Annotated in this window: 97 protein-coding genes, 3 tRNA genes and 1 pseudogene (2 of these 101 cut by a window edge); 50 read left to right on the top strand and 51 right to left on the bottom strand. The window is 73.8% G+C overall.

Going from position 1 to position 113,662, the window contains the following annotated elements; all coding sequences use genetic code 11:
- On the top strand, positions 1-592 hold the 3' portion of the coding sequence (locus ACLFMI_RS04055; protein WP_410946362.1) for a glycosyltransferase family 2 protein. 314 nt of this gene lie to the left of the window's left edge; 592 of the gene's 906 nt are visible here — the last part of the coding sequence; the start codon falls outside the window, past its left edge; it ends in the stop codon at positions 590-592.
- 97 nt (positions 593-689) lie between these two features.
- On the opposite strand, the gene ACLFMI_RS04060 is transcribed toward ACLFMI_RS04055, so the two are convergent.
- Positions 690-2,267: a hypothetical protein gene (locus ACLFMI_RS04060; RefSeq protein ID WP_410946363.1), complete on the bottom strand. Its 1,578-nt coding sequence runs from the start codon at positions 2,265-2,267 to the stop codon at positions 690-692.
- Positions 2,268-2,321: 54 nt separating this feature from the next.
- Between ACLFMI_RS04060 and ACLFMI_RS04065 the strand changes: the two genes are divergently transcribed.
- Positions 2,322-2,720, top strand: coding sequence for a VOC family protein (locus ACLFMI_RS04065; protein WP_410946364.1), 399 nt, complete (start codon positions 2,322-2,324; stop codon positions 2,718-2,720).
- A 7-nt stretch (positions 2,721-2,727) separates the two neighbouring features.
- Here ACLFMI_RS04065 and ACLFMI_RS04070 read toward each other — a convergent pair whose 3' ends face one another.
- The 4 genes from ACLFMI_RS04070 to ACLFMI_RS04085 all read right to left on the bottom strand — a co-directional run bounded on the left by ACLFMI_RS04070 (position 2,728) and on the right by ACLFMI_RS04085 (position 10,157).
- Positions 2,728-4,767: an arabinofuranosyltransferase gene (locus ACLFMI_RS04070; protein WP_410946365.1), complete on the bottom strand. Its 2,040-nt coding sequence runs from the start codon at positions 4,765-4,767 to the stop codon at positions 2,728-2,730.
- 6 nt (positions 4,768-4,773) lie between these two features.
- A complete protein-coding gene (locus ACLFMI_RS04075) occupies positions 4,774-5,568 on the bottom strand; it encodes a class I SAM-dependent methyltransferase (protein ID WP_410946366.1) in 795 nt (264 codons plus the stop codon).
- A 43-nt stretch (positions 5,569-5,611) separates the two neighbouring features.
- Positions 5,612-7,942 (bottom strand): DUF6541 family protein, encoded by a 2,331-nt coding sequence (locus ACLFMI_RS04080; RefSeq protein ID WP_410946367.1) that lies wholly within the window; start codon positions 7,940-7,942, stop codon positions 5,612-5,614.
- Between the two features lie 142 nt (positions 7,943-8,084).
- Complete coding sequence (locus ACLFMI_RS04085) at positions 8,085-10,157, bottom strand: DUF6541 family protein (protein ID WP_410946368.1); 2,073 nt, start codon at positions 10,155-10,157, stop codon at positions 8,085-8,087.
- Between the two features lie 212 nt (positions 10,158-10,369).
- On the opposite strand from ACLFMI_RS04085, the gene glf reads away from it, so the two are divergent.
- The gene (gene glf / locus ACLFMI_RS04090; RefSeq protein WP_410946619.1) at positions 10,370-11,572 is read left to right on the top strand and encodes a UDP-galactopyranose mutase; all 1,203 of its coding nucleotides are present in this window, start codon (positions 10,370-10,372) and stop codon (positions 11,570-11,572) included.
- 52 nt (positions 11,573-11,624) lie between these two features.
- Here the strand turns inward: glf and ACLFMI_RS04095 are convergent, their stop codons facing one another.
- Genes ACLFMI_RS04095 through ACLFMI_RS04105 form a run of 3 tightly spaced genes read right to left on the bottom strand, consistent with a single transcriptional unit; the run spans position 11,625 to position 12,299 of the window.
- Positions 11,625-11,786, bottom strand: a complete 162-nt coding sequence (locus tag ACLFMI_RS04095) for a HepT-like ribonuclease domain-containing protein (RefSeq protein WP_410946369.1) — start codon at positions 11,784-11,786, stop codon at positions 11,625-11,627.
- Positions 11,783-11,923 carry a hypothetical protein gene (locus tag ACLFMI_RS04100; RefSeq protein WP_410946370.1) on the bottom strand — a complete coding sequence of 47 codons (141 nt, stop codon included), beginning with the start codon at positions 11,921-11,923 and terminating at the stop codon, positions 11,783-11,785. Before ACLFMI_RS04100 ends, ACLFMI_RS04095 begins: the two co-directional genes overlap by 4 nt.
- A complete protein-coding gene (locus tag ACLFMI_RS04105; protein WP_410946371.1) occupies positions 11,913-12,299 on the bottom strand; it encodes a nucleotidyltransferase domain-containing protein in 387 nt (128 codons plus the stop codon). Before ACLFMI_RS04105 ends, ACLFMI_RS04100 begins: the two co-directional genes overlap by 11 nt.
- A 214-nt stretch (positions 12,300-12,513) precedes the next feature.
- Here ACLFMI_RS04105 and ACLFMI_RS04110 point away from each other — a divergent pair, with 214 nt between their 5' ends.
- Positions 12,514-14,520, top strand: a complete 2,007-nt coding sequence (locus tag ACLFMI_RS04110; protein WP_410946372.1) for a glycosyltransferase — start codon at positions 12,514-12,516, stop codon at positions 14,518-14,520.
- The gene (locus ACLFMI_RS04115; RefSeq protein WP_410946373.1) at positions 14,517-17,591 is read left to right on the top strand and encodes an arabinosyltransferase domain-containing protein; all 3,075 of its coding nucleotides are present in this window, start codon (positions 14,517-14,519) and stop codon (positions 17,589-17,591) included. Before ACLFMI_RS04110 ends, ACLFMI_RS04115 begins: the two co-directional genes overlap by 4 nt.
- Before the next feature lie 492 nt (positions 17,592-18,083).
- Here ACLFMI_RS04115 and ACLFMI_RS04120 read toward each other — a convergent pair whose 3' ends face one another.
- Positions 18,084-19,976 carry a glycosyltransferase gene (locus ACLFMI_RS04120; RefSeq protein WP_410946374.1) on the bottom strand — a complete coding sequence of 631 codons (1,893 nt, stop codon included), beginning with the start codon at positions 19,974-19,976 and terminating at the stop codon, positions 18,084-18,086.
- 61 nt (positions 19,977-20,037) lie between these two features.
- A complete protein-coding gene (locus ACLFMI_RS04125; protein WP_410946375.1) occupies positions 20,038-23,295 on the bottom strand; it encodes an arabinosyltransferase domain-containing protein in 3,258 nt (1,085 codons plus the stop codon).
- A gap of 322 nt (positions 23,296-23,617) precedes the next feature.
- Here ACLFMI_RS04125 and ACLFMI_RS04130 point away from each other — a divergent pair, with 322 nt between their 5' ends.
- The 3 genes from ACLFMI_RS04130 (at position 23,618) to ACLFMI_RS04140 (ending at position 26,839) form a co-directional block, all read left to right on the top strand.
- Entirely contained in the window at positions 23,618-25,345 is a 1,728-nt protein-coding gene (locus ACLFMI_RS04130; RefSeq protein ID WP_410946376.1) for an acyltransferase family protein, read from the top strand.
- A 141-nt stretch (positions 25,346-25,486) separates the two neighbouring features.
- Complete coding sequence (locus tag ACLFMI_RS04135; RefSeq protein ID WP_410946377.1) at positions 25,487-26,164, top strand: hypothetical protein; 678 nt, start codon at positions 25,487-25,489, stop codon at positions 26,162-26,164.
- Positions 26,165-26,188: 24 nt separating this feature from the next.
- On the top strand, positions 26,189-26,839 hold the full coding sequence (locus tag ACLFMI_RS04140) for a nitroreductase family protein (protein WP_410946378.1): 651 nt from the start codon (positions 26,189-26,191) through the stop codon (positions 26,837-26,839).
- A gap of 55 nt (positions 26,840-26,894) precedes the next feature.
- On the opposite strand, the gene ACLFMI_RS04145 is transcribed toward ACLFMI_RS04140, so the two are convergent.
- Both ACLFMI_RS04145 and ACLFMI_RS04150 read right to left on the bottom strand, forming a co-directional pair.
- Complete coding sequence (locus ACLFMI_RS04145) at positions 26,895-27,650, bottom strand: decaprenylphospho-beta-D-erythro-pentofuranosid-2-ulose 2-reductase (RefSeq protein WP_410946379.1); 756 nt, start codon at positions 27,648-27,650, stop codon at positions 26,895-26,897.
- A gap of 18 nt (positions 27,651-27,668) precedes the next feature.
- Positions 27,669-29,072 (bottom strand): FAD-binding protein, encoded by a 1,404-nt coding sequence (locus ACLFMI_RS04150; RefSeq protein WP_410946380.1) that lies wholly within the window; start codon positions 29,070-29,072, stop codon positions 27,669-27,671.
- Between the two features lie 77 nt (positions 29,073-29,149).
- On the opposite strand from ACLFMI_RS04150, the gene ACLFMI_RS04155 reads away from it, so the two are divergent.
- The gene (locus tag ACLFMI_RS04155; protein ID WP_410946381.1) at positions 29,150-30,991 is read left to right on the top strand and encodes a hypothetical protein; all 1,842 of its coding nucleotides are present in this window, start codon (positions 29,150-29,152) and stop codon (positions 30,989-30,991) included.
- Between the two features lie 22 nt (positions 30,992-31,013).
- Complete coding sequence (locus tag ACLFMI_RS04160; protein WP_410946382.1) at positions 31,014-31,616, top strand: DUF1707 domain-containing protein; 603 nt, start codon at positions 31,014-31,016, stop codon at positions 31,614-31,616.
- A 74-nt stretch (positions 31,617-31,690) separates the two neighbouring features.
- On the opposite strand, the gene ACLFMI_RS04165 is transcribed toward ACLFMI_RS04160, so the two are convergent.
- Genes ACLFMI_RS04165 through ACLFMI_RS04175 form a run of 3 tightly spaced genes read right to left on the bottom strand, consistent with a single transcriptional unit; the run spans position 31,691 to position 32,837 of the window.
- Positions 31,691-31,921, bottom strand: coding sequence for an ATP-binding cassette domain-containing protein (locus ACLFMI_RS04165; RefSeq protein WP_410946383.1), 231 nt, complete (start codon positions 31,919-31,921; stop codon positions 31,691-31,693).
- Positions 31,918-32,232: a transcriptional regulator gene (locus tag ACLFMI_RS04170; RefSeq protein WP_410946384.1), complete on the bottom strand. Its 315-nt coding sequence runs from the start codon at positions 32,230-32,232 to the stop codon at positions 31,918-31,920. The genes ACLFMI_RS04165 and ACLFMI_RS04170 overlap by 4 nt, the downstream gene beginning before the upstream one ends.
- Positions 32,229-32,837 (bottom strand): hypothetical protein, encoded by a 609-nt coding sequence (locus ACLFMI_RS04175; protein ID WP_410946385.1) that lies wholly within the window; start codon positions 32,835-32,837, stop codon positions 32,229-32,231. The genes ACLFMI_RS04170 and ACLFMI_RS04175 overlap by 4 nt, the downstream gene beginning before the upstream one ends.
- Before the next feature lie 162 nt (positions 32,838-32,999).
- On the opposite strand from ACLFMI_RS04175, the gene ACLFMI_RS04180 reads away from it, so the two are divergent.
- Positions 33,000-33,476, top strand: a complete 477-nt coding sequence (locus tag ACLFMI_RS04180; protein ID WP_410946386.1) for a GtrA family protein — start codon at positions 33,000-33,002, stop codon at positions 33,474-33,476.
- 38 nt (positions 33,477-33,514) lie between these two features.
- Here the strand turns inward: ACLFMI_RS04180 and ACLFMI_RS04185 are convergent, their stop codons facing one another.
- From ACLFMI_RS04185 to ACLFMI_RS04210, 6 genes are all read right to left on the bottom strand, one after another.
- Positions 33,515-34,531: a hypothetical protein gene (locus ACLFMI_RS04185; RefSeq protein WP_410946387.1), complete on the bottom strand. Its 1,017-nt coding sequence runs from the start codon at positions 34,529-34,531 to the stop codon at positions 33,515-33,517.
- Between the two features lie 308 nt (positions 34,532-34,839).
- On the bottom strand, positions 34,840-35,763 hold the full coding sequence (gene glfT1 / locus ACLFMI_RS04190; RefSeq protein WP_410946388.1) for a galactofuranosyltransferase GlfT1: 924 nt from the start codon (positions 35,761-35,763) through the stop codon (positions 34,840-34,842).
- Positions 35,760-36,527: a galactan export ABC transporter ATP-binding subunit Wzt/RfbE gene (gene wzt / locus ACLFMI_RS04195; protein ID WP_410946389.1), complete on the bottom strand. Its 768-nt coding sequence runs from the start codon at positions 36,525-36,527 to the stop codon at positions 35,760-35,762. The genes glfT1 and wzt overlap by 4 nt, the downstream gene beginning before the upstream one ends.
- 5 nt (positions 36,528-36,532) lie before the next feature.
- Positions 36,533-37,405, bottom strand: a complete 873-nt coding sequence (gene wzm, locus ACLFMI_RS04200) for a galactan export ABC transporter permease subunit Wzm/RfbD (protein ID WP_410946390.1) — start codon at positions 37,403-37,405, stop codon at positions 36,533-36,535.
- Positions 37,406-37,490: 85 nt separating this feature from the next.
- Positions 37,491-38,048 carry a bacterial proteasome activator family protein gene (locus ACLFMI_RS04205; protein ID WP_410946391.1) on the bottom strand — a complete coding sequence of 186 codons (558 nt, stop codon included), beginning with the start codon at positions 38,046-38,048 and terminating at the stop codon, positions 37,491-37,493.
- A 33-nt stretch (positions 38,049-38,081) separates the two neighbouring features.
- Positions 38,082-39,074 carry an NAD(P)H-quinone oxidoreductase gene (locus ACLFMI_RS04210; RefSeq protein ID WP_410946392.1) on the bottom strand — a complete coding sequence of 331 codons (993 nt, stop codon included), beginning with the start codon at positions 39,072-39,074 and terminating at the stop codon, positions 38,082-38,084.
- A gap of 57 nt (positions 39,075-39,131) precedes the next feature.
- Here ACLFMI_RS04210 and ACLFMI_RS04215 point away from each other — a divergent pair, with 57 nt between their 5' ends.
- The 3 genes from ACLFMI_RS04215 to ACLFMI_RS04225 all read left to right on the top strand — a co-directional run bounded on the left by ACLFMI_RS04215 (position 39,132) and on the right by ACLFMI_RS04225 (position 41,519).
- On the top strand, positions 39,132-39,827 hold the full coding sequence (locus tag ACLFMI_RS04215; protein WP_410946393.1) for a GNAT family N-acetyltransferase: 696 nt from the start codon (positions 39,132-39,134) through the stop codon (positions 39,825-39,827).
- Entirely contained in the window at positions 39,824-40,972 is a 1,149-nt protein-coding gene (locus ACLFMI_RS04220; protein ID WP_410946620.1) for a GDSL-type esterase/lipase family protein, read from the top strand. Before ACLFMI_RS04215 ends, ACLFMI_RS04220 begins: the two co-directional genes overlap by 4 nt.
- Positions 40,973-41,433: 461 nt before the next feature.
- Positions 41,434-41,519: transfer RNA gene (locus ACLFMI_RS04225), tRNA-Ser, on the top strand.
- 23 nt (positions 41,520-41,542) lie between these two features.
- Here the strand turns inward: ACLFMI_RS04225 and ACLFMI_RS04230 are convergent.
- Positions 41,543-42,436, bottom strand: coding sequence for a tyrosine-type recombinase/integrase (locus ACLFMI_RS04230; RefSeq protein WP_410946394.1), 894 nt, complete (start codon positions 42,434-42,436; stop codon positions 41,543-41,545).
- Between the two features lie 50 nt (positions 42,437-42,486).
- Positions 42,487-42,978 carry a GNAT family N-acetyltransferase gene (locus ACLFMI_RS04235; protein ID WP_410946395.1) on the bottom strand — a complete coding sequence of 164 codons (492 nt, stop codon included), beginning with the start codon at positions 42,976-42,978 and terminating at the stop codon, positions 42,487-42,489.
- Between the two features lie 382 nt (positions 42,979-43,360).
- Between ACLFMI_RS04235 and ACLFMI_RS04240 the strand changes: the two genes are divergently transcribed.
- Positions 43,361-45,274: an alpha/beta fold hydrolase gene (locus tag ACLFMI_RS04240; protein ID WP_410946396.1), complete on the top strand. Its 1,914-nt coding sequence runs from the start codon at positions 43,361-43,363 to the stop codon at positions 45,272-45,274.
- Between the two features lie 192 nt (positions 45,275-45,466).
- Here the strand turns inward: ACLFMI_RS04240 and ACLFMI_RS04245 are convergent, their stop codons facing one another.
- Positions 45,467-46,363, bottom strand: a complete 897-nt coding sequence (locus ACLFMI_RS04245; protein WP_410946397.1) for an AraC family transcriptional regulator — start codon at positions 46,361-46,363, stop codon at positions 45,467-45,469.
- Positions 46,364-46,447: 84 nt separating this feature from the next.
- Between ACLFMI_RS04245 and ACLFMI_RS04250 the strand changes: the two genes are divergently transcribed.
- Positions 46,448-47,134 (top strand): class I SAM-dependent methyltransferase, encoded by a 687-nt coding sequence (locus tag ACLFMI_RS04250; protein WP_410946398.1) that lies wholly within the window; start codon positions 46,448-46,450, stop codon positions 47,132-47,134.
- Between the two features lie 10 nt (positions 47,135-47,144).
- Here ACLFMI_RS04250 and ACLFMI_RS04255 read toward each other — a convergent pair whose 3' ends face one another.
- Both ACLFMI_RS04255 and ACLFMI_RS04260 read right to left on the bottom strand, forming a co-directional pair.
- Entirely contained in the window at positions 47,145-47,396 is a 252-nt protein-coding gene (locus ACLFMI_RS04255) for a helix-turn-helix domain-containing protein (RefSeq protein ID WP_410946399.1), read from the bottom strand.
- On the bottom strand, positions 47,396-47,857 hold the full coding sequence (locus ACLFMI_RS04260; RefSeq protein WP_410946400.1) for a DUF2975 domain-containing protein: 462 nt from the start codon (positions 47,855-47,857) through the stop codon (positions 47,396-47,398). Before ACLFMI_RS04260 ends, ACLFMI_RS04255 begins: the two co-directional genes overlap by 1 nt.
- A 286-nt stretch (positions 47,858-48,143) precedes the next feature.
- On the opposite strand from ACLFMI_RS04260, the gene ACLFMI_RS04265 reads away from it, so the two are divergent.
- Positions 48,144-48,320, top strand: coding sequence for a hypothetical protein (locus tag ACLFMI_RS04265; protein ID WP_410946401.1), 177 nt, complete (start codon positions 48,144-48,146; stop codon positions 48,318-48,320).
- 44 nt (positions 48,321-48,364) lie between these two features.
- On the opposite strand, the gene ACLFMI_RS04270 is transcribed toward ACLFMI_RS04265, so the two are convergent.
- Positions 48,365-49,570 carry an FAD-dependent oxidoreductase gene (locus tag ACLFMI_RS04270; protein ID WP_410946402.1) on the bottom strand — a complete coding sequence of 402 codons (1,206 nt, stop codon included), beginning with the start codon at positions 49,568-49,570 and terminating at the stop codon, positions 48,365-48,367.
- 280 nt (positions 49,571-49,850) lie between these two features.
- On the opposite strand from ACLFMI_RS04270, the gene ACLFMI_RS04275 reads away from it, so the two are divergent.
- Positions 49,851-50,258 carry a YccF domain-containing protein gene (locus tag ACLFMI_RS04275; protein ID WP_410946403.1) on the top strand — a complete coding sequence of 136 codons (408 nt, stop codon included), beginning with the start codon at positions 49,851-49,853 and terminating at the stop codon, positions 50,256-50,258.
- Between the two features lie 4 nt (positions 50,259-50,262).
- Here the strand turns inward: ACLFMI_RS04275 and ACLFMI_RS04280 are convergent, their stop codons facing one another.
- On the bottom strand, positions 50,263-51,519 hold the full coding sequence (locus tag ACLFMI_RS04280; protein WP_410946404.1) for a M18 family aminopeptidase: 1,257 nt from the start codon (positions 51,517-51,519) through the stop codon (positions 50,263-50,265).
- Between the two features lie 19 nt (positions 51,520-51,538).
- Between ACLFMI_RS04280 and mftG the strand changes: the two genes are divergently transcribed.
- The 4 genes from mftG (at position 51,539) to ACLFMI_RS04300 (ending at position 56,342) form a co-directional block, all read left to right on the top strand.
- Complete coding sequence (mftG, locus tag ACLFMI_RS04285; RefSeq protein WP_410946405.1) at positions 51,539-53,044, top strand: mycofactocin dehydrogenase MftG; 1,506 nt, start codon at positions 51,539-51,541, stop codon at positions 53,042-53,044.
- A gap of 12 nt (positions 53,045-53,056) precedes the next feature.
- Entirely contained in the window at positions 53,057-53,512 is a 456-nt protein-coding gene (locus ACLFMI_RS04290; protein ID WP_410946406.1) for an SRPBCC family protein, read from the top strand.
- Positions 53,513-53,600: 88 nt separating this feature from the next.
- Positions 53,601-54,227 carry a GNAT family N-acetyltransferase gene (locus tag ACLFMI_RS04295; RefSeq protein ID WP_410946407.1) on the top strand — a complete coding sequence of 209 codons (627 nt, stop codon included), beginning with the start codon at positions 53,601-53,603 and terminating at the stop codon, positions 54,225-54,227.
- Positions 54,228-54,266: 39 nt separating this feature from the next.
- Entirely contained in the window at positions 54,267-56,342 is a 2,076-nt protein-coding gene (locus ACLFMI_RS04300; RefSeq protein WP_410946408.1) for a M3 family metallopeptidase, read from the top strand.
- 144 nt (positions 56,343-56,486) lie between these two features.
- Here ACLFMI_RS04300 and ACLFMI_RS04305 read toward each other — a convergent pair whose 3' ends face one another.
- Entirely contained in the window at positions 56,487-57,887 is a 1,401-nt protein-coding gene (locus ACLFMI_RS04305) for a glycoside hydrolase family 16 protein (protein ID WP_410946409.1), read from the bottom strand.
- A gap of 281 nt (positions 57,888-58,168) precedes the next feature.
- Between ACLFMI_RS04305 and ACLFMI_RS04310 the strand changes: the two genes are divergently transcribed.
- The gene (locus ACLFMI_RS04310; RefSeq protein WP_410946410.1) at positions 58,169-58,900 is read left to right on the top strand and encodes a response regulator transcription factor; all 732 of its coding nucleotides are present in this window, start codon (positions 58,169-58,171) and stop codon (positions 58,898-58,900) included.
- Between the two features lie 72 nt (positions 58,901-58,972).
- Here ACLFMI_RS04310 and hisC read toward each other — a convergent pair whose 3' ends face one another.
- A complete protein-coding gene (hisC, locus tag ACLFMI_RS04315) occupies positions 58,973-60,034 on the bottom strand; it encodes a histidinol-phosphate transaminase (protein WP_410946411.1) in 1,062 nt (353 codons plus the stop codon).
- A gap of 60 nt (positions 60,035-60,094) precedes the next feature.
- On the opposite strand from hisC, the gene ACLFMI_RS04320 reads away from it, so the two are divergent.
- The 5 genes from ACLFMI_RS04320 to ACLFMI_RS04340 all read left to right on the top strand — a co-directional run bounded on the left by ACLFMI_RS04320 (position 60,095) and on the right by ACLFMI_RS04340 (position 65,652).
- Positions 60,095-60,784, top strand: coding sequence for a dienelactone hydrolase family protein (locus ACLFMI_RS04320; RefSeq protein WP_410946412.1), 690 nt, complete (start codon positions 60,095-60,097; stop codon positions 60,782-60,784).
- A gap of 189 nt (positions 60,785-60,973) precedes the next feature.
- On the top strand, positions 60,974-62,971 hold the full coding sequence (locus ACLFMI_RS04325) for an acetoacetate--CoA ligase (RefSeq protein WP_410946413.1): 1,998 nt from the start codon (positions 60,974-60,976) through the stop codon (positions 62,969-62,971).
- A gap of 97 nt (positions 62,972-63,068) precedes the next feature.
- Positions 63,069-63,158: transfer RNA gene (locus ACLFMI_RS04330), tRNA-Ser, on the top strand.
- 52 nt (positions 63,159-63,210) lie between these two features.
- Positions 63,211-63,286, top strand: a tRNA-Arg gene (locus ACLFMI_RS04335).
- Positions 63,287-63,813: 527 nt separating this feature from the next.
- A complete protein-coding gene (locus tag ACLFMI_RS04340; RefSeq protein ID WP_410946414.1) occupies positions 63,814-65,652 on the top strand; it encodes an NAD(P)/FAD-dependent oxidoreductase in 1,839 nt (612 codons plus the stop codon).
- 159 nt (positions 65,653-65,811) lie between these two features.
- Here the strand turns inward: ACLFMI_RS04340 and ACLFMI_RS04345 are convergent, their stop codons facing one another.
- The 8 genes from ACLFMI_RS04345 to ACLFMI_RS04380 all read right to left on the bottom strand — a co-directional run bounded on the left by ACLFMI_RS04345 (position 65,812) and on the right by ACLFMI_RS04380 (position 72,328).
- On the bottom strand, positions 65,812-66,561 hold the full coding sequence (locus ACLFMI_RS04345; protein WP_410946415.1) for an ABC transporter permease: 750 nt from the start codon (positions 66,559-66,561) through the stop codon (positions 65,812-65,814).
- 2 nt (positions 66,562-66,563) lie between these two features.
- Positions 66,564-67,304, bottom strand: coding sequence for an ABC transporter permease (locus ACLFMI_RS04350; protein WP_410946416.1), 741 nt, complete (start codon positions 67,302-67,304; stop codon positions 66,564-66,566).
- Between the two features lie 11 nt (positions 67,305-67,315).
- Positions 67,316-68,218: an ABC transporter ATP-binding protein gene (locus ACLFMI_RS04355; protein WP_410946417.1), complete on the bottom strand. Its 903-nt coding sequence runs from the start codon at positions 68,216-68,218 to the stop codon at positions 67,316-67,318.
- Between the two features lie 91 nt (positions 68,219-68,309).
- Positions 68,310-68,984, bottom strand: coding sequence for a response regulator (locus tag ACLFMI_RS04360; protein WP_410946418.1), 675 nt, complete (start codon positions 68,982-68,984; stop codon positions 68,310-68,312).
- Positions 68,981-70,144 (bottom strand): sensor histidine kinase, encoded by a 1,164-nt coding sequence (locus ACLFMI_RS04365; protein WP_458788574.1) that lies wholly within the window; start codon positions 70,142-70,144, stop codon positions 68,981-68,983. The genes ACLFMI_RS04360 and ACLFMI_RS04365 overlap by 4 nt, the downstream gene beginning before the upstream one ends.
- A 113-nt stretch (positions 70,145-70,257) precedes the next feature.
- Positions 70,258-71,181, bottom strand: a complete 924-nt coding sequence (locus ACLFMI_RS04370) for an RNA polymerase sigma-70 factor (RefSeq protein WP_410946420.1) — start codon at positions 71,179-71,181, stop codon at positions 70,258-70,260.
- A 28-nt stretch (positions 71,182-71,209) separates the two neighbouring features.
- Complete coding sequence (locus ACLFMI_RS04375; protein ID WP_410946421.1) at positions 71,210-71,686, bottom strand: carboxymuconolactone decarboxylase family protein; 477 nt, start codon at positions 71,684-71,686, stop codon at positions 71,210-71,212.
- A gap of 144 nt (positions 71,687-71,830) precedes the next feature.
- Positions 71,831-72,328, bottom strand: a complete 498-nt coding sequence (locus ACLFMI_RS04380) for a MarR family winged helix-turn-helix transcriptional regulator (protein WP_410946422.1) — start codon at positions 72,326-72,328, stop codon at positions 71,831-71,833.
- A gap of 89 nt (positions 72,329-72,417) precedes the next feature.
- On the opposite strand from ACLFMI_RS04380, the gene ACLFMI_RS04385 reads away from it, so the two are divergent.
- The 3 genes from ACLFMI_RS04385 to ACLFMI_RS04395 all read left to right on the top strand — a co-directional run bounded on the left by ACLFMI_RS04385 (position 72,418) and on the right by ACLFMI_RS04395 (position 75,606).
- Complete coding sequence (locus ACLFMI_RS04385; protein WP_410946423.1) at positions 72,418-72,993, top strand: NADPH-dependent F420 reductase; 576 nt, start codon at positions 72,418-72,420, stop codon at positions 72,991-72,993.
- A gap of 75 nt (positions 72,994-73,068) precedes the next feature.
- A complete protein-coding gene (locus ACLFMI_RS04390; protein WP_410946424.1) occupies positions 73,069-73,980 on the top strand; it encodes a dioxygenase family protein in 912 nt (303 codons plus the stop codon).
- A gap of 141 nt (positions 73,981-74,121) precedes the next feature.
- Positions 74,122-75,606, top strand: a complete 1,485-nt coding sequence (locus ACLFMI_RS04395) for a SulP family inorganic anion transporter (protein ID WP_410946425.1) — start codon at positions 74,122-74,124, stop codon at positions 75,604-75,606.
- Here ACLFMI_RS04395 and ACLFMI_RS04400 read toward each other — a convergent pair.
- A complete protein-coding gene (locus ACLFMI_RS04400; protein ID WP_410946426.1) occupies positions 75,536-76,510 on the bottom strand; it encodes a LysR family transcriptional regulator in 975 nt (324 codons plus the stop codon). The two genes, ACLFMI_RS04395 and ACLFMI_RS04400, sit on opposite strands and share 71 nt — an antisense overlap.
- A gap of 135 nt (positions 76,511-76,645) precedes the next feature.
- On the opposite strand from ACLFMI_RS04400, the gene ACLFMI_RS04405 reads away from it, so the two are divergent.
- Positions 76,646-80,134: a bifunctional proline dehydrogenase/L-glutamate gamma-semialdehyde dehydrogenase gene (locus ACLFMI_RS04405; protein WP_410946427.1), complete on the top strand. Its 3,489-nt coding sequence runs from the start codon at positions 76,646-76,648 to the stop codon at positions 80,132-80,134.
- 31 nt (positions 80,135-80,165) lie between these two features.
- Positions 80,166-81,677 (top strand): sodium/proline symporter PutP, encoded by a 1,512-nt coding sequence (gene putP / locus ACLFMI_RS04410; RefSeq protein ID WP_410946428.1) that lies wholly within the window; start codon positions 80,166-80,168, stop codon positions 81,675-81,677.
- A 95-nt stretch (positions 81,678-81,772) separates the two neighbouring features.
- On the opposite strand, the gene ACLFMI_RS04415 is transcribed toward putP, so the two are convergent.
- Genes ACLFMI_RS04415 through ACLFMI_RS04425 form a run of 3 tightly spaced genes read right to left on the bottom strand, consistent with a single transcriptional unit; the run spans position 81,773 to position 85,108 of the window.
- On the bottom strand, positions 81,773-82,561 hold the full coding sequence (locus ACLFMI_RS04415; protein WP_410946429.1) for a carbon-nitrogen hydrolase family protein: 789 nt from the start codon (positions 82,559-82,561) through the stop codon (positions 81,773-81,775).
- Complete coding sequence (locus ACLFMI_RS04420; RefSeq protein ID WP_410946430.1) at positions 82,561-84,219, bottom strand: flavin monoamine oxidase family protein; 1,659 nt, start codon at positions 84,217-84,219, stop codon at positions 82,561-82,563. The genes ACLFMI_RS04415 and ACLFMI_RS04420 overlap by 1 nt, the downstream gene beginning before the upstream one ends.
- Before the next feature lie 55 nt (positions 84,220-84,274).
- Positions 84,275-85,108, bottom strand: a complete 834-nt coding sequence (locus tag ACLFMI_RS04425) for an SDR family NAD(P)-dependent oxidoreductase (protein WP_410946431.1) — start codon at positions 85,106-85,108, stop codon at positions 84,275-84,277.
- A gap of 67 nt (positions 85,109-85,175) precedes the next feature.
- Here ACLFMI_RS04425 and ACLFMI_RS04430 point away from each other — a divergent pair, with 67 nt between their 5' ends.
- Positions 85,176-85,979, top strand: a complete 804-nt coding sequence (locus ACLFMI_RS04430; RefSeq protein ID WP_410946432.1) for a GntR family transcriptional regulator — start codon at positions 85,176-85,178, stop codon at positions 85,977-85,979.
- 4 nt (positions 85,980-85,983) lie between these two features.
- On the opposite strand, the gene ACLFMI_RS04435 is transcribed toward ACLFMI_RS04430, so the two are convergent.
- The 3 genes from ACLFMI_RS04435 to ACLFMI_RS04445 form a co-directional block, all read right to left on the bottom strand.
- Entirely contained in the window at positions 85,984-86,376 is a 393-nt protein-coding gene (locus tag ACLFMI_RS04435; RefSeq protein WP_410946433.1) for a group I truncated hemoglobin, read from the bottom strand.
- Between the two features lie 188 nt (positions 86,377-86,564).
- A complete protein-coding gene (locus tag ACLFMI_RS04440) occupies positions 86,565-91,070 on the bottom strand; it encodes a Pls/PosA family non-ribosomal peptide synthetase (RefSeq protein WP_410946434.1) in 4,506 nt (1,501 codons plus the stop codon).
- 118 nt (positions 91,071-91,188) lie between these two features.
- The gene (locus ACLFMI_RS04445; protein ID WP_410946435.1) at positions 91,189-91,881 is read right to left on the bottom strand and encodes a hypothetical protein; all 693 of its coding nucleotides are present in this window, start codon (positions 91,879-91,881) and stop codon (positions 91,189-91,191) included.
- Between the two features lie 104 nt (positions 91,882-91,985).
- On the opposite strand from ACLFMI_RS04445, the gene ACLFMI_RS04450 reads away from it, so the two are divergent.
- Positions 91,986-92,945, top strand: coding sequence for an NADP-dependent oxidoreductase (locus ACLFMI_RS04450; protein WP_410946436.1), 960 nt, complete (start codon positions 91,986-91,988; stop codon positions 92,943-92,945).
- Between the two features lie 11 nt (positions 92,946-92,956).
- The gene (locus ACLFMI_RS04455; RefSeq protein WP_410946437.1) at positions 92,957-93,925 is read left to right on the top strand and encodes a TIGR03557 family F420-dependent LLM class oxidoreductase; all 969 of its coding nucleotides are present in this window, start codon (positions 92,957-92,959) and stop codon (positions 93,923-93,925) included.
- Positions 93,926-94,004: 79 nt separating this feature from the next.
- Here ACLFMI_RS04455 and ACLFMI_RS04460 read toward each other — a convergent pair whose 3' ends face one another.
- Complete coding sequence (locus tag ACLFMI_RS04460; RefSeq protein WP_410946438.1) at positions 94,005-95,414, bottom strand: APC family permease; 1,410 nt, start codon at positions 95,412-95,414, stop codon at positions 94,005-94,007.
- A 165-nt stretch (positions 95,415-95,579) separates the two neighbouring features.
- Between ACLFMI_RS04460 and ACLFMI_RS04465 the strand changes: the two genes are divergently transcribed.
- Positions 95,580-96,047 (top strand): hypothetical protein, encoded by a 468-nt coding sequence (locus ACLFMI_RS04465; RefSeq protein WP_410946439.1) that lies wholly within the window; start codon positions 95,580-95,582, stop codon positions 96,045-96,047.
- A gap of 126 nt (positions 96,048-96,173) precedes the next feature.
- Positions 96,174-97,730 carry a multicopper oxidase family protein gene (locus tag ACLFMI_RS04470; RefSeq protein ID WP_410946440.1) on the top strand — a complete coding sequence of 519 codons (1,557 nt, stop codon included), beginning with the start codon at positions 96,174-96,176 and terminating at the stop codon, positions 97,728-97,730.
- A 226-nt stretch (positions 97,731-97,956) separates the two neighbouring features.
- Here ACLFMI_RS04470 and mscL read toward each other — a convergent pair.
- Together mscL and ACLFMI_RS04480 are read right to left on the bottom strand one after the other, a co-directional pair.
- A pseudogene (gene mscL, locus ACLFMI_RS04475) lies at positions 97,957-98,340 on the bottom strand (large-conductance mechanosensitive channel protein MscL); the annotation flags it as partial.
- A gap of 224 nt (positions 98,341-98,564) precedes the next feature.
- Positions 98,565-99,275 (bottom strand): FadR/GntR family transcriptional regulator, encoded by a 711-nt coding sequence (locus tag ACLFMI_RS04480; RefSeq protein ID WP_410946441.1) that lies wholly within the window; start codon positions 99,273-99,275, stop codon positions 98,565-98,567.
- Between the two features lie 49 nt (positions 99,276-99,324).
- On the opposite strand from ACLFMI_RS04480, the gene ACLFMI_RS04485 reads away from it, so the two are divergent.
- The 9 genes from ACLFMI_RS04485 to ACLFMI_RS04525 all read left to right on the top strand — a co-directional run bounded on the left by ACLFMI_RS04485 (position 99,325) and on the right by ACLFMI_RS04525 (position 108,547).
- A complete protein-coding gene (locus tag ACLFMI_RS04485) occupies positions 99,325-100,566 on the top strand; it encodes a CynX/NimT family MFS transporter (protein ID WP_458788575.1) in 1,242 nt (413 codons plus the stop codon).
- Positions 100,567-100,805: 239 nt separating this feature from the next.
- Positions 100,806-102,071: a tryptophan synthase subunit beta gene (gene trpB, locus ACLFMI_RS04490; protein WP_410946442.1), complete on the top strand. Its 1,266-nt coding sequence runs from the start codon at positions 100,806-100,808 to the stop codon at positions 102,069-102,071.
- On the top strand, positions 102,068-102,874 hold the full coding sequence (gene trpA / locus ACLFMI_RS04495) for a tryptophan synthase subunit alpha (protein ID WP_410946443.1): 807 nt from the start codon (positions 102,068-102,070) through the stop codon (positions 102,872-102,874). Before trpB ends, trpA begins: the two co-directional genes overlap by 4 nt.
- A gap of 538 nt (positions 102,875-103,412) precedes the next feature.
- Complete coding sequence (locus ACLFMI_RS04500; protein WP_410946444.1) at positions 103,413-104,819, top strand: ferredoxin reductase family protein; 1,407 nt, start codon at positions 103,413-103,415, stop codon at positions 104,817-104,819.
- Between the two features lie 29 nt (positions 104,820-104,848).
- Positions 104,849-105,850 carry a DUF4142 domain-containing protein gene (locus ACLFMI_RS04505; RefSeq protein ID WP_410946445.1) on the top strand — a complete coding sequence of 334 codons (1,002 nt, stop codon included), beginning with the start codon at positions 104,849-104,851 and terminating at the stop codon, positions 105,848-105,850.
- Positions 105,847-105,999: a hypothetical protein gene (locus ACLFMI_RS04510; RefSeq protein WP_410946446.1), complete on the top strand. Its 153-nt coding sequence runs from the start codon at positions 105,847-105,849 to the stop codon at positions 105,997-105,999. Before ACLFMI_RS04505 ends, ACLFMI_RS04510 begins: the two co-directional genes overlap by 4 nt.
- A 37-nt stretch (positions 106,000-106,036) precedes the next feature.
- Positions 106,037-106,621, top strand: coding sequence for a hypothetical protein (locus tag ACLFMI_RS04515; protein WP_410946447.1), 585 nt, complete (start codon positions 106,037-106,039; stop codon positions 106,619-106,621).
- Positions 106,622-107,238: 617 nt separating this feature from the next.
- The gene (locus ACLFMI_RS04520; RefSeq protein ID WP_410946448.1) at positions 107,239-108,084 is read left to right on the top strand and encodes a DUF6529 family protein; all 846 of its coding nucleotides are present in this window, start codon (positions 107,239-107,241) and stop codon (positions 108,082-108,084) included.
- 34 nt (positions 108,085-108,118) lie between these two features.
- Positions 108,119-108,547, top strand: coding sequence for a Rieske (2Fe-2S) protein (locus ACLFMI_RS04525; protein WP_410946449.1), 429 nt, complete (start codon positions 108,119-108,121; stop codon positions 108,545-108,547).
- 65 nt (positions 108,548-108,612) lie between these two features.
- Here ACLFMI_RS04525 and ACLFMI_RS04530 read toward each other — a convergent pair whose 3' ends face one another.
- Positions 108,613-110,088: an aldehyde dehydrogenase gene (locus tag ACLFMI_RS04530; RefSeq protein WP_410946450.1), complete on the bottom strand. Its 1,476-nt coding sequence runs from the start codon at positions 110,086-110,088 to the stop codon at positions 108,613-108,615.
- A gap of 91 nt (positions 110,089-110,179) precedes the next feature.
- On the opposite strand from ACLFMI_RS04530, the gene pcaD reads away from it, so the two are divergent.
- A complete protein-coding gene (gene pcaD, locus ACLFMI_RS04535; protein WP_410946451.1) occupies positions 110,180-110,974 on the top strand; it encodes a 3-oxoadipate enol-lactonase in 795 nt (264 codons plus the stop codon).
- A gap of 74 nt (positions 110,975-111,048) precedes the next feature.
- Here pcaD and ACLFMI_RS04540 read toward each other — a convergent pair whose 3' ends face one another.
- Complete coding sequence (locus ACLFMI_RS04540; protein ID WP_410946452.1) at positions 111,049-111,618, bottom strand: CGNR zinc finger domain-containing protein; 570 nt, start codon at positions 111,616-111,618, stop codon at positions 111,049-111,051.
- A 70-nt stretch (positions 111,619-111,688) separates the two neighbouring features.
- On the opposite strand from ACLFMI_RS04540, the gene ACLFMI_RS04545 reads away from it, so the two are divergent.
- Both ACLFMI_RS04545 and ACLFMI_RS04550 read left to right on the top strand, forming a co-directional pair.
- Positions 111,689-112,621, top strand: a complete 933-nt coding sequence (locus ACLFMI_RS04545) for an EamA family transporter (protein ID WP_410946453.1) — start codon at positions 111,689-111,691, stop codon at positions 112,619-112,621.
- A 240-nt stretch (positions 112,622-112,861) separates the two neighbouring features.
- On the top strand, positions 112,862-113,059 hold the full coding sequence (locus tag ACLFMI_RS04550) for a DUF397 domain-containing protein (RefSeq protein ID WP_410946454.1): 198 nt from the start codon (positions 112,862-112,864) through the stop codon (positions 113,057-113,059).
- Positions 113,060-113,062: 3 nt separating this feature from the next.
- Here the strand turns inward: ACLFMI_RS04550 and ACLFMI_RS04555 are convergent, their stop codons facing one another.
- On the bottom strand, positions 113,063-113,662 hold the 3' portion of the coding sequence (locus ACLFMI_RS04555; RefSeq protein WP_410946455.1) for a helix-turn-helix domain-containing protein. 261 nt of this gene lie beyond the right edge of the window; only the last 600 of its 861 coding nucleotides appear in the window; the start codon falls outside the window, past its right edge; its stop codon occupies positions 113,063-113,065.

Below are 113,662 nucleotides of genomic sequence, written 5' to 3' on the forward strand. Positions count from 1 at the left end.
CCTCGACACCGTCCTCGCGCTGCACGACCGTCGGCCGGGGGTCGCCTTCGTCCAGCCGGGGGTGTCCGTGATGGACGACCGGGACAAGAAGGTCCGCCCGCTCGCGGACCGGGTGAAGTCGATGCTCTCGCCGCCCGGTTCCGGCCCCCGCGAGGTGGCGGGGGAGGAGGTCGCGGTCAGCCTGCTGCGGGGCAACTGGCTCTACAACCCGTCGCTGTGCTGGCGGACCGCGGCGCTGGAGGAGACCGGCATCCCGGACTCGGCGGACGTGTTCGACCTGGCGCTGCCGCTGGCGGTGATCGCCGGCGGCGGGACGATGGTGGTCGACGACCACGTGTGCTTCCGCTATCGGCGGCACCGCACCAGCGACTCCGGGTCCGGTGCCGCGGCCGGCAACCGGTTCGCCGAGGAGAGGCGGTTCTTCGCCGCCGAGGCGGCGCGGATGCAGGACCGGGGCTGGCGCCGGGCGGCCCGCGCCGCCCGGGCACACGTGTCGTCCCGGCTGAACGCGGCCGTGCAGCTGCCCGGCGCGCTGGCTCGCCGGGACGGGGCCGCCGTGCGGGCGCTGGGCCGGCACCTGCTCGCGCGCTGAGCGACGCCGTTCGGCCGAGTGGTGCGCCACGTGCCTGGCGCGGCCGATCGGGCACGTGGTGCGCCACTCGGCGGGTACCACGGGGCCGGCTCCGGCGTCAGCTCCGGCCGAGGACCCGGTCGACCCAGCGGCCGTAGCTCGGGTCCACGCGGGTGTCGGTGACCGCGCGGGCCTCGGCCAGCCGCCGGTCCAGGGCCGCGCGGACCTCGGGTGCGACATCCGGCTTCGCGTAGACCAGCTGGAAGTACTCCGGGCGCATCTGGGCGGCCCCGACCAGCTCCCGGTCACCCAGCACCCGCGGCAGGTCGGTCCGCCAGGACGACGGCGGCAGCTCCGGGCGCGGGCTGGTGACCACGACGACCGTCGGGTCGTCGGCGAGCAGCACCTCGGTCGGGTTGGCGCCGTGCGCGATCCGCTCGTCGTTGAGGCCGATGTAGTCGGTGGCGGCCCAGCCGGAGAAGTACGGCATCGCCCCGGCGTCCGAGACCGCCACTGTCCGACGGTCCGCGGGAACGTTCGTGTCGGCCAGGGCCAGCCCGACCGCGATGTGGGCGCGGCGCAGGTCGTCGCCGTAGTTGACCATCGTGCGACCGTCCGGGGCGAGGAACCCGGCGACGGCGGTCCAGCCGACCACCACCGCGGCGGTCGCCGCGGCGACCCGCCGCAGTTCGACGGCGTCCAGCGTCCACGCGGCGGCCAGGCACAGCAGCGGGAACCCGTGCCAGGCGAACCGGGACAGGTAGTCCATCGCCGGGGCGGACAGCGCCGGGATCGCGTAGAGCGCCAGGCAGCTCGCCAGCACCAGCGCGGCCGGGCCGGCCGTGCGGGCCCGGAACAGCCCGGCCGTCGCGCAGACCAGCAGCGGCAGCAGGGTGGCCGCGGTCAGCTGGATCCAGCGGCCGTCGGTGGCCGCGTCCACCCCGACCTTGACGTAGAACGTGTTCGGCAGCGTGTGCCCGAAGTACGCCCAGCGCCCCACCAGGTAACCGATACCGGCGACGGCCGCGACGCCGGTCCAGGTCCAGGCCGCCCGGTCCCGGCGGCGCAGCCACAACCACACCAGCAGCGGAGGCGCGACGCCCAGCACGCCGTCCGGGCGCAGCGTGCCGGCGAGCAGCAGCAGGGCGGGGACCTCCCAGGACCGGACCGGGGCGTCCCGGTCGTGCAACAACCGGGCCGCGAGCAGCACCGCCCGCAGCACCACCAGCGCGAACGGCGCGGTCTCCAGACCCGAGTCGACGTGCACCCAGGTCGGCAGGAAGAGCACGAAGCTCCCGGCCGCGGCGACCGCGCCGGACCAGGTCCGCGGGCTCGTGACCAGCAGCCAGGTGACCGCCATCGCGCAGGCCGCGGCGGTCAGCTTGGAGACGACCGGCAGCGGCACGCCCAGCCACACCCACGGGACGTGCCAGAGCATCCAGGCGAAGTTCGTGAAGCCCTCGACCGGGTCCTGCCCGGGGTTCCACGTCGGACCGAAGCCGTGCGCGAGGTTCGTGGTGTAGCGGTAGGTGATGTAGGCGTCGTCGACGGTCGCCGACCAGCACGCCCAGACGCCCACGGCCAGCGCGAGCAGCGCCGCGACGAGCAGCGGGCGGCGGTCCCAGGCGTCCGGGTCCCGGAAGGGCGGCCACTCGGTGCGCGGCTCGGCGTCGGCCCCCCGGGACTCGGTCAGCATGCGCGGATTCTCCCGCACCGATGAGATCCGCCGGCGCGCACGGTCGTATCGGGTATGAGCACCCACACGCAGACCCCGACGACCGTGCACGCCATCGGGGTCGTCATGTTCACCGTCACCGACCAGGACGCCGCGCTGACGTTCTACACCGAGAAGCTGGGCTGGGAGGTCCGCGGCGACGCCCGCTTCGGCGAGCACGGCGAGCACCGCTGGCTGGAGGTCGCCCCGCCCGGGTCGACCGCGCGGCTCGCGCTGAACCCGCCGATGTTCGGCAGCCCGGGCGGCAGCGCGATCGGCGTCGAGACCACCGACCTGGCGACCGAGCACGCCCGGCTGTCCGCGATCGGCGGCATCGAGATGGAGCCGCTGCCGGACGAGGACACTCCCGGCGCGCCGGCGATGTTCATGCTGCGCGACCCTGACGGCAACGTCGTCACCGTGGTGCGGGTATAGCCACCGCTCACGGCACCGGCGGGACCCCCGCCCGTACCAGCACGGCGTAGGGGCCGACGTCGCGCCGCTGCCAGGCCGGGTCCTCGAACAGCTGCGGCGCGAACGTCGCCGGCGGCGCCGATGAGTCCGGGTCGGGGAACCGGTCCTCGGTCGTCGGGACCTGCAGGGCGCCGTCCCCGGTCCGGCTGAACACGAGCACCGACGGCGGCCGGGCCGGTCCGGAGTCCAGCGCGGCGAGCAGGGCGGCCGGGTCCGGCGCGGCGGCCCAGCGGCGGATCTCCGCCGTGCGTGTCGGGAAGTTCCCCAGCGGGTTGGCGTACTGCGCCGACGACGCCTGGTAGGAGAAGTAGGGCGTGTAGGTCACCAGCTTCTGGTTGGCGGTGAGCACGACAACGTCCCGTGGCGCGCGGCCGGTCAGCCCGTCGATCGTGATCCGGAGCTCGCCGAGCCAGGCGTCCGCGTCGGCCGGGTCGCGGCTGCCGTCGGGACGGGTGCCGTCCGGCCGGTAGTCCTGTGCCGACCCGGCCCAGGAGTACTGCTCGGGCACGTCCTGCACGCCGGCCAGCACCGCCGTCGCGGCCAGCACGACGACCAGCCCGGTCGCCGCCGCCCGCCGGTCCGGCCGGGCGGCACCGGCGTCGGGTCGGGCGGCGTCGCCGGCCGGACGGGCCCTGTCGCCCGGGACCCGTTCGCGCACGGCGTGGACGAGGTCGGCGGCCGCGCCGACGGCGCCGCAGGCCAGTGCCGCGGTGAGGATCGGCTCGATCCGGAACGCGAGCAGCGTCGTCCCGGCGGCGAGCGCCGCGGTGGACAGCAGGTACCAGGCGTAGCCGCAGGCGGCCGTCGCCCCGAGCGCGCGGGCGACCTCCGATGACCGGAACCGCCACACGATCCACACCGTGCCGGCCAAGCACAGCGCGCCCAGCGCGGTCGGCTCCAGCATCGGCAGCGGCCAGCGCGACCCGCTCTCGGCGAGGAAGTGCTGTCCGGCGCTGTAGGTGGGCCCGCCGCCTGCGGCGGCGATCAGGTAGGGCAGCCAGTGCAGCAGCGTGAGCGGCAGCGCCGCGAGCAGCACGACGCCGGCCGTCCCCGCGACCCGCAGCGGGCTCGCCCGGCGGGTGAGCAGCCCGTCGGCGGCGAGCACGGCCAGCACGAACCCGGCGAACATCAGGATCTGGGTGTGCGTGATCGCGGCCAGGCCCAGGACCAGCCCGACCAGCACGGCGGTGCGTACCCAGGGGCCCTGCGCGCTGTGTGGATGCGCGCTCCGGCGGGCCTGCGCGCTGTGTGGATGCGCGCTCCGGCGGGCCTGCGCGCGGACCAGCCGCAGGCCGAGCACCGCCAGCGGCGGCACCAGGGCCCCGGTCAGCCAGGAGTACGGGGTGTAGGCGGCCGTCGTCGCGAGCCCGGCCAGGACGGTCGCGACGGCGGCGCCGAGCGCGCGCGGGCGGCTGGTCACCAGCGACCACAACACGTAGGCGAGTACCGCCGTCACTGCCAGGGTGGCCAGGGCGTAGGGCTTGTGGAACGCCCAGGCGTCGACGCCGAGCAGCGCCGCCGTCCGGCCGCCCACCCAGAACCAGGCGGCCGGGTAGTACGGCGGCAGGTCGGCGTAGGCGAAGTCGGCGAGGGTGCCCGAGTCGGCGAACCGGGTCAGGAACTGCACCCGGAACTGCTGGTCCCCGGACACCCCGAACAGGTAGTGCGGGGTGTTCGCCAGGAACAACGCCAGCGGCACCGTGGGCAGCGCGGCCAGCCCGGCCCAGGACAGCGGCACCGCGAGCCACGGTATCCGCCGGTGCAGCAGCGCCGTCCCGGCGAGCAGGAGGGCCAGCAGCGCGCCGGCGGACGCGGTCAGGGCGAGGCCGACGTTCGTGCCGGTGGGGATGTCCAGCCGGTCGACCACCGCCAGCACGGCGACCACGACGAGCACCGCGACGACCGGTGCGAGGATCAGCTCGGCGACCCGCCACGGCCACCGGGCGTGGGCCCGGCCCCCCGATCGCGGCCACGAGCCGGTCCCGCCGCGGGACCCCGGTGCCACCACCGGCGCTCAGGCCTCGCCGGCCGGCCGCTTCACCGCGACCACCAGGAACGCCTTTGAGATCGCCCACAGCGCCGGGAACCGGCGCAGCGCCGACACCCCGGCCGAGTACAGCGCCGAGCCGCCGCCCTCGGCCAGGCTGACGTCGCCGGGGACGGTGAACCGGGCGTCCAGCTCCGGGCGCTGCGCGAGCAGCTTCCGCATCCGCAGCCAGCTCGGGGCGTAGCTGGCGTCGGTGTAGTCCTGCCCGCGCCCGGACGCCCGCAGGTACCGGTTCGCCAGCGGCAGCGGCAGCCAGGCCAGGAACGGCAGCGAGTAGTGCGCCTCGATCGGCCACCACCGGTTCGGCACCAGGATGTAGGCGACCCCGCCCGGCCGCAGGCACGACGAGATCCGCTCCAGGGCGTCCGGCTGGTCGTCGAGGTGTTCCAGGACGTTGTCCAGCACCGCGACGTCGAAGGCGCCGGCGTCCTCGCCGTGCCCGAACTCGCCGATGCCCTGCACCCGGAACGTGAAGTTGTCCGCGCCGCCCTCCGCGGCCAGCCGGTTCGCCTCCGCGGCCAGCGCGCCGTTCGGCTCGATCCCGACGACCTCGCGGCAGGCGCCGGCCAGCTCGAGGGCGGTGTAGCCGTAGCCGCAGCCCAGGTCGGCGACCCGGCACTCGGCGAACGGCCGGTCCAGGAACGGCTGGGTGGTGATCGCGATCTGGCGGGCGAACCCGGTCGCCAGGCGGCGGCGCTCGACCATGCGCAGCGAACGTTCGTACTCGGGGAGTTCGGGGGCGGGCTGGTCGTTCGGGTCCACGGCGAGGCTCTCCGTCGGTGGGCGGGGTCCGGTGATTCTGTCGTCAGGGGGCGGGTGCGGGGGGCACCGGGGCGGGGTTCGATCCCGGCACGGTGGCCGGCGCGGGCGCGCCGGCCGGGGCTTCGCCGGGGGCCCCGGGTGGGGGTGGGGCGGGAGCGTCGATGCCGGGGGTACCGGGCGGGACGGCGGGGTCCGGGGGATCCATGGCCTGCGCGCCCGGGTCGTCCGGGCCGGGCGGGTCGCAGGCGGTCAGCCGCCACAGCGCGTGGTCGCCCTCCTGGGCGAGCAGCTCGAAACCCGGGACCGGCGCGATGTCGTGCAGGCCCGGGTACGCACCGGCGCCGCCGCTCCACGGCCAGAACGTGATCGGTCCGGTCAGCACGTAGCCGACCCGGGTGGCGGCCGCGGCCTCGCACACCAGCGGCTCGACGGCGGCGTCCCGGAGCCGGGTCGCCAGCAGCGTCTGCTCGGGCGTCCAGTTCCCGGCCATGTGCGGGAACAGCACCTCCCGGCCGGTCAGCGGGTAGAACAGCGCGTTGCCGGTGAACGGGTCCGCCGCGACGACGGCGTCCGGCGGGACCAGCTCGCCGGCGCGCTGCAGGAACTCCCGCTGGCCCGGCTCGAGCATCGTGTCGGACGGCGTCCGGTAGGTCCCGGCCAGCACCGACGCGTGGGTGCTCACCCCGAGCCCGCCGGACACCGCGACCAGCAGGACGGTGAGCGCGGCGACCGCGGCCGCCGGGGCACCACGCCGGCGGGCGAACGCGCGGGCCGGATCGGACAGTCTCGGGAGGCCACGGCGGAGCAGCCCGCCGAGGACCAGCAGGCCGACCACGGCCAGCGGGGCGCCGGTGACCGGCACCATCGCGGCCAGCCGGTACGAGTCGTTGTACCAGGCACCGGTCAGCGCGGCGGAGAGCTCGCCGTCGGAGGACGCGGCCAGCACGTACAGCGCCCCGGCGGCCAGGTGCGCCGGGACCAGCCAGGACGTGGCGACCCGGCGCAGCGCCCCGACGACGCCCACGAGCACCGTCACCGACAGCGCGACCAGGTCCGGCCGGCCGTTGGTGGCGTTCAGGAGCACCTCGGCGACCGCGTTCGGGGTGTCGGTGAACGCCGGCCAGTCGAAGCCGCGGACCCCGGACAGCAGCGGCGAGACGAGCATCAGCCACAGCACCGTCCCGACGACGGCGGCGACCGCCACGAAGCCCACCACCGGCTGCCACCAGCGCCGGGTGGCGATCCGGTGCCGGGCCAGCCGGCCCAGCCCCCACAGCACCGGGAAGAGCCCGAGCACGGCCAGGCTGAACACCGCGTTCGGATGCGCGAGGCCGAGCGCGGGCACCGTCGTCAGGAGCAGCACGCCCGCCCCGCCGGGCCCGAGCACGCTGTGCCGGGCGATCCCGGCCAGGGTCGCCACCGCGGCCAGCACCGCCGGTAGCAGCGCGACGCCGAGCAGGTTCGGCCACAGCACGCCGAACGACATCAGCGCCCAGGGGAAGGCGGTGAACCCGGTGGCGACCACCGGGGCGGCGAACGCGGCCCCGGCCGAGCGACCGACGACCTGGCGGGTCAGCAGCAGCACCGACAGCGGCCAGACCAGCGCGGCGACCGCCCACGCGGTGAGGTTGGTGGCCACCGGCACGCCGGCCCCGGAACTCGTCGCGACCAGCGAGACCAGGTCGTGCCAGGCGGCCGGGTAGGGCGCCGTGGCCATGCCCGGGTTGGTCAGCGTGCCCAGCGTCAGCGACGACGCGTCGCCGGTGTGCAGGATGTGCGCGACGCCGTTGTAGTGGAACACCGCGTCGTAGGTGGAGGAGATCTCGTCGACCCGGCCGAACCCGAGCACGACGGTGACCCAGCCCAGCAGCACCGCGATCCCGACCCCGGCGGCCGCGGCCGTCCCCGCCCGGCGGCCGTCGGGCCCCTCCCGCTGCTTCGAGGTGCGCCAGGCCTGCGGCAGCGCGGCGGTCAACGGGTCCGGTCCGGCGGCGAAGAGGCCGCGCGGGGTGCGCAGCCGGACCAGCGTCGCCCGCAGCCGGCGGCCCGGTTCCCAGGACGACAGCGCCGACCGCCAGCCGCGGTGCAGCGGGCTGCCCGCCGGGCGGCGGGCCAGGAACCCGCGGAAGAGCAGGCCCGCGACGGCCACCAGCACCGCGGCGACGAGTGGCGTCCCCGGGCCCCACGGGATCCCGAAGGCGGCGCCGGGCACCGCCGATGAGGCGATCACCGCGACCGACACCAGCGGCGCCGCGCTCCAGGCGGTCACGCCGCGCAGGCCACAGGCCCGCAGCACGAGCAGGCCCGGCACGAGCACCCAGAACGCCGCGACGAGAGCCACGGGCACCCCGGACAGCCAGGTCACCGATGCCATCGCCGGTCCGCCCCTTCCCCGGCGGCGGGGCCCCGGTTCCGTCCTCGACCACCGGGCCGGTCCTGCGAATCCGGGCGATGGCCGCCGGGAAGACTACCGGCGGGCCGGTCCCTCCGCCGGGACCCGGGCCCCGGTCGGAGGGTCACGAGTCGACGACCCGCCCGGCGTCGCAGGCGGTGATCGCGTAGAGCGCGTTCTCGCCGTCCGTGGCGAGCAGGTCGAAGCCTTCGGCGCCGGCCAGGTCCTCAAGACCGGGGAAGCTGCCGGCCAGCGGGTCCCAGCTCCAGAACGTCGGCGGCGCGGTCAGCGCGTAGCCCACCCCGGTCGACGCGACGGCGGCGCACACGGCGGGGTCGGCGGCGGCGTCCCGCAGCCGTTCCGCGATCAGCTGCTGGTCCGGCGACCAGACCCCGGTGAGGTGCGGGAACAGCACCTTTCGGTCGGTCATCGCCCACAGCATCGCGGTGCCCGCCCACGGGTTCTGCGCGACGACGGCGTCCTCGGGCAGCAACCGGCCGGCCTCCCGCAGGAAGTCCGCCTGCTGCGGGCCGACCAGCACCTCCTCCGGCTCCTGGTAGATCCCGGCCAGCCGGTCGATGTGCGAGCGCTGGTACAGCCCGCCGGACACGATGACGACGCCGAGCACCGCGATCGCGATCAGCACCGCCGCCCGGGGTCGTGGCCACGACGCGGCCGCGGGCACCGCGCGGGTGAACGCGTCCCGGGCAGCGCAGGCCACGCGCCGGGCCAGCGCGCTCAGCGCGAGCAGGCCGAGCACCGCCAGCGGGACCGCGGTGACCGGGACCAGGGCGGCCAGCCGGGGCGCGTCGTTGTACCAGATCCCGGTCCAGACCGAGGACCACGTGCTGGCCCCGACGACGTAGAGCGTGCAGACCAGCAGGTGCGACACGACCAGCCAGGACGTCCGCGCCCGGCGCAGCGCGACCACCGCGCCGGCGACCGTGAGGACGGCCAGCGACCAGGCCGGGTCGAGGCCGTCCGGGCTGTGCAGCACGGCGTTCCAGATCGCACCGGGGACGGTGACCGCGGGCTCCCAGTAGTAGGAGCGGATGCCGTCCAGGGACGGCGCCGCGAACATCACCCAGGCCAGCCCGGCGGCGGCGGCGACCACCAGCAGGACGACGGCCAGCGCCCGCAGGGCGGCCGCCCGGCCGCGGCGCAGCCCGCGCCGGGCCGCCCCGCCGACCCCCCACGCCACCACCGGCACGGCCAGCACGACCAGCCCGAACAGCGCGTTCGGGTGGGCCAGCCCAAGCGTCGGGACGGCGGCGACGGCCGGTGCCCAGCGGGCCGCGCGGGCGGCCGGGAACGGACCCGGGTCCCCGGAGGGCCCGGTGCCCGGCCGGGCGGCCGAGGCCACCGCGGCGAGCGCGGCCGGCAGCAGCGCGACGCCGATCAGGTTCGGCCAGAGCGCGCCGTAGGTGACCAGCGTCCAGGGGAACGCGGCGAACCCGGTGGCCAGTACCGGCGTCGCGAACGCGACCCCGGCCGAGCGGCCGAGCAGCATCCGGGCGAGCAGCAGCGCCGACAGCGGCCAGACCAGCAGCGTGGTCACCAGCGCTACGACGTTGGACGCCACCACGACCTGGCCCGGGCCGGGGGTCAGCGGCGCGACCAGCGAGACGACGCCGTGCCAGGCGGACGGGTAGAGGCCCGGCGAGTTGACCAGCCCGCCGACGGTGAACGACGAGGCGTCGGCGGTCGCGAGGATCCGGGCGACCGCGTTGTAGTGGAAGTTCGCGTCGAACGTCTGGGACAGTGCGTCCGGGCGGGACATCCCGCGGATCGCGGCCCGGAAGCCGAGCGTGGCGGCCAGCAGCACCCCCGCCGTCGCGGCCAGGCCGGTCCAGCGCCGGTCCGGGCCGCCGGAGCGCAGGGTCGCCAGCCGGGCCCGCAGGTGCGCCTGGATCTCCCGGGGCGGCACGACCAGCGGCCGGCCCAGCACGGCCCGGCGGGTCCCGACGACGACCGCCGCGATCAGCACCGCCGCGGCGACCGGCACCAGCCCGCTCCACGGGATCCCGGCGGACCCGCCGGCCACCGCGGAGCCGGCGATCAGGCCGACCGACAGCAACGGCGCGGCGCCCCAGGCGGACGTTCCACGCAGCCCGGTGGCGACGCCGACCAGCAGGCCGGGCAGGGTGACCCAGGCGGCGGCGAGCAGCACCAGGGGCGCCGCGGACAGCCAGCTCACTACGGGGCGGACTCCTTCCCGGGCGCATGCGGTCCAGCCCGCCGTCCGCGCGGGAGGGCTCGGCTCGACGCCGTAGGGGAGTGGTTCGGCGGGCCATCGCCGGTGATGTCCGCTTCCACAGCCGCGGCACAGACTACCGAAGGGGCGGATCCGGCCGGTCGGTGCCACCGATCACGCCTGCCCTACCCTCGACGGCCGTGAACCTCGAGAGGATGCCCTCCGCCCGTGACCTCGACAGCTACGACCTGATCGTGGTCGGGTCCGGATTCTTCGGGCTGACCGTGGCGGAGCGGGTGGCCGGGGGCCTCGGCAAGCGGGTGCTGGTGCTGGAGCGCCGCGACCACATCGGCGGCAACGCCTACTCCGAGGCGGAGCCGGAGACCGGCATCGAGATCCACCGGTACGGCGCCCACCTGTTCCACACGTCGAACGAGCGGGTGTGGGAGTACGTGAACCGGTTCACCGACTTCACGAACTACCAGCACCGGGTCTTCGCCCGGGCCGGTGACCAGGTCTACGCCTTCCCGATGAACCTGGCGCTGATCAACCAGTTCTTCGGCAAGGCGCACACCCCGGACGAGGCCCGCGCGCTGATCGCCGAGCAGGCTGGCGAGGTGGAGACCGGCGAGGCCACCAACCTCGAGGAGAAGGCGATCTCGCTGATCGGGCGCCCGCTCTACGAGGCCTTCATCAAGGGCTACAACGAGAAGCAGTGGCAGACCGACCCGAAGAACCTGGACGCCTCGATCATCACCCGGCTGCCGGTCCGCTACACCTACGACAACCGCTACTTCAACGACACCCACGAGGGCCTGCCGGTCGACGGCTACACCGCGTGGCTGGAGCGGATGGCGGACCACGCGAACATCGACGTCGTCCTGGAGACCGACTACTTCGAGGTCCGGGACGACATCCCGGCCGGCACCCCGGTCGTCTACACCGGGCCGCTGGACCGCTACTTCGACCACGCCGAGGGCGAGCTGGGCTGGCGCACCCTGGACTTCGAGATGTCGGTCGAGCCCACCGGTGACTTCCAGGGCACCTCGGTGATCAACTACAACGACGCCGAGGTCCCGTTCACCCGGATCCTCGAGTTCCGGCACATGCACCCGGAGCGCGACTACCCGAAGGACAAGACGGTCATCGTGCGGGAGTACTCGCGCTTCGCCGAGTCCGGTGACGAGCCGTACTACCCGATCAACACCCCGGACAACCGGGCGAAGCTGGAGCGCTACCGCGAGCTGGCCCGCAAGGAGACCGCGAACCGCAACGTGGTGTTCGGCGGCCGGCTCGGCACCTACAAGTACCTGGACATGCACATGGCCATCGGGTCGGCGCTGACCATGTACGAGAACCGCCTGGTCCCGCACTTCACCGAGGGCCGGCCGCTGTCCGGGACCGAGGCCGAGGACTAGACGGACCGCGCGAGGCGAGTCGTCGTGGCGCCCGGGACCGCCCCGGCCGTCCCTACAGCCACCCCGCTGTGGCAGTGACGAAGCGCTCCAGATCCGAGGGATCGTCCAGCCGAGCGAGCACGACGGCGTCGTCGACGTCCACGTAGTCGTGGACGAGCACGTTGCGGAAACCGACCGACCGCGCCAGCTGCCCGGCGAGCTCGGAGGAGATCACGCCGTGCCGCCCGAGCAGGCGCAGCGCATCGGCGTCGTCCCGCGGCGGTCCGGCGGTGCTCCCGCCTCGGCCCGCAGCACCGCGAGGTCGTCGGCGACCGACCGCAGGAGCCGGGCGACCCGGGTCTCATCGACCACGACGCACCGCCTCCAGGAACTCCCGGTGGGCGCGGCGGATCCGCGGCAGCTCGTCGGAGTAGATCTTGCGGGTGGTCGCGACCCAGCGCACCCGGGCCGGCGGGTCGTCGTCGAACAGCAGCTCCCCGTCCAGCGCGACCCGGCCGGCCAGCTCCAACGGGGCGTCGTTCAGCACCAGCAGGTCCACGCCCGCGGGCAGGTCGACCTCGAAGGCGGCCGGGGGGTGCGCCGGCCACCATGCCGCGACGTCGAGGTCCGAGTCCGGGCGCGGGTTCCCACCAGGGGCCCGGCTGCCGTGCACCAGTCCGAACCGGGCGCCGGCCGCCCGCAGAGCCGCGACGACGGCGTCGCGCGGGTCGGGATCGGAGCTGGTCACGGGCCCCAGTGTGGCATCCGGGCGAGGCGGTCACCGGCCTGAAGCGCGGCGCGCCCGCCCGCCTCCCGGGGACGCCGTGACCCGCGGCTACCCTCGGAACGCGGTCCCGGGCCGGGGCGACCAGCGCTGCGCCGACACTTCCGCTGCGCCGACACTGCCGCCGCCCGGCGCGGGACACGACCGGAACCCGCCTACCCCCGAGGCCGTTACTGCGATGACCACCGCCCCCACGGACGAGCGAGGCCAGGTGCCCGACACGACCACCCCGACCGCCGGGGAGACGCTGCTGCAGCGGGTGATCCTGCCGCGCCCCGCGGACCCGCTCGCGGTGCGCGCCCTCTACCTGGACGAGCGTCCGGGGACCTCGCTCGCGCCGGTCGAGCCGCAGCCCGGGGAGCGGACGAGGCCGCTCGCGCTGACCGTGTCCACCGCCGGCGGCCCGCGCACCCGGATGCTGGACCGGACGTCGGCGACGGTGCCGCCGGGGGCCGAGGTGTCCTTCGGGTCGTACTTCAACGCCTTCGCCGCCGGATACTGGCGCGCCTGGTCCACCCTGACGACGATCGAGCTGCGGCTCGAGCTGGAGGGCTCGGGCCGGGTCGACGTCTACCGCACCAAGGCCGACGGCTCGCAGATCTTCGTCGCCGGTGAGCTCGTGCAGGGCCGGCGCCGGGTGTCGATGGAGCTGGACCTGCGCCCGTTCGAGGACGGTGGGTGGTACTGGTTCGACCTGTCCACCGACGACGGCGACCTCACCCTGCACGGCGGCGGCTGGCACGCCCCGCACGCCGCGCCCGGCCGCGCCGCCGTCGTCGTCGGGATGCCGACGTTCAACCGGCCTGCCGACTGCGTCGCCACACTGACCGCGCTCGGGTCCGACCCGCAGGTGCTGGAGACGATCACCGCGATCGTGCTGCCGGACCAGGGCACGAAGAAGGTCCGCGACGAGGCCGGCTACGAGCAGGCCGCCGCGGTGCTCGGGGACCGGCTGCGGATCGTCGACCAGCCCAACCTGGGCGGCTCCGGCGGCTACGCCCGGATCATGTACGAGGTCCTGCACGGGACCGGCTCGCACGCGGGTGGGATCGACTGCGAGCAGATCCTCTACATGGACGACGACATCCTGCTCGAACCCGACTCGGTGCTGCGCGCCGTCGCGTTCTCCCGGTTCGCCCGCGAGCCGATGCTGGTCGGCGGGCAGATGCTCTCGCTGCAAGCCCGCTCGCAGCTGTCCACGATGGGCGAGGTCGTGGACCGCAACCAGTTCCTCTGGCGGCCCGCCCCGCGCACCGAAGCCCACCACGACCTGGCCGAGCGCACGCTGCGCCGGACACCGTGGCTGCACCGCCGGGTCGACGTCGACTACAACGCCTGGTGGATGTGCCTGATCCCGCGCTCGGTCGCCGAGGAGCTGGGGCTGCCGCTGCCGCTGTTCATCAAGTGGGACGACGCCGAGTACGGCCTGCGCGCCCGCGCCGCCGGGTACCGCACCGCGACCGTCCCGGGCATCGCGATCTGGCACATGTCCTTCATCGAGAAGGACGACTCGTCGGACTGGCAGGCGTACTTCCACTACCGGAACCGCCTGGTCGCCGCCGCCCTGCACGGCCCGGACGACCCGAAGGCGATGCTCAAGGAGACCTTCAAGCGGACCCTGCGGCACCTGATGCTCATGGAGTACTCGGCGGTCGCGTTGCAGATCAAGGCGTTCACCGACTTCCTGGCCGGGCCGGAGGCGCTGTTCCCGAAGCTGCCGATCGTGCTCGACGAGATCCGCGAGCTGCGCGCGCAGTACGACGACGGCCGCCCGCTCGACTCGGCCACCGACGTCCCGCTGTCCGATCTGGACGCGCTCGGTGCCCAGCTGTTCCCGGAGCCGCCGGTCGGCCGGGCGAGGGCCGCGCTCGGCCTGGCCCGCGGGGTGCTGCGCAACCTGCGCAGCCCGGACCCGGCCCGGCGGGAGCGGCCGCAGCGCAACGTGCCCTGGGCCAACGCCCAGTGGTTCGTGCTGGCCGGGCTGGACTCCGCGACGGTGTCCACTCCGGACGGCCGGGGGGTCACCTTCCGGCGCCGTGACCCGCAGATGTTCAAGGACATGGTCGCCGAGTCGTTCCGGCTGCACCGGGCGGTCGCCGCGGACTGGGAGTCCCTGCGCGGGCGCTACCGGGCCGCGCAGCCGACGCTGACCGGCCGGGAGGGCTGGAAGCAGATCTTCGAGTGAGCCGCTCCACGCCCCGCGGCGGTGTGCTCCTGCTGCTGCTCGGCGGGCTCACCTGCCTGCTCGGGATCGGCGCCGCACTGGCCCCGGTGGACGTCGACGACCCGGTCGTCAGCTGGCCGCGGGCCGGTGAGGCGCCGGCGTCCACGGTGCTGCCGCTCTCGCCGTACCGGCCGCTGCAGTTCACCGCGACGGTCCCGTGTGCCGCGGCGGCGGAGGTCTCCGCGGCCGGTGGCGGCGACGTGCTCCGGACGATGCCCGCCTCGGCCGACCCGGCGCAGGCGCCCGCGCTGGCGGTCACCGCGGCCGGGGGGACGCTGCGGGTCGTCTCCGGCGACGACGAGCTGTACGCCGGGCCGGTCGGCGAGGGCTGTTCGTGGAGCTACACCGCCGACGCGGACGGCACCGTGCTGGCCCGTGACGGCGTGCCGGTCGCCGAGCGCCCGGAACTCGCGCCGCCGCAGGTCGCGGAGCTGTCGACGGCCGCATCCGGCCCGGCCGCCGAGGGCCTGTCCGTGCAGCTGCACACCGACGCCCGCTACGAGTCGTCACCGAGCCCGCTGAAGGTCGGGTTGCTCCTCGCGCACCTGCTGGCGCTGGCCGCGACCCTGGCGGCCGCCGTGCGGGTGTGGACGGGCACGGGCCGGGTGCTGCCGGTCCGGCCCCGCTTCTCGATCGCCGACGCCGTGGTCGTCGTGGTGTCCGCCGCCTGGGCGGTGCTCGGCCCGGTCAACATCGACGACTCCTGGTACGCCCTGATGGCCCGCCAGGGCGCCGAGACCGGCATGATCGGCAACGCGATCTACCAGTTCAACGCGACCGAGGCGCCGTTCACCACCTCGCAGTACCTGCTGCAGTTCTGGGGTCAGGCCGGCGAGGCGCTCGGGGTCGAGGGCTGGAGCCTGGTCTGGCTGCGCGTCGTGCCGGTGCTGCTCGGGCTGGTGACCTGGGTCCTGCTGCGCACGACCCTGCTGGTGCTGACCGAGCCGGACGCCGGCGGTACGGACGACGAGGCCACCGGCCGGTCCCGGATCGGGGCCCGGCCCGGGGTGGTCGCCGCGCTGGCCGTCGCGCACCTGGCCTGGTTCCTCGCCTACGGGATCGCGCTGCGTCCGGAGCCCGCCGGGACCGCGGCCACCGCCGGGGTGCTGCTGCTGGTCGCGGCGGCCCTGCGTACCCGGTCGGTCGGCCTGCTCGCCCCGGCGACCGCGCTCGCCGTCGTCGGGGTGACGACCGCGCCCACCGCGCTGGTCGCCGCCGCACCGCTGCTGCTCGCGCTGCCGCTGGTGTGGCGTCGGCTCGTGGCGTCCGGGTGGACGCAGCGGCTCGCGCTGGTGGCCGTCGCGTTCGCCGCGGCGAGCGTCGTCGTCCCGCTCGGTCTGGCCGATGCCACCCTCGCCGACCTGCGCGAAGCGTTCGCCGTGCACCGCTGGTACTACTACCAGTACTCGTGGTTCGCCGAGGCCGTGCACTACGCCAACCTGCTCGGACCGGACGACCAGGGCGCCTGGGGCAAGCGACTGCCGGTACTGCTGACCGTTGCGGTGCTGCTGCTCGGCCTGGTCACGCTGGGCCGCACCCGCGGCACCGGCGGCCCGCTCGGGCGCGCGCTGGGCTACGCGCTCGCGACCACGGCGTTCGGCCTGGTCGCGATCGCGATCAGCCCGACCAAGTGGGTCAACCACTTCGGCGCCGTCGCGGCCCCCGCGACGCTGCTGCTGGCACTGGCGCTGGCCCGCGGGCCGCTGCCGCGCGGGGTGGCCGGCCGGGTCGTCGCGATCGGGACGGCGGTACTCGGCGTCACGGCCTCGGTCGTCTACGCCGGGCCGAACCTGTGGCGGCCGCTGTCCGACTGGGGACAGCTGTTCGGCGGGCACACCGTGATCGACACCCCGCTGGTCGAGAACCTGCTGGCCCCGCACGCCGGGCCGCTCTACCTGCGCAACCCGCTGCTCTGGCTGGCGGTGGCGGTGGCCGCGCTCGCCTGGGCGTACCGACGACGCCGGCGCCCGGGCGGGGTCCGGACGCCCGCCCCAGGGCCGGACCGGGCGGTGCTCGGCGTCGCCACGGCCGGCGGCGTGGCGCTGATGCTGGTGGTGTTCACGGCCGCGCCGGTGCTGCAGGCCCCGGGGGCCTCGGTGGCGTCGATGAACCTGGCCGCGTTCGCCGGGCGGCCCTGCGGGCTGGCCGACGCCGTCACCGTGCAGGTCCCGGCACAGGCCGGCCCGCCGGTCGGCGCCCCGGTGACGGCCGGGGACATGCAGCAGGGGACGCCGCCGCAGCGGGATGCCCCGCCCGGTGGGGGCCCGGCCTGGCACACCGACGTCCCGGGCGGTACCGGCACCGGCTCGGTGACCACGGCCTGGTCCCCGGTGCCCGCCGACGCGTCGTCGGTGCTGGTGCCGGCGACCGGTGACGTCCGTGGCGACCAGTCGGTCGTCGTCGAGCTGGGAACCGGCCCGGTCGGCGCTCCCGCGGCCACCGCCCGGGTCGAGCCCGAACTGCCCGAGGACAAGCAGGCCGAGTGGACCGAGCTGACCGCGGATCCCGCCGCGGCGGACCTGCCCGGGCCCCTCACCCAGGCCCGGGTGGTCGTCGAGGACCGCATCGACGGCCCGGACACCTGGCTGGGCGTCGGTGCCCCGCGGCCCGCGCGGGCCGAGCGCGCCGCCGACGTCGTCCGCGGTGCCCCGGTGTTCGCCGACCAGGTCACCGCGACGCTGTGGCCGTGCGCCGACCAGGTCGTCGTGCGGCACGGCATCGCGGAGGCCCCGCAGTGGCGGCTGCGGACCGGCGACGACCTGGAGGGCGCCACCGAGGACAACGCGTTCTTCGTGGGCAACGGCGGCACCCTGGCCGGGATCGACCGCACCGCCCGGTTCACCGAGCTGCCGTCCGCGCTGGACCCGCCGGGCGGCCGGGAGATGTTCGACTGGGGCCACGTCGAGCGGGTCGAGTACGACCACCCGCCGGGCCTGGTCGACGTGTCGGTCGGTACCGAGCGGCGGTGGGGCTGGACCCGGCTTCCGACCCTGGCCGACAAGGACTACACCGGCCGTGACGTCCTGAGCTGACGGCGGCGACTCCTGTCCGGAGAGTGCCGCCACTTGGCTCCAATCGCGCGTGATCACCGCATGAGGAGCGGATGCGACCTCACAGGTCTGTCGCACTCCGCAGGCGTGGATCAATCCGGGACATCACGTGCGCCCGGATACGTGCCGGTTCGCCCTCACCTCGGTCGGCTGGATGTCGCCGGCCGTCGTACTGGCCGTGGCGCTGACCTTCGCCGCCGGCACCGACGACCACGAGCTGCGCCGCGGAGTGCTGGCGGTCGCACACCACCTGGACGGGGTGCTGCTCGCCCCGCTCGCGGTCGGATCCGCGCTGACCGGGATCACGCTCGCCGCCGCCACCCCGTACGGGTTGTTACACCACTGGTGGGTCACCGTGAAGTTCGTGATCACGGTGGTGCAGCTCCACGTCGGGATCTTCGTGTTGTCCGGGATCCTGAACGCCGCGACGGCCGACCCGGCGTCGCTGTTCGGGGGCGTCGGAGCAGCCGGCGCTCAGCCCTCGTACAGCCGGGTCCAGGTCTCCCGCGCGGTGAGCGCCGGCTCGGCGGCCTTCCACTGCCGGGCCACCGCCGGGCCCTCGGTGTGCAGCCGCCGCACGGTGCGCACCGCCCGCGCGGAGAGCTCGCGCAGCCGCTCGCGGTCCCGGGTCCGGACCCGGACGCCGGTCTCGGCCATGTCGGTCACCACGGCCCGCTCGAACAGCGACACGAACCACCAGTGGGCCTCACCGGCCGGCACCATCCCGGACCGGATCGGTACCCGGCCGGCCGCCTGCAGCAGCGCGCGCTTCGCCCAGGTCGCCAGCATCCGGTCGGGTTTCGGCGGGGCCAGGTGCACGACGGTCTCCCGCGGGTCCAGGTCCAGTTCGGACACCGACACCGGCGTCGTCTCGGGGTAGGCGGCACGGAGCCGGCGGATCTGGGCGGCGGCCGCAGCCGAGCCGTCGTCGAGCACCGACGGGCCCTCCAGGAAGTCCTCCACCGCCCGCAGCAGCGTCGCGGCCAGGCCGTACTGCATGGCGACCAGGTACTGCCCGAGCAGCTGGACCACGGTGCCCACCACGGTGCGCCGGTCGAACCCGGTGCGCAGCGCCGCGGTGATCAGGCCGTTGCGCTGGTTGAAGTAGCGGTGCCACTCGTCCCAGTCCTTCCAGCCGAAGTCGGCGTGCCACACGCCGGCGCCGGGCAGCGAGACCGTGGGGAAGCCGGCCTCGCGGGCGCGGTAGCCGAACTCGACGTCGTCCCACTGGAAGAACAGCGGCAGCGGGTACCCGACCGCGCGCACGATCGGCGCCGGGATCAGGCAGGACCACCATCCGTTGTACTCGGTGTCCACCCGCCGCTCCTGCACGATCGGCAACAGCCGCTCGTCCCGGCCGAGCAGGAAGCCCTCCTCCAGCGCGCCGGGCACCGGCCGCCCGACCCGCAGCTTCTCCGGCTCGGCGTACTCGGCGGTGATGTGCACGTGCCCGGGATGCAGCAGGTTCAGCATCTGCCCGCCGACGATCGTCGGGCGGGTGGTGCAGGCGGCGAACCCGGTCAGCCGGACGACGATCTCCGGGTCGAGCAGCACGTCGTCGTCCATCAGCAGGACGTCGTGGTCGTCGGCCGGGACCCCGGCGGTCGCCTCGTAGAGCCCCCGGGTGAACCCGCCTGCCCCGCCCAGGTTCGGCTGGCGCTGGTAGACGAGCCGGGCGCCGAACGTGTCCGCCAGTCCCGTGAACCGGTCCCGGGACTCCAGCGGGTCGCTGCCCTGGTCGACCACCCGGACCAGGGCGACGCGGTCCAGCGCGACCGGGTCGTCGAGCAGTGCCTGCAGCGTGTTCAGGCAGTCCTCGACCCGGTTGTAGGTGCAGATCGTGATCGACGTCGGCCGCGGCGGTCGCGGCACGGCGACGGTCCACTCCACACCGGACACGGCCAGCTCGCCGGTGTCGGTGGCGAACTCCAGCCACATCCCGCCGCCGTCGACGAACCGGTCGAGCCCCCCGGCAAGGGCGAGCACTCCGTCCCCGTCGGCCGCGGCGGTGTCCACCGCGCGGGCGACCTTGTTGGTGTCCGAGGCCATCAGCCAGACCCGGCCGCGGCCGGACGCGCGCAGCCGGACCCGGACCTCGGGCACCGCCGTCCAGCGCTGCCAGTAGGTGGCGTGCAGCCGGCCCCAGTAGGTGTTGGTGGTGACGAGCGTTGCCGGGGTCAGCTCGATCCGGTCCCGCTCGCGGCGCGCGGCTCCGCGCAGCACCTCGGCGTAGAGGTCCTCCGGGACCAGCGGGGTGGGGCCGGTGAACGGCCCCCGCTGCACGACGAGGCGGCCCGGCTCGACGCCCCCGCCCCCGGGCTGCGGGGCGGGTGTCGCGTCGGCCGGTCGGTCCGCGGTGTCCAGCATGTCTCGGGCTCGCCTCTCGGGTGGGGCCGGGTCGGACGCCGGCACGGGTGTCGGGCCGCGGTCAGCGGGTCAGCGGCTGCGGGTCCGAGGGTGCCGGGCCGGTCTCGACGACCTGCTCCCAGCCCCACATCGTCCGGTCCCCGCGTTGCACGTCGGCCGGGCGGGCCTGCGGCGCGTACGGCTCGAACAGCCGGAACTGACCCCAGTCGTAGTCCCAGGCGCCGGGCAGGTAGGTGGGCACGTACCGCTGTGCGGCCACCTGGTTGATCCAGCCCAGCGGCCCGCCGGTGGAGGGGAAGCCCCAGCCGTCGCCGACCGAGCGCATCTGCTGGTCGCCCAGGATCCGGTACGCCGGGACCTCACCGATGCCGCGGGTCACGTCGAACCGGCGCAGGCACGGGCTGGTGAACGCGGTCGGCCAGTCCAGGTAGCCGGGGGAGTTCCCGACCAGCTCGGTCAGCGGGGTGAACTGCGGGACCCGCGGCTGGGCCACCGCCATCCAGGCGCCCTGGCTCAGACCCCGGTCCTGCGCGACCACCCGGACCCGGTCGGCGCCGGCGGCCTCCCGGCCGGCGAGGTCCAGCCGGACGTCGCGCCAGCCGCTGCCGCCGGCCGCGGTGCCCGACGGGTCCGCGGTCGTCGCCACCGTGCCGGACGAGCCGGACGGGGAGATGTCGTCGATCACCTGGTCGCCGCGGGCGAACTCGAGTGTGAGCGTGTTGCCGCCGCTGACGGCCCCGGCGATGCCCAGCACCAGCGGGGCTTGCCCGCTGCGGGCCGCCTCCGGCAGCTCGTACCAGCCGGAGCGGTACTCGCCGACCGCGTCCTGCCCCGGCGACCAGCTGCCCATCACCGGGCCGCCGAGCGGCCCGGTGCCGGTGATGCCGGGCAGCTTGTTGCCGTCGCCGTCGTTGTCGCGCAGCGAGCCGGCGCCGCTCGGCGGCAGACCGTCCGGGCTGAAGCCGGTGGAGACCGGGCCGGCGTCCGGGCCCGAGGGGGAACCGGGTGGGGCGGGCCGCAGCACGTTCGCCGCCGGATCGGTCTCCACCTGCAGCCGCCCGGCGAGCCCGCACTCGGAGCCCGTCGGGTCGGTGGCGACGTCGGCGCCCAGCGAGTACGAGCCGGCCTGCTTCTCCATGCCCTTGGCCAGCGACGCGACCTGGAACACCACCATCAACGCGCAGATCACCGCGACCGGGGCCGAGCCGAGCCGGACGGCCTGCCGCTGGCTGATCCGGCTCCGGCCGCGCCGCCGGCCGGTGTCCGAGCCGTCGGAGCCGAGGACCGGGCGCGGGATGTGCGGGCCGCGCAGGTGCTCGACGACGCCGACGACCAGCGAGATCCCGGCCATCCCGAGCAGCAGGTTGGTCGCGCTGTACCCGGCGATCGACGGTGGCTTGTCGAACCAGGGGACCCCCCAGTTCGAGACGTACCACCAGGTGTTCGGTCCGGTGAAGGCCAGCGCGGTGATCGTCAGCACGGCGGCGAGGAACAGCGCCTGGTTGCGCCGCGAGCGCAACACCCCGGTGCTGGTGGCCAGCGCCGCCAGGGCCGCCACCCCGGCGCCGAGCGCGGCGAACGCACCGAAGTGGTGGGTCCACTTGGTCGGCGTCAGCGCCAGCACGGCGAACGACAGCACGGTCGAGCCGATCAACCGCCGGGAGAAGCCGAGCGCCGCGCCCGGGATCCGGCCCCGCCGCAACAGCACGACGGCGGCCACCGCGGTGCACAGCAGTGTCAGGAGCACCGGGAACCGGCGTTGCAGCGACCCGTCCTGGTTGTCGCTGAACAGCAGGACGTAGCGGGAGAGCTCCTCGTACCACTTCAGGTTCGGGCCGATGTCGGTCCGCACCCGGGTGGCCTCCGCGACCGTCGCCCAGGTCTGGTCACCGAAGATCGCGACGAGCACGATCAGGCCGGCCGCCAGCAGCGGGGCCAGCGTCGGCACCCAACCGGCCTTGCGGACGCGCTCGGTGAGCAGCGCGAGCAGCGGGCGGGCGGCGGCCAGGAACGGCGCCAGCGCGATCAGGCCGGTCGGGGTGGCGGCGACGGCGAATGCCGCCGCGATCAGCGCGCCGGCGACCGGGATCAGTCCCCGGGTGGCCAGCGCCCGCTCCAGCATGACGAACGACAGCAGCGCCGCGATGACGACGACGCTCTCCGGGCGCAGGCCGTTGTTGAACGGCAGCCAGAAGCACAGGAACACCGCGGCGGCCGCCCAGCCCGCCGACCGGCTGCGTCGCACCCGGGTGCCCAGCCGCGGCAGCAGCGCCCGGCTGATCAGGAACCAGGACGCGATACCCATCGCCAGCGCGGGGAGTCGCAGCCACAGGACGGCCTGGGAGACACCCGACCACCACGAGTAGAGCTCGTAGAACCAGCCGAACGGCGCCTCGGGCGCGTTGAACCAGCGGTAGTAGTTCCCGACGTAGCCGGCCGCCTCGTTGGCCCGGGAGATGGTCAGGATGTAGCCGTCGTCGGAGGTCATCGACCCGATCACGGCCCAGACCATCAGCACCGCGACGACCAGCACGTCGCGCACGACGTCGCGCCCGCGCAGGCCTACCGCCAGCCGACGGCCGTGCTGCACCCGGCGGGCGTCGCGGTCGTCGAGCCGGCGCAGGAACCAGAGGCTGCCGGCCAGCCCGGCCACCGCCAGCGTCCCCGCGACGATCTTCAGCCAGGTCGCGTCGCTGTCGTAGCGGTTGTCCGCATCGAACCGGACGGAGGTGTCGCCGATCGGGTCCTGCGCGGCGTCCAGGTCCGAGTAGACGCCGGTGACCTGGGGGCGGGTGTCGCCGGCGGCGTCGAAGAGCGGCGTGCCGCCGAGCGTGCCGGCGGTCGCCGTGTCGTCCGAGGAGATCACCAGGTCACAGCCCGGTCCGTCGCCGGCCAGCGGTACGTCCGCGGCCACCCGGGTCCCGCGGTTGTCCACGGTGAGCGCGCCGTCGGTGACGGTGACCCGCATCCCGGCGCCCTCGCCGCCGGGCGCGGCGGCCGGCACCGTCGACAGGACGGTGGCCGTGCCGGGCGTGCGGTCGTCCAGGCTGCGGATCGCGTCGCAGCCGATCTGGACCTGCAGCGTCTCGGCACGCAGCGCGACCAGCGGGGCCTCCACCGGCGCGGTCCCGGTCGTCGCGTCCGGCCAGGTCACGGTCGCGGTGTTCTGCACGACCGGCAGGAACGGGATCGCCAACGCGAGCAGGGCGGACAGCAGACCGAGCCCGGCAGCCAGCCAGCGGTCGACGGGTCGCAGGCCGCGGCCACGGGTCGGGGTCGCGTCCCGCGGGTCGGCGGCCACCGAATCGGTGGTCAGCACTCCGCCGAGGCTAGAGGGGTCCGATCACCGCCCCGACACGCCCCCGGGTGCACCGGTCCGGGCCTGCAGCGGCGGATTTCCCCCGGCCGGTATCTCAAGGATGTGATTCCCGGTCATGTGTCACCGTGCGTGACCGGATGCGACATTCGGGCCCTCTTCGAGGGTCACCGGTGACGGTGGTCCCCGGCTCTCGTTGGCCCCGGACGTGAGCCTCTGCACACCGAGCCGTCCCACGACGGCAGCGCCGCCGGACCCGTCGCCGGAGATCGGCGGTACCGGTCCCGACCGGGACGGGGGTCCCGATCCGGCGCCGCGGGCGGAGATGCCCGCGTTGACCGGGCTGCGGATCGTCGCGGCGTTGTGGGTGGTCGCGTTCCACTTCCACTTCACCGCGTTGCCGGGCGTCGAGGCGGTCACCGACCGGCTCGGCCTGCTGATCACGCAGGGTGCACTGGGCGTCGACCTGTTCTTCGTGCTGAGCGGTTTCGTGATCGCCTGGACCTACCTGGACCAGCTCGGTCCCCGGCTGCGACTGCGGGACGCCGGCGGGTTCGTCTGGGCCCGCGCGGCGCGGATGTGGCCCGCCTACGCCGTGGTGTTCCACCTGTTCGGGGTCTGGCTGGTGGCCCGGGCGGTGCTCGGCTCCGGCGAGCAGATCGCCTACCAGGCGGTGCAGCCGGAGCTCGGGGTCGGCGCCTGGCTGGAGCAGGTGTTCCTGGTCCAGCTGTGGACCGAGCCCTTCCTCGACGGCGCATCCTGGGTCGGCCCGACCTGGTCGATCAGCGCCGAGTGGCTGGCGTACCTGCTGTTCCCGGTGCTGGCGCTGGTCTTCTTCCGGCTGCGCCGGCTCCCGTTCGCCGTGCTCGCCGCCGGGTCGCTGCTCTGCGCGGCGCCGGTGGCGGCCGCGTTCGTCGTCGTCGGCTCGCCGTACTACCCGTACAGCTGGCTGGTCCGGATCCTCGGCGGGTTCTCCGCCGGGGTGCTCGCGATGCTCGCGGTCCGCCGGTTGCGCGACCGCGACGCCGGTTCCGACCGGCTCGGTGCGTCCGCATCCTCGACGGCGACGGTGCTCGTCGTGGCGGTGCCGCTCGGGCTGCCGGCCGGTGCGGTCGCCGGCGACGGCCTGCACGGGCTGGTCGTCCTGCTCTTCCCGGTCCTGGTCGGTGCGCTCGCGCTGGCCGACCGCGGACCGGCGTACCGCCTGCTCTCCCGCCCGGCGATGGTGCACGGGGGACACGCGTCCTACGCGCTCTACCTGATCCACATCCCGATGTTCGAGCTGCTCTGGTACTTCGTCGACCTCGAGGTCCTGCCCCGCTCGGGCGTCGCCGTCCATGTCGTCGCTCTCGCCGTCTTCCTGGGGACCCTGCCCGTGGCGCACCTGCTGTTCACCCTGATCGAACGCCCGGCCCGCCGCTGGATGCGGGCCCTTCCCGGTCGCGCGTCCGCCGCGCCCGCGGGGCCTGCGATGCCGGCTGCCCGGTCCGGGGCGGAGCCGGTCGACACCCGCGCCGCCCGCCGCGACCCGGAGACGTCGGTGCTGCCCGCGGTCGTCCCCGATCCGGCGACCTCGGTGCTGCCCGCCGTCGTCGCGCCGCGGGCCCCGGGGGAGGCCTCGGCGGGCACCGCCCATCGGATGCTCGAGCGGCTGACCGCGGCCCGGGCGTCCGGTGACGTGTCGGCCGCCGACGTGTCCGCCGACCTGCTCACCGTCGCCCTGCTGCGCGGCGACGGCGCGGGAAGCGGCACGGACCTGTTCACCCCGGCGGCGCCCGACCCCGGCACGCCGACCGGTGCGGACCGGGTGGGGCGGCTGCGCGCGATCCAGCTCGCCGCCCGGGCCGTCGAGGGCGGCGGCGGTCGCGGTGGCAGCGTCCCGGCGCCGCGCGCGACCCGGGCGATGCCGGCCGGCGGCAGCCGCAGCGGCGCGGAGCGCTGCGGCCGGGCCGGCCGGCGGCGCGACGACGTACACGGCAGTGCCGCCACCCCGATCGTCGCCGCCTCCGGGGCCGCGGCCCGCCGCCGTCGTCGTCCGTCGCACGGGAGCTGAGCCACCCCGGCCCGGGTGCGCGTGGCCAGGCGGCGTGCGGCCGCGTCCGGGACGGTCGGGCGCGGGTGCGCGGCCGGTGCGGGCCAGAATGGGTGCCGACCCTGCCCACCAGCCCCGCCCGCACCGGGCAGATGCGGACCGATGATCCCCACCACGCCCTCCCGCGAGGAACTGCCGGACCCCGCGCCCGCCCCGCCAGAGCGGGCTGCGCTGCGCTGGTACCTGCGCCTGGTCCGGAACCATCTCGGCCGCGGCCCCTACCTGGACGTCGACGGCGCCGGTGGGGCGTTGCTGGCCGGGTTGGCGCGGCTGGGCCCGGCCTCCGGCCTGGCCGGGAGCGAGCAGCGGGCCGCGGCGATGCGGGCCGGCGCGCCCGGCTGCCCGGTGCACCGGACAGCGGCCGGGCTGCCCGGCCCGATCGCGACGCTCACCGCCGTCGAGGTGCTGGACCGCCTCCCGGACGACGGCCTGGCCGGTGACACCGGTCCCGGCGGGTGGTTCCGGGTCCTGGAGCCGGGCGGGTGCGCGCTCGTCGTCGCCGCGGACGCCGAGGGCCGGGGCCGGGACCTCGCCGGGGCCCGCTGGCCCGCCCCGCCGGTCCCGCGCGGGCATGTCCGGATCCGGGAGCTGCTCGTCGACGCCGGGTTCGAGATCGTCCGGGAGGGGTCGGACGCGCTCACCGGCGGCCCCTACGGCGGCGTTCCGGTGCTGCTCGACCCGCGTACCGCCCCGGCCCGCACGCAGCGCTCGTCGGGCCGGCTGACGCTGCCCGTCGGCGCCGGTGAGCGTGCGGTGATCGTGGCCAGGAAGCCCGGGTAGGCCGTACCGGGCAGGATGCGGGGCATGAGCGACGTACAACCCCTCGGACCCGACGAGCTCCTCACCACGACCCGCTCGGTGCGCAAGCGGCTGGACCTGGACCGCCCGGTGTCGATGGACCTGATCCGGGACAGCCTCGAGGTCGCGCTGCAGGCACCCAGCGGCTCGAATCAGCAGGGCTGGCACTGGCTGGTGATCACCGATGCCGGGAAGCGGGCCCGGATCGGCGAGTACTACCGGCAGGCGTTCACCGCCTACCGGAACTCCTCGGCGTACCCGACGAGCACCTCCTGGGGTGACGCCGACCGGGACGCCACCCAGAACCGCGTCGCGGACAGTGCCGGCTACCTCGCGGAGAAGATGGGCGAGGTCCCGGTGCTGATCATCGCGGCGATGAACGCGAAGGCGGACCTGCCCGCGGCGAACCAGGCCGGCATGTGGGGATCGCTGCTCCCTGCCGCGTGGAGCCTGCAGCTGGCGCTGCGCGCCCGCGGTCTCGGCAGCGCCTGGACGTCGCTGCACCTGCAGTACGAGAAGGAGATCGCCGAGCTGCTCGGCGTCCCCGACCACGTCCGGCAGGGCGTGCTGCTGCCGGTCGCCCACTTCACCGGTGAGTCCTTCAAGCCCGCCAAGCGCCAGCCCCTGGCCGAGGTCCTCCACGAGAACGCCTGGTAAGCGGCACCGACCGCTCCACAACGTGCTCGGGAGTGGGCGCTCGGGAGGGGAGCGGTCAGATGGGGAGCTTGCGGAAGAGGGGGCGGGGGACGTGGCGCAGGGCGCTCATCACGAACCGCATCGGGCCCGGTGCCCAGACCAGCTCCTTCCGGTTGCGCACCGCGTCGGTGATGACGTCCGCGACCGCCTGCGGGGTGGTGGCCAGCGGGGCCGGGTCCAGGCCGTCGGTCATCTTGGTGTGCACGAAGCCGGGCCGGACGATCGTCACGGTGACACCGTGCTCGCGCAGCGCCTCGGTCAGCCCGGTGTAGAAGGCGTCCATCCCGGCCTTGGTAGAGCCGTAGACGAAGTTCGACCGCCGCGCCCGCTCCCCGGCGACCGAGGAGATCGCGACGATGGACCCGTGGCCCTGCTCGCGGAACCGCTCGGCCAGCGCGACGCCGGTCGACACGGTCGCGGTGTAGTTGACCTGGGCCAGCTCGACCGCGTACTCGACGTCGGTCCAGGCCTTCTCGTTGTCCCCGAGCAGCCCGAACGCGACGACCGCGACGTCGATGTCACCGCCGGCGAAGGCCTGCTTGACGACGTCGGCGTGCGTGTCGACCGCGGCGGCGTCGAAGTCGACGGTCTCCACGGCGCAGCCGAGCGCCTTCAGCTCGGTACCGGCGGCGTCCCGGCGGGCGGAGGGACGGGCGGCCAGCACCACCCGCATCGGGCGGTCCGCGGCGAACGCGCGCACGGTCGCCAGGCCGATCTCGGAGGTTCCGCCCAGCAGCAGGATGCTCTGCGGGTTGCCCACGGCGTCGATCATGATTCGGGGAGCTCCAGTTCAGAGGGTCAGCTTGAGGCGGCGGGACATGTCGGAGGCGAACACGCCCGTCGGGTCGACGGTGTCGCGGGTCGCCTTCCACTCGTCGAACCGCGGGTAGCCGGCGGCAAAGGCCTCCGGCGATGTCCGTGACTCCTTGGCCAGGTACAGCCGCCCGCCCGCGGCGAGCACCAGCTCGTCGAGCTCGGTGCAGAACCGGGACAGGCCGCTCCCGATCGGGAAGTCGACGGTGATCGTCCACCCCTCGGTCGGGAACGACAGCGGTGCGTCGTTGCCCGCACCGAAGCGCTTGAACACGTTCAGCGCGGAGTCGAACGGCGACTGCGCGATCCGCTCGACGATCCGGCGCAGCGCCGCCTCCTCGCCGCGCGGGACGACGAACTGGTACTGCAGGAAGCCCTTCGAGCCGTAGATCCGGTTCCAGCCGCCGAAGACGTCGAGCACCTGGTAGAAGGCCGTGATGTTCTGCACCGACCCGCGCTGGCGCTTCGGGGCCTTGCGGAACCACAGCTCGCTGAAGGCCTTGACCGAGAGCTTGTTGAGCAGCCCGTTCGGGAAGACGTCCGGGAACGTCAGCAGCTGCGGGGCGTCGAAGCGCAGCGGGTCGGACCGCAGCCTGTCCGGCAGCTGGTCGACGGTCGCGAGCGAGCCCCGCGTGAGCACGCTGCGGCCCAGCTGCGCGCCGGTCGTCGTGGTGTCGAACCAGGCGGCGGAGTAGCCGTAGGTGTCGTCGGAGCCGTCGGTGAGCAGCTCCAGCAGGCCGTCCAGGTCGTCGGTGCGGTCGGTGTCGACGACGAAGTACGCCGACTCCGTGCGGTGCAGCCGCACCGTCGCCCGGACGATCACCCCGGTCAGGCCCATCCCGCCGACGGTGGCCCAGAACAGGTCCTTCTCGGGCCCGTCCGGCGTCAGCTCCTTCACCGAGCCGTCCGCGGTCACCAGCTGCAGCCACTCGACGTGGTTGCCGAAGCTGCCCTTGGTGTGGTGGTTCTTGCCGTGCACGTCGGCGCCGATCGCGCCGCCGATCGTGACCTGGCGGGTGCCGGGCAGCACCGGGACCCAGAGCCCGTGCGGCAGCGCGGCGCGCATCAGCTGGTCCAGGCTGACCCCGGCATCGACGTCCGCGAGGCCGGTGTCCGGGTCGATCGCGTGGATCCGGTCCAGGGCCGGCATCTCCAGGACGACCCCGCCCGCGTTCTGCGACGGGTCGCCGTAGGACCGGCCGAGGCCGCGCGCGATGACCCCGCGCTCGCCGGCCGTGCGGACCGTCTCGGCGACATCCTCGGCGTCCCGGGGGGTGACGACCTGGGCGAGGGTCGCCGCGGTCCGCCCCCAGCCGTGCAGGGACTCGACGCGGCGCGGGGCGCCGGTCCTGACGCTGGTGGGAGCGGTCGTGTCCGTCATCGGGGAGGAGGCTACCGAGGCTCGCCGATCATCCCGCCGCCACCCGTCGCCGGCGGCCGGGGTGACAGGCTGGCCGGGTGCCGGCCGCCACCGAGACCACCCCCGGGCCGCGGCACGCCCGCGTCCCGCTGCCGCCCCGCCGGGCGTGGCGGCCCCCGGCGGGGAGGTACGTGCTGCTCGGCCTCGGGTACCTGCTGGTGTCGCTGTGGCTGCAACGCCGGGTGCTGGCCGACCCGTCGGGGCTGCTGATCGGGCACGTCACCGCGGACGCCGACATGTTCGCCTGGTGGCTGAACTGGTTCCCGTTCGCGGTCGCGCACGGCGAGAACCCGCTGCTCACGGACTGGATGCACTGGCCGTACGGGCTGAACGCGCTGTGGAACACCGCGGTGCCGCTGCTGGCGCTCGCGCTGTCGCCGGTCACCGCGGCCGCGGGATCGATCACCGCGTTCAACGTCGGCGTGGTGCTCGGGCCGGTGGTGTCCGGGCTGCTGATGGTGCTGGCCCTGGGGCCGTACGTCCGCTCGCCGGGGGCTCGCGGCCTGGCCGCGCGAGGTGTCGCCGGACTGCTCTACGCGTTCTCCCCGTTCCACCTCGCACACGCGGTCGCCGGGCACCTGAACCTGCTCTGGTCGGTCCTGCCGCCGGTGCTGCTCCTGCTCGCGCACCACCTGTTCGCCCGCGGGCCGGACGGCGGGCCGGGCCTGCGCCGGCCGTGGCGCCTCGGCGCGCTGACCGGGCTCGCCCTGGTGGGGCAGCTGGTGCTCTACACCCAGACCCTCGCCGTCGGTGTGATCTTCCTGGTGCTGACGGCGGTCGTGCTCGCGCTGCGCTTCCCGCGCCGGATCGGCGCCGCGCTGCCCGGGCTGACGCGGGCCGGGGCCGGCTGCGCCGGGGTGGTCGCGGTGCTCGGCGCATACCCGCTCTACCTGGTGCTGGCCGGTCCCGCGCGGCCGCGCTCGGCGATCCGTGACGTGCACTCGACCGGCGCCGACCTGGCGAACGTGCTGGTCCCGACCCGGATGTCGGCGGTCCGGCTCGCCCCCGACTCGGCGGCCGACGAGCTCGCCTCGCACATCGGGGAGCAGGGCGGTTACGTCGGGCCCGCGATGCTCGCGCTGCTCGTCGTCGCGGTGCTGGTGATCCGCTCGACGGCGCTGCGGGTCGTCGCCGCGATCGGTGCGCTGTCCTGGCTGTGCTCGCTGGGCACCGCCGTGGTGCTGTTCGACGAGCAGCTCCCGATCACGCTGCCGTGGGCGGCGGTGGCCGAGGTCCCGCTGCTCTCGCAGGTCGAGCCGGTGCGGATCCAGATCGTGACGGCGCTGTGCGTGGCGGCGGCCGTCGGCATCTGGATCGACCGGATGCCGCTCGCCCCCGCCCCGACGGCGGTGGCGGCGCTGCTCCTGACCGGGTTCGCCCTGGTGTCCTGGCTGCCGGCGGACGCCCAGGAGGTGCGGGCGGCGTCCACCCCGGCGTTCTTCACCGACACCGCGGGCGCGCTGGACCCGGCCGACGTCGTCGAGATCTACCCGCGGATCACCGCCGGCTGGAACGACGGCGCGGTCGGCATGCGCTGGCAGGCGGCGTCCGGTCCGGACTTCCGGATCCGCGGCGGCTACTTCATCGGCGCCGACCCGGACGACGACGTCGTCATCCAGTCCCGGTGGAACCGCTACCAGATCGGGGCCCGCTGGGTGGCCGACGGCAAGAACGACCCCAGCGACGCCTACGCCGCCCGCGCCGCCGCCGAGCTGCGCGACCTCGGTGTCACCGCGATCACGGTGGTGCCCGGGGCGTCCCCGGAAGGCGGCGACGACGACCGCGTCCGCGCCTGGACGCAGCGGGTCACCGACGATCCCGGCCGCTACGACGGTGGTGTCTGGTTGTTCCGCACGCCGGTCGCGGCGCCGGTCGGCTAGGTGGCGCGTTTACCCTGGGCACATGGAGGGACGGCGGCTTCCGGAGGAGCGGCGCGAGATCAGGATCTCGGACGCCGACCGCGAGCGTGCCGCGGAACGCCTGAACCGGGCCCTGGGCGAGGGCCGGATCACCGTCGAAGAGCTGCAGGAGCGGTTGAGCACCGTCTACGCCGCCCGCTTCGGCGTCGACCTGGTGCCGGTCCTGGCCGACCTGCCCGGCGACCCGCTGGACCTGTCCGCGGACGTGCTGGCCACCCCGGTCGGCCCGCCCACCGTCCTGCGCGGCGGGGTCGGCGGGCTGAAGCGGCGCGGGGACTGGAACGTCCCGGCCCGACTGCGGGTGCAGAGCTCGTTCGGCCCCGTGCTGCTGGACTTCTGTGACGCCGAACTGCCCCGCCCGGTCGTCGAGATCGAGCTGGAGCTGGGGGCGGGTTCCGCCCGGATCCTGGTCCCGGCCCAGGCGACCGCCGACGTCGACGGCCTGGTGTCGAGCTACGGCTCGGTCCGCTCCAAGGTGCCCGCCCGCGCCGTGCAGGGCCGCCCGCACTTCCGGATCTACGGCCGCACCGCCGCCGGGTCGGTCACCGTACGGACCCGCTACACCTTCGCCGGCCGGCACTTCTGACTCCCCGGGGACGGGGCTCAGCGGAACCAGCGGCCCTCGCTGCGGCGTGGTGCCCAGCGCGGTCCGGTTCGCCGCTATCCGCGGGTCCCCGCCGAGGATCCGGACCGCGTGCCGGCGTCCGCCCGGCGCAGCCCGGCGACCAGGTTGACCAGGTTGACCAGGTTGACCAGGGTGGACTTGCCGGCCCCGTTCGGGCCGAGCAGCCCGGTCAGGCTGCCCTCGGCGAGCTCCAGGTCGACGCCGTCCAGCGCCACGGTGTCGCCGTAGCGGCGGGCGGCCCCGGCCAGTACGACGGGTGCGCTCACGACCCGACCTCGCTCTCGCCCTGCGGCGCGAGCAGCGTGCGCAGGGCCGTGGTGTAGTCCTCGAACGCCCGCCGGCCGGTTCTCGTCAGCTCGACATGTGTGACCGGGGTACGGCGCTGATGGGTCTTGGTGATCACGACGTAGCCGGCGTCCTCCAGCTTGCGCAGGTGCGTCGAGAGGTTCCCGGCGGTCATCTCCAGCAGTTCCTGCAGGCGGGGGAAGGTCATCCGGTCCCCGTCGGAGAGCGTCGCGAGGGTGGCGGTCACCCGCAGCCGGGCCTGCGCGTGGATGACCGGATCGAGCTCGGTCACCGCCGCACGCCCCGGTAGATCCCCATGGCGACGAGCGCCCCGCCGCCGCCGATGCCCATCACCAGCGTGTTCCACGGCCCCGGTGTGAAGGCGGTGGTCACCGCGACCGCCTGCACGACGAGCCCGAGCGCGTAGTCCGGGATGCAGCGGTGGAACGCGCCCGTTACCGTGTACATCACGCCGACGACGAACACGAACAGCGCCGGGATCAGGTCGGCGCCCGCCTCGCCGGCGGTGGTCGCCAGCACTGCCGCGAGGGCGCCGGTCCCCGCCATCGCGGCGAACCAGCCGAAGCCGTACATGGCCCCGAACCGGCTGGACGGTCCGGCGACGCCCCGGCCCATCCGGGCTCCGAGGACGGCGCTGACCGCGCAGCCGGCGAGGACGAGCACGCCGGTCGTGATCCCGGCGACGTCCGGGGCCCAGACCTCGCTCTCCGCGCCGAACCAGGCCAGTCCGATGAACACCCAGGCCGCACCCCAGAGCAGGAAGTACGGGCCGATGTTCGGCTCCTGGCGGGCCTGCTCGCTCTGGATGATCGCCATCGCGTCGGCGGCCGAGGCCGGTGGCTCGTCGTCGATGTCGGTGCTCGGTCGGTCCGTCATGGTGTCCTCCGGTGTGGATCGCGCCAACTGGTTTGCTGTCACATGTAGTTTGTAGCGCAAACTCGTTGGTGGTGTCCAGGGGAATCGACCGGAGCGGGGATCCGGACGCGCCCGATGCGGGGTGCGGCGGCCGGCGCCGACCGGCCCCGTTACCCTCGAACGGTGACCGCCACCGAGCCCTCGCGGGCCGAGAGCCAGCGCGATCCGGCCGCCGGCGAGGCCGCGAGCCCCACCCCGCGGAACGGCCTGGTCCGTCAGCTGGGCAGCTTCGTCGTGATCGGCGTGCTGGCCGCGGTCGTCGACTTCGGCGTCTACCACCTGTTGCTCAATCTCGGCCTGTGGGTGCCGGTGTCGAAGGGGATCAGCTTCATCCTCGGCACGACGACCGCGTACCTGCTGAACAAGCGGTTCACCTTCACCGGCGCGGACACCGGCGGCAAGGCCCGTTTCGCCGGTTTCGTGGCGCTCTACGGCACGACGTTCGCGGTGAACGTCGGGATGAACTCGCTGGTCCTGCACCTGCTGCCGCCGATGAACCACGGCGAGTCGCTGGCCTGGCTGGTCGCCCAGGGCACCGCCACCGCGATCAACTTCGTGATGCTGCGATACGTGGTCTTCAAGGAGCGCCCGGCTACCTGAGCCCGGCCGCCGCACCCTGCACCGGTCGCCGCACCCGTTCACCGGTCGCCGCACCCGTCGCGACCGGTGCGCCGGCTGACGACGGGGTGCGTCGGGTCCGTCAGACGCGTACGCAGCCGTTGTGCCATCCCGCCGGGTCCGTCGTCGGCGATCTCCGACCAGATCCAGCGGACTACGGTGAGGCCGGTCGCCCGGATCCGGTCCTCGCGACGCTTCTCCCGCCACAGGACGTCCGCGAGGTCGTCGCCCGGGCGCAGGGCCCGGCCGTACTTCACCCGGCCGTCGAACTCGCCCACCACACCGAGGCCGGGCCAGGCGAAATCGGTCCGGACCCCCTGGCCCGGGACCGCCCACTGGGTGACCGGCGCCGGCAGTCCCGCCAGCCGCATCCGGAGGCGGCTCCGCGACTCGCCGGGGCTCTCGCAGCGCGGGTCGGCGAGGGCGAGCACCCGCCGTGCCGGCAGGACGCCACGCCGGCCGGCGAACCGGGTGAGCACCTGTCGCACCTCGTCGATCGTCGTGGCCCCGGGATCGGGCGGCCGTGACGGGTCGCGTCGCACCCACAGGTGCAGCGCGGCGTCCACCGTCACCAGCGCCCGTTCGGCGGGCAGCGTCCGCGCCAGGTCGGCGACCGTGCGCGCCGCGGACGTGACGTGCAGCCCACCGAGATCGACGACGTCCGGCTCCGGCAACGGCGCACCGTGCACGTGCGTTCGTGCGCGCACCCGACCACCGTCGCGCCGGTCCCTGATCACGTGCAGCCGGTCCAACGGGACGCCCCAGACCGGGAGGCCGAGCGCGAGGGCGGCGGTGACATGACCGAACACGGCCCCGTCGGCGAGATCCGGGGCGACGCCCCGGGCGCGGAGGACGTGCATCGCTTCGGCCGAGGGAGCCTCGGCTCCGGCCAGGCGGTAGACGCCGCGGCGGACCGTCAGGAGCCGTCCGGTCCGGAGCAGCCGGTCGATCTCGTCGCGGCCGAGTCCCGCTCCGAGCAGCGTGCCGCGGCGGAGCAGTCCGGCGGCGTCCGGTGGGACGGTCTCGAGCGGATCCATGCCTGTCACGGTGCGTCCGTGCCGGTCCCCGGGACAGTCCCTGCTCGGTCCGGCTGTGGACAGCGGCGCCTGGCGCGGGCGCTGTGGCAGGTATGTGGACAAACGCCCGCCCGGGCCGCGCCCGTACACCGTCAGGGTCGGACCGGTGTGCTCGGCACTCCGGCCGGACATCGCCGCACCGCGTGCCGCACCGCGCGTGCAGCTGCCGCACCCGGTGTGCCGCTGCCGCACCTGTTGCTACGGGTGCGGCACCGGGCGACGGGGTGCGCCGCGCCCGGTGTGCACCGGGCGACGCGGCGCGGGGCGGGTCAGGCGCGGTGGAAGCGTTCGGCTCGGCCCTGGTTGAGGAGGCGGAGCCAGTTGGCGAAGCCGCGGGGGTCGCGTTTCGTGACCAGGAAGTACCAGGCGAACCTGGGCAGCTCCAGGAGGCCGATCTTCCGCATCCCGGGCTGGGCCATCAGGTAGCCGCGGTTGCGGTAGGTGTAGTAGCGCTTCACCGGGTCGCCCGGATCCTGGGCGTGCAGCCGTCCGCCGAGCATCGGCTTGAACTCGTCGGAGCCGTAGGGGTGCAGGTAGCCGGCGTGCAGGGCGGTGCCGAACGGCAGCCCGGAGCGGACCATCCGCCGGTGCATCTCGACCTCGTCGCCGCGGACGAACAACCGCAGGTCCGGCACCCCGATGACCTCGAGCGTGGAGGCACGGAACAGGGCGCCGTTGAAGAACGAGGCGATGCCGGGGAGCAGCGCGTCGTCGTCGCCACCCGCCAGCAGCGCCGAGCGGGTGCGGTGCCAGGTCACGCCCCGGCGCAGCGGGAACGCCAGCCGGTCCGGGTCCGCCTTGTCGGCGACCACCGGGGACACGGCCGCCAACCCGCGCTGCGACGCCAGGTCCAGCAGCGTCGCGAGGGTCGACTCGTCGGCGGCGTGCCCGTCGTCGTCGGCGAGGAAGATCCAGTCGGCACCCATCGCCAGCGCGTGCAGCATGCCCAGGGCGAACCCACCGGCCCCGCCCAGGTTGGTCCAGGACGGCAGCCAGGTGGTCGGCAGCGGGCACGCCTCGACGGCCTCGCGGGCCGGCTGGTCCGGCCCGTTGTCGACGACGATCAGGTGCGCGACCGGGCGGGTCTGCTTCGCCATCGCGGTGAGCGAGTCGACCAGCAGGTCGGCGCGGTGCCGGGTGACGATGACGCCGACGACCGAGCCCGGCGGCAGCGGGGCCGACGGCACCGTCACGCGGCGCCGCCCTCGAACGGCGTCCGGCCCTTGTAGTGGTCCAGAACCTGCTGCAGCGGGCCGAACTCCTTGATCGTCCCGTGCTCCATCCACAGCGCGGTGTCGCACAGGTCGGCCAGGAACTCGTCGGAGTGCGAGGCGAACACCAGGATCCCGGAGCGATCGACCAGCTGGTGCAGCCGGCCGCGGGCCTTGGCCAGGAACTCGGCGTCGACGGCGCCGATGCCCTCGTCGAGCAGCAGGATGTCCGGATCGATCGAGGTGACGACGCCCAGCGCCAGCCGCACCCGCATGCCCGTGGAGTACGCCCGCAGCGGCATCTCCAGGTAGTCGCCGAGCTCGGTGAACTCGGCGATGTCGTCCATCCGCGCCTCCATCTGCTTCCGGGTCATGCCCAGGAACAGCCCGCGGATGACGATGTTGTCGTAGCCGGAGATCTCCGGATCCATCCCGACCGCGAGGTCGAAGATCGGCGCGACCCTGCCGCGCACCGCCGAGCGGCCGCGGGTCGGCTCGTAGATGCCGGCCATCAGCCGCAGCAACGTGGACTTGCCGGCACCGTTGTGCCCGACCAGCGCGACCCGGGCGCCCTTGTCCAGCTTGAGCGTGATCTCCCGGAGCGCCTCGATGATCGGCACCTTGGCCTCGGTGCCGATCCGGCCGCCGGCCCGGCCGAGCACGGCCTTCTTCAGCGACCGGGTCTTCGCGTCGAAGATCGGGAAGTCGACCGCGGCGTGGTCGATGCGGATGCGGGGATCTGACACAGGACTCACACCCAGTACGCGACGCGGGATCGGTAGTTGCGCAGGCAGACCAGCGCGGCGGCCCAGCCGATCAGGGTGATCACCCCGGCCACCACCCAGTACCGGCCGATGATCTCCTGCCCGAGCAGCGGGCGCCGGAGGATCTCCAGGAAGTGGAAGACCGGGTTCAGCTCGACCAGGCTGGCGCGCTCGCGAGCGGCCTCGCTGTTGTTCGTGAGGATCTCCACCGACCACACGATCGGGGTCAGGTAGAAGATCAGCTGGGTCATGCTGGCGATGATCGGCGGGATGTCCCGGAACCGGGTCGCGAGGATGCCGGACAGGATCGCGATCCATCCGCCGTTCAGCGCGACCAGCGCGAATGCCGGCAGCGCCAGCAGCAGTGACCAGCCCAGCGGGTGCGGGAACACCACCATCAGCACGGCCCAGACGACCAGGTTGTGCAGGAAGAACAGCGTCTGGCGCCAGATCAGCCGGTAGATGTGCAGGGTCAGCGGCGCGGGCAGGAACTTGATCAGACCTTCGTTCGAGATGAAGACCTCGCTGCCCTCGAGGATGCAGCCGGAGATGAAGTTCCAGATCAGCAGGCCGACCGCGACGTGCGGGAGGAACGTCTCGATCGGCGTCTCGAACAGTGCCGAGTAGAGGATGCCCAGCCCGAGCGCGATCACGCCCATGCTGATCGAGACCCACAGCGGGCCCAGCACCGAGCGCCGGTAGCGCTGCTTGATGTCCTGCCAGCCCAGGTGGCCCCATAGTGGGCGCGCCACCCAGCCCTGATGAAGATCCGCGAACGCCCGGCGCCAGCTGCGCGGGCTCGACACCTCGGACGGATCGACGACGTCGCCCGGCTCGTTGTCGGTCACGGTCACGGCCACTCGACGAGGGTACTCACGGCCCTCCCGCGGGCCCGGCAGGGGATGGTCCGGCCGGGACGCACGGAAACCGCAGGTGAGCGGGTGGTCAGAGGTACTGCCCGGTCCCGCGCCCGAGGCCGTCCGGCATGCCGGACGGCTCCGCCCCGTCCGCGGCGCCCGGTGGCAGCCCGCGCCGCATCTGCTCCAGCTGCGCCCGGGCGGCCATCTGCTGGGCGAACAGCGCCGTCTGGATGCCGTGGAACAGACCCTCCAGCCATCCCACCAGCTGCGCCTGGGCGATCCGCAGCTCGCTCTCGGACGGCGTCTGGTCGGCGGTGAAGGGCAGGCTGAGCCGCTGCAGCTCCTCGCGCAGCTCCGGCGCCAGGCCCTCCTCCAGCTCCTTCACCGAGTTCTCGTGGATCTCCTTGAGCCGGCTGCGGGAGGCCTCGTCCAGCGGGGCCGCCTTCACCTCCTCCAGCAGCTGCTTGATCATCGTGCCGATCCGCATGACCTTGGCCGGCTGCTCGACCATCGACGCCGGACCCTGCTGCTCGTCGTCCGCGCCGCCGGACGGGACGCGGGCCATGCCCACCGGGCGGCCGTCCGCACCGACCACCATGACCCGCTCGTCCGGGGTCTCCTGCTCGTCGCTCATGGGCGTCATTCTGGCCCGGCCGGGGGCGCGGTCGCAGCCGGATCAGGCGTCCGGGTTCAGGAGCAGCAGCTTGCCGACGACGCCGCCGCCGTCCAGCCGCCGGTGCGCCTCCGCGGCGTCTGCCATCGAGAACCGCTCGAAGACGATCGGCCGGACGGTCCCGGCCCCGAACATCGGCCAGACCCGCTCCCGCACCTGCGCGACGATCCCGGCCTTGGACTGCTTCCCCTCGACCGGCCGGCCGCGCAGCCCCATAGCGGCGATGTGCGCCCGCTTCGCCAGCAGCGCGCCGATGTTGAGCTCGGCCTTCACCCCGCCCTGCATCCCGATGATCATCAGGCGGCCGTCCTTGGCCAGCGCGGACAGGTTGTTGGCCAGCGCCTTGGCGCCCATGTTGTCCAGGATGACGTCGGCGCCGTGGCCGTCGGTGGCCTTCTTCAGCTCCGCGGCGACGTCGTCGTGGTAGTCGATGACGATGTCCGCGCCCAGGTCACGGCAGGTCTGCAGCCGGTCGGCGTGCCCGGCGGTGGCCGCCACCCGGGCGCCGAACGCCTTCGCCACCTGGATCGCGTGCGTGCCGATGCCCGACGACCCGCCCTGGATCAGGAACGTCTCGCCCTCGGCCAGCGCGCCGGCCATGAACACGTTCGACCAGACCGTGCACGCGACCTCGGGCAGGCCGCCTGCCTCCTCGACCGACACGCCGTCCGGGATCGGGAGCAGCTGCACCGCCGGGACGGCGACCTTCTGCGCGTAGCCGCCGCCGGCCAGCAGCGCGCAGACCTCGTCGCCGACCGCCCATCCCGTGACGCCCTCGCCGAGCGCCGCGATCCGCCCGGAGCACTCCAGGCCGAGGATCTCCGAGGCGCCCGGCGGGACCGGGTAGTTGCCCTGCACCTGGAGCAGGTCGGCCCGGTTGACCGCGGAGGCGACGACGTCGACGACGACCTCGCCGGGGCCCGGCACCGGGTCCGGGACCTCCTCCCAGGCCATCTGCTCCGGACCGCCGTACTCCGCCAAGGTGATCGCCTTCATGGCTCCGGACGGTATTGCGTCGCGGCGTCCGGGGCGATCGGGGGAGACTCCGGCGGCATGGACTCGCTGCCCGCCCCGATCGACCCGGTGCCCGATCCCTGGCCGGTGCGCGGGCTGGTGCTGCGCACCCCGCGCCTGGAACTGCGCCCCGACGACGACGCGTCGCTGCGCGAGCTCGTCGCGCTGGCCCACCGTGGGATCCACCCGGCGTCGGAGATGCCGTTCCAGGAACCGTGGACCGCCGCGGACCCGCGCTACCTGGGTCGCGGGATGCTGCAGCACTTCTGGTCGCAGCGGGCGACGCTGGCTCCGGAGTCGTGGGGCCTGCACCTCGTCGTGCGTGCCGGGGACCGGGTGATCGGGCTGCAGAGCCTGACCGCGCACCGGTTCGCGGTGCTGCGCGAGGTGGACACCGGGTCCTACCTGGGCCGGGAGTTCCAGGGCCGGGGCTACGGCACCGAGATGCGAGCGGGGGTGCTCGCGTTCGCGTTCGACCTGCTCGGCGCGACGATCGCGCGCTCGGGCTACGTGGAGGGCAACACCGCCTCGGCGCGGGTGTCGCAGCGGCTCGGCTACCGCCCGGACGGTACCCGGCTGCTCCCGACGGGCGGTCAACGGGTCGTCGAGCGCCGGCTGCTGCTGGCACGGGAGGACTTCGTCCGCCCGGCCCGGCCACCGGAGGTGCGGGGCTACACGCCGGAGCTGGCCGGCCTGCTCGGGGCGGCACCGCCCGTGCGTGAATGGACGGCATGATCCACCGACGGAGCCCTGGCGATCTCGTGCACGGTGCGCTCGAGCTGGAACACACCCCGGACGGGGTACTCCCGCACCGGATGCCGGCGTGGGCCCGGGCGCGCGGGGACGGGCAGCTGGCCATGGCCGAGGCCCAGCCGTCCGGGGTACGGCTGGTGTTCCGGACCGCGGCGACGGCCGTCGAGCTGGTGACGGTGCGCACCCGGGTCGGCTACCGGGGGATCGGTCTGCGCCCGGACGGCGTCTACGACCTGCTGGTCGACGGCCGGCTCGCCGGCCGGGCAGGTGTCGACGGCGGGAAGACCCTGCTCCTGGACCCTGCCACCGGGACCTCGACGACCGAGCCGGGCCCGCCTGGGACCGTCCGGTTCGACGGCCTGCCCGGGCGGTCGGCGGTCGTCGAGATCCGGCTGCCGTACAACGAGATCACCGAGCTGGTCGAGCTGCGCGCCGACGCCCCGGTGGAGCCGGTCCCGGCCACCGGGCGCCGGGTGTGGCTGCACCACGGCAGCTCGATCAGCCACGGCTCGAACGCGGACGGGCCGAGCGGGACCTGGCCCGCGCTGGCCGCCGCAGCCGGCGACGTCGAGCTGGTCAACCTGGGCCTGAGCGGCAGCGCGCTGCTCGACCCGTTCACCGCGCGGGTGCTGCGCGACACCCCGGCCGACCTGGTCAGCGTCAAGCTGGGGATCAACGTGGTCGGTGCGGACCTGATGCGGTTGCGCGCGTTCGGCCCCGCCGTGCACGGGTTCCTGGACACCATCCGGGACGGGCACCCGGACGTCCCGCTGCTGGTCGTCTCGCCGATCCTCTGCCCGATCCACGAGCACGCGCCGGGTCCGCTGGAGCCCGACCTCACCGGCGGCACGGTGCGGTTCCGCGCGACCGGTGACCCGAACGGGGTCCGGGCCGGGCAGCTGACCCTGTCCGTGGTCCGCGACGAGCTCGCCCGGATCGTGGCCGAGCGCTCAGCCGACGACCCGAACCTGTCCTACCTGGACGGCCGCGAGCTCTACGGCACCGCGGACGCCGACGAGCTGCCGCTGCCGGACCGGCTGCACCCGGACGCCGCCACCCACGACCGGATGGGCGGGCGGTTCGCCGCGCGCGTCTTCGCCCCGGCCGGCCCCTTCAGCCGAGCGTGAAGGCCCCCATTTCCGCGTTGCGGAGCCATCGTGCGGGGTCACAGGGGTTCTGTGGCGCGGGAGGGCTCCACAACGCGGAAGGGTGGTGGGGTGTGCTCACGGCTCGGCCGTCGCGGCATGGGTGAGGAGCCTTGCGGCCATCTGCTCCGGGTACTCGCCGGGCAGCACGAGGCCTCCGGCAGACCTCGACGGTGCCGTGGGGCAGTGACCCGGCCCGCTCACTCCGCGGGGTCGCGTCCCGCAGCGCCGTCCCGGGTGCCGCTCCAGAGTTGGGGGACCGGTTTCCCCGCCGAGACGCAGATGAGCGGGATTCGTCGATCCCTGCGGCCCGCTGAGCTGCATGTCGGCGGGAACCGGCGGGTTCGCCCCGAGCCCCGGGAAGATCGTGTCCCATCGCGCCGGGGTGCCCGTCCACGTAGCGGGCGGCACGCCACCCGACGACCACCCGATACCCTCCCGGCGGAAGCGTGGCAGAGCGGCCGAATGCACCCGCCTTGAAAGCGGGCGTCCGAAAGGACCGCGGGTTCGAATCCCGCCGCTTCCGCCACAGGTCAGCGGCATGATCGGCGATCACGAATCGTCCTGCTCGTCTTCGTTGACAACAGCGGATGACAACAACCCGCCGGTGACAGCGGTACTGAGCTGCGAGAGCGCCGCGGCTTTCTCGTCGAGGTTGCCGTGCGCATAGACGGTCATCGTGACCTTGACGTCGCTGTGCCCGACGATCTCCCGCACGACGTGCGGCGGGATGCCGAGCGCGAGCAGCAACGACACGGCGGTGTGCCGGAGGTCGTGGAACCGCATCCGCCCGAGGCCCGCCGCCCTGCGGATCTGGTGCCACTGCGCGGCGAGCGTGCGCGGCGAGACGGATCCGCCCAGCGGCGAGGTGAACACGAGACCGGTTTCCGTCCAGCGGTCACCGGCGATCTCCCGCTCGCCGTCTTGCCGCTTCCGGTGCTCCTGCAGCGCGTCGATGACGGTTGTGGGCAGCGGGACGATCCGCCGGGACGCCCGGGACTTCGGCGGACCGAGATGCGCCTTGCCGTTGGCCCAGGTGAGCGACTGACGGACGGCGAGCTTGCCGACGTCCAGGTCGACGGCATCCCAGGCGAGGCCCAGCAGCTCGCCACGCCGCATCCCGAGCACGATCGCGCACAGGTACAGCGCGTACAGCCGATCGTCGGCGATCCGGGCGAGCAGCGCACGGGCCGCCACAGGGTCGAGGCTGGTCCCGACGTCGTACTCCGGGTTGGAGACCTGCACGAGCTTGGCGACGTTGCGCCCGATCAGCTCTTCGCGCACCGCGTTGGACAGCGCGTTCCGCAGGACCGCGTGGGCGAACTGGACCATGCGGGCCGAGAGCTTCCGTGGACCTCCGCCGCTGCCGCTGATCTCCTTCTCACGCAGCGTGGCGAGCAGCGTGCGGACATCCGCCGGTCCCAGCTCGTCGACCAACTCCGCCATGCGTCGAGCGTACGAGCGGCACCGTCTCCGTGATGCCGGCGCTCCTGCCCCTATACGTTCAGGTCCCTGAAATAGCGGGCAACTGGCCAGCGTTCGAAGCCGAGTGCCTCGTACGCGGCCCGCGCCGGCGCATGGCCCGGGTCGCCACCCGTCTCAACCATCACCATCTGCAGGCCAGCCGTCCGGACACGGTCGAACGAATGTGTAGTGAGAGCCGCGCCGATGCCGCGCCTCTGGTGTCTCGGATCGACGGCCAGGACGTAGATCTCGCCCATGTTGTCCTTCGCGTGCAGCCTGGTGCAGACCCACCCGGCGGCGTTCCCATCGACGAGCGCCACGTCGACATTCTCCGGTTCGTCGTCCAGCACCGTGGCCAGGTCGGCGAGCTGTCGTGCGCGCCAGCCTTCTGGGTAGAACGAGTCGTAGACGAAGCTGGGCACAGCCTGTCGAATCTGCGGGAAGACCGGCTCCCACGCCCTGAGGGAGAGGTCGAGCACCGGCTGGCGATAATCCACGGTGTAGGGCGTGATCGTGACTGCCATGGCCGCAACGTAGCGGGCGTCGCTGACGTCCCACGTGCGAGTTTCGAGTACCGCGACTGACCACAACGCTGACCGCAACCCGGACGGCGACGGCGACACACAGCAGGACGGCCGCGGACTCATGACCAGCGAGTTTGGGGCCATGACCTGGCTTCTCAGCCACCTTGAAAGCGGGCGTCCGAAAGGACCGGGGGTTCGAATCCCCCCGCTTCCGCCACAGGCTCGCGGTGCCGAAGGTCGTGGAACCCTATGCGACCGAGACCGGCGTCGGCTGCGCCTGCAGGCCTTTCCGTGACACGCATCACTTCGTGACGGTCTTGAGTGTGCCGCGACGGCCGAGTGTCTGCTGGTGCCACACAGCACATCGTTCGAGAGGGCACTCATGGCACTTCCGGAACTCATCACCGTCGAGGAATTCTTCGCCCCGCCGGAGCGCTCCGGCGCGCAGATCTCGCCGGACGGAACCCGGATCGCCTACCTGGCGCCGTGGCGCAACCGGCTCAACGTGTGGGTGCGCGGCATCGACTCCGAGGACGACGCGCGGTGCGTGACCGCCGATGAGACCCGCAGCGTGGTCGGCTTCCACTGGACCGACGACCCGCGCTGGCTGCTCTACCTGCAGGACTCCGGCGGCGACGAGAACTGGCACGTCTACCGGATCGACCTCGACGATCCGGGCTCGTCCGCGGTCGACCTCACGCCGTTCCCCGGGGTGCGCACCTGGGGGCTCGACCTGCCCGTCGGGCGGCCGGGGAAGGCGATCGTGCAGCTCAACACCCGCACCGTCGGCGAGATCGACCTGCACGAGCTCGACATCGCCACCGGGGAGCTCACGCTCCTGGCCCATAATCCCGGGCAGGTGATCGTTTGGCTCTGTGCGCCGGACGGTGAGCTCTACGGCCAGACGTTGACGGACGAGGGGGACATCGAGCTGTCGCGGTGGGACGGCGCGACCGGGTCGCTGAGCCCGGTCGTGGTCTTCGACGGGACCGACCACCCGTTGAACATCTCCCCGTTCCAGCTCACGCCGGACGGCACCGGCGTGTGGATCGGTTCCAACCGGGACACCGACCGGACCCGCCTGGCCAGGCTCGACCTGGCCACCGGGGTGGAGACCGAGGTCGACAGCCATCCGAGTCTCGATCTGGTGCCCGCCCCCTACCCGTCACTGATCACGCATCCGCGCACGGGCGAGCTGCGCGGGGTGCGCTATCTCGGGGAGCGGCAGGTCATCCGGGCGGTGGACCCGCACTTCGCAGAGGTGCTGGAGAAGGTGGAGACACTGTCCGACGGCGACGTCGCCGCGGTGTCGTCCGACGACGCAGGGCAGCGGTGGGTCGTCGCCTTCAACCACGACCGCGACCCGGGTGTCACCTGGTTCTACGACCACACCACGGGGGAGGCCCGGCAGCTCTTCCGCTCGCACCCGCACCTCGGTCCGGAGGTGATGGCGCCGATGGTGCCGGTGACGATCCCGGCGCGGGACGGGCTCAGCCTGCCCGGCTACCTGACGTTGCCGGTCGGGGTCGAGCCGACCGGGTTGCCGCTGGTCCTCGACGTACACGGCGGCCCCTGGGCACGCGACATCTGGATGTTCGACCCGTTCGTGCAGATGCTGGCCAACCGCGGCTACGCGGTGCTGCAGGTCAACTTCCGCGGGTCGACCGGCTACGGCAAGGCCCACACGAGGGCCGCGATCGGCGAGTTCGCCGGCGCCATGCACGACGACCTGATCGACGCCGTGAACTGGGCCGTCGAGCAGGGGTACGCCGATCGGGACCGGGTGGGAGTCTACGGGCTCTCTTACGGCGGCTACGCCGCGCTGGTCGCCGTCACGTTCACCCCGGACGTGTTCGCCGCGGCCATCGACTACTGCGGCATCTCGGACCTCGCGAACTTCATGCGCACGATGCCGCCCGCGGTGCGGGGGATGATGGCCAACAACTGGTACGCCTACGTCGGCGATCCGGCGGACCCGGCGCAGGAGGCCGACATGCTGGTCCGCTCACCGATCAGCCGGGTGGACGACATCCGCACACCGCTGATGGTGGTCCAGGGCGCCAACGACGTCCGGGTGGTGCAGGCCGAGTCCGACAACATCGTCGCGTCGCTGCGTGCCCGCGGCGTCGACGTCGAGTACATGGTCTCCGGCGACGAGGGGCACGGGTTCGCGAACCCGGAGAACCAGATCGACATGTATCGCGCAGCCGAGGCCTTCCTCGCCCGTCACCTGGGTGGGCACGACGGAGCTGACGGCACCGGGACGGCCCCGTCAGCCGTGCTCGAGGGTCGGTGAGCCAGGAGAGTCGTGGTGTCCTCGACGCTCATCGGGCGGCGTCCCCGGCCGTCGTGAAGCTGGTGCTCATCGAGGGCGAGGCGGGCCGGGCCACCGCGAACCACTGTCCGACGAGCACTGCGACGGCCGGCCGCGCCTCCGCGAGCCGGAGGATCCGGCGTGCCGGACCGGGAATCCGTTCGTCGATCCCGGTCAACCCGAGCGCCAGGCGGCCGGGCTCGTCCCGTGCGCGACCCGGAAGCGCCGCACGAAGTAGCCGGCGTCGCGATAGCCGACCCGGGACCCGATCTCGGCGACGGTCAGGTCGGTGTCGACGAGCAGCCGGCGGGCCTCCCGGAGCCGGCGTTCGGTGATCCACTGCTGGACCGTGCGGCCGGTCTCGCGGCCGACGACGGTCGTGAGGTGGCCCGGGGTGAGGCCGACGCCGGCCGCGACGTCGCGCAACGAGATCGGTTCCCGGAACCTGGCCTCGATCAGCTCGAACACCGCGGCCAGCTGCGGGTCGGCGGCCTCGGCCGGGACGTCGTCCTGGAGCCGGCCGAGCGCGACCAGCAGCAGGGTGAGGTGGGCCCGTGCGGCCTCGGCGTAGCCGTCGCGGCGGCCGGTCAGCTCGGCCTCCAGCGCGCCGAGCCGGGCGGTCCAGTCCGGCCGGTCCACGGGCGGGACCGACAGCCGCTGCCCACCGCCCCGGTGGCGGCCGACGAACGGGGCCAGCAACGGGTGCCCGCGCCAGGACGCCAGCGGCGCTGCCGCGCCCGGGTCGACGGCCTCCGCCGGGAAGAGGACCGTCCAGCCCTCGCCGTCCGGCGTCGACGGTCCGGTCCCGTCGTCCACGTCTGCTCTTGGGGCGCCGACCACCGCGCCCGGCGCGACGACGAACGCGTCGCCCGCGCCCAGCTCCCACACGCGGCCGTCGACGCGGCGCACCCAGCGACCGGACACGACGTGGAGCAGGAGCAGGAAGTCGTGCGCGTGGACGCCGCGGACCGGCCGCGCATCGCCCGCCGCGCCGTCGGCCCAGTGCTGGACGGCGATCGGGACCGGCGAGTGCGCGAAGTCGAGCAGCGGGACACCCGAAGAACGTCCCATCACGGCCGCACATCCTCTCTTGTCCGCTGATCACCAGCGGCGGATGCTGAGTTCACCACACGACTTTCGTACCACGGAGGGATCTTGAGTACCGACTACCTGCCCGCGCTGGTCCACCCGCGGTTCCTGCCCGGCTACGACGGCTTCGCCCGGTTGATGGGCACGACCGCGATCTACTGGCCGCTCGTGGCGCAGGCGGGGATCCAGCCCGGCTCGACCGTGCTGGAGATCGGCTGCGGCACCGGGAACGTGATCCTGCGGGCGAAGCAGGCGGTGCCGTCGGCGACAGTGATCGGACTCGACCCGGACCCCGACGCGCTCGCCATCGCCCGCCGCAAGGCCGCCGACGACGGCCTCGTGCTCCAGCTCGACCACGGCTACGCCGCCGAGCTGCCCTACGCCGACGGCGGCGTCGACCGCGTCCTGTCCTCGCTGATGCTGCACCACCTGCCCGCGGACGAGCAGGTCGCGGCACTGCGCGAGGTCCGCCGGGTGCTCGCGCCCGGCGGTAGCCTGCACCTGGTCGACCTGGACGAGGACCCGCGGGTGTCCGGGCCGATGGCACCGCTGAACAAGGTGCTGACCGCGGTGCTCCGGCGCGGTGCACCGGGGGACGGGCACGGCCACGGAGGCCCTGCGCACGGCCACGGTCATGCGGCGGCCCGGCCAGTGGCGGAGTTGCTGGCCGAGGCCGGGTTCGGCGCGTCGTCGGTCATCGGGCACCGGCGGACACGGATGGGTGCGGTGACCTACCACCGCGCCGAGCGGTAGTCCCGGGCGGTCACGACGAGCGTGCCGCCGGTGGGCCGGTCACCGGCTGCCCGGCGTCGTCGGGGACATGGCGGAGCACGTCGCCGGGCTGGCAGCCGAGCACCCGGCACACGGCGTCCAGGGTCGTGAAGCGGACGGCCTTGGCGCGGCCGTTCTTGAGCACGGCGACGTTCGCCGGGGTGATGCCGACCGCCTCGGCGAACTCGGCGACCGACATCCCGCGCTGCGCGAGCAGGACGTCGATGTCGACGACGATCGCCATCAGACGACCTCCTCGAGCTCGTGCCGCAGCAGTGTGGCGCTGCGCAGCAGGCCGTGCATGACCACCATGAGCAGCGCGAACGCCACCCCGGAGAGCCCGATCCCGCCGCCGATGACGACGAGGCCCGGCGCGTCGTCCAGTTCCCCGACGTGCACGCACAGCGCACCGACGAGCACGGCGGCGGCCAGCCCCGCGGCCGGGAGGACCCGGACCCAGCGGAACGCACGCTCGTCGAAGATCGCATCGCAGCGGACCATCGCCAGCAGCACCCACAAGGCGAGCAGCCCGGCCTGGGCGCTCGCGAGGGCCGCGACACCGATCACGGCGTAGGGGACGGGCAGGGGCTCGGCGCCGTCGAGCAGCCCGGCGGCGCCGAGGATGAATACCACCTGCAACGCGAGGGTCCCCAGCGTGATCACGACGAGGATCGCCCGCAGGGCGACGATGACGAGCCGGCTCATGTATCGATTTTCGATCGGTACCTATCGAATGTCAATAGGTGACATGGTGCGGTTCCGCTACGTGCACGCGGCGACGGACGGGACGTCCAGCTCCGGCCGGTGCGAGGCGCGCCTGGAAAACTGCCGGACGGGCGGCTCCGCTCGCACGAGGACTGGTTCTGGGAGTCCCGTCCGGGTGCGGGGACCAGCCTGGCTGAGGAGCTTCCCGGCTGACGGCACGGTGGTCCGTTCGGGCGAGGTTCGGGCTTCGGGGCATCCCGACCCGTTCGAGCGGCGAACCTGGGGTATGACGGCCGCACCTCTCGACCAGCCGTTCGCGCTGGTGACGATCGCGAGCGGGCTCCTGATGCTCGACGCGCCCGCCGCCCTGCAGGTGCTGTGGCTGCTGGGCGTGGCCGGGCTGCACCTGTGGTCCGGGGCCGCGCCGGACCGGCGGGAGGCGGACACACCCCGCCCGAGCTGACCGGGCGCACCGTCCGGGCCGGCCCGGACGGACGTCCCGACCTCTCAGGCCGGGACGCCGGTGGGCCGGGTGTGCGTCCGGGCGTCGGTGCCGTGGATCCAGGTCAGCCACGGGTCCAGGTCGGCGAGCCGGGCGTCCCGGGCGGCCGCGTCCGGCCCGTCGGGCAGGTGCAGCAGCTCGGAGGTGACCAGCGAGCTGCGCTGGACCTGCCGGGTCCGGCTCCGGCGCAGCCGCTCGTACCGGGCGAACGCGTCGTCGTGCCGGCCGGTGAGCACGCCGGGCGCGGCGAGCACGTCGGACAGCACGGCGGCGTCCTCGATCGACTGGTTCGCGCCCTGGCCGTGGTGCGGCAGCATGGTGTGCGCCGCGTCGCCGAGCAGCACCACCCGGCCGCGCGACCAGCGCGACAGTGGCGGCAGCGTGTACAGCGGCCAGTGGTCGGACTGTGGCACCGCCGTGACCATCTCGCGCACCGCGGGCGCCCACCCCTCGAAGGCGGCGGCCAGGGTGCCGGGCGCTGCCGTGGCGGGGCCGGCACCGGCGGTCCAGGCGTCCGGGCCCTCCAGGACGGCCAGGAAGTTCACCGTCCCGGCGTCCGCCCCGATCGCGTAGTGCAGCAGGTGGGCGTCCGGGCCCATCCAGAACTGGATCGCCTGCGGGTCCGGCAGCGAGGGCAGGTCCGCGGTCGGGACCAGGCCGCGGAACCCGCTGGTGCCGGTGTAGGCGGGCCGGGCCTCCGGGTCGATCACCGACCGCAGCCGGGAGTGCACCCCGTCGGCCCCGACGACGACCGACGCCGTCGCGGTCTCCCCGCCCGCCAGCGCGAGCGAGACGTGGTCGCCGTGGTCGGTCACGCCGGTGACCTCGGTGCCGAGCCGGATCAGCCCCGCGGGGCACGCCCCGGCCAGCACCCGCTGGAACTCTGCGCGGTGGATGCCCAGGTAGGGGGCCCCGAACCGGTCCCGGTACGAGCCGTCGATCCCGACCGGGAAGGCGGTGATCCGGTCGTGCGTGCGCCACCCGCGGTGGATCAGCTCGGTGGGCTGGGTCGCCACCTCCTCCAGCCGGTCGAGCAGGCCGAGCTCGGCCAGCGGGCGCAGCCCGTTCGCCGACAGGGCCACCGCGGCGCCGACCTCGCGCAGTTCGGCGGCCCGCTCGTACACGGTCACCGGGACGCCGCGCGCCTCCAGCGACAGGGCCAGCGAGAGCCCGCCGATGCCGGCTCCGACGATCGCCACCGATCCAGCCATCTCCGGATCCTGACACGCGTACCGGGACCCCGTCCTGACCCGGAACGTCCGGATGGGGCCCGTGTTCAGCGTTGTCGGGTTCAGCGGCGTCGGCCCGGAACGTGCTGGATTCCGGTCAGCAGGTACACGTCACCGTGTCGATGTCCGGTCCGCATGCGCTGCCCATCCCTCTCCGTCGGCCGGGCCCGGTGTCCGGTCGCGTCCGGATTCGAGCACGGGTCGGGGGAAGAGTCAGGGCGAACCCGGAGTTCGAACCGGACAGGACGGGCACTCTGGAGGCATGCTCCGCCTGATCCTGAACGTCGTCTGGCTCGTGCTCTCGGGCTTCTGGCTGTTCCTCGCCTACCTGGCGGCCGGGATCCTCGCCTGCGTACTGATCGTCACGATCCCGTTCGGCGTCGCGTCGTTCCGGATCGGGTTCTACGCGCTCTGGCCGTTCGGCCGGGATGTGGTCCGCCGCCCGACGGCCGGGGCCGCGTCCACGATCGGCAACGTGCTGTGGATCATCCTGTTCGGCTGGTGGCTGGTGCTCGGGCACCTCGGTACCGCGATCGCCCTGGCGATCACCATCGTCGGCCTGCCACTGGCCTGGGCGAACCTGAAGCTGATCCCGGTCTCGCTGTTCCCGCTGGGTTCGCAGATCGTGGACACCGACACCTACGTGCCCGGGTCCCGGATCGCGACGTGAGCACTCACTCCGGGTCGTTGAGGAACTCCACGCCCGCCCGGAACAGCAGGCTCGGGTCGTGCACGCCGCACAGCTCCCGGGCCGAATGCATGGACAGCACCGGGATCCCGACGTCGATGGTCCGGATGCCCAGCCGGGTCGCCATGATCGGCCCGACGGTCGACCCGCACGGCACGGTGTTCTTCGAGACGAACACCTGGCTCGGCACGTCCGCGGTCCGGCAGGCGCGCTTCCACGCGGCGGCGCCGGGCGCGTCGGTGGCGTACCGCTGCACCGCATTGACCTTCAGCGACGGGCCCCGGTTCGGTACCGACAGGTGGTCCGGGTCGTGCTTGTCCAGGTGGTTCGGGTGCGCGGCGTGCGTGACGTCCACCGACAGGCACCGGGACCTGGAGAACGCCGCGCGCCGCCGGTCGAAGCCGCCGGCGAGCTCGGTCAGCACCGTCTCCAGCAGCGGCCCGGCCGCCCCGGTCGCGGTGTCCGAGCCGACCTCCTCGTGGTCGAACCCGACGAACACCGGCACGGTGCCGGGATCCCGCTCGGCGGCGGCGATCAGTGCCGTGACCCCGGCATGCACCGACGCCAGGTTGTCCAGCCGCGGCGCCGCCATCAGCTCGTCGTCCCGGCCCAGGGTGGCTGGCGGGGTGAGGTCGTAGGTGAACAGGTCGTGCGCGGCGACCTCGGACGGGTCCTCGTCGCAGCGCACGGCCAGGAACTCCAGCAGGTCCCCGTCGTCGGGGACGCCCAGGCCCCAGACCGGCAGCAGGTGCTGCTGCGGGTCCAGGGTGAGCCCCTGGTTCACCCCACGGTCGAGATGGATCGCCAGCTGCGGGATCCGCAGCAGCGGCCGGTCCACCCGCACCGGGACCACCCGACCGTCGTAGAGCGCCAGCCGTCCGGCCAGCCCCAGGTCACGGTCCAGCCAGGAGTTCCACAGCGCCCCGCCGTAGACCTCCACGCCGACCTGCCGCCAGCCGGCAGCACCGACGTCCGGGTTGGGCTTGACCTTGAACCCGGGCGAGTCGGTGTGCGCCGCGAAGATCCGCAGCGGGCGGTCGCCGGGTGTCGCCGGCTGCCACCAGGCCAGGATCGTGCCGTCGCGGCGCAGGTAGCGCCCGCCGGCACCCTCGACCCAGGGGCCGTCCTCGGGCTGCTCGACGAACCCGGCCGCGGTGAGCCGCCGGACTGCCTCGGCCACCGCGTGGTACGGCGACGGGCTCGCGGTCAGGAACGAGGCGAGGTCACGTGCAGCGTCGGTCACGTGAGGCATCCTGGCACCGATGGCGGGTGAGTCGAGGACCGGCACCTACGACGTGGTGGTGGTCGGCGCGGGTTCCGCCGGGTGCACGCTGGCCGGTCGGCTGGCCGCCCGCGGGGTCCGGACGGCGCTGGTGGAGGCGGGTGCCGTCGTCGTCCCGCCGGAGACGATGCCGATCGCCTCGCTCGCCGCCACCGCTCCCGGGCACGTCCTGAACTGGGCCTACCGCGCCACGCTGTGCCAGGGCCGGGAGTCAACGGTGCCGCGCGGCCGGGTGCTCGGCGGGTCCGGCGCGATCAACGGCGGCTACTTCGTCCGCGCGCCCCCGGCCGACTTCGCCGGCTGGGCCGTCCCCGGCTGGTCCTACGACGACGTCCTGCCGTACTACCGGCGGCTGGAGAACGATCTCGAGTTCGGTGCCGAGCCGGTGCACGGACGGTCCGGCCCGCTGCGGGTCTCCCGGCCGGCCGGGCACCTGCGGGCCCCGCTGACCGACCCGTTCCTGGAGGCCTGCGCCACGCTCGGGTACCGGGCGGAGCCGGACAAGAACGCCGGCGGCCCGCCCGGGGCCGGGCCGGTTCCGACGAACGCGGAAGACGGGCAGCGGGTCAGCGCCGCGACCGCCTACCTGCCGCCGCCGTGGGGCCGCGCGGAGCCGCCGCTCCACCCGCTGACCGTGCACGGCGGCCACCCGGTCGAGGAACTGCTGCTGGACCGCGGCCGGGTGCGCGGCGTCCGGACGGCGGACGGTTCGGTACTGCACGCGGCGGAGACGGTCGTCGCGGCGGGCGCCGTGGGTACCCCCGCGCTGCTGCAGCGGTCCGGGATCGGGCCGGAGGACACCCTGCGGGCCGCGGGTGTCGCGGTGCGGCGCGAGCTGCCCGGGGTCGGTCGCGGCTGGTCGGACCACCCGAGCGTCTACCTGCCGCTGCGCGCGGCGCTGCCCGACCCGCATCCGGACGCCGTCGCCGCGCAGGCCGCGCTGCACCTGGACTCGGGCACCGACCCGGCCGGGGACCTGGAGGTGCTGCTGTTCGCGCGGCCGTTCGCGCCGGGCGGGCCCGCGCACGTGATGTGCGCGGTGCAGCGCCCGGACAGCCGGGGGCTGCTCGCGATCACCTCGCCGGACCCGGCCGCCCCGCCCCGCCTGGACTTCCGCTACCTGCGCAGCACGTCGGACCGGCACCGGATGCGGGCCGCGGTGCGAGTCGCTGCGGAGATCCTCCGGGCTGCCGGGTGGGACCGTGCCGGCGCCGACGACGGCGGCCCGCAGGGCTGGGAGCTGGGCAACGACACCCGGCTGGACGAGTGGCTCTACACCCGCCTGACGACGTCGGTACACCTGTCCGGCAGCGCGGCGATGGGGAACGGGCCGGACGCCGTGGTCGATCCGGAGCTGCGGGTGCACGGCCTGACCGGACTGCGGGTCGCCGACACCTCGGTGCTGCCGTCGGTGCCGCGGCGCGGCCCGGCGGCCACCGCTGTCATGATCGGGGAACGCGCGGCGGACCTGCTGCGGGCGTGCTGAAAGGGGACCGCGGTGCGGGACGAGGTCACGGTGCACATGAAGGCGCCCGCGCAGGCGATCTGGGAGCTGGTCGCCGACGTGCGCAACACCGGCCGGTTCTCGCCCGAGACCCTGGAGGCCGAGTGGCTCGACGGCGCCACCGGCCCCGCGCTCGGCGCCCGGTTCCGCGGGCACGTCAAGCGCAACGGGCGCGGACCGATGTACTGGACCGTCTGCCGGGTCACCGCCTGCGAGCCGGGGCGGGAGTTCGGGTTCGCGGTGCTGGCCGGGCGGGCGACGCTGAACAACTGGCACTACCGCTTCACCCCGAACGGTGGCGGCACCGACGTCACCGAGTCGTTCGCGCTGGAGGAGGGACCCGGCACCCGGGTCTACTGGGCGCTGGCCGGGCGGGCGCGGCGGCGGACGAACGTGCGCGGCATGACCGCGACCCTGGAACGCATCCGGGCGGTCGTCGAAGGCGGGTGAGTCCGGCGGTGCCGCCGAGTCCGGGGTGCAGCGACAGGATCGGCGGAACACCCTCGTGCGGGCCCGCCACGGATTCTAGGGTCGACGGGTGATCCGACCGGCGACCACGGCCGACGCCCCGGCCCTGCGCGCGATCGAACGGGCCGCCGGGGAGGCGTTCCGGGCGATCGGCCTGGACGTCGTCGCCGACGACGAGCCGCCACCCGCGGCGGTGCTGGCCGCCTACGCGACCGCCGGGCTGGCGTTCGTCGCCGAGCGCGCCACCGAGCGGAGCGCAGGCGGAGCGAGCACGGGCACCGAGCGGAGCGCAGGCGGAGCGAGCATCGGCACCGAGCGGAGCGCAGGCGGAGCGAGCATCGGCACCGAGCGGAGCGCAGGCGGAGCGAGCACCGGCACCGAGCCGGTCGGCTACCTGCTGACCGAGATCGTGGACGGGTGCGCGCACGTCGAGCAGGTCTCGGTGCTGCCCCGGATGCGCGGCCGCCGGATCGGCGGGGGCCTGGTCGAGCACCTCGCCGGGTGGGCACGGGACCGCGGACTGCCCGCGCTGACCCTCACCACCTACCGGGACGTGCCGTGGAACGGCCCGTACTGGGTGCGGCTGGGGTTCCGGGAGCTGATCGAGCTGCCGCCGGGGCTGCGGGCGATCCGGGACGCCGAGACCGCCCGCGGCCTGGACGTGTGGCCGCGGCTGGCGATGCGCCGCGAGCTCTGACCGCGCGAACCTGTCGGTGCCCGGTCGTAGGGTCCGGTCATGGCCGACGTGGAGAACCCGTTCCTGCACCCGAGCGAGCTGCCGTTCGGGCTGCCCGACACCGGCCGGATCCGCGACGAGCACTACCGGCCGGCCTTCGACGCCGGGATGCGTGAGCAGCGAGCCGAGGTGGCGGCGATCGTCGCGTCCGGCGAACCGACGTTCGAGAACACGGTGGTCGCGATGGAGCGCTCCGGCGCGGTGCTGGACCGGGTGTCCCGGCTGTTCTTCACCCGGGTCTCCGCGGACACCTCGCCCGCGGTGCAGGAGATCGAGGCCGAGGTCGCGCCGCTGCTCGCCGCGCACGCCGACGCGATCGCGCTGGACCCGGGACTGTTCGCCCGGATCGATACGCTGCACGGGCGTCGGCACGACCTGGGCCTGGATCCGGAGTCGTTGCGCCTGCTCGAGCGCCGGCACCGGGACATGGTCCGCGGCGGGGCCCGGCTCGGCCCGGCCGAGCAGCAGCGGCTGCGCGAGCTGAACGAGCAGCTGTCCGCCCTGTCCACCGGGTTCGGCGCCGCGCTGCTGGCCGGGGCGAACGCCGCCGCGGTGCACGTCACCGACCCGGCCAGGCTGGACGGGCTGTCCGAGGACGCGATCGCCGCCGCGGCGGCCGCGGCCACCGACCGCGGTCACGACGGCGGCTACCTGATCACGCTGGTGCTGCCGACCGCGCAACCGGCGCTGGCCTCGCTGACCGACCGGTCGCTGCGCGAGGAGCTGTTCCGGGCCTCGACGGCCCGGGGTGCGGGTGGCGCGCACGACGTCCGGGACACGGTGCTGCGGATCGTGCGGCTGCGCGCGGAGCGGGCCCGGCTGCTCGGGTACCCCGACCACGCCTCCTGCGTGATCGGTGGTGCGACCGGGAGCAGCGACGGTGTCACCACCGCGGGGACCGCCCGGGCCGCCGGGGAGATGCTGGAGTCGCTGGTCCCGGCGGCGATGGCGAACGCCGACGCCGAGGCCGCCCAGCTCGCCGAGCTGGCCGCCGGCGAGGTCGACGAGCTCCGCCCGTGGGACTGGGCGTACTACGCCGACCGCTACCGCGTCGAGCACTTCGCGGTGAACGACGCCGCGCTCCGCCCGTACCTGGAGGTCGAGCGGGTGATCACCGACGGCGTGTTCCGCGCCGCCGGGCAGCTGTACGGGATCTCCTTCACCGAACGCACCGACCTGCCCGTCTACCACCCGGACGTCCGCTGGTGGGAGGTGCGCGACGAGAGTGGCGAGGTGGTGGGCCTGTTCGGCGCGGACCTGTGGGCGCGACCGTCGAAGCGGGGCGGGGCGTGGATGAACGCGCTGGTCGACCAGGCGTCACTGCTCGGGACGGCACCGGTCGTACTGAACACACTGAACCTGGTGAAGCCGGCACCGGGCGAGCCCGCGCTGCTCACGCTGGACGAGGTCCGCACCCTGTTCCACGAGTTCGGGCACGCGCTGCACGGGCTGTTCTCCGCGGTGGCCTACCCGAGCTTCTCCGGGACGGCGGTGCCGCGGGACTTCGTCGAGTTCCCCAGCCAGGTCAACGAGATGTGGCTGGAGGACCCGGAGATCCTCGGCGCGTTCGCCCGGCACCACGTGAGCGGGGAGCCGCTCGCGCCGGAGCGGCTGTCGGCGGCGCTGGCTGCGCGCGGCTACGGCGAGGGGTTCGCGACGACGGAGTATCTGGCCGCGTCGCTGCTCGACCAGGCCTGGCATCGGCTCTCCCCGGAGGAGGCGGACGCGGTGACCGATGTCGTCGCGTTCGAGCGACAGGCCCTGGAGGGGGCAGGCGTCGCGCACCCGCTGATCCCGCCCCGCTACCTCACGACCTACTTCAACCACGTCTTCGCCAGCGGGTACGCCGCGGCCTACTACTCCTACATCTGGGCCGAGGTGCTCGACGCGGACACCGTCGACTGGTTCGGCGAGCACGGCGGCCTGCACCGGGAGAACGGCGACCGGTTCCGCCGCGAGCTGCTCTCCCGCGGTGGCGCGGTCGACCCGATGGAGGCCTACCGCGCGTTCCGCGGCCGGGACCCGGAGATCGCGCCGCTGCTGCGGCGTCGCGGCCTCACCACCGCCGGAACCTGACTGCGGCACCGTCCTGAAGCGACACCGTCCTGAAGCGACACCGTCCTGGAGCGACACCGTCCTGAAGCGACACCGCCCGCCCCGCCCGGTGGGGAGCTCCGGGCGCGGCGGGCGTGTCGTCCCCCGCGGGTGTGCCGGTACCGGCTACGAGTACTGCCGCATCCAGGCCACGTGCATCTCGGACGGCTGGGGCGAGCCGCCGTCGGGGAAGTAGTCGAGCTGGATCGTGGCGTGCATCGGGCCCGGCGGAAGCGTCTCCGGGTCGGTGGAGCGGAACCACTCCTTGCCGTCGATGTAGCCGATGACCGCGTCCGGGGTCCACTCGACGGCGTAGTTGTGCCACTGGGTGATGTCGAGGTTCTGCTTGGCCTCCTCCTGCGAGTTCGACGACCCGTAGTGCAGGAAGAAGGAGACGTCCTCGGCGGCGCTGTTGGTCTCGGCGAAGTCGATCTCGCCGCCCTCCGGCCAGGACACCTCGCTCGGCCAGAGCAGCAGCACCGGGTGGTACTGCTTGTCCCCGGCCGGGAACTTCGCGCGCATCTCCCACTTGCCGTACTTGCGGGGCTCGCCCCAGGCGATGCCGCCGGTGTTGCCCTCGGAGTCACCGCGGATGACGAGGTTGCCGTTCTCCACCGACACCGCGTCCGGCGTGCGGGTGCCGTTGCCGTCGTGACCGGGGCCGTCGTAAGCGCTCCAGCTCTCGCCGAGCCCGGAGCCTGTGAACTCGTCGCCGCCGATCGCCTGCCAGCCCTTCGCCAGCGCGGTCTGCAGTCCCTCGCCGGCGACCTGGGCGGCCCCGGCGACCGCGTCCCCGGCGGCCCCGGCGCCGCCGTCGGCGGACCCGCCGGAGGACTCACCGGACGAGCCGGTGGCCGATGCCGCGGCGTCGCGGCGCCGCTGCTCGGCCGCCTCCTGCGCGGCGACGGCCGTGCCGATCTGGTCCGCGGCGCCCTCCGTGGCGTCGCCGAGCGCGCCGCCGCCGGCTCCGTCACCCACGCCGGGGAAGGACGTGAGCGAGCTGTCCGACACCGAGCGCCGCGACGGGTCGTCCACAAGCGCGGCGTTCAGGTCCGGGTCCTCGGCACCGGGCTGGAGCAGCGTCAGCACCAGCACACCGGCGAGCGCCGCGGCCACCCCGATGCCCAGCGGGGCGAACCGCCGGACCCGGCTGCGGCGAGGCGGGTCCGTCCGGTCGATCTCGATCAGGGCGGAGTCGGGCCCGCCGCCGACCGGCAGCGGCCCGGACGGGTGCGGGTCGTGCAGCTCCGCGATGGTCGCGCCCGTGTCCGGCCCCGGGGCGTCGTCCGTCGTGGAGGCATCCGTTGTAGAGGCGTCCGTTGTGGAGGATGCCGCGCGACGGTGCCGGCCGGAGGCGGACACCTCCTCGAGCAGGTCCGCTGCGGGCACGGCGGTGTCCACCGCGGAGCGCGCGGTACGTCCGTCCGGGGGAGACGGCACAGAGGGGGAGCTGTGCTCTGCGGTGACCCGCTCGATCAGCTCCCGGGGGTCGAGCTGATCCACCGCAGCGGAACTCTTCCGTCGCATGGACCGGGACTCTAGGTAAGGTGACCTGGAGTGACCACCCTCGCTGAGAAGGGTGGTTGCCTGCCCGCGCCGACAGGTCGTTCCTGAGCGCCCACGAGCATGATCCGCCCGAGCCGACCACAGCGCTAGTCCGAACAGAGTAACAACATTCTCAGGTTGCGCCGAACGGTGTACGCAGACCCGGTGTATCGCACCGTTAGCCGATTGTGATGGCCTTCCGGGCGCGTCACAGTGGCGGCGATGCTCCCCGACGCTCCCCACGTCCCGAATCGCCACCGACCGTGACCGACCACGCGACCACCGCTCCCACCGTCCGGATACCCGCTCAGCGCTCGCCCCCACGCACGCTGACCGTCCTGTTCGCTCTCCCACCGTCGGCCACCTCGGTCTCGCTCGCCCGCGGGCTGCGCCAGGACCTCGCGGTGGAGGGGATCGAGCTGATCCCGGCAGGCGACGGCATCGAGCTGCTCGACGCGCTCCGCACCCGGGGCGCCGATCTGATCGTGCTCGACATGGAGCTGCCGGGCCCGGACCCGTCGGTGCTGCTCGGCGCGGTGGTCGCCGAGTCGCCGGCCAGCCCGGTCGTCGCCGTCGTGCCCCGGGAGCGCCGGGTCGGCGTGCTCGGGCTGCTGCGCGGCGACCGGGACGACTTCCTGCTCCGGCCGTTCATGGCCGACGAGCTGGCGGCCCGGATCCGGTTGCGGCTGCGCGCCGCCGGCGGGCTGCCCGCGCCGACCGTGCTCGGGCACGGTGGGTTGTCCGTCGACGCCGACGCCGGCCAGGTCTTCGTGGACGGCCGCCGGGTCGCGCTCTCGCCGACCGAGTACGCGTTGCTGACCGCCCTGGTCGAGCGGGCCGGCCGGGTGGTCGGGCACGAGGAGCTCGCCCGGCTGGCCTGGTCCGAGCCGGTCTCGGCGAACCTGGTGCAGGTCTACATCTCCTACCTGCGCCGCAAGATCGGCCCGGAACGGATCCGCACCGTCCGCGGCGCCGGCTACCAACTGGACGGCTGACGCACCGCCCCCACTTCGGGCTATGGCTCCACAAGGCGAGGAGAGGTGGTGGCCGCTGGGCGCGGCGGGGATCTACGGCGTGGGGGTGGGGAAGGAGGAGGCGACGTCCAGCAGGTGGTCGTTCTCGTCGGGGCGGCTCACGCTGACCCGGACGCCGTCCGGCTGGAACGGACGGACGATCACCTTCCGCTCGCCGCAGTGCGCCGCGAACGCGGCCGACCGCTCACCCAGCGGCAGCCAGACGAAGTTGGCCTGGGTCGGGGGCACGGTGAACCCGAGGTCCCGCAGCCCGGTGGCGACCCGGTCCCGCTCGGCGACGACCGTCGCGCAGTCGGCCAGGATCTCCGCCCGGTGCTCGAGTGCGGCGATCGCGCCGGCCTGGGCGACCGAGCTCACGCTGAACGGCGGGCACACCTTGCGCAGCGCGGTGGCGACCTCCTCGGACGCCAGCGCGTAGCCGACCCGCAGGCCGGCCATCCGATAGGCCTTGGAGAACGTCCGCAGCACCACCAGGTTCGGGTACGCATCGAGCAGCGGGCGACCGGAGACGGCGTCCGGGTCGGTGACGTACTCGGCGTAGGCCTCGTCGAGCGCCACCAGCACGTCAGACGGGACGCTCTGCAGGAACCGGACGAACTCGTCGCGGTGCACCGCCGGCCCGGTCGGGTTGTTCGGGCTGCACACGAACACCAGCCGGGTCCGCTCGGTGACCGCGGCGGCCATCGCGTCCAGGTCGTGCCGGAAGCCGTCGTCCAGCCCGACGGTGCGCACCGCCGCGCCGCCGACCTGGGTGACGATCGGGTAGGCCTCGAACGAGCGCCAGGCGAAGAGCACCTCGTCGTCCGGCCCGAGGCAGGAGATGTTCACCAGCTGCTGGCAGAGCGTCACCGAGCCGCAGCCGACCGCGATCCGCTCCGCCGCGATCTCCTGGAGATCCGCGATCCGGGCGGTGAGCTCGACCACACCCAGGTCCGGGTAGCGGTTGCCGCCCGCCGCCGCGCGGCTGATCGCCTCGAGCACCGCCGGGGCCGGCGGGTCGGCGACCTCGTTGCTGGCCAGCTTGATCGCCCCGGGGACGGTACGGCCCGGCACGTAGGCGGGCAGGGTATCCAGGTCGGGACGGATCAGCGTCATGCCGGCAACGGTAACCGTCAGGGGTCGATACCCGGGTGGCCGCTCTGTCAGGGTGGGCGGATGACCATCCGGACCGTGGCCGTCCCGTTGACCGACGACGGCGAGCTGCGCCTCACCGTCGCCGAACCCGACGGGCCGGTCCGCGGCGGCATCGTCGTGCTGCAGGAGGCGCGCGGCGTCACCGACTCGGTCCGGTTGCTGGTCACCGGCCTGGCCTCGGACGGCTGGCTGGCCGTCGCGCCGCACCTCTACCACCGGGATGGGGCCGACGACCTCGGGAACGGGACCGATGCCGAGGTCGCCGACCAGGTCGGCCGGCTGGACTCCCAGCAGGTGATGGACGACTGCGACACCGCGTTCGGCTGGCTCGCCGACAACGAGGTACCGACCGACCGGCTGGGGGTCCTCGGGTTCGACCTGGGCGGGACGGCGGCGCTGCTGGTCGCGGCGAACCGGCGCCTGGGCGCGGCGGTCACGGTGGCCGGCGAGGGGATCGAGAAGTCCCCGTCGCCGAGCGTACCGGCGCTGGTCGAGGCCGCGCCGGAGCTGACCTGCCCGTGGCTGGGCATCTACTCGGAGGCCGCGGACAGTGCCTCGATCGCCAAGCTCCGCGCGGCCGCCGAACGGTCCGGGGTGGCGACCGACGTCGTCGTCTACCCGAGCACCGGCTACCGCTTCGACGACGACCCCGAGTCCGCGGCCGAGGCGTGGGCCCGGGTGCTGAACTGGTTCGGCTCGCACCTGCGCTGAGCGAGGGCTCGCCGAGCGATCATCGACGTGAGCGAGGCTCGCCGAGCGATCATCGACGCTGAGCGAGGGCTCGCCGAGCGATCATCGACGCTGAGCGTGGACGGCGGTGTGCCCGGCACCCGTCCCACCGTCCCGGATGTGGGCCATGACCACTGGTGCGGGGCCGGTCCGGTCGGGGAGGCTGAGGCCATGACGTCAGTGCCGACCGTGACCGATCCGGAGGGCCCCGAGGTGCTGTGGCGCCCCGACCCCGAGCAGGCTCCGCACACCGAGATCGCGACGTTCGCCGCCTGGGCCCGGGACCGGCACGGGGCGCCGATCACCGACGTCACCGACTACGCCGAGCTCCACGCCTGGTCCGTGCAGGACCTCGAGGGCTTCTGGTCGGCCGTCGCCGAGTACTCGGGTGTGATCTTCCACGACCGGCCGACCCGCACGCTGGGCTCGCGCGCGATGCCCGGCGCCGAGTGGTTCCCGGGCTCGACGCTGAACTACGCCGAGCACGCGCTCACCCCCGCGCCCGGGCGGGAGGACGGCGACGTCGCCGTGGAGTTCGTCCGGGAGGACGGGCTGGAGCGCACGGTCACCCACGCCGAGCTGCGCGAACAGGTCGCCCGCGCCCGCGCCGGGCTGGTCCGGGCCGGTGTCGGGAAGGGTGACCGGGTCGTCGCGCTGGCGCCGAACTGCGTCGAGACGCTGGTGGCGTTCCTGGCCACGGCGAGCCTGGGCGCGATCTGGTCGTCCTGCTCGCCGGACTTCGGGGCGCGCGCGGTGCACGACCGGTTCGCCCAGATCGAGCCGGCCGTGCTGGTCGCGGTGGACGGGTACCGCTACAACGGCAAGGGCTTCGACATCCGCGAGAACGTCGCGAACCTGCAGCGGCAGATGCCCTCGCTGAAGCAGACGGTGCTCGTGCCCTACCTGGACGCGGCCGCGACGGCGGCGAGCACGACCCCGTGGGCCGAGTTCACCGCCGAGAGCGGTCCGCTGGAGTTCACCGCGGTGCCGTTCGACCACCCGCTGTGGGTGCTCTACTCGTCCGGCACGACCGGGCTGCCGAAGGGCATCGTGCACGGGCACGGCGGGATCGTGCTGGAGCACCTCAAGGCGATGCGCCTGCAGCACGGGCTGGGGCCGGGGGAGCGGTTCTTCTGGTTCACCACCACCGGCTGGATGATGTGGAACTTCCTGGTCGGCGGCCTGCTGGTCGGGGCCACGATCGTGATGTACGACGGCAGTCCCGGCCACCCGGACCTGGGCGCGCTGTGGACACTGGCAGCCAGGCACCGGGTGTCGCTGTTCGGGGTGTCGGCGCCGTACGTGCAGTCCTGCATGAAGGCCGGTCTGCGCCCCGGTGACGAGCACGACCTGTCCGCGATGAAGGCTCTCGGCTCCACGGGGTCGCCGCTGTCGGTGGAGGGCTTCCGCTGGATCGGTGAGGCCGCGGGCGAGCACATCCAGATCTGCTCGGTCTCCGGCGGCACCGACGTCTGCGCCGCGTTCCTGACGAGCGCACCGACCGTGCCCGTGTGGCTGGGCGAGCTGTCCTGCGCGGCGCTCGGAGCCGACGTCCGGTCCTTCGCCGAGGACGGCACGGACCTGCTCGACGACGTCGGTGAGCTGATCATCACGACGCCGACGCCGTCGATGCCGGTGATGTTCTGGAACGACCCGGACGGCAGCAGGCTGCGCGAGGCGTACTACGAGGACTTTCCGGGCTACTGGCGGCACGGCGACTGGGTGCGGCGCACCCCGCGCAACTCGTACGTGATCTACGGGCGCTCGGACTCCACGCTGAACCGCGGCGGCGTCCGGATGGGCACCGCGGACTTCTACGCGGTCGTCGAAGGGTTCGAGGGGGTCGACGACTCGCTGGTCATCGACACGACGTCGCTGGGGGCGGACGAGGAGGGCGCGCTGCTCTGCTTCCTGGTCCTGGCCGACGGGTACGCGCTCGACGACGTCGAGCCGGAGCTGCGCAAGGCACTGCGCAAGGAGCTGTCCCCGCGACACGTGCCGGACCGGTTCGTGCTGGTCGACGCGGTGCCGCGCACCCTGAACGGCAAGAAGTGCGAGGTCCCGGTGAAGAAGATCCTCTCCGGGACGGCGCCGGAGAAGGCGGTCAGCGCCGGGGCGTTGCAGAACCCCGACTCGCTGACGCCGTTCGTGGAGTGGACCGGTCGCTGAACCGTTCCGGATGCCTGGCCCGGGGCGCCCGACCCCGGGTCGAGGCGGCCGGAACCGCCGTGTACTGTTGTCCTCGCTGGTGGCCGTAAGGCACCGGGGAGGCTTCGCCTAGTCTGGTCTATGGCGCCGCACTGCTAATGCGGTTTGGGGTTACCCCCCATCCCGGGTTCAAATCCCGGAGCCTCCGCGCCGGCTGGGCGGTCCACTTCGGTCCGGCGAGTCGACAACTGAAGATCCAGGCGCCCGTAGCTCAACGGATAGAGCATCTGACTACGGATCAGAAGGTTTGGGGTTCGAATCCCTACGGGCGCACCACGAAACCCCTGGTCAGGCCCTTGTTCACTCCGGTGAGGCGAGGGCCTGACGTCGTTTCGAGCCCGCTTGAGCGACCGGCAGCTGAGGCACGTGCGGGGCCGGTGACCGGCCTGCGCACCTCGATCGCCCCACCGACGGTGGTGGTCCCGGGTAGGTCCCCTCGTGGTGCCGGCGGCGAATGGCCTGCGACGTGCGAACGACGTCTGGGTCACCTTCGCTCTCCACACGAGTGGTCACCGGTGACGCTTCACCTCCCGCAACCGCCCGGCAACCTCGGACGGCAGTGACATGCAAGGTCCTCGCTGAGAGACGGGCCCGGCGAGCATCGGATCGGGTAGGGCCGAACGGACTAATCGTTCGCTGCTGGGCGCGGTGATCGCAGCGCCGGGCGGTACCCGGGACCCTCCGTTCTCATCTTGGCGCGGAGCGTGGCGGCAGCTCCCTAACCTGGCTGCCGGACCCGTCTCCGGAACCCCCGATCCGGTGGCGGGACGGACTCATACCCCCGATAGGAGCCCTTGCTCATCATGAGCAAAGCCGACGACCGGTACCGGTGGTCACCGACGGGCACCCGACCCCGCACCCCGGCACGGCTGCTCGCCGGATTCGGCGTTCTCGCCGTCCCGGTGCTCGTCGTCGGCCTCTGGTCCGGCGGGACGACCGCCGGCTGGTTCACCCTCGGCATCACCGCGGCGGTGCTCGGCACCGTGGGAGCGGCCCTGCCCGCCGACAGCCGGCTGCCCCGCCCGTCGGGTGTCGCCCCGATCTCCGGCGCCGGCGACGTCGTGCCCGGGGCGCGCGTGCTCGTCGTCGGCGGCGGCTACGTCGGGCTCGTCGCGGCGCGCGCCCTGCAGGTCCGGCTCGGGACCGCCGGCAGCGGGCGCCACCGCAGGAGCGGGCCCGGGCACTCCCGCGCGTCCGGGCCCGTCGGCTCGGTGACCGTGGTCGACCCGCAGCCGCACATGACCTACCAGCCGTTCCTGCCCGAGGCCGCCGGCGGCTCGATCGCCCCGCGCCACCTCGCGGTCCCGCTGCGCCGCGTGCTCGACCGCTGCGACGTCGTGACCGGCTCGGTCGTGGCCGTCGACGACGCCCGTCGTCGAGCCGTCGTCAGCCTTCCCGACCGCGGCACCCGCGAGATCCCCTACGACGTGCTGGTGATCGCCCCGGGTGCGATCGCCCGCGAGCTGCCCGTGCCGGGGCTGGCCGAGCGGGCACGGACCTTCCGGTCGGTCGGCGACGCCGCGGGGCTGCGCGACCACGTGCTCTCCCGGCTCGACGCCGCCGCCTCGATCCCGCCCACCGCGCCGGACGGCGCGGAGCGGCGCGCCCGGCTGCTCACCTTCGTCGTCATCGGCGGCGGTTTCGCCGGGGTGGAGGTGCTCGGCGAGATGGAGGACCTCGCACGCCGCGCCGGGCGCCGGATCGGACTCGCTCCGTCCGACATGCGATGGGTGCTCGTCGAGGCGGCTCGGCGGATCATGCCCGAGGTGACCGAGCCGACCGCCGCGCGCGTGCACGGCCACCTCACCCGCCGTGGCATCGAGGTGCGCGTCGGGACCGGGGTCGCGTCCGCGCTCGACGGCCGGATCCGGCTCGCCGACGGCTCCACCATCCCCACCGACACCGTCGTCGTCGCGGCCGGCACCCGTCCGCACCCGATGCTCGAGCGCACCGATCTGCCGCTCGAGCGCAGCGGCAAGATCCGCTGCAGCGCGACGCTGCAGGTCCTCGGCCGGTCGCACGCCTTCGCCGCAGGCGACGGCGCCGCGGTACCCGACCTCGCGCGTGGCGCCACCCTGGACGACGAGGCTCCGGAGGTGCTCACCGCGCCGACCGCCCAGCATGCCGTCCGGCAGGCGCGGGTACTCGCGGACAACGTCGTGGCGTTCCTCGACGGGCGCCCGCTGCAGCCGTACCGGCACTCGTCGGCCGGTGTGCTCGCCGGGCTCGGCCGCCGTCGTGGCCTCGCCGAGATCCGGGGCCTGCGGCTCCTGGGGTGGCCGGCCTACGCGGTGCACCGCGCCTACCACCTGTGGGCCATGCCGACCGCCGAGCGCAAGGCGCGCATCGTGCTGGACTGGATCGGCGCCGCGCTGCTCGGACGCGACCCGGTGGCCCCGGGTGCCGTGGTAGTGGCCCCGCGCCAGGGCGACGACGGCGTCGAGGCACCCGCCGGCGCCGCGACGCGTCCCAGCGCCGAGCCATCCGTCAGCGCTGCGAGGAGCACGCCGAGGGGAGCGCCGCAGCTGCGCGACGTGCGGGAGCCGACCCCGCCGGCGGCCGCGCCAGGCCGGGTGATCGCCGGCGATGAGCCCGCGCTGACCTGGATCGACCACGGGGGCGACGACCCCCGCGACCAGTGACCGCCCCGGGTTCGCATCTGCGATCGTGTGCCGCATCCCGTGCCGTCTCTCGATGTCGGCCCCGAGTCGCAGGGGGCCAGGCTCCCGACGGACATGGCGGGGAGCCCCCACCCGATGACGGCGCCCGGAAGACTTCCACCGGTGCCGTGCAACGGTAGGTCACCGGATGTCGCGCCGCTCCAGTCCGACGCTGGTCGCGGCGACAGTGAGCGCGGTCAGTGTCGCCGAGGCCACGGCGAGCAGGGCCACGATGCCGGTGGTGATGGTTCCGCTGTCGGCGAAGGTTCCCGTGCCGAGCTGGGTCGCCCGGCCCAGCAGCGCGTAGGGAACGATCGTGATCAGGACATCGATCTCGGTGACCAGGAACAGCACCGATGTGATCGCGCCGAGCAGTGCGAGCGCGATCGGCGCGGCGAAGGATCGCATCAGCATCGACAGGGCCGACTGCAGCGCCGCGACGGGCAGGCAGGCCAGCACGATCAGGACGCCGGCGAGCAGGTACCGGGCGGGCAGCAGGCCGGGCAGTCCGAAGGCCAGCTTGCCGACCAGGACGACGGCGACCACCAAGACCACCTGCATCGCGGCGACCAGCAGGCCGAGCACCGCGGCCTTGCCGACGACGATCTGGAGGCTGGAGACCGGACGTGCCATCAGGGCGTTCCAGTTGCCGCCGCGGTGCTCGACCCGCCAGACCAGCGAGGCCAGCGCAGCGATCCCGATGGCCAGGGGGAACAGGCCGTAGAAGACGACGACGCGGAGCCAGAGGGTGTGCCAGCCCTCGTCGAGCGCCCGGCCGGAGGCCAGGGAGTTCCCGGCCCCGGACAGGACCGCCATCAGCGGCAGCGCGACCACCACCGCCCAGCTCATCGAGCGCTTCAGCTTGATCAGCTCTGCTCGGACCGAACCCATGATCAGACCTCCTGCCGGTCGAGGCGACCGGTGAGCAGCAGGAACGCGGCGGCGCCGAGGACCCCGAGGGCGACGACGCTCAGATGCCACGGCGGAATCGGGACCAGAACGCCGCCGCGGAAGTCCACGGGAACGGCCAGGGCGTAGTAGGTCCACGGCGTGAGGTGGGACATCCACGCCGGCATCCCGGAACCCGACACGGCCAGGAACACCCCGATAACGCTGAGGCCGAGTCCGACGAGCTGGTTCTCGATCCGGGCGGCCAGCAGCAGGTGCAGGCCCAGCAGCACCAGGTTCAGCACGACCGCGGAGACGGTGTAGGCCCACCACAGTCCGGCCGGGAACTGCCCGGTGACCCCGGCCAGTGTCCCGACGCCGATCACCAGCAGGCTCTCCAGCAGCGTGGCCGCCACGAGTATCGCGCCGGTGGCGAGGAACTTCGTCCGGCACAGCTTCCCGGCGGGCAGGCCTGCGGTGTGGGCGAACAGCCAACCGTTGCCCTGGTGCTCCAGGTCGACCTGCCGGCTGGCCAGCACGGCGACCAGGATCGGCGACGCCAGCGGGACGGCGAAGGCCAGGCTGGCCAGCAGCCGCAGCCAGGGTCCTCCGGCCGGATCGTCGAGCGAGTCGAAGAAGCCGGGCGTCGTGATCTCCCGGCTGGTCAGGGCGACGACACCGACGATCATCACCGCGACGACCGGGGTCACCCGTAGTCGCCGCATCTTGGCGAACTCACACGCCACCGGCACGGTGATCACAGTCCGTGCCCCTCGGTGAGGTTCATGAACACGTCCTCCAGGGACTGGGCGTCGCGGCGCACGCCGTGGATGCCGATGCCGGCGCGGACGAGTTCGGCCACGACCCGGGCGGTGTCGGCGTCCGAGAGACCGGACAGTCGCACCGCGGCTCCGTCGAGTCGGGGGAGCCGCTCGGCGGTCACCGATGCCGCGGCCTGCGGGTCCGAGGTGTCGAGGAACAGGTCCGGGGTGGAGCGGGCGAGCAGCTGGTCGCGGGTGCCCTGGAACAGCAGCCGGCCTTGGCTGAGGATGCCGAGCACGGTCGCGGTCTTGTCGATCTCACCGAGCATGTGGCTGGAGACCATCACCGTGACCCCGCGCCCGGCGAGACGGGTGAGCAGGCCGCGGATCTCCTCGATGCCGGCGGGATCGAGCCCGTTGGTGGGTTCGTCGAGGATCAGCAGCCGTGGTTCGCGGGCCAGGGCCGTGGCGATGCCGAGGCGCTGTTTCATGCCCAGCGAGTACTCGCGGAGCTTCCTGTCGAGGTGGCCCTGCAGGCGCACGGTGTGCACCGCCTGGTTCACCTGGATGTCGCTGAGTCCGAGCAGCCGCTGCACCAGGCGCAAGTTCTCACCGCCGGTGAGATGGCCGTAGCCGGGCGGGGACTCGATGAGCGAGCCGATGTCGCCCAGCAGGGAACGACGCGTGGAGCGGTGCAGTGGTCGCCCCATCACCTCGATCTCGCCGCGAGTGGGGCGGACCAGGGACAGGAGCATCTTCATCGTGGTCGACTTGCCCGACCCGTTAGGGCCGAGGAAGCCGTACACGCACCCCTGCGGCACGTGCAGGTCGAGGTCCTGGACCACGGCGCGGTCGCCGTAGGTCTTGCCCAGCCCGTGGGTGGCGATAGCGGTGCTCACCCCGTCACCGTGGCGCGTGGGGCAGGCACGGCGCGTCTACCTGCAGGGAGATCTTCGGGTGTGACCTGAGGAGTATCCGGCGCGACCCGGGTCAGGGGTCTCCGACGGCGATGATGCCGGTTTCGTAGGCCAGGACCACCGCCTGGACCCGATCGCGCAGGTCCAGCTTGGCCAGGATCCGGCCGACGTGGGTCTTGACCGTTCCCTCGGAGAGCACGAGACGCTCGGCGATCTCGGCGTTCGACAGCCCTCGGGCGATGTGTACCAGGACCTCGCGTTCCCGCCCGGTGAGCTCCGCCAGCGCGGCAGGGGCGGGTCGGGCCTGGTGTCCGGCAGTGGGCTCGTGGTCGATGAAGTGGCGCAGCAGCCGCCGCGTCGTGCTCGGTGCCACGACCGCGTCCCCGGAGTGCACGTGCCGTATCGACGACAGCAGGTCGATCAGCGGGGCGTCTTTGAGCAGGAAGCCGCTCGCGCCTGCCCGCAGTCCGTCGTAGGCGTACTCGTCGAGATCGAACGTGGTCAGGATCAGCACGCGTGGCCCGCCGCCGGCGGCGACGATCTGCCGGGTGGCCTCGACCCCGCTCATCCGCGGCATCCGGACATCCATCAGCACGACGTCGGACGGCATCGCCGCCAGCGTGTCGAGCGCGGTGTCGCCGTCGTCGGCCTCGGCGACGACCTCGATGTCGGCCTCGGCGTCGAGGACCATCCGGAACCCGACGCGGATGAGTTCCTGGTCGTCGACCAGGACGACGCGGATCGTCACGCACACTCTCCGATCGGCAGGGTAGCGATGATCTCGAAGCCCCCACCGGGAGCCTGGCCCACCTGCAGCTCACCGCCGCAGGCGGCCACCCGTTCACGCATCCCGATGACACCGTGTCCACCGTGGCGTCGGCCAGATGGCGGGCCGACGCCGTCGTCACGGATCCGTACCTCGACGCCGCTGTCGTCGACGGTCAGCCCGACATCGATGCGGGTCAGATCCGGCCCGGCGTGCTTGCGCGCGTTGGTCAGTGCCTCCTGCACGATCCGGTACACGGCCAGGTCGACACCGGCCGGCAGCGCTCGGTCGGTCCCCCGGCAGGTCAGCTCGACCGGCGAACCGGCGGTGCGGGCGTCGTCGACCAGCAGGCCGAGCTGCTCGATCCGGGGTGGCGGGGCCTGCGAGCCCGGCTCGTCGTCCCGCAGCACGTGCAGCATCGACCGCATATCTGCCAGGGCGGTACGTCCGCTGCTCTCGACCGTCCGCATCGCCTGCTGCGCACGGTCGGGGTCGGTGTGGACCTTCGCTGCCGCGCCTTGAGCCATCACGACCACCACGCTCAGCCCGTGCGAGACGATGTCGTGGATCTCGCGGGCGATCCGGGACCGCTCTTCCGCCACGATGATGCGGTTCTGGTTCTCCTGATCGCGCGCGAGCTGGGCCGCGCGGTCCTCGAGAGCGGCCACGTACGCGCGGCGGATCCCGACCATGGACCCCCAGATCCAGACGGACACGACCAGCAGGATCGTCGAGACCGCCTCCGATGTTGCGAAGTAGGGGTTGTCCCACCGAAGCGTGGCCACGACGACAGTGATGCCGGCCACCACGGCCACCGCCACAGAGGTCGACCGGCTGCGCTCGAGCGCCACCCGGTAGAGCGCGAGCAGGATCATGATGTCCGCCGGCAGGAACCCGATACCGAGCACCAGCTGGACCCCGACGACTGCGACGACTGCTCCGAAACCGGCCAGCGGACGACGTCGACACAGCAGGTACGACCCGCACAGGACCGCCGCCAGCAGCACGCCGGCTATCGTCGGCACCGGGGGCGGAACGGCCGCGCGAACCATCGGCAGTGTGTAGAGGAACACCAGCGCCGCCACCGCGCTGTCGATGGCACGAGGACGCTTGCGCACCCAAGCCCCCGGGCCCCTCATCATGCGGCCCAGCCTCCCAGGCCGGCCGCCCCTGGCTCCAGATCGCTCCGGCCGACCCCGGACCGGGTGGCGCCGCCCGGGTGCAGACCAGCAGGTCTCGGGTTCAGATCCCGAGGTCAGCCCGGGCGCCGGTGGGCCCGCTTCACCTCACGGTCGACGGCCCAGGCGTCACCGACCGGCCCGAGGTGCCCGAGCTTGTCGGGGTTGAGCACCGCACGGATGGCCTGGATCCGCCCGTCGAGCACCTCAAGGACCATGGTGTGGAGCACCCGGCCGTCCCGGTCGCGGAAGATCGCGCCGGGCTGACCGTTGACCTCGTGCGGCTCGTGTGACACCCCGACCTCGGCCATCCGGGGGAAGGCCGTGCCGAGCAGCCGGGCCACCTTCTCCGCGCCCACGACGGGTCTGGTCCACTGCGGGGCCTTGCCACCGCCGTCCCCGACCAGCGCCACGTCGGCGGCCAGCAGCTCCTGCAGCCCGCCCACGTCGCCGTCGGTCAGCGCGTCGAAGAACCGTGCCGCCAGGCCCTGCCGCTCCTGCCGGTCGGCGTCGAACCGCGGCCGTCCGGCCTCCATGTGCCTGCGGGCCCGCGTCACCAGCTGCCGGCAGGCCGCCTCGGTCCGCCCCACGACCTCGGCGACCTCGTCGAACCCGAAGCCGAACACCTCCCGCAGCACGAACACCGCCCGCTCCAGCGGGCTGAGCCGTTCCAGCAGCAGCAGCGCCGCCATCGACACCGAGTCGGCCAGTTCCGCTGCCCGCGCCGGGTCCTGGTGCGGGTCGTTCAGCAGAGGCTCGGGGAACCACGGGCCCGGGTACTCCTCCCTCCGCACCCGGGCCGAGCGCAGCAGGTCGATCGAGATCCGGGTGACCGCGGTCGACAGGAAGGCCTTGGTCGATGTCGGCCGGGTCGTCGTGCGGTCGAAGCGCAGCCAGGTCTCCTGCACCGCGTCCTCGGCCTCCCCGACACCGCCCAGGATCCGGTAGGCGATCGAGAACAGCAGCGGGCGCAGCTCCTCGAACTCCTCGACCTTGCTCATGGCGGGCCCCCCGGGTCGCCGACGTCGTTCAGCGGAACTGACCGGGCTCGTAGTCGCCCGCCGCCGGCTGCCGGGCGATGACGTTGAGCCGGTTCACCGCGTTCATGAAGGAGACGTGGATGACCAGGGCGGTGAGCTGCTCGTCGTCGTAGTGCTCGGCGGCGTGGGCCCACACCTCGTCGCCGACCCCGCCGGCCGCGTCCGCGACCCGGGTCCCCTCCTCGGCCAGCTCCAGCGCGGCCCGCTCGGCCTCGGTGAAGACCGTGGTCTCCCGCCACGCCGCGACCAGGTTCAGCCGCACCGCGGTCTCGCCGTGGGCGGCGGCGTCCTTGGTGTGCATGTCGATGCAGACCGCGCAGCCGTTGATCTGGCTGACGCGCAGCGACACCAGCTCCTGCGTGCGGGCCGGCAGCGGCGACTCCTTGACCAACCTGCCCGCCGACATGACGTGCTTGAGGGCCTTGCCGGCGGTCGGGTCGGCGAAGTAGTCCAGTCGCGCGTCCATGGTGTGCTCCTCCGTGTCTTCGGTGCCTACACCTACTGAGACGAGCCGGACGAGCGTCCTGTGACATGGACGGATGTGACCTGCAGGTCAGGTGGACGAGCACGTCGACGCCGGACACGGCGGCGCCGAGGTCCCCGGAGGACCTCACGTGTCGTAGCGGGTGTAGGTCGCCTCCATCGTCCCCGCGGGGTCCAGCTCGGCCAGGATGGCGTCGCCGATGGCGGCCAGCTGGTCGACCTGCTCGTCGGTGAGCGTGTCGATGACATGACGCCGGACGGCGACGACGTGGCCGGGCGCGGCGTGCTGCACCGTCGCCCAGCCGTCGTCCGTCAGCCGGACGTTGGTGGTCCGGCGGTCCTCCGGGTGCGGGCGGCGCTCGACGAGACCCCGGCCCGAGAGGCGCGTCACGACGTGGGAGAGCCGGGGCAGCGTGGCGTTGACCTGCCGGGCCAGCTCGGTCATCGGCAGTGCCCGGTCGTGTGCCTCGGAGAGCATCGCCATCAGCTGGTACTCGAACTCGGTCACGTCGGCGTCGTGGCGGAGCTGGGCGTCGAGCACGCCCGGGAGCAGCTCGGCCACCGCCCGGAGGCGGATCCAGGCCCGCAGCTGCCGTCGGTCCAGCCAGGGTGTGGTCACGGTCATGCCCTCCAGGGGAATGGTTGAAGCGACAACCTTGCTTCAGCTGATGTCAGTTGTAGCAACAACCAATCTCCCGGAACAGGAGCATCGTCATGGCCCACGTGAGCATCATCGGCACCGGAAGCATGGGATCCGCCATCGCCGGCGTCGTCGGCAGGGGCGGCAACACCGTCGAGCTGTACGGCTCGTCCGACGCGGACAAGCCGGTCACCGGCGACGTCGTCGTCCTCGCGGTGCCGTACGGGGCGGTCGCCGAGGTCGTCGCCCAGCGTGCCGAGCAGCTCGCCGGCAAGATCGTCGTCGACATCACCAACCCGGTGGACTTCACGACGTTCGACTCCCTCGTCGTCCCGGCCGACGGGTCGGCCACCACCGAGATCGCCGCCGCGCTGCCCCGGTCCCGAGTGGTGAAGGCTTTCAACACCACCTTCGCCGCCACCCTGACCTCGGGCGCCGTCGGCGCCGAGCCGACGACCGTGCTGATCGCCGGCGACGACGCCGACGCCAAGGCCGCGGTGGCCGGGATCGTCACCGCGGGCGGGCTGCGTGCCGTCGACGCCGGGTCGCTGCGCCGGACCCGTGAGCTGGAGGCGCTCGGCTTCCTGCAGATCAGCCTCGCGGCCGGCGAGAAGATCGCCTGGACCGGCGGGTTCGCCGTCGTCCCCTGAAGCGCGCCGTTCTGCACCACGCTGGTTCCCCCACCACGCCGCCTCCCGAACCACGGCAGAGACCGAGGAGCTCCCATGACCACGCCCCGCCCCACGACGACCGCGCTCGCCGACGCCCGCATCCCGGCGGCGCACCCGTTCGCCGAGCACCTGCGGCGCGTCGCCGCCCTCGACGCCGCGGAGCCGCTACGGCCGTGGACGCCGCAGGACGGTCCGCTGCCCGGGCTCTTCCTGTCCCACGGCGGTGGCCCGCTGCCCTTCGAGGACCCGGACTGGCTCGGCCCGCTGCACGACTGGGCCCGCTCGCTGCCCCGGCCGAAGGCGATCCTGGTGGTCTCCGCGCACTGGGAGTCCGCGCCGTTGTCGGTGAGCGCCGACCGGCCCGACGAGCTGGTGTACGACTTCGGCGGCTTCGACCCGATGTACCACGCGTTCCGCTACGACACGCCCGACGCCGGTGAGCTGGCGCGCCAGGTCGCCGGCCTCATGCCGGACACCGAGCAGCCGCACCGGCACAACCGGCGCGGGCTCGACCACGGCGCCTGGGTCCCGCTGAAGATCATGTATCCGGCCGCGGACATCCCGGTGCTGCAGCTGAGCCTGCCCACCGACGACCCGGACCGGCTGCTGGCCGTCGGCGAGCGGCTGCGTCCGCTGCGCGAGCAGGGCGTGCTGGTGATCGGCTCGGGGCACATGACCCACGGCATGCCGTACCTGACCCGGGAGATGTTCCTGGAGAACCAGGTGCCCGGCTGGTCGGCCGACTTCGACGCCTGGGCGAGCGAGGCGCTGGATCGCGGTGACGTCGCCGAGCTCAGCCGCTTCCGCACCGCCGCCCCGGGGATGCCCTACGCGCACCCGACCGTGGAGCACTTCACGCCGCTGTTCCTCACGCTCGGTGCGGCCACCGACCCCACCGCGCCGGTGACGACGACCCTCGACGGCTACAGCGTCGGCTTCTCCCGGCGGTCCTTCCAGGTGGCCTGAGCAGCCGGGCCGGCCGGGCCGCGGCCCGGTCTCGGTCGTCACATCGGCAGGACCCCTCCCGGGTGCGCCGGTAATCTCGACGGGTTCGGCGGCCGCGACCGGGTGGCCGCCCTCCGCACGCCTGGCCCACGGAAAGTGGCGATGTCCCGTCCTGCTCTGCTCCCGTCCCTGTCCGGCTACCGGATCCCGTCCCCGGGCGTGCTGCGCACGGAGGTGCTCGCCGGCCTGGTCGTCGCGCTGGCGCTGATCCCGGAGGCGATCGCCTTCTCGATCATCGCCGGGGTGGATCCGAAGATCGGTCTCTACGCCTCGTTCACGATGGCCGTGGTGATCGCCTTCTGCGGTGGCCGGCCGGCCATGATCTCCGCCGCGACCGGGGCCGTCGCCCTCGTCGTGGCCCCGCTGGCGCGCGAGTACGGCGTCGAGTACCTGGTCGCAGCCGTCGTGCTGGGCGGGGTGATCCAGGTGGCGCTGGCCACCGCGGGGGTCGCCCGGCTGATGCGGTTCCTGCCGCGCAGCGTGATGGTCGGTTTCGTCAACGCGCTGGCGATCCTGATCTTCATTGCGCAGCTGCCGCATCTGGCCGGGGTGCCGTGGGCGGTCTACCCGCTGGCGGCCGCCGGGCTGGCGATCCTCGTGGCGTTGCCCCGGTTGACCACGGTGGTTCCCGCCCCGCTCGTGGCCATCGTGCTGCTGACCGCCTTCACCCTGATCGCGGGCGTGACCGTGCCGACCGTGGGAGACCAGGGGGAGTTGCCCGACGCGCTGCCGGTGCTCGGGCTGCCCGCGGTGCCGTTCACGGTCGAGACACTGAGGATCATCGCCCCGTACGCGCTCGGGATCGCCCTGGTCGGGCTGCTCGAGTCGATGATGACCGCCAAGCTCGTCGACGACCTCACCGACACCCATTCGGACAAGACCCGCGAGGCCTGGGGCCAGGGCATCGCCAACGTGGTCACCGGCTTCTTCGGCGGCATGGGTGGCTGCGCGATGATCGGCCAGACGATGATCAACGTGAAGTCCGGTGCGCGCACCCGGCTCTCGACCTTCCTGGCCGGGTCGTTCCTGCTGGTCCTGGTCGTGGCGCTGGGCGAGCTGGTCGGCCTGATCCCGATGGCGGCCCTGGTCGCGGTCATGGTCATGGTGTCGGTGTCGACCTTCGACTGGCACAGCATCCGCCCGGCGGTACTGCGCCGGATGCCGCGCAGCGAGACGACGGTGATGCTGTCGACGGTCGTGGTCACCGTCGTCACCGACAACCTCGCCTACGGCGTCGGGGTGGGCGTGCTGGTCGCGATGGTGCTCTTCGCCCGCCGGGTCGCGCACCTGGTCGAGGTCACCTCGACGCTCGACCCCGACGGGACGAAGGTCTACCGGGCGAGCGGCCAGCTCTTCTTCGCGAGCAGCAACGACCTGGTGTTCTCGTTCGACTACGCGAACGACCCGGAGCATGTGGTGATCGATCTGTCGGACGCCCATATCTGGGACGCCTCGACGGTGGCCGCCCTCGACGCGATCACGACCAAGTACGCCGCGCGCGGCATCGAGGCGACCGTCACCGGGATGAATCCGGACAGCCGGTCCCGGCACGAGCGTCTCGCCGGCTACCTGAGCGGCGGCCACTGACCCCACCGGCGGGCCGGGCCGTCCCGACCTCGTCGAACGCCTCCCGCAACGCTTCCCGGACCTCCCTGATCGCCGGGCGGGACGCGGCCGCCCGGCGCGCCGAGGTGAACAGCTCACGGTGTGCCGGCCCGGGCAGCTCGATCAGGCGGATCCCGTCGGTGTTGGCGGTCCACACCAGGTCCGGGAGCAGGCTCACCGCGTGCCCGGCACGTACGAGGTGCACGTGGATCTCCAGGTCGGCCGAGTCGAACCGGATGTCCGGCTCGAACCCCGCGGCCCGGCACTGCTGCACGGCCCAGTGGCGCGCGGCGGTCTCCTCGGGCTCCATGACCCACGGGACGCTCCGCGTGTCGGCGATCCCGTCGATGCCCGAGCCGTCCGGGACGGCCAGCCGTACCGGGTCGGTGCCGAGGACCTCGCGGTCGAGCCGGTCGCGGTACGCCCGGGTGTGACCGGGGTACTGCTCGGCGATCGCCAGGTCGAACCCGCGGGCCTCGAGCTCGGTCAGCCCGGTCTCCGGCGGGACGACCGAGGCCTCGACACGCAGGTGCGGCGCGGACGTGCGCAGCCGGCTCAGCGCCCGGGGGAGCAGGGCGCGCCCGGCGGTCTCCAGGGTCGCGACGCGCACCGGTTCCTCGATCGGGTGCGACGACTCCAGCTCGCTCCGCACGCCCTCCTCCAGGTCGAGGACCTGCGCCGCGTGCCGGGCGATGCGCTGCCCGTGCGCGGTCAGGCGGATGCGGCGGCCGTCGGGTTCGAAGAGGCGGACACCGACCTCGTCCTCGAGCTTGGCCAGCTGCGCGGACACGCTCGACGGGCTGTAGTCCAGCGTGCGCGCCACCGCGGTGACCGTCTCGCGGAGCCGCAGCTCGTGCAGGAGACGGAGCCGGTGGAGATCCCACATGACGTGACCCTTCGGAGAATCCGAACAGTAAGGTTCGGTTGTCGTCGCTTCATTCGAAGTATGGGGCCTGGAACTCTCCTCGGCGAACAGTGCCGACCGCGGTGGCGGCACGCGGCGGCGGAGGGAGCCGAGGTCATGAGCACGAATCAGATGTCCGGATCAGAGACAGCAGATGCTGTGGTCATCGACGAGGCGCTGGTCGACGACGCCGTCACCCTGGTCCGCCGCTGGCTGGAGGCGAGCCGCGACGAGCCGGTGGACGCCTCGGCCCGCCGGCTCGCCGGTGTGCTGCGCGACCCGAACGGGCTCGCGTTCACGGTCGGGTTCGTCGACGGGGTGATCCGGCCCGAGGACCCGCGTGCGGCCGCCCGGCACCTGGCCTCGCTGGTGCCGATCACGCCGCGCTTCCTGCCGTGGCCGCTGCGGGCCGCGATCCGGGCCGGGGCCGTCGTCGGTCGCGTGCTGCCCGGCGTCGTGGTCCCGATCGCGCAGGCGTCGCTGCGGCGGATGGTGCGCCATCTGGTCGTCGACGCCTCCGACCGCAAGCTCGGCCCGGCGATCACCCGGATCCGCCGCGACCGGGGCGGTGCCCGGCTCAACATCAACCTGCTCGGTGAGGCGATCCTCGGCGAGGGCGAGGCCACCCGCCGGGTGGAGGGCACGCGGCGGCTGCTCGACCGCGACGACGTCGACTACGTGTCGGTCAAGGTGTCGTCGACGGTGGCGCCGCACGACCCGTGGTCGTTCGACCGGGCGGTCACCGACGCGGTCGAGGCACTCGTCCCGCTGTACCGGCAGGCGCGCACGGCGCCCGGCGGTCCGAAGTTCCTCAACCTCGACATGGAGGAGTACAAGGACCTCGACCTCACCCTCGCGGTCTTCACGACCCTGCTGGACCGGCCCGAGTTCGCCGGCCTGGAGGCCGGGATCGTCCTGCAGGCCTACCTGCCCGACGCGCTGTCGGTGATGATGCGACTGCAGGAGTGGGCGGCCTCCCGGGTCGCCCGCGGCGGCGCCCCGATCAAGGTCCGGGTGGTGAAGGGCGCGAACCTGCCGATGGAGCAGGTCGATGCCGAGATCCACGGCTGGCCGCAGGCGACGTGGGGCAGCAAGCAGGAGTCCGACGCCTCCTACAAGGCGGTCCTCGACTACGCGTTGCGGCCCGAGCACACCGCGGCGGTGCGGGTCGGCGTCGCCGGCCACAACCTGTTCGACATCGCGCTGGCCTGGCTGCTCGCCCGGCGCCGGGGCTGCGCGGACGGCATCGAGATCGAGATGCTGCTGGGCATGGCCACCGCACAGGCCGCCGCCGTGCACGCCGACGTCGGATCGTTGCTGCTCTACACGCCCGTGGTGCACCCCGCGGAGTTCGACGTCGCGATCGCCTACCTGATCCGTCGGCTGGAAGAGGGCGCGTCGCACGAGAACTTCATGTCGGCGGCCTTCGACATCGGCGACGACGCCGGCCTGTTCGAGCGGGAGAAGCAGCGGTTCCTGGCCTCGGTCGCCGCGATGCCGGCCACGCCGCCGGTCCCGAACCGGAACCAGGACCGCACCCGCCCCGAGCCGCCCGCGCCGGTGCACGGGTTCACCAACACTCCCGACACCGACACCGCGGTCGCGGCGAACCGGGGATGGGGCGCGGAGATCCGATCCCGGATGCGGGACTCCGTGCTCGGCGAGCGGACCGCGGCGCAGGGCGTCGTCAGAACCGGCGCCGAGCTGGACGGGATCGTGACCGGTGCCCGCGCCGCCGGCGAGGAGTGGCGGGCGCTCGGTGCCGACAAGCGCGCCGAGATCCTGCACCGGGCGGGCGACGTCCTGCAGGCGCGGCGCGCGGACCTGTTGGAGGTCATGGGCTCGGAGTGCGGAAAGGTGCTCGAGCAGAGTGACCCGGAGGTCAGCGAGGCGATCGACTTCGCGCACTACTACGCCGAGGCCGGGCGCGGGCTGGAGGCCGTCGAGGGCGCCCGGTTCACGCCGCCGAAGCTGACCGTCGTGACGCCGCCGTGGAACTTCCCGGTGGCCATCCCCGCCGGGTCGACGCTGGCCGCGCTCGCGGCGGGCTCCCCGGTGGTGATCAAGCCGGCCGATCCCGCGCGGCGCTGCGGGGCCGTGATCGCCGAGGCGCTCTGGGAGGCCGGTGTCCCGCGGGACGTGCTGCGGTACGTCCAGCTCGACGAGAACGACCTCGGCCCCGAGCTGATCGCGCACCGCTGCGTCGAGCAGGTGATCCTCACCGGCGCCTACGAGACCGCCGAGATGTTCCGCTCGCTGCGTCCCGACCTGCCGCTGCTGGCCGAGACCAGCGGCAAGAACGCGATCATCGTGACGCCCAGCGCGGATCTGGACCTCGCCGCGCGCGACGTGGCCCGCTCGGCCTTCGGGCACGCCGGGCAGAAGTGCTCGGCCGCCTCCCTCGTCGTGCTGGTCGGTTCGGTCGCGACGTCGAAGCGGTTCCGCCGCCAGCTCGTCGACGCGGTGGCCTCGATGCGGGTCGGCCCGCCGTGGGACGAGAGCACCCAGGTCGGCCCGCTGATCGGCCCGGCGGGAGGCAAGCTGCTCTCCGCGCTGACCACGCCCGGGCCGGGGGAGCGCTGGGTGCTCGCCCCGGAGCGCCTCGACGACGACGGCACGCTGTGGCGACCCGGGATCCGCGAGGGCGTGCGCCCCGGCTCGGAGTACCACCTCACCGAGTACTTCGGACCGGTCCTCGGGATCATGACCGCGGAGACCCTGGACGAGGCGGTCGCCCTGGTCAACCGGATCGACTACGGGCTGACCTCCGGGCTGCACGCGTTGGACTCCGACGAGATCGGCAGCTGGCTGCGCGCCGTCGAGGCGGGCAACCTCTACGTCAACCGGGGCATCACCGGTGCGATCGTCGAGCGCCAGCCGTTCGGCGGGTGGAAGAAGGCCTCCGTCGGCACCGGCACCAAGGCGGGCGGCCCGAACTACCTGATCGGCCTCGGCGCCTGGACCGACGACCCGGTCCCCGCCGGCGCCGCCGACCGCGGCGACGACGCGCTCGCCGGCCGGGTGCTCGGCGCCGCCCGCGCGGCCGGGATCGGCGACGACGACCTGGCGTGGCTGGCCGGTGCGCTGCGCACCGACGTCACGGCCTGGCGGGACGAGTTCGGCGTCGTCCGGGACGCCACCGGCCTGACCTGCGAGCACAACGTGCTCCGCTACCACCCGATCCCGGTCACCGTCCGCTACGGCGGCGCTCGCCCCGCCGAGCTGCTGCGGATCGTCGCGGCCGGCGTCCGGGCCACCGCCCCCGTCACGGTGAGCACGGCCGAGCCGCTGCCCGCGGTGCTGCACGAGGCGCTCGTCGGGCTCGGCGCGTCGGTGCGGCACGACGACACCGGTGCCTGGCGCACCCGGGCCCGCGAGCTGGGCGTCGCGGGCGGCAGGCTCCGCCTCGTCGGCGCCCCGGCGGACGAGGTCGTCGCGGCCACCGGCGGCTCGCCCGCGCTGGCCGTGTACGACGGGCCGGTCGTCACCGCCGGCCGGGTCGAGTCACTGACCTTCCTGCGCGAGCAGGCCGTCTCGGTGACCGCACACCGGTTCGGGACGCCCCACCCCTACGACGTCCCGGCCGCCGTCCCGGTCGCCCGGTAACACCTGCCCGGACGAGCGAAGGAGCTCACCGATGCCGGACCAGACCTTCCAGATCACCGCCCTCGTCGTCTACTTCGCGGTGCTGCTCGGTATCGGCTTCTACGCCTACCGCCGGACCGTCGACCACGAGGGCTACATGCTGGCCGGGCGCCAGCTCGGGCCGGGAACGGCTGCGCTGAGCGCCGGTGCCTCGGACATGTCGGGCTGGCTGATGATGGGCCTGCCCGGCGCGATCTACGCGTCCGGCCTGATCGAGGCGTGGATCGCGATCGGCCTCACCTGCGGGGCGTACCTGAACTGGCGCTTCGTCGCCCCGCGGCTGCGGTCCTACACCGAGGTCGCGCAGAACTCGATCACCATCCCGAGCTTCCTCGAGAACCGGCTGCACGACACCTCACGGGCGCTGCGGGTCACCTCGGGCGTCATCGTCCTGGTGTTCTTCACGTTCTACGTGTCGTCGATGATGGTGGCGGGTGGCGAGTTCTTCCGGCTCGCCTTCGGCGGCTCCTACCTGACCGGCATGGTCGTCGTCGCCGCCGTGACCCTGGTCTACACGGTGATCGGCGGGTTCCTCGCGGCGTCGCTGACCGACGTCGTCCAGGGTGTGATGATGATGGTCGCGCTGCTGGTCGTGCCGGTCCTCGCGATCGGCGCGGTCGGCGGCCCGGGCGAGGTGGCCGCGGGGGTCCGCGAGGTCGACCCGTCGCGGCTGTCGCTGCTGGGCGGGGAGGCGCTCTCCCCGATGAGCCTGCTCGGCGTCGTCTCGGCCCTGGCCTGGGGTCTGGGCTACTTCGGCCAGCCGCACGTCATCGTGCGGTTCATGGCCATGCGGGACGCCGCGTCGGCCGGCCCGGCACGCCGGATCGGGATGACCTGGATGATCGTCTCGCTGCTCGGTGCGGTCGCCTGCGGGGTGATCGGCATCGCGTTCTTCCACCGGACCGGCAACACGCTGGACAACCCGGAGCTGGTGGTGCTCGCGATGTCGCAGACCCTGCTGCATCCCCTCGTCGTCGGCCTCGTGTTCGCCGCGGTTCTGGCGGCGATCATGAGTACCGTGTCCAGCCAGCTGCTCGTCAGCTCGTCGGCGTTCGTCGAGGACCTCTACAAGATCGTTCGCCGGGACGCCTCGCCGCGCACCCTGATGACGCTCGGCCGGGTGTGCGTGCTGGCCGTCGCCGTGGTCGCGGGCGTGCTCGCGATCGACCCGAGCGACACCATCCTCGACCTGGTCGGGTTCGCCTGGGCCGGCTTCGGGGCCTCGTTCGGCCCGGCGATCCTGCTGTGCCTGTTCTGGCGCCGGCTCACCAACCGGGGCGCGCTGGCCGGCATGATCACCGGTGCGGTCACCGTCTTCGTGTGGGACGCCTACGGCCCGCTGGTCGCCGGGGCCGAGCTGTACGAGATCGTGCCCGGCTTCGGGGTGAACGTGCTGGTCGCCGTCGTCGTGAGCCGGTTCACCTGGACCGCCGACCCGGCGATCGAGCGCGAGTTCGACGCGGCGGTCGCCGGCGCGGGGCCCCCGAAGGTCACGGCCTCGTAGCGGGACGCCCGGACCGGGGCTCGGGCGGGCCTCGCCGAGGGGTGTCGCTGCGGGGTGTTGCTGCGGGTGTCACTGCGCGGTGTCACTGCGCGGTGTCACGGACCCTCGCCGAGCCCCCGATACAGCTCCGGCCGCCGGTCGGCCAGGTACGGCGTGTCCCGCCGGGACGCGTCCAGCGCTGCCCGGTCGAGGTCGGCGACGAGCAGCTCCTCGTCCCGCCCCGCCCGGGCCACCGGCACCCCGGACGGTCCGGCCACACAGGACAGGCCACCGTAGGTCAGCGCGCCCTCGCGGCCGACGTAGTTGGCGTAGGCCACGTACACCTGGTTCTCGTACGCCCTGGCCGGCACCAGCACGTCCGGCACCACGTCGTAGTCGAGCATGTTCGCTGTCGGGACGAGCACGACGTCCGCTCCCCGCAGCGCCAGCCCGCGCACGATCTCCGGGAACTCGGCGTCGTAGCAGATCAGCAGGCCCAGGTTCCAGCCGTGGAGCTCCACCACGTCCGGTGGGACCGGTGACGCGCTGAACGAGGTCCGATCCAGGTCGCCGAACAGGTGGGTCTTGCGGTACGCGGCGAGGCGCGCCCCGTCCGGCCCGACCAGCTGCACCGCGTTGTACACCGTGTCCCCGGCGCGCTCGGGGTAGCCGTAGACCACCGCGACGCGGTGCGCGCTGGCGAGCGCGGAGACCTGGTCGAAGGACGGCCCGCCGGCCGGCTCGGCGAGCGCGCGGACGGCGCCCGCGCCGACGTCGTAGCCGGTCAGGAACATCTCCGGCGTGACGACCAGGTCGGCGCCGGACCCGCACGCCGGCTCCAGCCTGCGCAGGTTCCCGGCGACGTCGCCGGGGTGCGACTCCGCCTGCAGCAGCGCGATCCGCATCAGTCCGGCAGCTCCAGCGGTGCCAGCTCGGCGAACCGGTCACCGGGGCCCGGGTTCCGCGGGGCGGCGGCCCCGCCGAGGTGGTGCAGGATCCCCCAGACCGCGTTCAGCGCGGTCTGCACGGCGCCCTCCGCCCACGCCGGCGTCCAGGACACGTCGTCGCCCGCCATGAAGATCCCGCGTTCGGCGGGCGGCAGGCCGTCCTGCACGAAGTGGCAGTACATCCGCCGGTTGTAGCGGTAGTGGCCGGGCAGCGCACCCTTGAACGCGCCGAGGCTGTGCGGGTCCGACTCCCAGGTCACGGTGATCGGGTCGCCGATGACGTGCGCGGCGACGTCGACGTCCGGGTAGATCTTCCGCAGGGCCCCCAGCGCGAGGTCGACCCGCTTATCGACCGGGTAGGGCAGCATCTTCAGCGAGTCACTCATCCACGAGTACGACAGGCAGATGACGCCGGGCCGGTCGTCCCCGTTGTCGAACAGGTAGGTGCTGCGGGTGAGCCGGTCGGTGAGGGTCATGCTCATGACGTCGCGCCCGGTGACCGGGTCGGCGTCGCGCCAGAAGGGCCGGTCGACCATCACGAACGTCTTCGTCGACTGCATGTAGCGGGTCCGGTCGAGCGCCATCCAGAGTTCCTGGCTGAACAGCGACTCGTCGGTCTCGATCTGGGTGGACAGCAGCCAGCTCTGGCAGGTGGTGAGCACGGCCGGGAAGTCCCGGGTGCCGCCGTAGACATCGGTGACCCGGATCGTGTCGGCGTCCACCCGGTGGATCCGTGCGACACCGGGGCGGGTCCCACCCCCGTGCAACGACGACAGGCTGGTTCCCGCAGGCCAGTGCGCGGAGTCGTCCGGGGCCCGCCGCCACAGTCCCTGCGGGACCTGCTCCACCCCGCCGGCGACGAGCAGCTGGTCCTCGTCGCACGCCGTCGTCACCACGCGCAGGATCTCCAGCATCGAGTTCGGGAAGTCGGAGTCCCACCCGCCGGTGCCGAAGCCGACCTGCCCGAACGCCTCCCGGTGCCGGAAGCTCAGCTCGGAGAACGCCTTCGAGGTGGACACGAAGTCGTAGAAGGTCCGGTCGTCCCACTGCGGGACCAGCTCGTTCCACCGCCGCTTGAGCGCGGCCGTGTCCCGGTTCCGGATCGCCTGCTGCAGCCCCTCGAACCCGGCGCCCTCCTCCAGTGCCGACGCCCACGCGTCGGCGACCTCGGTGAAGAACGGCGGCAGGTCCGCCAGGGTGCGGCCGTAGTACGTCTCGCCGTGCAGGTCGATCACCGTGCTGCCGGAGGCCGGCGTGAGCGGGTTCGGGAACGGCTCGGTGCGCAGCCCGAGCAGGTCCACGTAGTGGTGGAACGCGGTGGACGAGCGCGGGAACCGCATCCCGCCGAGCTCGGCCACGACGCCGTCGGTCCCCTCGAACGGCTGCGACCGCAGCCGCCCGCCCAGGTGCGACGGCTCGTACACCACCGGTCGCAGGCCCAGCCGCATCAGCTCGTAGGCCGCGACGAGCCCGGCGATCCCGGCGCCCACGATCGCGACCTCGGTCCCGAGCCGGTCCGGTGGCACCCGGCCGAGCCCGGCCGGGTGCGAGATCCAGTCGTCGAACGGGAACGGGAAGTCCGGGCCGAAGGCGGTCACCGGGCGGTCGGGACTCATGGCGTGGCTCCTCGGGGGTCGGGCCGGGAACCGTACCGATCCGGCGGTGTCCGGATCAGCCCCGGCGCGAGCGCACCAGCCCGGTCACGATCCGCTGGTAGGCGGTCGGCAGCACCCGGGCCATCCCGTCGATCGCCCAGGCGTCCGGGCCGATCAGGACCCGCCGCCGGTCGCGCCGCACCCCGTCCAGGATGGTCCGGGCGGCCCGGTCCGGGGTCGTCATGAACAGCTTCTCGAACTCGGCGGTGGCGGCCGCGGCGTCCTGCCCGGTCGCCTCGGTCACGCTCGCGTGCACCCGGGCCGCCTTCGCGATGTTGGTCTTGATCCCGCCCGGGTGCACGCAGGTCGCCGACACCGGTGACCCGGTCAGCTCCAGGTCCTGGCGCAGCGACTCGGTGAACCCGCGCACCGCGTACTTGCTGGCGTTGTAACCGCTCATCAGCGGCTGGGCGGCGATGCCGAAGATGCTGGACAGGTTGACCACGTGCCCTTCGCCGGCCGCGGTCAGGTGCGGCAGGAACGCCTTGGTCCCGTGCACCACGCCCCAGAAGTTGATGTCCATGATCCAGCGGTAGTCGTCGAGCGAGAGCGCCTCGACCGTCCCGGACAGCGCGACGCCGGCGTTGTTGACGACCAGGTGCACCCCGCCGTGCTCGGCGACCGTCGCGTCGGCCCAGCCGTACACCGCCTTCTCGTCGGCGACGTCCAGCTCGGTGGTGGTCACCCGGACCCGGGAGCCGGCCAGCGCGGCGGTCTCGGCGAGGCCCACCGCGTCCCGGTCGGCGAGCGCGAGGTGGCAGCCGTCGGCGGCGAGCCGGAGGGCGAGGGCCCTCCCGATGCCGGACCCGGCCCCGGTGACGGCAGCGGTGCGGTCGGTCAGGGTCTCCATGCGGCGGCACACTACCTACTCCCGGGTAACCGATACGACACCGACGCCGTCGCCTACATTCGGGACCGTGGACGGGACCGGACCGCCGGGGCCCGCGGCGCTGCGCCGCCGACCCGGCCGGCTGCTCTGGGAGCAGCTGCTCGGCGACCTCCGCCGCCGGCTCGACGCCGACGAGTTCACCGCAGGCTTCCCCGGCGAGGTCGCGCTGACCGAGGAGTACCGGGTCAGCCGGCACACCGTCCGCCAGGCGGTGAAGGTGCTGCGCGACGAGGGCCGCGTCGTCGGGACCCGTGGACGGCCGTCCCGCCAGGCCGAGCCGGAGGAGACGGTGCAGCGGCTCGGCGCGCTCTACAGCCTCAACGAGTCGGTGCGGGCGATGGGGCTGGAGCAGCGCAGCGTGGTGCGGGCGCTCGGGGTCCGGGCCGACGGCGTCGTCGCGGCCCGGCTCGGGCTGGAGGAGTCCACCCCGCTGGTGCACCTGGAACGGCTCCGGTTCGCCGGCGGTGCCCCGCTGGCGCTGGACCGGGTGTGGCTGCCGTACGACCTGGCCGCGCCGCTGCTCGACGCCGACTTCCGGACCGGTGCCCTCTACGAGCGCTACGCCGAGCTGTGCGGCGTCGTGCTGACCGGGGGCGGGGAGACCGTCCAGCCGGTCCTGCCGACCCGGGCCGAGCACCGGCTGCTCGGCGGCAGCCCGTCCACCGCGGCGTTCTCGGTCCGCCGGCTCGGCACGGGCAAGGGCCGGGCCGTCGAGTGGCGGCACACGCTGGTCCGCGGCGACCGCTTCGTGCTGCGCGCCGACTTCGACCGCAAGGACGGCTACCAGCTCGAGCTGCTCGCCGCGCCGGACGGCCGGGACCCCCGGCGCTGACCCCTCAGGCGGCCGCCGCCTGGACCACCTGCGGCCGGTAGCTCTCGATGACCGTCATGAACTCGGTGTGCTCGGCGGCGGGCACGCCCAGGAAGTTCAGCGTGGCGGCGATCTCCATGGCGACGGCGTCGAACTGCGCGTCGTCGATGTGCAGGGTGTCGTGCGCCTGCACCATGTCCTGGCCGGGGTAGCACTGCGGGCCGCCGGCGGCCTGGATCGACCAGGCCGTGACCAGGAACTTGTAGCCGGCCGCGTTGGCCGGGTCGCCGTGGTGGGCGTGCACCGCCTCGTTGGCGTTGACCGAGGCGTTCGCGAACAGGCGGTCGACGAGGACGTCGACCGCGCCGGCGATGCCGTAGACGCCGCCCAGGCGCTCGAAGAGGGTCTGCTCGGCCATTTCCGGCCTCCACTCCGTTGTGGTCCTGCGGTTCGGGACAGGTGATCGCGTGATGGCGGTCACCGCCACGGTGGCCCGCGGCCGGGTGTCAGTCAATAGTGCACAACCGAATACGGCGGAATCCCGTCCGGTCGGACAGGGCGGGTGCCGGCCGGACAGGGGTGGGCGCCGGTCGGGCCGGGCGGGGATCAGCCGTCGGCGACCGCGTGTTGCCCGGATCGGTCCTGCCCGGTCCCGGCCAGCGCAGGCACCCGGGCCCGCAGCCCGCCCGGCACCCGCGCGGCGAACTCCGCCCGCTCGCCCGGCTCCATGCCGGCTGCGAGGGTCTCCAGCACCGCGACCGAGGCCGCACCGGCCTGTTCCAGGTCGTGCACCTCCAGCTGCTGCTGGACCCGGGCCAGGAACACCTCGTCGGTGAAGGGGCGGGGGTCGATCCGGCCCGGCCCGAGCCCGGCACCCGGCCCGTCGACCGGCTCGGCCGCCGGACCGAATTGCCCGGTAGCGGCACGGTGGTCGGGGACCGCCACGTCCGCCGCCTCCGGCTCGGCCGGGTTGCCGCCCCAGCGCTCGCCCGGCCCGACCTGCTCGCCCTTCATCAGGAACGAGTCGGCCGCGAGCGTCGCACCGTCGTCCAGCTCGGTGCTGTGGTGCACGAACGCCCGGACGCCGATGCCCGCGCCGGCCCCGACCTCGGCCGTGCCGGACTCGAAGCGGCCGTCCTCCAGCGAGTGGCACTGGATCACCGAGCCGGCGTTGAGCACCGCGTCGTCGCCGACCGTGACCAGGCTCTTCTCCGGCAGCGACGCGCCGTCGTCGAACACCCGGCGCCCGACCCCCAACCCGGCCAGCCGGTTCCGCCAGACCAGCAGCGGGCTGCCGGCCAGCGCGGGACGGACGAAGAGCTTCCACAGCCGCTCGTGGAACCAGAAGTAGCGGTCGTAGATCGACGCGGTGCGCGGCCGCAGCGGCCGGAACCCCAGGGTGGCCCGCTCCAGCAGCGCCGACCAGACCATCAGCAGGACCGGCCCGAGGAACAGGGCGGGCCCGAGCGCCCAGAGGCCCCAGGTGGGCCACAGCGCGACCGAGAACCCGACCGGGACCAGCGCCAGCGCGGCGCCGAGCGCCTGCAGCAGCATGACCACCGCCAGCGTCACCGCGTTGTAGCGGTTCTTCGCCCGCAGCCGGCGGGCCAGCTCCTCGCCGGTCCGCGGGTGGTTCGGGTGCGGCCCGGCGCCGGTGCGCGGGATCTCCATCGGCGGCGAGCCGAGCAGGCCCACGTCCTCCCGCACCGGGCCGTCGGTCGGGACCAGCACCTTGGTCGCCAGCAGCACGTTGTCCCCGGTGCGCGCGTCCGGCGGGAAGTGCACGTCGTTGCCGACGAAGTTCCGCTCGCCGAGGGCCACCGGACGGACCCGGAACGAGTCGTGCGACAGGTCGGTGTTCATCATCCGCAACCCGTCGGACACCATCGTGCCGGCGCCGACCGCGGACTGGCGGGGCGACTCCTGGCGCAGCTGGGTGCCGAAGTTCGACCCGGTCTGGCGCAGTGCGCCCAGGTCGTAGCCCAGCGCCCGCAGGTAGCCGGTCACGAACGAGCTGTCCCCGAGCAGCAGCACCAGCATCCGGGCGTTCGACACCCCGGTCACGATCTGCTGCGCGACGTGCCGGATGCCGTAGAGCGGGTAGCTCACGTCCGGCCGCACCAGCAGCCCGGCCAGCCGGGGCAGCAGCAGCACGGCGAGCACCCCGACCAGCACGGCCACCAGGTAGAGCGCGACCACGGCGGCCACGCCGACCGCGAAGAACCACCAGTGCGCGCCCAGCTGCGCGGTGGTCAGGCCGATCCAGCCCGCCACCTGCGGCGCGAACCGGGCGAACGCCCAGGTCGCCAGGGCCAGCACCGCGGTGCCGAGCACCCAGCCCGCGCCGACGACGACGCCGCTGTAGACCAGTCGCCGGACCCGGCCGGTGCCCGCGGGGGCCACGGTGCGGAAGTCGGAGTCCGCCGGGCCGGCCGGCGACCCGTGCCAGACCTCGCCGGCCGGGACGGTGCGCCCGGACCGCACGGCCGAGACGTGGCCGAGCTGGGCGCCGTCCGCCAGCCCGGAGCCGATGTCGAGCACGCCCGCCTCGCCGACCACGCAGTCGTCGCCGATCTCGACGGGGCCGAGCTCCAGCGCCCCCGGGACCGCCCGGTAGCCCTGCACCGAGGCCTCCGGATGGACCAGGGAGCGGGCCCCGATCCGGACGAGGTCGGTGGCGACCGGCACCGACCCGGTGAACACGGCGGTGTCCCGGCCGATCCGGGCGCCGAGCAGGCGCAGCCACCACACGTACGGCGGGGTGCCGGCGAACAGCACCATCGGGCTCGTCCGGATCAGCGTGGCGACGATCCAGAACCGGAGGTGGGCGAGCCCCCACAGCGGGATCGTGCGCTCGGTGAACCGCCCGATCAGCGTCCACTTGGCCAGGGCCGGGACCAGCACCACGGCCGCCAGCAGCCCGGCCGACCAGGCGGCCGAGCGCCCGACCAGGGCGCCGGTGTCCGGCGCGGCCGAGATCGACCGGTAGCCGAGCACCAGCAGGGCGGCGGCCAGGAACCCGCCGCCGATCAGGAACAGCACGTGCGCGGCGCCGGTGAGCGCGTGCGCCACCGGGCGCGGGCGCACCGGCTCGGCCTCGGCCGTCGCGGCGGGGGCGGCGTCGCCGAGCACGGCGGCGAGGTCGCGCACGGTCGGGTGCCGGTACACCTCGCTCGCCGAGACCTGCGGCAGGTCGTCGCGGCGTCGCACGGCCGCGGCGAACCCGGCCATCAGCAGCGAGGTCGCGCCCAGGTCGTCGAAGACGTGCGCGGTCACCGAGATCTCCGCGACGTCCGCGCCGAGCGCGGCGGCGAGCTCCTCGGCCAGCCCGCGTTCGACGTCGGTCGCCGGTGCGACGACCGGGCCCGCGGTCGTGATCCGGCTCCCGCTGGGGGCGGGCAGGCTCTTCCGGTCCGCCTTGTCGCTGGTCGTCATCGGGATGCGGTCGAGCCGCTCGAGGTAGGCGGGGACCATGTAGGACGGCAACCGGTCCCGCAGCCGGGCGCGGAGATCAGCCTGGTCCGGTGCCTGCGCGCCCCTGGCGACGCTGTAGTAGCCGACCGGTTCGGGGGTGCCGGGCGTCGCCTCGTGGGTGTCGACGACCGCCATCGCGACCGCCGGATGACCCTGCAGCACGGCCTCGATCTCGCTCAGCTCGATCCGGTACCCGCGGATCTTGACCTGCAGGTCGATCCGCCCCCGGTACTCGATCTCGCCGTCGGCGTTCACCCGGCCCAGGTCGCCGGTGCGGTAGAGCCGCCCCGGCGGGTTGCCCGGCAGGTCCAGGACGTCGTCGACGAAGGCCTCGGCGGTCTTCTCGTCCCGGTTCAGGTACCCCTCGGCCAGGCCGACCCCGGCGATCGCGATCTCCCCGGTCTCGCCGAACGGCAGCGCCCGGCGCGGGTCGTCGGTGTCCAGCACGACGACCGCGTAGGTGGGCAGCGGTTCGCCGATGGTGACCGCGCGGTCCGGGTGCAGTGCGGTCCAGGTCGCGGTGACCGTGGCCTCGGTCGGGCCGTAGACGTTGAGGAACCGCCGGTCGTCCCGGTACCAGCGGCGGACCAGGTCCTGCGGGCAGGCCTCGCCGGAGACCAGCAGGAAGCGCAGGTCGTCGAGGTCGTCGTCGAGCGTCGCGAGCAGGGTCGGCACGCAGCACATCGCGGTGACCCGGTGCCGGGTCAGGAACTCGTGCAGGTCGTCACCGACCAGCGAGACGCCGGCGGGCTTGGGCACGAGCGTGGCCCCGACCAGGAACGACGTCCAGATCTCCTCGACCGAGAAGTCGAAGGCCAGGGTCAGTCCCTGGTACATCCGGTCGTCGGGCCGGACGCCGTACTCCTCGGCGGCGACCCGGACGAAGTTGCAGATCGCCGGGTGCCCGATCACCACGCCCTTGGGCCTGCCGGTGGAGCCCGAGGTGTAGATCAGATACGCCGGATGCCCGCCGTCACGGCGGTCGTCGGTGTCCAGCCGGGCGGCCGGCCGGTTCGCGATCTGCTCGGCGTCGGACCCCGCGCCCGCCGTGCGCAGCACGTCCGGTCCGCGCTCGGCGCACCGCTCCGCAAGGCCGTCCACCTGCTCCAGTGCGGACGTGGTGGTCAGCAGCAGGGCGGCCGAGGAGTCGTCGAGGATGTAGCCGATCCGGTCGGCCGGGAAGGCGACGTCGAGCGGGACGAACGTGGCGCCGGCCTTCAGCACGCCGAGCATGGCGGTGTAGGCCTCGACCGGGTCGTCCAGCAGCAGCCCGACGACGGCGCCGGGGCCGGTCCCGCGGCCGAGCAGGTGCCGGGCCAGCCGGTCCGCGCGACCGTCCAGCTCACGGTAGGTCAGCGTCGTTTCACCGGTGTCCACCGCGACGGCGCCCGGGTGCCGGTCCACGGCCTCCTCGAAGACCTCCGCCAGCTGCTCGCCGGGCCGGGTGCGCGGCCGCTCGATCTCCGTGCCGGGCACCAGCACCCGCTCGTCGAGCGGGCGGCGCGGGGCCGGCGAGGGCTTGGGCCGCGGCACCGGCGAGGGCCGGTAGGGGAGGTCCCGGCGGATCACCTGCGTGGGTGGCTCCGGCTGGCCGTCATCGCCGCCGAGCCCGCCGGGCAGGGTCGACGGGTTGGACACGTCCGACATGGCATGTGATTACCCGTGATGGCCGCGGATGAAAGTGTGGAATCCGGTGGGGTCTCTCACCGTGATTCTGGTGAACCGAATGGCGCCGCGCTGCGTAGCGGGGAACGGTTCAGCCGTGCACCATCAGCGTGTCGATCAGGTCTCGTCCCAGGTCGGAGGCGTCCCCGGGAAACGGGAGATCGTTCTCGTCGAACCAGGCAGAAGGGGCGTCGGGATGCGGGCCGACGATTCCGATCGCCCCGGACCCGAATGGGGTGACCGCCGCGGCGATCATTCCGTCGGGGTAGGTGGCGAGAACCTCCGCGTTCCGCCGGGTCCGGCGCGGCAGCACGATGACGCCGCCGTCCTGGTAGTAGAGCGTCCGTTCCGTTCCGCGCCAGTGCACCGTCACCAGGCCGGGATCGGGGCTGGTGATCGTGGCGCCCGGCTGCGACCAGTACTCGTCCACCCGGCCGTCGAGCAGGTTGAGGAATCCGCGCTCGGCCAGGAAGGCCCCCATGCAGACGCCGAGGTAGCGACCGCCGCCCCGGACGAACCGCCGGATCGGGCCCTTGTCCCGGCGCAGCCGACGGAACGCCGTCTCGTCGTCGCCGGAGGCGCCGGGGTAGGCGAACAGGACGACGTCGGGGTCGGCCAGCGCGTCGCGCAACGGGCGCTCGCCGGCCGGGCCGGCCGTACGGACCTCGAACCCGTGCCGGCTGCCGCGCAGCAGCGCGACGACCGACTCGGTGTCGTCGGTGGTGTCCTCGGCCGACGGCCGGGTCCAGGCGTCGGCGAACACCACGGCCACCGGAGTGCTCATCGGGCCGACCGTACCGATCCGGGCCAGGGCGCGTCGTCGCAGCGGCCGATGTGACCCGGTGCATCGGGGCGTGTCCGGCGGCGTGAAACGGGAACGCCGGGTGCATGAGCACGTCTGCGAGCACCAGGACCGGCCGCGCGGTGCGCTTCGACCGCTACGGCGCGGTGGACGAGCTGTACGTGGCCGACGTCGAGGTGCCCGACCCGGGGCCGGGCCGGGTGCTCGTCGAGGTGCTCTCCGCCGGGATCAACCCGGCGGAGAGCGCGATCCGCCAGGGCGCGTTCGCCGACACCGCGCCCGTGACGTTCCCGTCCGGGCAGGGCAGCGACTGGGCCGGGGTGGTCGTCGCGGCCGGCGCCGGCGTCGAGGGACTCGACCCCGGCGACGACGTCTTCGGCTGGACCGGCGAGCGCGCCTCGCACGCGACGCACGTCGACGTGCCCGCCGAGCAGGTGCTGCCGCGACCGGCAGGTGCCGACCCCCGTGCGGCGGGGGCGCTGTACGTCAGCGGGATGGCCGCGGTCGCGTCGGTGCAGGCGGTCGACCCGCGTCCGGGGGAGACGGTCGTGGTGTCCGGTGCCGCCGGCGGTGTCGGCCTGATCGCGGTGCAGCTGTTGCTCATGCGTGACGTCGAGGTGGTGGGGATCGCCTCGGCGGCCAACCACGCCCGGCTGCGCTCGATGGCCGTGACGCCGGTGGCCTACGGCGATGACACCGCGCAGACCCTGGCGAACGTGCGCGCCGCGGCCCCGGACAAGGTGCACGCCTGGATCGACCTGTACGGCGGCGGCTATGTCGCGATGGCCCGTGAGCTGGGCGTCCCCGCCGACCGGATCAACACGATCGCCGACTTCGACGCGGTCGAGGAGTTCGGGGTGCAGGGTGCGGGCACGACCGCCGCCGCGGGCCGCGAGGACATGGCGGCGCTGGCCGCCCTGGTCGGCGACGGGGCGTTGGAGGTCCCGATCGCCGGCGCGTACCCGCTGGACGCGGTGCGCGAGGCCTTCACCGAGCTGGAACGCCGGCACACCACCGGCAAGATCGTCCTGCTGCCGCAGGAGTGAGGGGACACCGCGTGCGGATCGGGTACAAGCTCTTCGCCGAGGGATTCTCCCCGCAGGACATGGTCGCCCAGGCCGTGCGTGCGGAGCGGGCGGGCTTCGACTTCGTCGAGATCTCCGACCACTTCCACCCGTGGCTCGAGAGTCACGGTCACTCCGGGTTCGCCTGGTCGATCCTGGGCGCGATCGCGACCCGCACCGAGCGGATCGAGCTCGCCACCGGCGTCACCTGCCCGACGATCCGGTACCACCCGGCGATCATCGCCCAGGCGGCGGCGACGACCGCGCTGCTCTCGGGCGGCCGGTTCACCCTCGGTGTCGGCTCCGGGGAGCGGCTGTCCGAGCACGTCACGGGCGCCGGGTGGCCGGTCGTCGGGGTGCGGCACGAGATGCTCCGGGAGGCACTGGAGATCATCCGGCTGCTCTGGTCCGGCGGCTACCGCAGTTACCGCGGCCGGCACCTCTCGATCGACGACGCGCAGGTGTTCGACCTGCCGGACACGCTGCCGGGGATCGCCGTGGCCGCGGGCGGGCCGCGGGCCGCGCGGATCGCGGCCGAGCTGGGCGACGCCCTGTTCGTCACCGAGCCGCGCACCGACCTGGTGGAGGCCTACGCCGGCGCCGGGGGCATCGGCGCCCGCTGGGCCGAGGTCCCGCTGGCCTGGGCGCCGACCGAGGACGAGGCCGTGGCCTCGGCGTACGAGCGCTTCCGCTTCGGCCCGACCGGCTGGAAGGTCCAGTCCGAGCTGCCGGACGTGCGGAACTTCGAGGCCGCGACGGCGTTCGTCCGCCCCGAGGACATCCGCGACGCCTTCGGTGCCGGCCCGGACGTCGCACGGCACCTGGAAGTGGCGCAGCGGTTCGTCGACGCCGGGTACGACCGGTTGGCGCTGATCAACGCCGGTCCGGACGTCGAGGGCTTCTTCCGCTTCTACGAGACCGAGCTCGCCGACCGCGTCCGCGCGCTCCGTCCGGCGGGGTGATCCCCGCCGAGATGCAGCCCGGGGCCGTCCGGAGATCGACATCTCGCCCTGGCCCGCGTCTCGGCGGGGAACGGCGGCGTCAGTCCTCGAGGGTGGCGGGGTCGATCGTCTTCTGCTGCACGCCGAGCCGGCGGTTCAGCAGGACCGTGATCCCGTAGAGCACCAGCCCGAGGACGATCAGCAGCCCGGCCAGCTCGTACTGGATCGTGTCCCGGCCGGAGAACGGCAACACCAGGTAGAGGCTGGTGACCGCGCCCACGACCGGCAGCCCGGGCGGGGCGCGGAAGTGGTCGGCTGCCACCCGGTCGCGGCGCAGTACCAGCACCGCGACGTTGACGACGGTGAACACCGCCAGCAGCAGCAACGAGGTGGTGCCGCCGAGTGCGGAGACGACGTCGGACTCCGAGTCCAGCGACACGTAGCTGATCAGCGCGAACGAGACCAGGGTGGTGAAGACGATCGACACCCAGGGCGTGCGACGGCCCGGGTGCACCCGGCCCAGCGGCTTGGGTAGCACCGCCTGCCTGGCCATCCCGTAGAGCAGCCGGGACGCCATCAGCATGTTGATCAGTGCCGTGTTCGCGACCGCGAACATCGAGATGAAGGGCAGCACCGTGTCCGCCGGGGCGCCCGGCGCGCCGGCCCGGACCACCTCGACCAGCGGGGTGTCGCTGGCCGCCAGCGGCCCGACCGGTACCAGCGCGACGGACACGATCGCCACCAGCACGTAGACGATCCCGGTGATCGTCAACCCGGTGAGCATGATCTTCGGGAAGGTCCGCCGCGGGTCGTGCGTCTCCTCGGCCATGTTCACCGAGTCCTCGAAGCCGACCATCGCGAAGAACGCCAGCGAGGTCGCCGAGGTGACGGCCAGGAACACCCCCTTGTCCTCGGGGGTGTCGAAGGCGACCACCCGGGACCAGTCGGCGTCACCACCGGCGATCGCGTACACCCCGACCAGGATCACCAGCAGCAGCCCGGAGAGCTCGACCAGCGTGAGCACCACGTTGACCTTCAGGCTATCCCCGACGCCGCGGAAGTTCACCAGCGCGACCAGCGCCATGAAGCCCAGCGCGATCAGCAGGATGCCGCCGTCGCCCAGCTGGAGGCCGAAGCCCTCGTCCAGGTTCGACGCGAACGCCTGGGACGCCGTCGAGGCCGAGGTGATCCCGGAGCACATCACCACGAACGTGACCATGAACGTGAGGAAGTGGATCCCGAACGCCTTGTGCGTGTAGAGCGCCGCCCCGGCCGCGGCCGGGTACTTGGTCACCAGCTCCAGGTAGGAGAACGCGGTGACCATCGCGACCGCGAACGCGATCAGGAACGGCAGCCACGCGGCGCCACCGACCTCCTCGGCGACCTGGCCGACCAGGGCGTAGATCCCGGTTCCCAGGATGTCGCCGATGATGAACAGCAGCAGCAGCTTCGGCCCGAGAACCCGCTTCAGCGCGGGCCGGTCCTCGTTCGTGCCGGTGGCCTCGGCCATCCGTACTCCCCCCTCCGTGACGGCTCGGGTACCCGCCGCGTCCGGACAGCCTGGTGGGCCCGGATCGCACTGTCGAGTCGGGACGATTTCATCCCGTTCGACGATGCGTCACCGAGGTCACCGGCCGTTCACTGGCCGCCCACCACAACGACGGAGGAGGCGCTCATGCGTACCGCCTATCGCGTGATCGCATACCTGATCGCCCTCGGGGTCCTGGTCCAGGCCGCATCGATCGCCTACGCGCTGTTCGGGCTCAGCGCCTGGGTCGAGACCGGTGGGGTGCTCGACAAGGCCGCCATGGAGAGCGAGACGACCGACTTCAGCGGAGTCGGCGGCTTCCCCCTGCACGGGATCAACGGCCAGCTCGTGATCCCGCTGTTCGTGCTGGTGTTGCTGGTCGTCGCGTTCTTCGCGCAGGTCCGCGGCGGGCTGAAGTGGGCCGGGATCATCGTCGGGCTGGTCGTCCTGCAGGTGTTGCTGGGCATGCTCGGGCGCAGCCTGGTCGGGCTCGGCGCGCTGCACGGGCTGAACGCGCTCGCGCTGTTCGTCGTGGCCGTCGTCGCGGCCCGGGTCCCCGGTGTGGAGCGTCCCGGCTCCGGCCGGCCGTCCCGGCTGGCCGAACCCGCCGCCTGACCCGGCACCCGCAACCCCTCCGACCGCGACCCGGGGGCCGTCATCAGCACCGAGCCGTCGCCGCCCCGCACCGGTGCCTCCGTGCCGTCGTCGCGTGGGCCGGCCGATCCCGTCGACCGGATCGGCGTGACCGTGCCGAGCGTCGGCCCGGTGACGGCGGTCGTCCCGGGCGGTCCGGTCTCGCCGGTCGTCCCGGCCTCGTGGCCCGGACGACGTCGGCGGCGGACCGCGCTGGCCCTGCTCGCGACCGTGGCGGTGCTGGCGCCGGTGGCGTGGCTGTGGTGGGGCAGCCTGATGCCCGCGACGTACTCGGTCGCCGACATGGGCGTCGCCGACGGCGGTGGGGGACCGGCCGTCGGGCACGCCGACCACGCGGGCGTCCCCGACGTGCCGGACAGCCGCGGGGTGGACACGCTGCGCGAGACCTCCACCGCGCCGACCGCCGTCGCGCTCACGTTCACCGCCCGCCGCGAGGCCGTGGTGCTGCCGTCCGGGCAGCGGGTCGACGGGTACACGCTCAACGGGACCACGCCCGGACCGGAGATCCGGGTCCGCCAGGGCGAGATGCTGACGGTCCGGCTGGTCAACGAGAACGTCCCGGACGGGGTCACCCTGCACTGGCACGGCGTCGACGTCCCGAACGGCGACGACGGCACGGCCGGTGTGACCCAGGACGCCGTGCCCCCCGGCGGGGATTTCCGCTACCGGTTCGTCGCCCGCGACGCCGGGACGTACTGGTACCACTCGCACCAGGTCGCCGACGAGCAGATGCAGCGCGGCCTGTACGGCGCGCTGGTGGTGCTGCCGCCCGCCCCATCGGCGGTGGCCGCCGACGTCGTCGCCGCGACCCACCTCTACGACGGCCGCCGCCTGGTCAACGGGGTGGGGCCGACGGTGGTGGTGCCCGCTCCGCCGGGGTCCCGGGCCCGCGTCCGGGTGATCAACACCGACAACGCCCCGACGGCGGCGTGGGTGACCGGAGCGGCGTACCGGCTGGTCGCGATCGACGGTACGGACACCCTCGGCGCCGGCCTGGTGACGGGGGAGTCGGTGCTGGTCACCGCGGGCGGGCGGGCCGACCTGGAGGTCGCGCTGCCCGCGGACGGGTCCGGCGCCCGGGTGGAGATCGGCGGCAGCTCGGCGGTCGTGCTCGGTGGATCGGTCGCGCCGCCGTCGCCACGGCCGCCCGGGACTCTCGACCCGCTGGGCTACGGCACCCCGGCACCGCTCGGCTTCGACCCGGCGGCCGCGGACCGGACGTTCGCCTACGACGTCGGACGCCGGCCCGGGTTCGTCGACGGGGTGCCCGGTCTGTGGTGGACGGTGAACGGCCGGATGTGGCCGGACGTCCCGATGTACGTGGTCTCCGAGGGCGACGTCGTCCGGATGCGGATCACCAACTCCAGCGGCGAGGTGCACCCGATGCACCTGCACGGTCACCACGCCGTCGTGCTGTCCCGCAACGGTGTCCCGGCGACCGGCAGCCCGTGGTGGACGGATTCGCTGGACGTCGCGGACGGTGAGAGCTACGAGATCGCGTTCCTGGCCGACAACCCGGGGATCTGGATGGACCACTGCCACAACCTGACCCATCCGTCGGAGGGCCTGGTTGCGCACCTGATGTACGACGGTGTGCACACGCCGTTCCGGGTCGGTGGTGCGGCCGCCAACGACCCGGAGTAGGCCCGCGCTACCGGGCGTGCCGGCGGCGGACCGTCTCCTGCGGGGTGCCCGGGTAGGGCGTGTACCCGGCCGGTGTGTCCCGGGCCGGGTGGCCGTCGCCGGAACCCCGATCGGTCCCCTGCGGGGCAGGCCGCCGCGTGCCGGGGGCGGACGGGACCGACGCCGGGTCGGGCACCCGGTGTCCGTTCACCGTCGTCGGCACGTCGTCGCGCACCGCCTCCCGCTCGGCCTGTGCCCGCAGCAGATCGCGGATCTCGGTGAGCAGTTCGGTGTCGGTCGGGTCGGCGTCCTCCTCCTGCCCCTTCTTGCGGCGCTCCTGCAGCCACTTCATCGGGAAGACGACGAGGAAGTAGATGACCGCGGCGGTGATGAGGAAGGTGAGGATCGCATTGAGGAAGCTCGCGTAGTCGAGCTGGACCTCGTCGGTCAGCGGGATGGTGCCGGGCGGGATCGCGTTCTCGCCGCCGCCGGAGAACAGGCGCAGCAGCGGCTCGAGGAACGACTTGGTGAACGACGTGACGACGGCGGTGAACGCCGCACCGATCACGACGGCGACCGCCAGGTCGATGACGTTCCCGCGCAGCAGGAATTCCTTGAAGCCCTTCAGCACGCCGGGCGCTCCTCGAGAAGATCGTTCGGGCAGGGTGTTCGGGCGGGGTACCGTAACCCGCTCGTGATCCTCTCGCGGCCCGTGACCGCGTCGTGGGCGCCCGTCCTCGGCAGGCGGGATGCGCCGTTCGGCAAGCGGAACCCCGCCGCGGGCGGTCAGCCGGTTCCGTCGGCCAAGCCGTTCCCGTCGGTCAGCCGGTGCGATCGCTCAGCCGGTGCGGTCGGTCAGTTCGTCCCGTCGATCAGCCGGTCCAGGAAGTCGCCGGCCTCGCGGGCGGCCCGGTCGACGTCGCGGTCGGCGATCGCGTCGACGAGCCCGCCGTGCGAGACGTCCTCGTCGGTGCCCACGGTGTCCGGCATGGTGGTCGCGACGCTCCCGGCGACCGCCTCGACCACGCCCCGGTACAGCTCGGCGAGCAGGCCGTTGCCCGCGCACCGCACGACGGTGGTGTGGAGGTCGGTGTCGGCGCGGGCTGCGCGGGCGACGGCCTCGGGGCCGGGCCGCTCCCCGACGCGTGCGGCCCGTCCGACGGCGTCGACCGCTCGGTCCCGTTCGGCCAGTGCCGCGCGCAGCAGGGCGACGTCGTCGTCGGACCGGCGGACGGCGGCCAGCCGGGCGGCCTCGACCTCCAGCGTCCGGCGCACCTCCAGGACCTCGCGCAGCTCCGGCCCGCACAGCGTGCGCAGCGCCCCGGACAGCTCGCTGGTGGCGCGGACGTAGGTGCCGTCGCCCTGGCGGACCTCCAGCAGCCCACCGTGTGCGAGCGCCCGGACGGCCTCGCGCACGGTGTTGCGCCCGACGTCGAGCCGCGCGGTGAGCTCGGCCTCCGGCGGGATGCGGTGGCCGACCGGCCACTCGCCGGACGAGATGGCGTCTCGCAGCTGCGCGATCACCTGGTCGACCAGGCTGCCGCGACGTGTTGTGACCAGAGGCACCGGGTCATCCTCCCATTCAAACATCCTACGTCTGTAACAATATCGTTTCGTGAGTATTGCTGAGCAGGAGGCCCACACGGAGGGGACCATCGCCACCGGAACCACCGAGCGCGTCGACCGTTCCCGCCATGCCGCCCTGCTCGGCACCCCGCTGCTGGTCGTCGGGGTGGCGCTGGCCGCGTCCAACCTGCGCCCGGCCGTCACCAGCATGGCCTCGGTGCTCGGCGAGGTCCGCGACGACCTCGGCGCCTCGCCGGCATGGGCCAGCATCCTCACCGCCGTCCCCACGATCTGCTTCGGCCTGGCCGCGGTCGCGGCGCCCTGGCTCGGCCGACGCCTCGGCACGGCCCGTGCGATCGGGCTCGCCCTGACGGTGCTCACCGCCGGGCTGATCCTGCGGATCGTGGACGGCCCGTGGGTCGTGCTGGGCGGGACCTTCGTCGCCGCCGCCGGCATCGCGATCGGCAACGTGCTCATCCCGGCCGTGGTCAAGGAGTCCTTCCCGCACGCCGTCGGCCGGGTGACCGGCATCTACACCGCCGCGCTGGCCGCAGGCGGCGGCATCGGTGCCGCCCTGACCCCGCCGCTGGAGTCGTTGCTCGGCGGCTGGCGCGGCGCCGTCGGCGCCTGGGCCGCGCTGTCGCTTGCCGCCCTGGTGATCTGGTCGTTCGGCGCGCGGCACGGCTCCGTCGACCAGGTCCGCCCGGCCACCACCGAGCGTCGCCGCTCGGTGCTGCGCAGCCCGCTGGCCTGGGTGGTCACCGCGTTCTTCGGCCTGCAGGCCTGCGTCGCCTACGTCGCGATGGGCTGGCTGTCCGAGCTGTTCGTCTCCGAGGGCATCGCCCGTACCGACGCCGGCCTGATGCTCGCCGCGGTCAACCTGATCGGGATCCCGCTGAGCTTCCTGATCCCGCCGATCGCGCTGAACCGGACGTCGCAGTCCGGCTGGATCGCCGGGCTGGCCTGCTGCTCGCTGGCCGCCGTGATCGGCCTCGCGGTCGCGCCCGCCGCCGCGCCGTGGCTGTGGACGGTGCTGCTCGGGGTCGGCATGGCGGTGTTCCCGCTGGGGCTGGGCGTGATCGCGCTGCGTACCCGGGAGGTCGCCGAGACGACCGACCTGTCGGCGATGGCGCAGGGCATCGGGTACCTGGTCGGCGCGGGCGGGCCGTTCCTGTTCGGGATGCTGCACGCCGCCACCGGGACGTGGACGGCGTCGCTGACGCTGCTCGGTGCCGTGATCGTCGCCGAGATGCTGCTGGGCTGGGTCGCCGGGCGCCCGCGCTTCATCTGAGCCACGCCCCGGGACGCCACCACCCCCGGATGCCCCGAGGGGCACCCTGGTCTCTGCCGGGCCCGAGGGTGCCCCCGGGAGCGCTCCGAGCGGCCGCCGGCGGCGCCGACCGGTGGTGTGGCCTGGGCGGGGAGTCGTGGGGTGCGGTGTACCGTCGGCGGCGCCCCGCGCCGGTGGGCGGCGACCGCACCGCCCGGCCCGCGACCAGGGGTTTCCACCCCATCCGTCAGGGAGTTCTCGTGACCGACACCGCCCGCCCCCCGGTCGGGGACACGGCGCGGCTGGTCGACCAGACCGGCCCGTACTTCGGCCGCTTCGGCGGCCGCTACGTCCCCGAGGCGCTGGTCGCGGCGCTCGACGAGCTGGAGCAGGCCTACCACGCGGCGCTGACCGACGAGGCGTTCCAGGCCGAGCTCGCCGAGCTGCACCGCACCTACTCCGGGCGCCCGAGCCTGCTCACCGAGGCCCCCCGGTTCGCCGAGCAGGCCGGTGGCGCGCGGATCCTGCTCAAGCGCGAGGACCTCAACCACACCGGCTCGCACAAGATCAACAATGTGCTGGGTCAGGCCCTGCTCACCAGGCGGATGGGCAAGACCCGGGTCATCGCCGAGACCGGGGCCGGCCAGCACGGCGTCGCCTCGGCCACCGCGGCCGCACTGATGGGCCTCGAGTGCGTCGTCTACATGGGTCAGGTCGACACCGAGCGGCAGGCGCTGAACGTCGCTCGGATGCGGCTGCTCGGCGCCGAGGTCCGCCCGGTCGCCTCCGGCTCGCGGACCCTCAAGGACGCGATGAACGAGGCCATGCGCGACTGGGTCACCAACGTGGCCGACACGCACTACCTGATCGGCTCGGTCGCCGGGCCGCACCCGTTCCCGGCCATGGTCCGCGACTTCCAGCGGATCATCGGCGTCGAGGCGCGGCAGCAGGTGCTCGACCTCGCCGGGCGGCTGCCCGACCTGGTCGGCGCCTGCGTCGGCGGCGGCTCGAACGCGATGGGCATCTTCCACGCCTTCCTCGACGACACCGGCGTCGAGCTGGTCGGCTTCGAGGCCGGCGGCGAGGGGGTGACCACGCCGCGGCACGCGTCGTCGATCGGTGGCGGTGAGGTCGGTGTGCTGCATGGCTCGCGCAGCTTCATCCTGCAGGACGAGGACGGCCAGACCCGGGAGAGCCACTCCATCTCGGCCGGGCTGGACTACCCGGGCGTCGGGCCGGAGCACTCCTGGCTGCACGAGATCCACCGCGCCCGCTACGAGTCGGTGACCGACGACGAGGCGATGCAGGCCTTCCGGTTGCTCTGCCGGGCCGAGGGCATCATCCCGGCCATCGAGAGCGCGCACGCGCTGGCCGGCGCGCTGCGCGAGGGCCGGCGGCTCGGCCCCGACAGGCTGCTGCTGGTCAACCTGTCCGGGCGCGGCGACAAGGACGTGGACACCGCCGCCCGCCACTTCGACCTGCTCGACGAGCAGGGTCAGGCCCACACCGACGGGGAGGTCCGGTGAGTACGGGTACCAGTGTCGCCGAGCGGATCGCTGCGGTCCGCCGGGAGGGCCGCGCGGCCCTGATCGGCTACCTGCCGGTCGGCTTCCCGAGCGTCGAGGGATCGGTCGAGGCGATGCGGGCGATGGTCGCCGGCGGCGTGGACGTCGTCGAGGTCGGCCTGCCGTACTCGGACCCGCTGATGGACGGCCCGGTCATCCAGCGGGCCACCCAGCAGGCGCTGGACGGGGGCGCCCGCTCCCGGGACGCGTTCACCGCGGTCCGCGGCGTGGTCGAGGCCGGGGCGCCGGCCGTCGTGATGACCTACTGGAACCTGATCGACCGCTACGGCGTCGAGCGGTTCGCCGCCGACCTCGCCGCGGCCGGTGGTTCCGGTCTGATCACCCCGGACCTCCTCCCTGACGACGCCGAGGACTGGCTGGCCGCGTCCGCGAAGCACGACCTGGACCGGATCTTCCTGGTCGCCCAGACCAGCACGCCGAAGCGGCTGCGGATGACCGTCGAGGCCGGTCGGGGGTTCCTCTACGCCGCCTCGTTGATGGGCGTGACCGGGGTCCGTTCGGTCGGCGCCGAGGCCCGCGAGCTGGTCGGCCGGTGCCGTGAGGTCTCCGGGGACCTGCCGGTGTGCGTCGGGCTGGGCGTGCGGACCGCCGAGCAGGCCGCGGACGTCGCCTCCTACGCCGACGGCGTCATCGTCGGGACGGCGTTCGTGCAGGCGCTGGAGTCCGGTGGGCCGGACGCGGTGCATGCTCTGGCCGGGGAGCTCGCCGAGGGCGTCCGCGCGGGGACACCGGCTCCCGCCTGAGCCGTTCCAGGCCGGCCAGCCCTCCGATCATGTGCTGCTGTCGCCGGCCGAGCGGGCCCGCGCGACCGCTCGCGGTCCCGCACGGGTCCGGGTCGCTCCGGACACCGGCCGCACCGGTAGCCGGAGGGCCACGCCCGGACGGTGAGCGACGCGGCGGCCGGTGAACGGTCGGCGCCTGAGAGTCACCGACGGCGTCCGGAGGGCAGCCGATACTCCAGGCGGCGGTATCGCGTCCCGCTCATCTCGATGCCGGCCCCGGACGGCGGCAGGGGCTCTCAGGAACACAACCGGAGTCCGGGCCGGTTCCTATCGTCGTCGGCGTCGGATCGCGACCCGCTCCCCCGTTCGAGGTCGCATCCGGCGGCCGGGCCACCCACCCGGCCCGCTCCCCGAACACCGGAAGTGACCCGATGACCCACGTCCGACCCGCGCTGCCCGGACGCGCCCCCGGCGTCCGGGCAGCGCGCCCGGCGGCGCCGTCCGCCGGTGCGGCGTCCCGCCACGTTACCGACCTCGCCGGGCCGCGGCCCGGCACCCGGTGAGCCGCTCCGGCTCGCATCCGGTCACCGCACCGATACGCACCGACGCCGTCGACCCGGCGGAATCCGAGACCTGGCTGGCGCATCGCCGTGCCCGGGTGTTCTGGGGTTCCGTGCTGGTCGCGGTGCTGGTCGGGCCGTCGTTGATCTGGATGCTGCGTGCCGGTCCGCAGCCGCCGCTGCACCACCTCTCGGTCCTCACCGGCCTGCTCGCGCTGTCCGGGATGGTCGTCGTCGCGGTGCTCCCGTCCCGGGTGCGGGCGCTGTCCCGGGCGCTCGGACTGGAGACGCTGCTCGGGCTGCACCGGCGGCTCGGCGTGATGGCCGGTGTGTTCGTCGCGCTGCACGTGGCGTGCGCGGTCGCCGACGACCCGTCCCGGGTCGGGCTGCTGGTGCCGATGCTCGCCCCCGGCCGCGGCCAGGCCGCGACGCTGGCCACGATCGCGCTCGGCACGCTGCTCGTGCTGGCGTTGCGCGGGATCCGCCCGGGCGGCACGCACGAGGTGTGGCGCTGGGTGCACCTGTCGCTGGCCGCGCTCGTCGTCGGCGGGGCGGCGCTGCACGTGCTGTGGCTGAACAACCTGGTCAACGACGCCGTCCTCGGCCCGGTGCTGGGGATGCTCGGCCTGCTGGTGCTCGTCGTCCTGGTGCTGCGCTGGGGCATGCGCGGGCTGGTCAACGACGACGGCGAGTTCCGGGTGGTCGTGGTGCGGCCGGAGAGTGCCACGGTCTCGACCCTGGTGCTGGAGCGCCGCGGCCGCCACACCGGCCCGTGGTTCGCTCCCGGCCAGTTCGCCTGGCTGCGGCTGGAGCGCTCGGCGGTGGAGGAACACCCGTTCACCATCGCCTCCAGCGCCGCCGACTCCGGCCGCGTCGAGTTCACCGTGCGGCACACCGGTGACTTCGCGTCCCGGCTGCGCACGCTGCGCCGCGGCTGGGCGGTCTGGGTGGACGGGCCGTACGGCTCCTTCACTCCGGACGCCGTGCCCTCGAGCGGGCTGGTGCTGATCGCCGGCGGGGTCGGCATCACGCCGATGATGAGCATGCTGCGCACCGCCGCCGACCGCGGCGACCGGCGGCCGTACCGCCTCGTCGTGCACGCCCGTGACCGCGCCGACCTGCTGTTCCGGGGCGAGCTCGCACACCTGCGGATGTGTCTGGATTTGCAGGTCACCGAGGTCCTGCGACGCCCGTCGCGGGACTGGGGCGGTGCCACCGGTCCGATCGACACCGGGTTGCTCGCCGCCGTCCTCACCGATCTCGGCAGCACACCCGGGCGCCCGGCCCCGCGACTCGACTACTTCATCTGCGGCCGCCCGCAGCTGGTCGCCGACGTGCTGGACACCCTCGGCTCGCTCGGCGTCCCGGACGACCGGGTGCACACCGAGCAGTTCGCCCAGGTCTGAACCACCCCGCTTCCCGAGGAGAGACGCTCATGTCCCGCCGGATCCCCGGCCCGCTGCGCTGGTCGATCCTGATCGCGCTGGCCGCCGTCGCCGCGGTCGCGCTGGCCCAATCCTGGGTCGGCACGCCGTCGGCGTCCGGCCAGGGCTGGACCCAGACCCAGTGGGGCCCGCTCGGCCCCGCCGACCGCGACCTGCTCGAGAAGGTCCGCCTCGCCGGACTCTGGGAGGGCCCGACCGGCCAGCAGGGTGAGCAGCAGGCCAGTGCGCCCGCCGTCCGCGACGTCGCCCGCAAAGTCGGCGTCGAGCACCACGAGCTGGACACCCAGGTCCGCGCGACCGCCGAACAGCTCGGCGTGCTGCTGCCGAGCAGGCCGAGCGACCAGCAGATCGGCTGGATGAACGACCTGACCGCGCGCACCGGCACCGACTACGACCGGCAGTTCGTGCAGATCCTGCGCGGCGCGCACGGCAGCGTGCTGCCGCTGATCACCGAGGTGCGGGTCGGTACCCGCAACGAGCTGATGCGCCGGTTCGCGACCCAGGCCGACGCCTACGTCACCCGGCACATCGGCTACCTGGAGTCCACCGGACTGGTCGACTACTCGAGCCTGCCCGCGCCGCCCGACCCGGTCGCGGCCGACGGCCGCAGCGCCGGCGACATCGTGGTCCCGGCCGTGGTGGTCGCGCTCGCGTTGCTCGCCGCAGGTGGGCTGGTCACCACGCTGCACCGGCGTGGCCGCCCGGCCGCGCCCGGTCGGTCGGACCCGCTCGGTCCGGTCCGCGGCCTGATCCCCGCGCCCCGGCGCTCCCGCGACGGCGCCGCACCCGCCCCGCCCGGGCAGCCGGTCGGCCCACCGGACCCGTGGGACGAGCTCGCCCGCGTCCCGTCCGTCGGTGTCCCCGCCGACGATCCGGTCCCCGCCACCACGCTCGCCGAGCCGGAACAGCCGGCCGGCCGACACCCCGACCCGCCTGCCGCGGCCGCTCCCCGGCACCGCATGCGGACCTCCCCGAGGAGCCGACACCGATGACCCCCGACTCCCGCACCGCCTGCCTAATCCTGCCGACCCCGCAGGAGGCCTCGGACGCGGTGCCCGAACCGGCGTTCTCCGAGGCCACGGAGGACGGCGGAGGCTGCCAGACGCCCGCGTTCGACTCCGTCCGGATCGAGGTCGGCTGACCTCCGGGTCGGTCGAGGGGAGAGGAGAGGAGCCAGCATGCGGATCAGCGGACCCGTGGTCACCCTGGCGGCGGTCGCGGCCGTCGGCGCGGGCGTGGCCGGGATGAACGTCGTCCTCACCGCGGCACCGGAACCGCCGGTCGTCGACCAGGGCACCGGCGAAAGGTCACTGGGAACCGGCTACGGCGAGGCCCCGGCCGCTCCCGCGGCCCCGGCTGCCCAGCCCGCCCCCGCGGCACCGGCTGCCGCGCAGGGCACGAAGGCTTTCGCCGGCCGGACCGCGGGCGACGAGGTCACCGTGCAGGTGACGGTCGAGAACGGGCAGGCCAGGGCCTACGTGTGCAATCCGGACAAGGGCATCGAGGCCTGGTCGGAGGGGCCGGTGCAGGACGGCCGGTTCTCGCTCGCCGGACGGGACGGTGCCGCGCTCGAGGGCAGCACCGACGGGGCCGCCTGGTTCGGCACCGCCACCGCCGACGGGAAGAGCTGGCCGTTCGCCGCCGCAGGGACCTCCCCGGACAACGGCGCACCGGACCGCGATTCGGACAACGGCTCCGGCGGCTCCCGCGGCTCCGGTGGCTCCGGCGGGTCCGGTGCTTCCGGCGCCGGGGGCGGTTACTGATGCGCCGCCGCACCCCGCACGCCCGCCACTCGACCGGTCGGCACGTCGATCGAGACGGCACCGATCCGCACGGCATCCCGCGGATCCCGCCCGACGTCGGCCTCGGACCGGTCCCGACCGAGGCCGGTGCCGGGTTCCCGCCCGCGGCCGGTCCCGGGGGCCCGGCCGACGGGATCCCCGGCCCCCGTCCGGCGGACGGGATTCCCGGGTCGCGGTCGCCCGGATGGGAGCACGACCCGGGCCGCGACGACCGGTGGGCACCCGGACCGGTCCCGGCGGCGGCCGGCCTCCCGGGCCACACGTCCGACCCGGACGGCGACGATCCGGGCGGGTCCGGGCCGGGCGGCACGCAGGCGGCCCGGCGGTGGGCCGGACCGGGCCGGGCCACCGGCCCACCCGAGCGTCCGCGCCCGGAGCGTCCGCCGCGCGATGGTCCGCCCCGGAACCCGCTGCCCCGGAACCCGCTGCCCCGGAACCCCCTGCCCCGGAACCCGCAGCCCCGACGTGGGGACGACGGCCCCGCGATCCCATCGGCCCGCAGGCCGTGGGAGGAGCCGGCCCCGTCCGGCCCGCCCGACGACCCCTACGGTGAGCAGCTCTACGGCTACCGCGGCCCCGTGCCGAACCCCGTCGACGGCACCGGGCCGAGCGGCACCCGTCACCACGAGCCGCGGCACGACCCCCGGTTGGAGGATCCGCGGTACGACGACCCGCGGTACGACGACCCGCCCGACGACGGGCCCGGATCCGGCGGCTCGATCGCCGGCGTACCCGGGGAGCGCGCCGGGTGGGCCGAGACCCCCGGTGCTCCGGACGACGACCCGGCACCGGCTGCCCCGTCCGCGCACCGGGTCCGGCGTCCGTACGGCGGCCGTGCCGCCGTCTCCCGGCCCGGGCACCGGTCCGCACCGCCGGAACCCGGCCCCGGCGACGGGGCCACCGCGACCGGACCGCCGATCCGGCTGATCGCGGTCCCGGCCGCGGTCGGCGCGCTGGTCGCGGTGGCGCTCGGCGTGTGGGCCCGCCAGCACGAGGGCACTGGCGTCGCGGTGAACCTGGCCGGGTTCTCCAGCGGTGGCGCGGCGAAGGCGTGGCTCGGCTCGCTCGCCCTGCTGCTGGCCGTCGTGCAGGGCGTCACCGGGCGGATGCTGCACCGCGGCGACCCGCTGCTCGGCACCGTGCACCGCTGGACCGGCCGGGCCGCGGTGCTGGTCACAGTGCCCGTGGCCGTCCAATGCCTGTACGCGTTCGGCTGGTCCGGCGCGACGACGTCGGCGCTGCTGCACTCGTTGCTCGGCTGCGTGTTCTACGGCGCGTTCGTGACCAAGATGCTGCTGCTGCGCCGGCCCGGCGTGCCCGGCTGGATGCTCGCCACCTGTGGCGGGCTGCTGCTGGCGGTGCTCGCCGGCGTCTGGCTGACCTCGGCGCTGTGGTTCTTCACCGGCCACGGCCTGTCCTTCTGACCGAGCCCGACCACTCCTGCGACCCGGAGGAACGATGTCCCCGATCACCCGCCGCGGGCTGCTCACCGCGACCGGCGCGCTCTGCGTGGCCGGCTGCACCGGCTGCGCCACCTACGGCACGCCCCGCGACGCCGCCCCGGCGCCCGCTCCCGGGGGTAACGGGCCCGGCCCGCCCGCCACGCAGGGCGTTGCCGCGTCCGACGTCCCGGTCGGCGGCGGCCGGGTGCTCGCCGAGCAGGGCGTCGTCGTCACCCAGCCGGAAGCCGGGACGTTCGCCGCGTTCGGCGCCGTCTGCCCGCACCAGGGCTGCCTGGTCGACCAGGTCACCGACGCCGGGATCACCTGCCCGTGCCACGGCAGCGTGTTCGCGCTCGCCGACGGCGCCCCGCTGGAGGGGCCGGCCACTTCCGGCCTGGAACCCCGGCAGGTCAGCGTGGCCGGGGACCGGGTCGTCCCGGCCTGAGCGACGTCCCGGGGGGTCCGGCACGGAAGATCGGCTCCGTGGCTGCCGGATCGGCGACCGCCCGGTCAGCCGAGGGTGAACGGGTCGCGGGTGCCGCCGGAGAGTTCCACCCAGACGGCCTTCTCCTCCAGGTACTCGTCGACGGCGTGCAGCCCGTTCTCCCGGCCGAGCCCGGAGTGCCCGAACCCGCCGAACGGCACGTTCGGTGCCACCACCCGGTACGCGTTGATCCACACCGAGCCGGCCCGGATCCGCCCGGCGACCCGGTGCGCACGGTGCACGTCCTTCGTCCACACCGCACCGGCCAGGCCGTACGGGGTGTCGTTGGCCAGCTTCACCGCCTCGTCCTCGTCGGTGAAGGTGAGCGCGGCCAGCACCGGGCCGAAAACCTCCTCCCGGTACACGGTGGACTCGGGTGTGACGCCGGTGATCACCGTCGGTTGCACGAAGTAGCCGCCGAGCGAGTCCTCGGCCGCGCCGCCGTAGGCCAGGGTGTTGCCGTCCGCCATGGCGGCGTCGAGGTAGCCGAGCACCTTCTCGTACTGCGGGCCGTTCGCGACCGGCCCCATCTCGGTGTCCTCGGCGTTCGGGTCGCCCAGCTTGATCCGCCGGGCGCGCTCACCGATCAGCCGGACCAGCTCGTCGTGCACGTCGGCGTGCACGATCAGCCGGGAACCGGCCATGCAGGTCTGCCCGGTCGCGGCGAACACCCCCGCGATGACGCCGTTCGCGGCGGCCTCCAGATCGGCGTCCGGGAACACCACCTGCGGGGACTTGCCGCCCAGTTCCAGGGTGACCTTGTTGATGTTCTCCGCGGCGGCCTTCGCGATCGCCCGCCCGGTCGCGGTGGACCCGGTGAAGGCCACCTTGTCGACACCCGGGTGCGCGGCCAGGTGCGCCGCGGTGTCCCGGTCGTTCGTGGACACCACGTTCACCACGCCCGCCGGGATGCCGGCCTGCTCGATCAGCTCGGCGAACCGCAGCGTGGAGGCGGGCGAGTGCTCGGACGGCTTGACCACGATGGTGCAGCCGGCGGCCAGCGCCGGTGCGAGCTTCCAGGTCATCAGCAGCAGCGGCGAGTTCCACGGGGTGATCGCCGCGACCACCCCGACCGGCTCCTTGCGGGTGTAGACCAGGTAGTCCGGGTTCGGCGAGGGGATCTGGCGGCCCTCGACGGTCGTCGCGACGCCGGCGAAGTAGTGGTACCAGCCGCCCAGGCCGTTCAGCTGGCCGATCATCTCCCGGTAGAGCTTGCCGGAGTCGTTGACCTCGGTCCGGGCCAGCGCCTCGGCGTTCTCGGTGACCAGGTCACCGAGCCGGCGCAGGCAGCCGGCCCTGGCGAACGCCGTCGTCGAGCCCCACTCACCATCCAGAGCGGACCGAGCAGCAGCGACGGCGGTGTCCACATCGGCCGGGCGGGAGTCCGGAACCGACGCCCAGGCCCGTCCGGTGTAGGGGTTCTGGGTCTCGAACGTCGCGCCGGACGCCGCGTCGGCGGGCTTCCCGCCGATCGTCATCCGGAACATCTCGAGCTCGGCCATCACGGTCCTCCTCGGTGCTGCGCTGCCTCCAGGAGTGACCCTACGAACTCGGGTTCCGCCGCGCACCGGGCGAGCGGGCAGGATGGCGGGCATGGCACCGCTACAGCTGCACCACACCTCCGACGGCCCGGCGGATGCCCCGGTCGTCCTGTTCGGCCCGTCGCTGGGCACCGACCTGCACCTGTTCGACGCCCAGGTCGCCGCCCTGTCCGACCGGTACCGCTGCGTCCGGTTCGACCTGCCCGGGCACGGGTCGTCGCCGGACGTGGACGGCGACCTGGCGATCGCCGACCTGGCCGAGGGCGCGCTGGCGGCCGCGGCTGCCGAGGGCGTCGAGCGGTTCCACTACGTCGGCGTCTCGATCGGCGGCGCCATCGGGCAGTGGCTCGCCGTGCACGCCGGCGACCGGGTGCGCAGCATCGCGGTGCTCGCGACGGCGGCCCGGTTCCCCAACCCGGACGCCTGGCCGCAGCGCGCCGCCACCGTGCGCGCCGAGGGGACCGGGACGATGGTCGCCAGCCGCCCGGGCACCTGGTACGTCGAGGACTGGGCGCGGCGCGACCCGGCGGGGGAGAAGCGGCTGCTGGACATGCTGCGCGCCACGCGGCCGGAGAGCTACGCCGCCTGCTGCGCCGCGATCGGCGCCTTCGACGTCCGCGCCGACCTGGGCTCGGTGTCGGTGCCCACGCTGGCGGTGGCCGGCGCCGACGACCCGGCCACGCCGCCGTCGAGCCTGCGCGAGATCGCCGAGGGCATCCCCGGCGCCCGCTACGCCGAGGTCGCCGACGCCGCGCACCTGCTCAACGTCGAGCGCCCCGACGAGGTCAACACCCTCCTCGCCGACCACCTGCACGCCCAGCCCCGACCCCGGGTCATGGGGCCCTGACGCGCAAGACGTCCACCGGAAACCGCGTTGTGCAGCCACGGTGCGTGAGGGTGGAGGGCGTGCCGGCTGGGGCGTCAGCCGGTGGCGCGGGCGCGGCGGGCCCGGTAGGCGGCGACGTGCGCGCGGTTCGCGCAGTTGCCGGTGTCGCAGAACCGCTTGGAACGGTTGCGGGACAGGTCGACCAGCACGGCGTCGCAGTCGTCGCCCGCGCAGCGCCGGAGCCGGGACAGGTCGTCGCCGCGGACCAGGTCGGCGACCGCCATCGCCACCTCGGCGCCGATCCGGTGCGCCAGCGGCGCGCGCCGCGGCGTCACGTGCAGGTGCCAGTCCCAGCCGTCGTGCCGGGCCAGGTGCGGACGCGCGTCGGTCTCGTCGAGCAGGTCGTTCACCAGCTCGACGGTCCGATCCCGGTCCGGCTCGCCGTCCCGGTCCGGCGCGGGCCAGAGCGCGGCCAGTCGCTCCCGCAGGTCCCGCACCGACCGCCGCTCGGCCTCGGTGTGCGCGCGGTCGCCGGTGTAGGGCTGCCCGTCCAGCCAGGCATCGAACGCCTCCTGGCCGTCCAGGACGTCGGTCTCGGTCGACGCGGTGTTCACCAGGGACGCGGCCGCGGCGAGCACGATCTGTGTGTCATGGGCGAATTCCATGTTGACCCCTGACATCGTCTGTTCCTAGTGTCAGGAGTCTATGACTACTTCGGTCGTGACTCGGAGGCCCATGGCTCGCGGGCTCGTATGGGCGCTCGTCTCGGCCGCCGCGTACGGATTCTCCGGTCCACTGGGTTCGGCGTTCCTGGAGGCGGGCTGGTCCCCGGGACTGACGACGCTGCTGCGCATCGCGGGCACCGCGATCCTGCTGCTCCCGGTCACGCTGGTGCTGCTGCGCCGGCATCCGCTGAGCGGCGGGGGCGCGCGCAAGGTCCTGCTCTACGGCCTGGCCGCGGTCGCGGGCGTCCAGCTGTGCTTCTTCCAGGCCCTGCAGCACCTCTCGGTCGGGGTGGCGCTGCTGCTCGAGTTCCTGGCCCCGGTCCTGCTGGTCGGCTGGACCTGGTTGCGCACCCGCCGCACCCCGGCCGCGATCACCCTCGTCGGCTGCCTGGTGTCGCTGGCCGGGCTGGTGTTCGTCGTCGACCCGTTCGGCCCGCAGCGGGTGGACGTCGTCGGGATCCTGTGGGGTGTGGCCTCGGCGGTGTGCGTCTGCGTGTACTTCCTGCTCCCCGGCGGCGGTGACGACGAGGGTGGTGTCCCACCGATGCTGATGATCTCCGGCGCGATGATGGTCGGGGCGGTGGCGCTGACCGTGACCGGCCTGACCGGGATCACCCCGTGGGAGGTGGGTGCACCGACCGGGACGCTGGCCGGCGTCGAGGTGGGCTGGCCGGTCCTGCTGGCGATGATGGTCGTGCTCGCGACGGCGCTGCCCTACGTGACCGGGATCATCGGCATCCGGCTGCTGGACACCCGGGTGGCGTCGTTCGTGGGGTTGTCCGAGGTCATGTTCGGGGTGATCGGGGCCTGGCTGCTGGTCGCCCAGACACCGAGCCCGACCCAGCTCTTCGGTGGCCTGCTGATCCTGGCCGGCATCGTGCTGATCCGCCGCGCCGAGACCCGGGCCCCCGTCGTCCCCGCCGAGCTCGCCGCCGGAGCCTGAGGCCGACCGCGTTCGCACGGGTTCGCCGCGTTCACACGGGATCGGATCCCGTGCGAACGACGAGAACCCGTGTGAACCGGCGAGTAGCGCGGCGATCGTGATCGGCGACTCTGGGATCACCCGTCGGTGGATGTGGCCGGGCGTTGCTGCCGGGCTCGGTGTTCGTTGCACGGGCATCGGCGCTCCCCGGCGCCGCCGCTCCCCGCGCACCCGGCCCCGACCGGGACGAAAGAGGCACACGTGTCCGAGGCCCGGTACGTCACCAGCTCCTACTGCCTGGACGGGGACTGTGTCGCCGTCGCGGCCGACGCCGGTGGCGGCGTGGTCCTGAAGGACACCAAGGGCTCGGGGACGCTGTCGTTCACCGCCGACGAGTGGTCGGCGTTCCTCGCCGGTGTGCGCGCCGGGGAGTTCGACGACGCCCGGCTGCGCGGCTGAGGGTCACCGCCGCGCGAGCGAGGAGATGAGCTCGCGCGAGCGCTCCGGGTCCAGGGCGCGGTCGGTCACCGCGCGCCAGATCGCCTGGTAGAGGGCCACGTCGTCGGTGGCGTCGACGTAGGTGTCGTCCCCCGTGCTCTCGACGTTGACCACCGGCCAGTCGGTCACCGGGTCGCGTGGCTCGAAGATCGAGAACGTGCTGCTCGCCGGCGTCCACCCCCGGGCCAGGGGCAGCACCTGGAGCGTGATGTTCGGCTGCTCCGAGCGGCGCACGAGCTCGTGCAGCTGCTCGTCGAGGACGTCCCGGTCCTCGCAGCGGTGCAGCGCCACCTCGTCGAGCACCGCGTGCAGCTCGAGCGGCGGCACGTCCTCCCGGTCGACGGCGATGACCTCCTGCCGTCCGAGCCGGATGTCGACGAAACGACGCCGCTCCGGCGCCGGCTGGTCCGGGAGTGCGCCGGCCAGCGTGGTCAGGGCGTAGGCCTCGGTCTGCAGCAGCCCGGGTACCGGCAGGCTGAACCCGTACTTGGCCCTGGCCTCGGTCTCCAGCGAGATCAGCATGTCCAGGTCGGACACGGTGATGGCGGAGGTGAAGGGCTGCCA

This window comes from Pseudonocardia nantongensis, assembly GCF_046546495.1.
Classification (GTDB): Bacteria; Actinomycetota; Actinomycetes; order Mycobacteriales; family Pseudonocardiaceae; genus Pseudonocardia; species Pseudonocardia nantongensis.

Coding starts and splice junctions, on each gene's coding strand:
- ACLFMI_RS04060 (WP_410946363.1), bottom strand. CDS start 2,267: ATGCTGACCGAGTCCCGGGGGGCCGACGCCGAGCCGCGCACCGAGTGG.
- ACLFMI_RS04065 (WP_410946364.1), top strand. CDS start 2,322: ATGAGCACCCACACGCAGACCCCGACGACCGTGCACGCCATCGGGGTC.
- ACLFMI_RS04080 (WP_410946367.1), bottom strand. CDS start 7,942: ATGGCATCGGTGACCTGGCTGTCCGGGGTGCCCGTGGCTCTCGTCGCG.
- glf (WP_410946619.1), top strand. CDS start 10,370: ATGCCCTCCGCCCGTGACCTCGACAGCTACGACCTGATCGTGGTCGGG.
- ACLFMI_RS04110 (WP_410946372.1), top strand. CDS start 12,514: ATGACCACCGCCCCCACGGACGAGCGAGGCCAGGTGCCCGACACGACC.
- ACLFMI_RS04120 (WP_410946374.1), bottom strand. CDS start 19,976: ATGCTGGACACCGCGGACCGACCGGCCGACGCGACACCCGCCCCGCAG.
- ACLFMI_RS04130 (WP_410946376.1), top strand. CDS start 23,618: ATGCCCGCGTTGACCGGGCTGCGGATCGTCGCGGCGTTGTGGGTGGTC.
- ACLFMI_RS04135 (WP_410946377.1), top strand. CDS start 25,487: ATGATCCCCACCACGCCCTCCCGCGAGGAACTGCCGGACCCCGCGCCC.
- ACLFMI_RS04140 (WP_410946378.1), top strand. CDS start 26,189: ATGAGCGACGTACAACCCCTCGGACCCGACGAGCTCCTCACCACGACC.
- ACLFMI_RS04145 (WP_410946379.1), bottom strand. CDS start 27,650: ATGATCGACGCCGTGGGCAACCCGCAGAGCATCCTGCTGCTGGGCGGA.
- ACLFMI_RS04150 (WP_410946380.1), bottom strand. CDS start 29,072: ATGACGGACACGACCGCTCCCACCAGCGTCAGGACCGGCGCCCCGCGC.
- ACLFMI_RS04160 (WP_410946382.1), top strand. CDS start 31,014: ATGGAGGGACGGCGGCTTCCGGAGGAGCGGCGCGAGATCAGGATCTCG.
- ACLFMI_RS04175 (WP_410946385.1), bottom strand. CDS start 32,837: ATGACGGACCGACCGAGCACCGACATCGACGACGAGCCACCGGCCTCG.
- ACLFMI_RS04185 (WP_410946387.1), bottom strand. CDS start 34,531: ATGGATCCGCTCGAGACCGTCCCACCGGACGCCGCCGGACTGCTCCGC.
- ACLFMI_RS04205 (WP_410946391.1), bottom strand. CDS start 38,048: ATGACGCCCATGAGCGACGAGCAGGAGACCCCGGACGAGCGGGTCATG.
- ACLFMI_RS04210 (WP_410946392.1), bottom strand. CDS start 39,074: ATGAAGGCGATCACCTTGGCGGAGTACGGCGGTCCGGAGCAGATGGCC.
- ACLFMI_RS04215 (WP_410946393.1), top strand. CDS start 39,132: ATGGACTCGCTGCCCGCCCCGATCGACCCGGTGCCCGATCCCTGGCCG.
- ACLFMI_RS04220 (WP_410946620.1), top strand. CDS start 39,824: ATGATCCACCGACGGAGCCCTGGCGATCTCGTGCACGGTGCGCTCGAG.
- ACLFMI_RS04230 (WP_410946394.1), bottom strand. CDS start 42,436: ATGGCGGAGTTGGTCGACGAGCTGGGACCGGCGGATGTCCGCACGCTG.
- ACLFMI_RS04235 (WP_410946395.1), bottom strand. CDS start 42,978: ATGGCAGTCACGATCACGCCCTACACCGTGGATTATCGCCAGCCGGTG.
- ACLFMI_RS04240 (WP_410946396.1), top strand. CDS start 43,361: ATGGCACTTCCGGAACTCATCACCGTCGAGGAATTCTTCGCCCCGCCG.
- ACLFMI_RS04245 (WP_410946397.1), bottom strand. CDS start 46,363: ATGGGACGTTCTTCGGGTGTCCCGCTGCTCGACTTCGCGCACTCGCCG.
- ACLFMI_RS04255 (WP_410946399.1), bottom strand. CDS start 47,396: ATGGCGATCGTCGTCGACATCGACGTCCTGCTCGCGCAGCGCGGGATG.
- ACLFMI_RS04260 (WP_410946400.1), bottom strand. CDS start 47,857: ATGAGCCGGCTCGTCATCGTCGCCCTGCGGGCGATCCTCGTCGTGATC.
- ACLFMI_RS04265 (WP_410946401.1), top strand. CDS start 48,144: ATGACGGCCGCACCTCTCGACCAGCCGTTCGCGCTGGTGACGATCGCG.
- ACLFMI_RS04270 (WP_410946402.1), bottom strand. CDS start 49,570: ATGGCTGGATCGGTGGCGATCGTCGGAGCCGGCATCGGCGGGCTCTCG.
- ACLFMI_RS04275 (WP_410946403.1), top strand. CDS start 49,851: ATGCTCCGCCTGATCCTGAACGTCGTCTGGCTCGTGCTCTCGGGCTTC.
- mftG (WP_410946405.1), top strand. CDS start 51,539: ATGGCGGGTGAGTCGAGGACCGGCACCTACGACGTGGTGGTGGTCGGC.
- ACLFMI_RS04300 (WP_410946408.1), top strand. CDS start 54,267: ATGGCCGACGTGGAGAACCCGTTCCTGCACCCGAGCGAGCTGCCGTTC.
- ACLFMI_RS04305 (WP_410946409.1), bottom strand. CDS start 57,887: ATGCGACGGAAGAGTTCCGCTGCGGTGGATCAGCTCGACCCCCGGGAG.
- hisC (WP_410946411.1), bottom strand. CDS start 60,034: ATGACGCTGATCCGTCCCGACCTGGATACCCTGCCCGCCTACGTGCCG.
- ACLFMI_RS04320 (WP_410946412.1), top strand. CDS start 60,095: ATGACCATCCGGACCGTGGCCGTCCCGTTGACCGACGACGGCGAGCTG.
- ACLFMI_RS04325 (WP_410946413.1), top strand. CDS start 60,974: ATGACGTCAGTGCCGACCGTGACCGATCCGGAGGGCCCCGAGGTGCTG.
- ACLFMI_RS04340 (WP_410946414.1), top strand. CDS start 63,814: ATGAGCAAAGCCGACGACCGGTACCGGTGGTCACCGACGGGCACCCGA.
- ACLFMI_RS04345 (WP_410946415.1), bottom strand. CDS start 66,561: ATGGGTTCGGTCCGAGCAGAGCTGATCAAGCTGAAGCGCTCGATGAGC.
- ACLFMI_RS04365 (WP_458788574.1), bottom strand. CDS start 70,144: ATGATGAGGGGCCCGGGGGCTTGGGTGCGCAAGCGTCCTCGTGCCATC.
- ACLFMI_RS04370 (WP_410946420.1), bottom strand. CDS start 71,181: ATGAGCAAGGTCGAGGAGTTCGAGGAGCTGCGCCCGCTGCTGTTCTCG.
- ACLFMI_RS04375 (WP_410946421.1), bottom strand. CDS start 71,686: ATGGACGCGCGACTGGACTACTTCGCCGACCCGACCGCCGGCAAGGCC.
- ACLFMI_RS04380 (WP_410946422.1), bottom strand. CDS start 72,328: ATGACCGTGACCACACCCTGGCTGGACCGACGGCAGCTGCGGGCCTGG.
- ACLFMI_RS04385 (WP_410946423.1), top strand. CDS start 72,418: ATGGCCCACGTGAGCATCATCGGCACCGGAAGCATGGGATCCGCCATC.
- ACLFMI_RS04390 (WP_410946424.1), top strand. CDS start 73,069: ATGACCACGCCCCGCCCCACGACGACCGCGCTCGCCGACGCCCGCATC.
- ACLFMI_RS04395 (WP_410946425.1), top strand. CDS start 74,122: ATGTCCCGTCCTGCTCTGCTCCCGTCCCTGTCCGGCTACCGGATCCCG.
- ACLFMI_RS04400 (WP_410946426.1), bottom strand. CDS start 76,510: ATGTGGGATCTCCACCGGCTCCGTCTCCTGCACGAGCTGCGGCTCCGC.
- ACLFMI_RS04405 (WP_410946427.1), top strand. CDS start 76,646: ATGAGCACGAATCAGATGTCCGGATCAGAGACAGCAGATGCTGTGGTC.
- putP (WP_410946428.1), top strand. CDS start 80,166: ATGCCGGACCAGACCTTCCAGATCACCGCCCTCGTCGTCTACTTCGCG.
- ACLFMI_RS04415 (WP_410946429.1), bottom strand. CDS start 82,561: ATGCGGATCGCGCTGCTGCAGGCGGAGTCGCACCCCGGCGACGTCGCC.
- ACLFMI_RS04420 (WP_410946430.1), bottom strand. CDS start 84,219: ATGAGTCCCGACCGCCCGGTGACCGCCTTCGGCCCGGACTTCCCGTTC.
- ACLFMI_RS04425 (WP_410946431.1), bottom strand. CDS start 85,108: ATGGAGACCCTGACCGACCGCACCGCTGCCGTCACCGGGGCCGGGTCC.
- ACLFMI_RS04435 (WP_410946433.1), bottom strand. CDS start 86,376: ATGGCCGAGCAGACCCTCTTCGAGCGCCTGGGCGGCGTCTACGGCATC.
- ACLFMI_RS04445 (WP_410946435.1), bottom strand. CDS start 91,881: ATGAGCACTCCGGTGGCCGTGGTGTTCGCCGACGCCTGGACCCGGCCG.
- ACLFMI_RS04450 (WP_410946436.1), top strand. CDS start 91,986: ATGAGCACGTCTGCGAGCACCAGGACCGGCCGCGCGGTGCGCTTCGAC.
- ACLFMI_RS04460 (WP_410946438.1), bottom strand. CDS start 95,414: ATGGCCGAGGCCACCGGCACGAACGAGGACCGGCCCGCGCTGAAGCGG.
- ACLFMI_RS04465 (WP_410946439.1), top strand. CDS start 95,580: ATGCGTACCGCCTATCGCGTGATCGCATACCTGATCGCCCTCGGGGTC.
- ACLFMI_RS04505 (WP_410946445.1), top strand. CDS start 104,849: ATGTCCCGCCGGATCCCCGGCCCGCTGCGCTGGTCGATCCTGATCGCG.
- ACLFMI_RS04510 (WP_410946446.1), top strand. CDS start 105,847: ATGACCCCCGACTCCCGCACCGCCTGCCTAATCCTGCCGACCCCGCAG.
- ACLFMI_RS04515 (WP_410946447.1), top strand. CDS start 106,037: ATGCGGATCAGCGGACCCGTGGTCACCCTGGCGGCGGTCGCGGCCGTC.
- ACLFMI_RS04525 (WP_410946449.1), top strand. CDS start 108,119: ATGTCCCCGATCACCCGCCGCGGGCTGCTCACCGCGACCGGCGCGCTC.
- ACLFMI_RS04530 (WP_410946450.1), bottom strand. CDS start 110,088: ATGGCCGAGCTCGAGATGTTCCGGATGACGATCGGCGGGAAGCCCGCC.
- pcaD (WP_410946451.1), top strand. CDS start 110,180: ATGGCACCGCTACAGCTGCACCACACCTCCGACGGCCCGGCGGATGCC.
- ACLFMI_RS04540 (WP_410946452.1), bottom strand. CDS start 111,618: ATGGAATTCGCCCATGACACACAGATCGTGCTCGCCGCGGCCGCGTCC.
- ACLFMI_RS04545 (WP_410946453.1), top strand. CDS start 111,689: ATGGCTCGCGGGCTCGTATGGGCGCTCGTCTCGGCCGCCGCGTACGGA.